Source organism: Micromonospora sp. ZG13, assembly GCF_059359355.1.
The window spans coordinates 113552-228397 of the sequence record NZ_JCADBQ010000005.1; the positions used below are offsets into that span (position 1 = coordinate 113552).

General features: G+C 74.3%; 106 protein-coding genes, 1 tRNA gene and 2 pseudogenes (2 of these 109 only partly in view). 29 read left to right on the forward strand and 80 right to left on the reverse strand.

Annotated features, from left to right (window positions below; all coding sequences use genetic code 11):
- The 6 genes from AC5L34_RS13295 to AC5L34_RS13320 form a co-directional block, all read right to left on the reverse strand.
- On the reverse strand, nt 1–678 hold the 5' portion of the coding sequence (locus tag AC5L34_RS13295) for an ABC transporter ATP-binding protein (protein WP_441174777.1). Its footprint begins 168 nt before the window's first position; the window shows 678 of its 846 coding nt (coding positions 1–678); the start codon lies at nt 676–678; its stop codon lies beyond the left edge, outside the window.
- Entirely contained in the window at nt 671–1780 is a 1110-nt protein-coding gene (locus AC5L34_RS13300) for a branched-chain amino acid ABC transporter permease (RefSeq protein WP_357563217.1), read from the reverse strand. Before AC5L34_RS13300 ends, AC5L34_RS13295 begins: the two co-directional genes overlap by 8 nt.
- Nucleotides 1777–2727 (reverse strand): branched-chain amino acid ABC transporter permease, encoded by a 951-nt coding sequence (locus AC5L34_RS13305; RefSeq protein ID WP_363902537.1) that lies wholly within the window; start codon nt 2725–2727, stop codon nt 1777–1779. Before AC5L34_RS13305 ends, AC5L34_RS13300 begins: the two co-directional genes overlap by 4 nt.
- Nucleotides 2728–2835: 108 nt before the next feature.
- The gene (locus tag AC5L34_RS13310; protein ID WP_363903831.1) at nt 2836–3996 is read right to left on the reverse strand and encodes a branched-chain amino acid ABC transporter substrate-binding protein; all 1161 of its coding nucleotides are present in this window, start codon (nt 3994–3996) and stop codon (nt 2836–2838) included.
- A 259-nt stretch (nt 3997–4255) separates the two neighbouring features.
- Nucleotides 4256–5422 carry a hypothetical protein gene (locus tag AC5L34_RS13315; protein ID WP_494825113.1) on the reverse strand — a complete coding sequence of 389 codons (1167 nt, stop codon included), beginning with the start codon at nt 5420–5422 and terminating at the stop codon, nt 4256–4258.
- An 81-nt stretch (nt 5423–5503) separates the two neighbouring features.
- Nucleotides 5504–6124: an ANTAR domain-containing response regulator gene (locus tag AC5L34_RS13320; protein ID WP_101411756.1), complete on the reverse strand. Its 621-nt coding sequence runs from the start codon at nt 6122–6124 to the stop codon at nt 5504–5506.
- Nucleotides 6125–6219: 95 nt separating this feature from the next.
- Between AC5L34_RS13320 and AC5L34_RS13325 the strand changes: the two genes are divergently transcribed.
- Both AC5L34_RS13325 and AC5L34_RS13330 read left to right on the forward strand, forming a co-directional pair.
- Nucleotides 6220–6297 (forward strand) — tRNA-Leu (locus tag AC5L34_RS13325).
- A gap of 15 nt (nt 6298–6312) precedes the next feature.
- Complete coding sequence (locus AC5L34_RS13330; RefSeq protein ID WP_441174779.1) at nt 6313–7080, forward strand: helix-turn-helix domain-containing protein; 768 nt, start codon at nt 6313–6315, stop codon at nt 7078–7080.
- 186 nt (nt 7081–7266) lie between these two features.
- Here the strand turns inward: AC5L34_RS13330 and AC5L34_RS13335 are convergent, their stop codons facing one another.
- Nucleotides 7267–8445, reverse strand: coding sequence for a trans-sulfuration enzyme family protein (locus tag AC5L34_RS13335; protein ID WP_441174780.1), 1179 nt, complete (start codon nt 8443–8445; stop codon nt 7267–7269).
- An 83-nt stretch (nt 8446–8528) separates the two neighbouring features.
- Here AC5L34_RS13335 and AC5L34_RS13340 point away from each other — a divergent pair, with 83 nt between their 5' ends.
- Together AC5L34_RS13340 and AC5L34_RS13345 are read left to right on the forward strand one after the other, a co-directional pair.
- Complete coding sequence (locus AC5L34_RS13340; RefSeq protein ID WP_088999305.1) at nt 8529–9008, forward strand: Lrp/AsnC family transcriptional regulator; 480 nt, start codon at nt 8529–8531, stop codon at nt 9006–9008.
- A gap of 70 nt (nt 9009–9078) precedes the next feature.
- Nucleotides 9079–10089, forward strand: coding sequence for an LLM class flavin-dependent oxidoreductase (locus tag AC5L34_RS13345; protein ID WP_441175131.1), 1011 nt, complete (start codon nt 9079–9081; stop codon nt 10087–10089).
- A gap of 225 nt (nt 10090–10314) precedes the next feature.
- Here AC5L34_RS13345 and AC5L34_RS13350 read toward each other — a convergent pair whose 3' ends face one another.
- Nucleotides 10315–12585 carry a rhamnogalacturonan lyase family protein gene (locus AC5L34_RS13350; protein ID WP_494825116.1) on the reverse strand — a complete coding sequence of 757 codons (2271 nt, stop codon included), beginning with the start codon at nt 12583–12585 and terminating at the stop codon, nt 10315–10317.
- Nucleotides 12586–12919: 334 nt separating this feature from the next.
- Here AC5L34_RS13350 and AC5L34_RS13355 point away from each other — a divergent pair, with 334 nt between their 5' ends.
- Entirely contained in the window at nt 12920–14353 is a 1434-nt protein-coding gene (locus AC5L34_RS13355) for a pyridoxal-dependent decarboxylase (RefSeq protein WP_494825118.1), read from the forward strand.
- 92 nt (nt 14354–14445) lie between these two features.
- Here AC5L34_RS13355 and AC5L34_RS13360 read toward each other — a convergent pair whose 3' ends face one another.
- From AC5L34_RS13360 to AC5L34_RS13380, 5 genes are all read right to left on the reverse strand, one after another.
- A complete protein-coding gene (locus tag AC5L34_RS13360; protein WP_494825357.1) occupies nt 14446–15456 on the reverse strand; it encodes a sulfite exporter TauE/SafE family protein in 1011 nt (336 codons plus the stop codon).
- Between the two features lie 267 nt (nt 15457–15723).
- Complete coding sequence (locus AC5L34_RS13365; protein WP_441174783.1) at nt 15724–16194, reverse strand: RrF2 family transcriptional regulator; 471 nt, start codon at nt 16192–16194, stop codon at nt 15724–15726.
- Nucleotides 16195–16360: 166 nt separating this feature from the next.
- Nucleotides 16361–17245 (reverse strand): acyl-CoA thioesterase, encoded by an 885-nt coding sequence (locus AC5L34_RS13370; RefSeq protein WP_088999299.1) that lies wholly within the window; start codon nt 17243–17245, stop codon nt 16361–16363.
- On the reverse strand, nt 17242–18690 hold the full coding sequence (gene pyk / locus AC5L34_RS13375) for a pyruvate kinase (protein ID WP_441174784.1): 1449 nt from the start codon (nt 18688–18690) through the stop codon (nt 17242–17244). The genes AC5L34_RS13370 and pyk overlap by 4 nt, the downstream gene beginning before the upstream one ends.
- A 355-nt stretch (nt 18691–19045) precedes the next feature.
- Nucleotides 19046–19411 carry a YciI family protein gene (locus tag AC5L34_RS13380; protein WP_088999297.1) on the reverse strand — a complete coding sequence of 122 codons (366 nt, stop codon included), beginning with the start codon at nt 19409–19411 and terminating at the stop codon, nt 19046–19048.
- Nucleotides 19412–19663: 252 nt separating this feature from the next.
- Between AC5L34_RS13380 and AC5L34_RS13385 the strand changes: the two genes are divergently transcribed.
- Both AC5L34_RS13385 and AC5L34_RS13390 read left to right on the forward strand, forming a co-directional pair.
- On the forward strand, nt 19664–20296 hold the full coding sequence (locus AC5L34_RS13385) for a hypothetical protein (protein WP_441174785.1): 633 nt from the start codon (nt 19664–19666) through the stop codon (nt 20294–20296).
- Nucleotides 20297–20409: 113 nt separating this feature from the next.
- Nucleotides 20410–21282, forward strand: a complete 873-nt coding sequence (locus tag AC5L34_RS13390; RefSeq protein ID WP_494825121.1) for an aldo/keto reductase — start codon at nt 20410–20412, stop codon at nt 21280–21282.
- 52 nt (nt 21283–21334) lie between these two features.
- Here AC5L34_RS13390 and AC5L34_RS13395 read toward each other — a convergent pair whose 3' ends face one another.
- The gene (locus AC5L34_RS13395) at nt 21335–22147 is read right to left on the reverse strand and encodes an alpha/beta hydrolase (protein WP_441174787.1); all 813 of its coding nucleotides are present in this window, start codon (nt 22145–22147) and stop codon (nt 21335–21337) included.
- A gap of 235 nt (nt 22148–22382) precedes the next feature.
- Between AC5L34_RS13395 and AC5L34_RS13400 the strand changes: the two genes are divergently transcribed.
- Nucleotides 22383–23735, forward strand: a complete 1353-nt coding sequence (locus AC5L34_RS13400) for a pentapeptide repeat-containing protein (RefSeq protein ID WP_494825123.1) — start codon at nt 22383–22385, stop codon at nt 23733–23735.
- A gap of 57 nt (nt 23736–23792) precedes the next feature.
- Here AC5L34_RS13400 and AC5L34_RS13405 read toward each other — a convergent pair whose 3' ends face one another.
- Together AC5L34_RS13405 and AC5L34_RS13410 are read right to left on the reverse strand one after the other, a co-directional pair.
- The gene (locus AC5L34_RS13405; RefSeq protein WP_441174789.1) at nt 23793–23987 is read right to left on the reverse strand and encodes a DUF397 domain-containing protein; all 195 of its coding nucleotides are present in this window, start codon (nt 23985–23987) and stop codon (nt 23793–23795) included.
- Complete coding sequence (locus tag AC5L34_RS13410) at nt 23975–24784, reverse strand: helix-turn-helix domain-containing protein (protein ID WP_494825125.1); 810 nt, start codon at nt 24782–24784, stop codon at nt 23975–23977. Before AC5L34_RS13410 ends, AC5L34_RS13405 begins: the two co-directional genes overlap by 13 nt.
- Nucleotides 24785–25018: 234 nt before the next feature.
- Between AC5L34_RS13410 and AC5L34_RS13415 the strand changes: the two genes are divergently transcribed.
- Together AC5L34_RS13415 and AC5L34_RS13420 are read left to right on the forward strand one after the other, a co-directional pair.
- On the forward strand, nt 25019–25378 hold the full coding sequence (locus AC5L34_RS13415) for a hypothetical protein (protein WP_494825127.1): 360 nt from the start codon (nt 25019–25021) through the stop codon (nt 25376–25378).
- Between the two features lie 116 nt (nt 25379–25494).
- Entirely contained in the window at nt 25495–25629 is a 135-nt protein-coding gene (locus tag AC5L34_RS13420) for a hypothetical protein (RefSeq protein WP_494825129.1), read from the forward strand.
- Between the two features lie 296 nt (nt 25630–25925).
- Here AC5L34_RS13420 and AC5L34_RS13425 read toward each other — a convergent pair whose 3' ends face one another.
- The 3 genes from AC5L34_RS13425 to AC5L34_RS13435 form a co-directional block, all read right to left on the reverse strand.
- Nucleotides 25926–26819, reverse strand: coding sequence for a hypothetical protein (locus AC5L34_RS13425; RefSeq protein WP_494825131.1), 894 nt, complete (start codon nt 26817–26819; stop codon nt 25926–25928).
- Between the two features lie 4 nt (nt 26820–26823).
- Nucleotides 26824–29406, reverse strand: a complete 2583-nt coding sequence (locus AC5L34_RS13430) for an FtsK/SpoIIIE domain-containing protein (RefSeq protein ID WP_494825133.1) — start codon at nt 29404–29406, stop codon at nt 26824–26826.
- 240 nt (nt 29407–29646) lie between these two features.
- Nucleotides 29647–30447 (reverse strand): SGNH/GDSL hydrolase family protein, encoded by an 801-nt coding sequence (locus AC5L34_RS13435; RefSeq protein ID WP_494825135.1) that lies wholly within the window; start codon nt 30445–30447, stop codon nt 29647–29649.
- A 200-nt stretch (nt 30448–30647) separates the two neighbouring features.
- Between AC5L34_RS13435 and AC5L34_RS13440 the strand changes: the two genes are divergently transcribed.
- A complete protein-coding gene (locus tag AC5L34_RS13440) occupies nt 30648–32180 on the forward strand; it encodes a M1 family metallopeptidase (protein ID WP_494825137.1) in 1533 nt (510 codons plus the stop codon).
- A 414-nt stretch (nt 32181–32594) separates the two neighbouring features.
- On the opposite strand, the gene AC5L34_RS13445 is transcribed toward AC5L34_RS13440, so the two are convergent.
- Complete coding sequence (locus tag AC5L34_RS13445; RefSeq protein WP_494825139.1) at nt 32595–34103, reverse strand: glutamate synthase subunit beta; 1509 nt, start codon at nt 34101–34103, stop codon at nt 32595–32597.
- A complete protein-coding gene (gltB, locus tag AC5L34_RS13450; protein ID WP_494825141.1) occupies nt 34096–38817 on the reverse strand; it encodes a glutamate synthase large subunit in 4722 nt (1573 codons plus the stop codon). Before gltB ends, AC5L34_RS13445 begins: the two co-directional genes overlap by 8 nt.
- Nucleotides 38818–38972: 155 nt before the next feature.
- Here gltB and AC5L34_RS13455 point away from each other — a divergent pair, with 155 nt between their 5' ends.
- A complete protein-coding gene (locus AC5L34_RS13455) occupies nt 38973–39809 on the forward strand; it encodes a GNAT family N-acetyltransferase (protein ID WP_441175133.1) in 837 nt (278 codons plus the stop codon).
- A 49-nt stretch (nt 39810–39858) separates the two neighbouring features.
- Here AC5L34_RS13455 and AC5L34_RS13460 read toward each other — a convergent pair whose 3' ends face one another.
- The 5 genes from AC5L34_RS13460 to trpC all read right to left on the reverse strand — a co-directional run bounded on the left by AC5L34_RS13460 (nt 39859) and on the right by trpC (nt 45190).
- Nucleotides 39859–41046, reverse strand: coding sequence for an FAD-dependent oxidoreductase (locus tag AC5L34_RS13460; protein WP_494825143.1), 1188 nt, complete (start codon nt 41044–41046; stop codon nt 39859–39861).
- 12 nt (nt 41047–41058) lie between these two features.
- The gene (gene lgt / locus AC5L34_RS13465) at nt 41059–42231 is read right to left on the reverse strand and encodes a prolipoprotein diacylglyceryl transferase (protein WP_441174799.1); all 1173 of its coding nucleotides are present in this window, start codon (nt 42229–42231) and stop codon (nt 41059–41061) included.
- 76 nt (nt 42232–42307) lie between these two features.
- Nucleotides 42308–43111, reverse strand: a complete 804-nt coding sequence (trpA, locus tag AC5L34_RS13470; RefSeq protein WP_357721178.1) for a tryptophan synthase subunit alpha — start codon at nt 43109–43111, stop codon at nt 42308–42310.
- A gap of 4 nt (nt 43112–43115) precedes the next feature.
- The gene (gene trpB, locus AC5L34_RS13475; protein WP_494825145.1) at nt 43116–44354 is read right to left on the reverse strand and encodes a tryptophan synthase subunit beta; all 1239 of its coding nucleotides are present in this window, start codon (nt 44352–44354) and stop codon (nt 43116–43118) included.
- Between the two features lie 32 nt (nt 44355–44386).
- On the reverse strand, nt 44387–45190 hold the full coding sequence (gene trpC / locus AC5L34_RS13480) for an indole-3-glycerol phosphate synthase TrpC (protein ID WP_441175134.1): 804 nt from the start codon (nt 45188–45190) through the stop codon (nt 44387–44389).
- Nucleotides 45191–45747: 557 nt separating this feature from the next.
- Between trpC and AC5L34_RS13485 the strand changes: the two genes are divergently transcribed.
- Nucleotides 45748–46005, forward strand: a complete 258-nt coding sequence (locus AC5L34_RS13485) for a hypothetical protein (protein ID WP_101415126.1) — start codon at nt 45748–45750, stop codon at nt 46003–46005.
- Here AC5L34_RS13485 and AC5L34_RS13490 read toward each other — a convergent pair.
- The 6 genes and pseudogenes from AC5L34_RS13490 to AC5L34_RS13515 form a co-directional block, all read right to left on the reverse strand.
- Nucleotides 45998–46609: a Trp biosynthesis-associated membrane protein gene (locus AC5L34_RS13490; protein WP_494825147.1), complete on the reverse strand. Its 612-nt coding sequence runs from the start codon at nt 46607–46609 to the stop codon at nt 45998–46000. The two genes, AC5L34_RS13485 and AC5L34_RS13490, sit on opposite strands and share 8 nt — an antisense overlap.
- Nucleotides 46606–48192 (reverse strand): anthranilate synthase component I, encoded by a 1587-nt coding sequence (locus AC5L34_RS13495; RefSeq protein WP_441174801.1) that lies wholly within the window; start codon nt 48190–48192, stop codon nt 46606–46608. Before AC5L34_RS13495 ends, AC5L34_RS13490 begins: the two co-directional genes overlap by 4 nt.
- Nucleotides 48189–48626 (reverse strand): phosphoribosyl-AMP cyclohydrolase, encoded by a 438-nt coding sequence (gene hisI / locus AC5L34_RS13500; RefSeq protein ID WP_494825360.1) that lies wholly within the window; start codon nt 48624–48626, stop codon nt 48189–48191. Before hisI ends, AC5L34_RS13495 begins: the two co-directional genes overlap by 4 nt.
- A gap of 186 nt (nt 48627–48812) precedes the next feature.
- Nucleotides 48813–49403: pseudogene (locus AC5L34_RS13505) on the reverse strand (phosphoribosyl-AMP cyclohydrolase); the annotation flags it as partial.
- 178 nt (nt 49404–49581) lie between these two features.
- Nucleotides 49582–50586 carry an aldo/keto reductase gene (locus tag AC5L34_RS13510; protein WP_494825149.1) on the reverse strand — a complete coding sequence of 335 codons (1005 nt, stop codon included), beginning with the start codon at nt 50584–50586 and terminating at the stop codon, nt 49582–49584.
- Nucleotides 50583–50969 (reverse strand): MerR family transcriptional regulator, encoded by a 387-nt coding sequence (locus AC5L34_RS13515; RefSeq protein WP_494825151.1) that lies wholly within the window; start codon nt 50967–50969, stop codon nt 50583–50585. The genes AC5L34_RS13510 and AC5L34_RS13515 overlap by 4 nt, the downstream gene beginning before the upstream one ends.
- Before the next feature lie 108 nt (nt 50970–51077).
- Here AC5L34_RS13515 and AC5L34_RS13520 point away from each other — a divergent pair, with 108 nt between their 5' ends.
- The 3 genes from AC5L34_RS13520 (at nt 51078) to AC5L34_RS13530 (ending at nt 53254) form a co-directional block, all read left to right on the forward strand.
- Nucleotides 51078–51815: an ABC transporter ATP-binding protein gene (locus tag AC5L34_RS13520; protein WP_494825153.1), complete on the forward strand. Its 738-nt coding sequence runs from the start codon at nt 51078–51080 to the stop codon at nt 51813–51815.
- Complete coding sequence (locus AC5L34_RS13525; protein ID WP_436670853.1) at nt 51812–52549, forward strand: ABC transporter permease; 738 nt, start codon at nt 51812–51814, stop codon at nt 52547–52549. The genes AC5L34_RS13520 and AC5L34_RS13525 overlap by 4 nt, the downstream gene beginning before the upstream one ends.
- 96 nt (nt 52550–52645) lie before the next feature.
- On the forward strand, nt 52646–53254 hold the full coding sequence (locus tag AC5L34_RS13530; protein ID WP_441174805.1) for a TetR/AcrR family transcriptional regulator: 609 nt from the start codon (nt 52646–52648) through the stop codon (nt 53252–53254).
- 26 nt (nt 53255–53280) lie between these two features.
- On the opposite strand, the gene AC5L34_RS13535 is transcribed toward AC5L34_RS13530, so the two are convergent.
- Nucleotides 53281–54033, reverse strand: coding sequence for a DUF2470 domain-containing protein (locus tag AC5L34_RS13535; RefSeq protein WP_441174806.1), 753 nt, complete (start codon nt 54031–54033; stop codon nt 53281–53283).
- A 68-nt stretch (nt 54034–54101) separates the two neighbouring features.
- Between AC5L34_RS13535 and rpsD the strand changes: the two genes are divergently transcribed.
- A complete protein-coding gene (gene rpsD / locus AC5L34_RS13540; RefSeq protein WP_441174807.1) occupies nt 54102–54713 on the forward strand; it encodes a 30S ribosomal protein S4 in 612 nt (203 codons plus the stop codon).
- A gap of 58 nt (nt 54714–54771) precedes the next feature.
- On the opposite strand, the gene AC5L34_RS13545 is transcribed toward rpsD, so the two are convergent.
- A complete protein-coding gene (locus tag AC5L34_RS13545) occupies nt 54772–56499 on the reverse strand; it encodes an ABC transporter ATP-binding protein (protein ID WP_494825361.1) in 1728 nt (575 codons plus the stop codon).
- Nucleotides 56500–56697: 198 nt separating this feature from the next.
- Nucleotides 56698–58578, reverse strand: a complete 1881-nt coding sequence (locus AC5L34_RS13550) for an ABC transporter ATP-binding protein (protein WP_441174808.1) — start codon at nt 58576–58578, stop codon at nt 56698–56700.
- 147 nt (nt 58579–58725) lie between these two features.
- Here AC5L34_RS13550 and AC5L34_RS13555 point away from each other — a divergent pair, with 147 nt between their 5' ends.
- The 3 genes from AC5L34_RS13555 to AC5L34_RS13565 all read left to right on the forward strand — a co-directional run bounded on the left by AC5L34_RS13555 (nt 58726) and on the right by AC5L34_RS13565 (nt 62399).
- Nucleotides 58726–59355, forward strand: a complete 630-nt coding sequence (locus AC5L34_RS13555; RefSeq protein ID WP_494825157.1) for a TIGR03085 family metal-binding protein — start codon at nt 58726–58728, stop codon at nt 59353–59355.
- Between the two features lie 125 nt (nt 59356–59480).
- Complete coding sequence (locus AC5L34_RS13560) at nt 59481–60434, forward strand: terpene synthase family protein (protein WP_441174810.1); 954 nt, start codon at nt 59481–59483, stop codon at nt 60432–60434.
- A 138-nt stretch (nt 60435–60572) separates the two neighbouring features.
- Nucleotides 60573–62399 (forward strand): AMP-dependent synthetase/ligase, encoded by a 1827-nt coding sequence (locus tag AC5L34_RS13565; protein ID WP_441174811.1) that lies wholly within the window; start codon nt 60573–60575, stop codon nt 62397–62399.
- A 96-nt stretch (nt 62400–62495) separates the two neighbouring features.
- Here the strand turns inward: AC5L34_RS13565 and AC5L34_RS13570 are convergent, their stop codons facing one another.
- Both AC5L34_RS13570 and yczR read right to left on the reverse strand, forming a co-directional pair.
- Nucleotides 62496–63800 (reverse strand): low temperature requirement protein A, encoded by a 1305-nt coding sequence (locus AC5L34_RS13570; protein ID WP_441174812.1) that lies wholly within the window; start codon nt 63798–63800, stop codon nt 62496–62498.
- Nucleotides 63801–63893: 93 nt separating this feature from the next.
- On the reverse strand, nt 63894–65351 hold the full coding sequence (yczR, locus tag AC5L34_RS13575; RefSeq protein WP_363622288.1) for a MocR-like transcription factor YczR: 1458 nt from the start codon (nt 65349–65351) through the stop codon (nt 63894–63896).
- Between the two features lie 58 nt (nt 65352–65409).
- On the opposite strand from yczR, the gene yczE reads away from it, so the two are divergent.
- Both yczE and AC5L34_RS13585 read left to right on the forward strand, forming a co-directional pair.
- Nucleotides 65410–66069, forward strand: coding sequence for a membrane protein YczE (gene yczE / locus AC5L34_RS13580; protein WP_441174813.1), 660 nt, complete (start codon nt 65410–65412; stop codon nt 66067–66069).
- A gap of 151 nt (nt 66070–66220) precedes the next feature.
- On the forward strand, nt 66221–66682 hold the full coding sequence (locus tag AC5L34_RS13585) for a hypothetical protein (protein ID WP_441174814.1): 462 nt from the start codon (nt 66221–66223) through the stop codon (nt 66680–66682).
- A gap of 140 nt (nt 66683–66822) precedes the next feature.
- Here AC5L34_RS13585 and hisF read toward each other — a convergent pair whose 3' ends face one another.
- The 12 genes from hisF to hisD all read right to left on the reverse strand — a co-directional run bounded on the left by hisF (nt 66823) and on the right by hisD (nt 75326).
- Nucleotides 66823–67590, reverse strand: coding sequence for an imidazole glycerol phosphate synthase subunit HisF (gene hisF / locus AC5L34_RS13590; RefSeq protein WP_101411832.1), 768 nt, complete (start codon nt 67588–67590; stop codon nt 66823–66825).
- Between the two features lie 94 nt (nt 67591–67684).
- Nucleotides 67685–68686, reverse strand: coding sequence for an NADP-dependent oxidoreductase (locus AC5L34_RS13595; RefSeq protein ID WP_494825161.1), 1002 nt, complete (start codon nt 68684–68686; stop codon nt 67685–67687).
- Complete coding sequence (locus tag AC5L34_RS13600; protein ID WP_089003333.1) at nt 68683–69108, reverse strand: organic hydroperoxide resistance protein; 426 nt, start codon at nt 69106–69108, stop codon at nt 68683–68685. The genes AC5L34_RS13595 and AC5L34_RS13600 overlap by 4 nt, the downstream gene beginning before the upstream one ends.
- A gap of 5 nt (nt 69109–69113) precedes the next feature.
- On the reverse strand, nt 69114–69557 hold the full coding sequence (locus tag AC5L34_RS13605) for a MarR family winged helix-turn-helix transcriptional regulator (protein WP_494825163.1): 444 nt from the start codon (nt 69555–69557) through the stop codon (nt 69114–69116).
- A gap of 125 nt (nt 69558–69682) precedes the next feature.
- A complete protein-coding gene (locus tag AC5L34_RS13610; protein ID WP_441174816.1) occupies nt 69683–70072 on the reverse strand; it encodes a RidA family protein in 390 nt (129 codons plus the stop codon).
- Nucleotides 70069–70794, reverse strand: a complete 726-nt coding sequence (gene priA, locus AC5L34_RS13615) for a bifunctional 1-(5-phosphoribosyl)-5-((5-phosphoribosylamino)methylideneamino)imidazole-4-carboxamide isomerase/phosphoribosylanthranilate isomerase PriA (protein WP_101411839.1) — start codon at nt 70792–70794, stop codon at nt 70069–70071. The genes AC5L34_RS13610 and priA overlap by 4 nt, the downstream gene beginning before the upstream one ends.
- A 17-nt stretch (nt 70795–70811) precedes the next feature.
- Complete coding sequence (locus AC5L34_RS13620) at nt 70812–71135, reverse strand: hypothetical protein (protein WP_101411841.1); 324 nt, start codon at nt 71133–71135, stop codon at nt 70812–70814.
- A 99-nt stretch (nt 71136–71234) separates the two neighbouring features.
- Complete coding sequence (gene hisH / locus AC5L34_RS13625; protein WP_101411843.1) at nt 71235–71867, reverse strand: imidazole glycerol phosphate synthase subunit HisH; 633 nt, start codon at nt 71865–71867, stop codon at nt 71235–71237.
- A 55-nt stretch (nt 71868–71922) separates the two neighbouring features.
- Nucleotides 71923–72096: a CG2302 family histidine operon protein gene (locus AC5L34_RS13630; RefSeq protein WP_357721125.1), complete on the reverse strand. Its 174-nt coding sequence runs from the start codon at nt 72094–72096 to the stop codon at nt 71923–71925.
- A gap of 114 nt (nt 72097–72210) precedes the next feature.
- Complete coding sequence (gene hisB / locus AC5L34_RS13635) at nt 72211–72822, reverse strand: imidazoleglycerol-phosphate dehydratase HisB (protein WP_441174818.1); 612 nt, start codon at nt 72820–72822, stop codon at nt 72211–72213.
- Between the two features lie 55 nt (nt 72823–72877).
- Nucleotides 72878–73948: a histidinol-phosphate transaminase gene (locus AC5L34_RS13640; protein ID WP_441174819.1), complete on the reverse strand. Its 1071-nt coding sequence runs from the start codon at nt 73946–73948 to the stop codon at nt 72878–72880.
- A gap of 55 nt (nt 73949–74003) precedes the next feature.
- Entirely contained in the window at nt 74004–75326 is a 1323-nt protein-coding gene (gene hisD / locus AC5L34_RS13645) for a histidinol dehydrogenase (RefSeq protein WP_441174820.1), read from the reverse strand.
- A gap of 107 nt (nt 75327–75433) precedes the next feature.
- Between hisD and AC5L34_RS13650 the strand changes: the two genes are divergently transcribed.
- Nucleotides 75434–76135, forward strand: coding sequence for an LON peptidase substrate-binding domain-containing protein (locus AC5L34_RS13650; RefSeq protein ID WP_088999253.1), 702 nt, complete (start codon nt 75434–75436; stop codon nt 76133–76135).
- On the opposite strand, the gene AC5L34_RS13655 is transcribed toward AC5L34_RS13650, so the two are convergent.
- The 24 genes and pseudogenes from AC5L34_RS13655 to mraZ form a co-directional block, all read right to left on the reverse strand.
- Entirely contained in the window at nt 76050–76973 is a 924-nt protein-coding gene (locus AC5L34_RS13655; RefSeq protein WP_494825168.1) for a DUF2567 domain-containing protein, read from the reverse strand. The two genes, AC5L34_RS13650 and AC5L34_RS13655, sit on opposite strands and share 86 nt — an antisense overlap.
- A 56-nt stretch (nt 76974–77029) precedes the next feature.
- On the reverse strand, nt 77030–78745 hold the full coding sequence (locus tag AC5L34_RS13660) for an ATPase (protein WP_494825169.1): 1716 nt from the start codon (nt 78743–78745) through the stop codon (nt 77030–77032).
- Nucleotides 78746–78972: 227 nt separating this feature from the next.
- Nucleotides 78973–79917 (reverse strand): RluA family pseudouridine synthase, encoded by a 945-nt coding sequence (locus tag AC5L34_RS13665; RefSeq protein ID WP_363903713.1) that lies wholly within the window; start codon nt 79915–79917, stop codon nt 78973–78975.
- Complete coding sequence (lspA, locus tag AC5L34_RS13670; protein ID WP_441174823.1) at nt 79914–80549, reverse strand: signal peptidase II; 636 nt, start codon at nt 80547–80549, stop codon at nt 79914–79916. The genes AC5L34_RS13665 and lspA overlap by 4 nt, the downstream gene beginning before the upstream one ends.
- Before the next feature lie 66 nt (nt 80550–80615).
- Nucleotides 80616–81035: a TraR/DksA family transcriptional regulator gene (locus tag AC5L34_RS13675; RefSeq protein ID WP_088999249.1), complete on the reverse strand. Its 420-nt coding sequence runs from the start codon at nt 81033–81035 to the stop codon at nt 80616–80618.
- Between the two features lie 222 nt (nt 81036–81257).
- Entirely contained in the window at nt 81258–82757 is a 1500-nt protein-coding gene (locus AC5L34_RS13680) for a potassium/proton antiporter (protein WP_494825172.1), read from the reverse strand.
- Nucleotides 82758–82779: 22 nt separating this feature from the next.
- Nucleotides 82780–83079, reverse strand: a complete 300-nt coding sequence (locus tag AC5L34_RS13685; RefSeq protein ID WP_441174825.1) for a DUF167 domain-containing protein — start codon at nt 83077–83079, stop codon at nt 82780–82782.
- Nucleotides 83080–83097: 18 nt separating this feature from the next.
- Nucleotides 83098–83718 carry a hypothetical protein gene (locus tag AC5L34_RS13690; protein ID WP_494825174.1) on the reverse strand — a complete coding sequence of 207 codons (621 nt, stop codon included), beginning with the start codon at nt 83716–83718 and terminating at the stop codon, nt 83098–83100.
- Nucleotides 83719–83791: 73 nt separating this feature from the next.
- Nucleotides 83792–84601 carry a DivIVA domain-containing protein gene (locus AC5L34_RS13695; RefSeq protein WP_088999246.1) on the reverse strand — a complete coding sequence of 270 codons (810 nt, stop codon included), beginning with the start codon at nt 84599–84601 and terminating at the stop codon, nt 83792–83794.
- Nucleotides 84602–84645: 44 nt separating this feature from the next.
- On the reverse strand, nt 84646–84951 hold the full coding sequence (locus AC5L34_RS13700) for a YggT family protein (RefSeq protein WP_088999245.1): 306 nt from the start codon (nt 84949–84951) through the stop codon (nt 84646–84648).
- Nucleotides 84952–84981: 30 nt separating this feature from the next.
- Complete coding sequence (locus AC5L34_RS13705; protein ID WP_088999244.1) at nt 84982–85677, reverse strand: cell division protein SepF; 696 nt, start codon at nt 85675–85677, stop codon at nt 84982–84984.
- A gap of 190 nt (nt 85678–85867) precedes the next feature.
- The gene (locus tag AC5L34_RS13710) at nt 85868–86614 is read right to left on the reverse strand and encodes a YggS family pyridoxal phosphate-dependent enzyme (protein ID WP_441174827.1); all 747 of its coding nucleotides are present in this window, start codon (nt 86612–86614) and stop codon (nt 85868–85870) included.
- 9 nt (nt 86615–86623) lie between these two features.
- Complete coding sequence (gene ftsZ, locus AC5L34_RS13715) at nt 86624–87739, reverse strand: cell division protein FtsZ (RefSeq protein WP_088999242.1); 1116 nt, start codon at nt 87737–87739, stop codon at nt 86624–86626.
- 246 nt (nt 87740–87985) lie between these two features.
- Nucleotides 87986–88801, reverse strand: a complete 816-nt coding sequence (locus AC5L34_RS13720; protein ID WP_441174828.1) for a cell division protein FtsQ/DivIB — start codon at nt 88799–88801, stop codon at nt 87986–87988.
- On the reverse strand, nt 88798–90333 hold the full coding sequence (gene murC / locus AC5L34_RS13725) for a UDP-N-acetylmuramate--L-alanine ligase (RefSeq protein ID WP_441174829.1): 1536 nt from the start codon (nt 90331–90333) through the stop codon (nt 88798–88800). Before murC ends, AC5L34_RS13720 begins: the two co-directional genes overlap by 4 nt.
- 253 nt (nt 90334–90586) lie before the next feature.
- Entirely contained in the window at nt 90587–91693 is a 1107-nt protein-coding gene (gene murG, locus AC5L34_RS13730; RefSeq protein ID WP_441174830.1) for an undecaprenyldiphospho-muramoylpentapeptide beta-N-acetylglucosaminyltransferase, read from the reverse strand.
- Nucleotides 91693–93105, reverse strand: a complete 1413-nt coding sequence (locus AC5L34_RS13735; RefSeq protein WP_089003331.1) for an FtsW/RodA/SpoVE family cell cycle protein — start codon at nt 93103–93105, stop codon at nt 91693–91695. Before AC5L34_RS13735 ends, murG begins: the two co-directional genes overlap by 1 nt.
- Nucleotides 93106–93412: 307 nt before the next feature.
- Complete coding sequence (mraY, locus tag AC5L34_RS13740; RefSeq protein WP_088999238.1) at nt 93413–94540, reverse strand: phospho-N-acetylmuramoyl-pentapeptide-transferase; 1128 nt, start codon at nt 94538–94540, stop codon at nt 93413–93415.
- Nucleotides 94537–95961: a UDP-N-acetylmuramoyl-tripeptide--D-alanyl-D-alanine ligase gene (locus AC5L34_RS13745; RefSeq protein WP_441174831.1), complete on the reverse strand. Its 1425-nt coding sequence runs from the start codon at nt 95959–95961 to the stop codon at nt 94537–94539. Before AC5L34_RS13745 ends, mraY begins: the two co-directional genes overlap by 4 nt.
- Nucleotides 95958–97520 (reverse strand): UDP-N-acetylmuramoyl-L-alanyl-D-glutamate--2,6-diaminopimelate ligase, encoded by a 1563-nt coding sequence (locus tag AC5L34_RS13750; RefSeq protein WP_494825179.1) that lies wholly within the window; start codon nt 97518–97520, stop codon nt 95958–95960. Before AC5L34_RS13750 ends, AC5L34_RS13745 begins: the two co-directional genes overlap by 4 nt.
- 52 nt (nt 97521–97572) lie before the next feature.
- Complete coding sequence (locus tag AC5L34_RS13755) at nt 97573–99783, reverse strand: peptidoglycan D,D-transpeptidase FtsI family protein (protein ID WP_494825181.1); 2211 nt, start codon at nt 99781–99783, stop codon at nt 97573–97575.
- 5 nt (nt 99784–99788) lie between these two features.
- Nucleotides 99789–100394, reverse strand: coding sequence for a cell division protein FtsL (gene ftsL / locus AC5L34_RS13760; RefSeq protein WP_441174834.1), 606 nt, complete (start codon nt 100392–100394; stop codon nt 99789–99791).
- Nucleotides 100384–101497: pseudogene (gene rsmH, locus AC5L34_RS13765) on the reverse strand (16S rRNA (cytosine(1402)-N(4))-methyltransferase RsmH). The gene ftsL and the pseudogene rsmH overlap by 11 nt, the downstream one beginning before the upstream one ends.
- A gap of 205 nt (nt 101498–101702) precedes the next feature.
- Nucleotides 101703–102134, reverse strand: coding sequence for a division/cell wall cluster transcriptional repressor MraZ (gene mraZ / locus AC5L34_RS13770; RefSeq protein ID WP_088999233.1), 432 nt, complete (start codon nt 102132–102134; stop codon nt 101703–101705).
- A gap of 355 nt (nt 102135–102489) precedes the next feature.
- Between mraZ and AC5L34_RS13775 the strand changes: the two genes are divergently transcribed.
- From AC5L34_RS13775 to AC5L34_RS13790, 4 genes are read left to right on the forward strand one after another with little or no spacing between them, the layout of a single operon-like run.
- Complete coding sequence (locus AC5L34_RS13775) at nt 102490–103737, forward strand: Mur ligase family protein (RefSeq protein WP_357976039.1); 1248 nt, start codon at nt 102490–102492, stop codon at nt 103735–103737.
- Complete coding sequence (locus AC5L34_RS13780) at nt 103727–104449, forward strand: type 1 glutamine amidotransferase (protein WP_494825184.1); 723 nt, start codon at nt 103727–103729, stop codon at nt 104447–104449. Before AC5L34_RS13775 ends, AC5L34_RS13780 begins: the two co-directional genes overlap by 11 nt.
- On the forward strand, nt 104446–105129 hold the full coding sequence (locus AC5L34_RS13785; RefSeq protein WP_441174836.1) for a TVP38/TMEM64 family protein: 684 nt from the start codon (nt 104446–104448) through the stop codon (nt 105127–105129). Before AC5L34_RS13780 ends, AC5L34_RS13785 begins: the two co-directional genes overlap by 4 nt.
- Before the next feature lie 8 nt (nt 105130–105137).
- Nucleotides 105138–105980: an aminoglycoside phosphotransferase family protein gene (locus AC5L34_RS13790; protein WP_441174837.1), complete on the forward strand. Its 843-nt coding sequence runs from the start codon at nt 105138–105140 to the stop codon at nt 105978–105980.
- Nucleotides 105981–106053: 73 nt separating this feature from the next.
- Here AC5L34_RS13790 and AC5L34_RS13795 read toward each other — a convergent pair whose 3' ends face one another.
- Both AC5L34_RS13795 and AC5L34_RS13800 read right to left on the reverse strand, forming a co-directional pair.
- Nucleotides 106054–106710 (reverse strand): response regulator, encoded by a 657-nt coding sequence (locus tag AC5L34_RS13795; protein ID WP_441174838.1) that lies wholly within the window; start codon nt 106708–106710, stop codon nt 106054–106056.
- The gene (locus AC5L34_RS13800; protein WP_441174839.1) at nt 106707–107930 is read right to left on the reverse strand and encodes a sensor histidine kinase; all 1224 of its coding nucleotides are present in this window, start codon (nt 107928–107930) and stop codon (nt 106707–106709) included. The genes AC5L34_RS13795 and AC5L34_RS13800 overlap by 4 nt, the downstream gene beginning before the upstream one ends.
- Nucleotides 107931–108063: 133 nt before the next feature.
- Between AC5L34_RS13800 and AC5L34_RS13805 the strand changes: the two genes are divergently transcribed.
- Nucleotides 108064–108978: an ABC transporter ATP-binding protein gene (locus AC5L34_RS13805; protein ID WP_441174840.1), complete on the forward strand. Its 915-nt coding sequence runs from the start codon at nt 108064–108066 to the stop codon at nt 108976–108978.
- Nucleotides 108975–109829: a hypothetical protein gene (locus tag AC5L34_RS13810; protein ID WP_441174841.1), complete on the forward strand. Its 855-nt coding sequence runs from the start codon at nt 108975–108977 to the stop codon at nt 109827–109829. The genes AC5L34_RS13805 and AC5L34_RS13810 overlap by 4 nt, the downstream gene beginning before the upstream one ends.
- 99 nt (nt 109830–109928) lie before the next feature.
- On the opposite strand, the gene leuS is transcribed toward AC5L34_RS13810, so the two are convergent.
- The 5 genes from leuS to AC5L34_RS13835 form a co-directional block, all read right to left on the reverse strand.
- The gene (gene leuS, locus AC5L34_RS13815; protein ID WP_441174842.1) at nt 109929–112769 is read right to left on the reverse strand and encodes a leucine--tRNA ligase; all 2841 of its coding nucleotides are present in this window, start codon (nt 112767–112769) and stop codon (nt 109929–109931) included.
- 198 nt (nt 112770–112967) lie between these two features.
- Nucleotides 112968–113372, reverse strand: a complete 405-nt coding sequence (locus AC5L34_RS13820; RefSeq protein WP_441175136.1) for a cation:proton antiporter — start codon at nt 113370–113372, stop codon at nt 112968–112970.
- Nucleotides 113369–113626 carry a monovalent cation/H+ antiporter complex subunit F gene (locus AC5L34_RS13825; protein ID WP_441174843.1) on the reverse strand — a complete coding sequence of 86 codons (258 nt, stop codon included), beginning with the start codon at nt 113624–113626 and terminating at the stop codon, nt 113369–113371. Before AC5L34_RS13825 ends, AC5L34_RS13820 begins: the two co-directional genes overlap by 4 nt.
- Nucleotides 113627–113630: 4 nt before the next feature.
- Nucleotides 113631–114038 (reverse strand): Na+/H+ antiporter subunit E, encoded by a 408-nt coding sequence (locus AC5L34_RS13830; RefSeq protein ID WP_441174844.1) that lies wholly within the window; start codon nt 114036–114038, stop codon nt 113631–113633.
- A protein-coding gene (locus AC5L34_RS13835) for a monovalent cation/H+ antiporter subunit D family protein (protein WP_441174845.1) crosses the window boundary here: on the reverse strand, nt 114035–114846 show its 3' portion. The gene runs 655 nt beyond the window's last position; the window shows 812 of its 1467 coding nt (coding positions 656–1467); its start codon lies off the right edge, out of view; the stop codon is at nt 114035–114037. Before AC5L34_RS13835 ends, AC5L34_RS13830 begins: the two co-directional genes overlap by 4 nt.

Sequence of the window (114846 nt, forward strand, 5' to 3'; positions counted from 1 at the left end):
GCCGGTGTCGCGGATCTGCCGGATGAGCTGGAGCAGTTCCTCCTTCTCCGCCGGGTTGAAGCCGGCGGCCGGCTCGTCCAGGCAGAGCAGCACGGGGTCGGTGGCCAGCGCGCGGGCGATCTCCAGCCGCCGCTGCTCGCCGTAGGAGAGGTTGCGGGCGAACTCGTGCATCCGCTTGCGGATGCCGACGAACTCCAGCAGGCGCTCGGCCTTCTCCCGGCCCTCGCGCTCCTCCTTCCAGTGCCGCGGCAGGCGGAACAGCGCGGAGACGACGCTGGTCTTGTGGTGCGCGTCGGCGCCGACCTGGACGTTCTCAAGCGCGGTCATCTCGGGGAAGAGGCGGATGTTCTGGAACGTCCGCGCCATGCCCATCTTGGTGATCTGGTGCCGCTTCTTGCCGCTGATCTTCTGGCCGCGGAACCGGATCTGCCCCTCGGTGGGCTGGTAGATGCCGGTCATGGCGTTGAAGCAGGTGGTCTTGCCGGCGCCGTTCGGGCCGATCAGACCGAGGATCTCGCCCTTGTAGAGGGTGAAGTCCACCTCGTTCAGGGCGACCACGCCGCCGAAGCGCAGCGTGACCTTGTCGACCTCCAGCAGCGGCTCCCGGGTGGGCACCGCCTCCACGGCCGGTGCGCCGGCCTGCGCCGGAACGACCGGCGTCTGCTCGGTGTCACTCACCGACGGTCACCTCCTTGCGACGATCCTTGAACTCCGCCGCACGTCGTCGGTTGGGGATCAGACCCTCCGGCCGGAAGATCATCATGACCACCAGCACCAGGCCGAAGAACAGGAACCGGTACTCGTACAGCTCGACGCCGAACAGCTCGATGCCACGGAACCGCTCGATCATGTACGCCACGAGGCCGCCGCCGACGATCGCGCCGACGATGTTGCCGGAGCCACCGAAGATGACCGCGGCCAGGATGATGATCGAGTTCAGCAGCTCGAAGTTCTGCGAGTTGACGAAGTTCTGTTTGCCTGCGAACAACGCACCGGCCAGGCCGGCGATCGCGGCGCCTGCGGCGAACGCCCACAGCTTGAACTTGAACGTCGGCACGCCCATGAGCTGCGCGGCGTCCTCGTCCTCCCGGATGGAGATCCAGGCGCGCCCGACCCGGCTGTGGGTCAGGTTCCGCACCCCGATGACCACCAGGATGATCACCGTGAGGACCAGCCAGTAGTACGGCCGGGCGTCGAGCACGCCGAAGACCGGCTTGCCGTCGGCGTACTGGCCGGGCGGGTGCGGGATCTGGTTGAAGCCCCGCTGGCCCTTGAGGAACTCCGAGCTGACCGCGCCGATGCGGATCATCTCGGCGAAGCCGAGCGTCACCAGCGCCAGGTAGTCGCCCCGCAGCCGCAGGGTCGGCGTACCGAGCATCACACCGGAGACCATCGTCAGGGCGATCGCCACCGGCACCGCCAGCAGCCACGGCCACAGCGTCTTGAGGTCGCTGCTCGGCGAGGTCAGCACCGCCACGGTGTACGCGCCGACGGCGAAGAAGCCGAAGTAGCCGAGGTCGAGCAGGCCGGCGAAGCCGACCACGATGTTCAGACCGACGGCCAGCAGCACGTAGATCGAGACGGTGAACATCACCTGCGTGAAGTTCGCACCGGGGGTCGGGATCGGCCCGAGGTACTGGTAGAACTCCTTGTTCGGCAGCGCGTAGAAGAACACGATCACCGCGGCCAGCAGCGCCCAGCGCACCCAGCGCGGCGCGCCGCGCCACCGTTCGCCGGCCGCCTCGCGGCCGGAGCGCACCTTCTCCAAGACGGTCGTCATGCCCGTGCCCTCCCCAGCGACTCACCCAGCAGACCGGTCGGCCGGAACATCAGCAGCACCACCAGCAGCGCGAAGGCGGCGAAGTCCTTCCACTCGCTGCCGAACAGACCGGAGGCGTAGTTCTCGATCAAGCCCAGCAGCAGGCCGCCGACGAGCGCGCCGCGCAGGTTGCCGATGCCGCCGAGCACCGCGGCGGTGAAGGCCTTGAGGCCGAGCAGGAAGCCGACGCTGTAGGTGAGGGTCTGGATCCGTACGTCGTAGAGCAGGCCAGCGACGCCGGCCATGCTGCCGCCGGCGATGAAGACGATCAGGATGATCCGGTCCTTGTTCACGCCCATCAGCGCGGCGGTGTTGGCGTCCTGGGCGACCGCCCGGATGCCGCGACCGACCCGGCTGCGGTTGATGAACATGTCCAGCGCGATCATCATCACCAGCGCGGCGCCGAGGGTGAGCAGCTGCACCCCGTCGATCGGCACGCCGAAGATGTGGAACAGCGGATCCTGGCTGACCAGGATCGGGGCGCCCTCCGGGCGGCGGCGGGTCCAGATGCCGAACGCCTCGGAGATGGCGATGGACGCGCCGATCGCCGTGATCAGGAAGGCCAGCGGCGGCGCGTTGCGCTTACGCAGCGGCCGGTACGCCACCCGCTCGATCACGGTGGCCGTGCCGGCGGAGGCGATCGCCGCGACGATCATCGCCACCAGCAGGTAGAACATGATCGACCCGATGCCGCTGACCTGCGAGTTCTGGTCGAGCCCGAAACCGTTCCAGGTCCAGATCGCCGCGAACGCACCGGCGATGAAGACCTCGGAGTGAGCGAAGTTGATGAGTCTCAGCACGCCGTAGACCAGCGTGTAGCCGAGCGCGACCAGGGCGTAGATCGCACCCTGCGTCAGGCCGGTCGTCGTGTATGTCCCGAAGTTGGAGAACAGGTCGTCGAAGTTCAATGAAGGGACACTCCATCAGGGTCTGGAGAGAAAAGTGGGGCGCGGCCGGGAGCACAGCTCCCGGCCGCGCCCGCGATCACCACTCAATCGCCGTAGCAGCGACCGACGTCAGGACTTGGGGATCTCCTGGTCCGGCACGACCTTGCCGCCGACGACCTTGAAGGCCCAGACCTTGACCTGCGCCGGGTCGAGCTCGCCGCCCTCGACGAACTTGTAGCTCGCCGCGACGCCCTCGCCGCTGTAGCCCTTCACGAACTCCAGCAGGCCCTCACGGGTGGTCTTGCCAGCCTTGATGCCGGCCAGCAGGATGTTCGCGGCGTCGTAGGCCGTGTCGCTGTAGGTGCCCGGCTCGGCCCCGTTGAGCGCCTTGTACTCCTGGACGAAGGTGCCGCGCGCCTCGGCCGCCGGCTGGCACGGGCAGGTGAGGATGGTGCCCTCGGCCGCCGCCGCACCCGCGGAGGTGATGTACGCGGCGTCGTTCACGCCGTCGCCGGCGATCATCGGAGCGGTGACCCCGGCAGCGGTGAGCTGCTTGCGGATCAGGCCGGCCTCCTGGTAGTAGCCGCCGTAGAAGACCGCCTTGACGTTGGCGGCCTTGACCTTGGTGACCACGGCCGAGAACTCGGTCTGCTTGCCCTCGCCCTGGACCTTGTCCGAGGCGACGACCGCCGGGCCGAGCAGCTTCTTGACCTCGTCGGCCAGACCGGCGCCGTACGCGGACTGGTCGTCGATGACGAAGACCTTGTCGGCCTTCAGCACGTTCTTGATGTAGTTGCCGGCCGCCGGGCCCTGGCTGAAGTCGTTGCCGACCGCGCGGAAGAAGGTCTTCCAACCCTGCTCCGAGAGGCTCGGCCGGGTCGCGGAGGGGGTGATGGTGACCAGACCGGCCTCGTTGAAGAGCGGACCGGCGGCCTCCGACTCACCCGAGTAGGCCGGGCCGACGATGCCGAGGATCTTGGTGTCGTCGATGGCCTTCTGCGCCAGACCGGGCGCCTGGTCCGGGCTGCCCTGCGAGTCCAGGGGAACCAGCTCGACCTTGCAGTCGGCGTTCTCCTTGTTGTACTTGTCGACCGCCAGCTTGACGCCGTTGTTCTCGTTGATGCCGAGCGCCGCCGACGGACCCGTCAGCGCGCCGAAGAACGCGATCTTGTTGCCGCAGGCGTCGCCACCGGACGCCGTGTCGTCGCTACCGCTGGAGCATGCGGTGCCGCCGGCGACGAGCGCCAGCATGGCGACCCCACCGATAACGCGCGCGAGCTTCTGCCTCAAGGCCCGAACCCTCCTCCGTCCCATGGTCCGAACCACCCGCTGCCGATTGGCCCTTGCGGGGGCGGACGAACCAGACCGTCGTCGCCGGTCTGGGGCCGGACGCTATCCCACCTTTGAGCTGTGACGAAAGCCCCAGGGGAGCGGGTTGACCGAACCGTTACACGGCGTGGCGGATTCGAAACGATCGCTGTAAGAACCGTCGGCCGCGAAAGCCCCTCACCTTCGTTTCGTCGGTAACGGGTCGAACCCCGTCGACCCCCTACCGATCGATGGTCGGCAACCCGACTGACCAGGCACGGGACGCCTCCCCGTCATCGGACACCAACAACAGTCGATCACCCTGCGACGCCACCGCCACGGCGGTGTTCCCACCATCCGGCACAGGGGTCGGCATGACCATCAGTCGCCATGAATCCCCCGAATCGACGGAGAGCCACACTCCGTAACCACCGCCGTCCCCCGTCACCGCGACCAACTCCCGCCCCGCCGGCACCAGGGCGTCGACCGTGGACACCCCCGGACCGGCCGCGCCGAACCCGCCGGCCCGACGCCATTCGTCACCCACCAGCCGCCAGGTCGCGAACCCGTCGCGCACCGGGCCCACCGCCACCACGGCACCGCCGACCGACGCCACCCGCTGCGCCTGGCCACGCCCGTCCGACACCGGCAGCGCCACCCGCCGCCAGGCCCGCCCGTCGGCCGAGGACCAGGCCAGGGGCGCCTGGGCCGTCGCGCCGGGCGGCAGCACCGCGCCCACCACCCACCACCCCGACGGCACGGCCACCGCGTCGTACGCGACCGTCCGGCCCCGCCCGTCGCCGGCGAGCTCCGCGACGCCCTCCCGGATCGTGAAGCGCTCGCCGTCCGGCGACGTCCACACCGCCGCCCCGTCGACCCGGGCCCCCGCGATCAGCCAACCGGTCGGGCCCGCCGCCAGCCGCGCCACGCTCACCGCGCGCGGGCCCGCGTACAGCTCGAAGGACGCGGGCGCCTCCCGCAACTCCCCGCCCGGCGACTGCGACCAGGTGCCCGTACGCGGGTTGCCGTGCGCGCCGCCGTTCTTCGCCCCGAGCGCCGCCAGCCGGCCGTCGCGGCACGCCGCCGCGTAGAGCACGTGCTGACGGCCGTAGTGGCTCGACGGCGACAACGGCAGGGCCGCCCACGAGACGCCGTCGGTGCTGCTCCAGGCCGCCGGCCGGGTCTCCCCCGCCGCGTCGGCCAGCCCGCCGACCACGTACCACCGGTCGGCACAGGCCACGGCGTCGCGCAGCAGCGGCCGGCCGGACGCGCCCGGCGGCGCGGGCAGGGTCAGCGGCTGCCACCGCGGCCGCAGCGGCTCGTCGGCGGGCTCCGCCGGGGTGCGGTCGCAGCCGGCCAGCAGCACCACGAGGACGCCGAGCACCGCCACCAGTCGCCGGGTCCACATGGATCAGATGCTATCGATCCACGGCCTCCGCGAGGAGTCCCCGGAGCGCACGGCGGCGTGTCGCGCCGCCCCGTGGGGCGGTCAGGAGGTGGGCTGGGCGACCTCGCCGCCGGCGGTCTCGGCGAGGATCCGCTCGGCGACCTCCTTCATGGTCATCCGGTGGTCCATCGCCGTGCGCTGGATCCACTTGAACGCCTGCGGCTCGCTCATCCCGTACGTCGTCATCAGCGCGCCCTTGGCGCGCTCGACCGTCTTGCGGATCTCCAGCCGGTCGGTCAGCCCCGCGACCTCCGCCTCCAGAGCGGCGATCTCCGAGTAGCGCGACAGCGCGATCTCCACCGCCGGGACCAGGTCGCTCTTCTGGAAGGGCTTCACGAGGTACGCCATCGCGCCGGCCGCCCGCGCGCGCTCCACCAGGTCACGCTGGCTGAACGCGGTCAGGATGATCACCGGGGCGATCCGGGCGCCCGCGATCCGCTCGGCGGCGGCCAGGCCGTCCATGATCGGCATCTTGATGTCGAGGATGACCAGATCCGGCTTCAGCTCCTCGGCGAGCCGGACGGCGGTCTCCCCGTCACCGGCCTCGCCGACGACCTCGTACCCCTCCTCGACGAGCATCTCGGCGAGGTCCAGCCGGATCAGCGCCTCGTCCTCGGCGATCAGAACGCGCCTGCGCTCGACGTCCGTCTGCGTCTCGGCCACGAGCCACTCCCACCAGTCTGTGCTCGACACCCGCGGTGCCGGGTGTCGCCGCCCTTAGCGTAGTGGGTAGTCTGTCAGGGCCGAATCATGGAACCGCCCTCGTAGCCCAACCGGCAGCAGGCAATGGACTCAAAATCCATACAGTGTGGGTTCGAATCCCACCGAGGGCACCAGAAATTGTCGTACACATGTTCGACAGTGGCGAGGTGCATCCATCCGAGATCCGCGCTCGCGCCCAGCGGTTGCACCTCTCCGGAGCGAGCATCGCCGACACCGCCCGCAGTGTCGGCCTCTCCTACCACACCGTGTGGCACTGGTGCCGTGACCGGCCAGAACCGCTCATGCAGCCGACTGCGCTGCGCTGCTTCCGCTGCCGACCGACCGTCGGCAAGCCGACAAGTGTGGCCGCCTACGCCTACCTCCTGGGCCTCTACCTCGGCGACGGCCACCTCGTCACGACCGCACGCGTCCCGGTGCTACGCATCTACTGCTCGGACGCCTGGCCCGACCTGATCACCCGCTGCGAGCAGGCCATGCGAGACGTGCTGGCTGGTGCGGTGCAGCGGGTGCAGAAGCAGGGCTGCGTAGGTGTTCAGAGTTACGGCAAACACTGGCTGTGTCTGCTGCCCCAGCACGGGCCCGGCAAGAAGCACGAACGGCCGATCGTCCTCGCCGACTGGCAGAAGGAGATCATCACCAGGTTCCCCGGCGACTTCGTGCGCGGCCTGTTCCACTCCGACGGGTGCCGCTTCGCCAACCGGGTCACCGTCCGGGGCAAGGAGTACGTCTACCCCCGCTACATGTTCAGCAACGAGTCGACCGACATCATGGGGCTGTGCCAGTGGGCGCTGCACCTGCTCGGCGTCGCATGGCGGATGACCCGCCGCAACTGCCTCTCGGTGGCGCGCCGGGAGGCGGTCGCCGCCCTCGACCGCCACGTCGGCCCCAAGTCCTGACCCGCACCTCCGAAGTCCTGACGCGATGGTCCCGGCCCGGGATCGCCGCCACCACGAGCACAAGCAGTGCCGGGACGGGTGCCGCCGCGTCGACCAGGGACGGGTGGGACGTCAGGGATGTCATGCGGGGTCGTTGGCAACCCTGATGTTCCACCCGTCCCCGCACCATGCCGACGTCGGTGCGGGTCAGCCGAGTTCGGCCAGGGCCAGTGCCAGGTCGGCGCGCAGGTCTTCCGGGTCCTCCAGGCCGACGGAGATGCGCAGCAGGCCGCCACACGGCTTGGCCTCGCCCTCGACGGGTCGGTGGGTCAGCGAGGCCGGGTGCTGGATGAGGGTGTCGACGCCGCCCAGCGACACCGCGTGGGTGATCAGCCGGCAGGCGTTGGCCACGGCGGCTGCGGCAGGCGCGCCGCCGCGTACCTCGAAGGCGAGCAGGCTGCCCGGGCCGCTCATCTGCCGCCCGACGAGCCCGGCGGGGTCGTGCAGCGACGGGTGGTGCACGACGGCGACGGCGGGGTGGGTGGCGAGCCAGGCGGCGAGCTTCTCGGCGCCGGCCTGCTGGGCGCGCACGCGCACCGGCAGGGTCTGCAGGCCACGGTGCAGCAGGTACGCGCCGAGGGGGTGCAGGATCGCGCCGGTGAGGGCGCGGACCTGGCGCAGCCGGGCGGCCCAGTCGGCGTCGCAGGCGACCACGCCGGCGAGGACGTCGCCGTGTCCGCCGATGCTCTTGGTGGCGCTGTGCAGCACGAGCGTGGCGCCGTGGCGGGTGGGCTGCTGGAGCACGGGGGTGGCGACGGTGTTGTCGACGAGCAGCGGCACGTCGCCGGCGGCCCGGGCGAGGGCGGCGATGTCGACCAGGTCGAGGGTGGGGTTGGCCGGGGTCTCGGCGATCACCAGGGCGGTGTCGGGGCGGACTGCGGCGGCGACCTCGTCCGCGCGGGCCCAGGTGACGGTGGTGCCGAGCAGGCCGGTGGCGAGCACGTGGTCGGTGCCGCCGTAGAGGGGGCGGACGGCGACGAGGTGCCGCTTTCCGTCCCGGGTGGCGGCGAGCAGGGTGGCGGTGAGGGCGGCCATGCCGCTGGCGAAGGCGACGGCGTCGGTGGTGCCTTCGAGGTCGGCCAGGGCCGTCTCGAAGCGGGCCACGGTGGGGTTCCACAGGCGCTGGTAGACGGCGCTACCGCCTGCGGGAAGGGTGCCGCCGGTGGCGAGGGCCTCGTACGCGTCGCCGCCGGCGTCGACCGACGGCAGCGGGTTGGTGGTGGAGAAGTCGATGGGCGGCACGTGGACGCCGAGGGCGGCGAGGTCGTCGCGGCCGGCGTGCACGGCTCTGGTGTCCACGGTCGTCATGCCGGAAGGATCGAACATAGCGCCAACCCGGGGCAATAGTTCCGAACATGATTCGGTAATTGCACTTGGAGGCGCGGACAGATTCGATGGAAGATGCCTGCATGCCCCTTGCGACGAATGATGTGCGGCGGTTCGCCGACCTGGACGACACCGACCGGGCGATCCTGTCGGAGCTGGCCGCCGACGGCCGGCTGCCGAACAACGCCCTCGCCGAGCGGGTCGGGGTGGCCCCCTCGACGTGCCTGACGCGCACCCGCGCCCTACGGGAGCGCGGGGCGATCCGCGGGTTCCACGCGGAGGTGGATCCGGCGGCGGTGGGGCTGCCGTTGCAGGCGCTGGTGTCGGTGCGGTTGACCGCGCACGAGCGGGCGGCGGTGGACGCCTTCCGGGCCCGGTCCGTGCGGCTGCCGGGGGTGGTGGCGGTGTTCCACGTGGCGGGCGCGGAGGACTACGTGCTGCACGTACGGGCGGCCTCGGCGGACGCGCTGCGCGACTTCGTGCTGGACCATCTGGCCGTGGATCCGGCGGTGCTGCACACCCAGACGAGTCTGATCTTCGAGCAGGCACGCGGCATGGGATGAGGCCCGGCGGGCACCGTGAGCCTGGTTGCCGCGGGGAACAAAGCCGAGGTGGGCGGGGTTGGCCACTCGTGTGATCAACGTACCGCTGTCTGTTCTCGATCTCGCCCCCGTCGCGGCCGGCGCCACCGCCGGCGCGGCGCTGCGGCACACCACCGAGCTGGCCCGACGCACGGAGCAACTCGGGTACCGCCGGTTCTGGGTGGCCGAGCACCACAACATGCCGGCGATCGCGAGCTCCGCCCCGGCGGTGCTGCTCGCGCACCTGGCGGCGCACACGTCGACGATCCGGCTGGGCTCGGGCGGGGTGATGCTGCCCAACCACGCGCCGCTGGTGGTGGCCGAGCAGTTCGGCACGCTGGAGGCGCTGCACCCGGGCCGCATCGACCTGGGCATCGGCCGCGCCCCGGGCACCGACCAGGTGACCGCGCTGGCGCTGCGCCGGACGATGGAGGGGCTGTCGGCGGAGGGCTTCCCCCGGGAGCTGGCGGACCTGATGAACTACTTCAGCGGCGAGCGGCCGGGCCCGATCACGGCCACCCCGGGCCTCGGCGAGCAGCCGGCGGTCTGGCTGCTCGGCTCCAGCGGGTTCAGCGCCCAGCTGGCGGGGCTGCTGGGCCTGCCGTTCTCCTTCGCGCACCACTTCAGCGCGCAGAACACGGTTCCCGCGCTGGCGCTGTACCGGCAGCACTTCCGGCCGTCGAAGTGGCTGGACGCGCCGTACGCGATGGTGGCCGTCAACGCGGTCTGCGCGGACACCGACGAGCGGGCGGAGTGGCTGGCGGGGCCGGCGGCGCTGTCGTTCCTGCGGCTGCGTTCGGGTCGGCCGGAGCCCCTGTCGACGCCGGACGAGGCGGCGGCGTACCCGTACACGCAGGCCGAGCGCGAGTTCGTGCGTCAGCGCCGCGACGGGCAGGCGACGGGCTCGCCCGAGACCGTACGACGGCAGCTCGACGAGCTGCTGGCGCGCACCGGCGCCGACGAGCTGATGCTGACCACGCTCGTGTACGACGTGGCCGACCGGGTGCGCTCGTACGAGCTGATCGCCGAGCGGGTGGCCGGCGGCCTGCGCAGCGAGGGCTGAAACACGATCTTCACGTCGGCGTCACCGGGGCGACGCGTGGCCCGCCTAGGTTTGTCCTCGGTGGTGGTACGGCATTTCCGGTCGGGACGGGTCGGGGATGCCGCGGTGTGGGGCACCGGGCCGGAGCTGTGCGGATTCCGCGGCTGCGGCCCGGTGCCTTTTTCTCTCGTCCCACCACCGGCCGGCGGAGCGCCCCGAGGCGCCGCCGCCGGCCGGGTACCGGGTTCAGCGCAGGTGGATGTCGGGCGTGGGCGGGGCGGCCATCTGGTCGCCGAGGAAGAAGCCCGGGTGCGGGGGCTGGTTGTAGGCGGTGTTCTGCCAGGCGACCGCCACCCGGTACTGCGGGTCGTGCATGAGCGTGTAGATCCGGGTGCTGGTGGGCGTGGGCGTGCTGTAGATCCGCAGGGCGCGGCTGTCGCTGGTGCGCCAGACGACCTCCTCGCGCCAGTCGCCGAACAGGTCGGCGGAGAGCGCCGGGTTGGACTTGGTGCCGTTGTTCGCCGCCACGCCGCTCGCGGTGAGCAGTCGGGTGTCGCCGCCGGTGCCGTACTTGTCGATCCGGGTGCCGTCGAGCAGCTCCCGTACCGGGTCGCCGTCCCACCAGGCGAGGAAGTTCGCCGAGGACGGCCGGCGCCCGACGACGGCACCGTTGGCGTTGTAGAGGTCGCCCATGTGGGTGCCGGCACCCCAGAACTCGGCGCCGGGGCTGCCGGCGTGGATGTCGGCGGCGACGCCCCGGCCGGGGCCCTCCGCTCCCCCGTTGTTCGGTCGCTGCCAGACGACCTGGCCGGTGCGGGCGTCGTGCAGGTCGGCCGCCGGCTGGTTGCCGGACTCGTGGATCGTGAAGACCTCCAGGCCGGCGCGGGCGGGGACGAGGTCGCCGACGTGCAGGGCGTCGCCGTGGCCGAAGCCGGTGGCGTACCTGAGGCGGCCGTCGTCGTCGATGGTGGCGGAGCCGTACACGATCTCCTGCCGGCCGTCGGCGTCGACGTCGGCGACGGAGAGGTTGTGGTTGCCCTGACCGAAGGCGGCGCCGTTGCCCGAGGCGTTCGAGTCGAAGGTCCACCGCTTGCGCAGGGTGCCGTCGCGGAAGTCCCAGGCCGCCACGACCGCCCGGGTGTAGTAGCCGCGGGCCATCACCAGTGACGGCCGCCGCCCGTCGAGGTAGGCGGTGGCGGCGAGGAAGCGGTCGACCCGGTTGCCGTAGCTGTCGCCCCAGGAGGAGACCGTGCCGCGCGGCGGGTCGTAGGCGACGGTGGAGAGGACCGCGCCGGTGCGGCCGTCGAACATGCTCAGGTACTCGGGGCCGGCGAGGACGTACCCGCTGGAGTTGCGGTGGTCGGCGGTGGCGGAGCCGACGACCTGGCCGGTGCCGGAGCGGGTGCCGTCGGCGGTCTTCATGGCCACCTCGGCGCGGCCGTCGCCGTCGTAGTCGTACACCTGGAACTGGGTGTAGTGGGCACCGGCGCGGATGTTGCGGCCCAGGTCGACGCGCCACAGCCGGGTGCCGGTGATGGTGTACGCATCGACGTACACGTTGCCGGTGTAGCCGGACTGGGAGTTGTCCTTGGCGTTCGACGGCTCCCACTTGACCACGAACTCGTAGTCGCCGTCGCCGTCGAGGTCCCCGACGGAGGCGTCGTTGGCGGAGTACGTGTAGCTCTCACCGCTGGGCGTGCTGCCGCCGGGCGGCACCTGCAACGGCACGTCGAGGTAGCCGGCGGGGAACTGGAGCGCGGCCGCGGAGGGGGCCTGTTCCGTACCGCCGACCACGGCGCGCACGGTGTAGGTGGCGTCCGCCGGCGCGCCGCCGTCGAGGTAGTTGGTGGCCCCGGTGATCGGGCTGCTGTTGACCCTGGTCGCGCCGCGGTAGAGGTTGAAGGCCACCCCGGTGGTCTCGGTGCCGAGCAGCCGCCAGGAGACCAGGTTGCCGGTGCCGGAGCGGACGCTGACCAGCCCCCGGTCGAGGTCCTCCATCTGCACCGCCCCGGCCGGGGGCTCGGTGGGCGGCGGGGTCGTGGGCGGCGGGGTCGTGGGCGGCGGACTGCTCGGCGGCGGCGTGGTCGGGCCGCCGGTGGGTGCGGCGCCGGTGCAGGCGGTGCCGTTGAGGGCGAAGCTGGTGGGCGACGGGTTGCTCCCGGTCCACGAGCCGTTGAAACCGAAGGCGGTGCTCGCGCCGGTGGCGATCACCGCGTTGTGGTCGACGTTGCGGGCGGTCACCTGGGCGCCGGACTGGGTGACGAGCGCGTTCCACGCCTGGGTGACCTGCTGACCGGCGGCGTACGACCAGGTCAGGGTCCAGCCGTTCACCGGATCACCCAGGTTGGTGACGGTGACGTCGGCGCCGAAGCCGCCGGGCCACTGGTTGGTGATGCGGTGCTCGACGCGGCAACCGGCGGCGGCCGCCGCGGCGGTGAGGGTGGGCAGCGTACCGGCGACGAGTGCGGCCGCGGCGGCTGCGGCGAGCAGCGCGACGCGGCGGTGGGTGAAGGGCATGGGGGTGTCCTCCGGAGAGGTCGGGCGCGCGGGGCAGCCGCCGCCGGCCTGCCCGGGCCGGCGGAGGTACGCGCCGCGCTGGCGGCGGTGGTCCGACGCCGCGATCCGGCGTCGGTGTCGACGCCGCCGATCCGGCGCCGGCACTGCGGCGTCGGTGCTCCGGCGGGCGGCGTCGAGGGAGTGGCTCCGCGCACCTGCGATGTTAGGGCAAGCGCTTTCTGCGGACAATCCGCTCTTCCTCCCGGGTCCCGACCCTCCCTGCCGGCCTCCCCCACGCCGGGGAATGCCCGGCGCTTCCCTTGCCCCCGGCCAGGATTCTTGATCGACTCAGGGCGTGGCTGAGCACATGACCCCGGACGAGTTCCGACGCGCCGGACACGCCGTCGTGGACTGGATCGCCGACTACTGGGCGACGCTGGAGCGGCGGCCCGTGACCTCGCAGGACCCGCCCGGCACGGTCGCCGCCCGGCTGCCGGCCGGCCCGCCCGAGCACGGCGAGCCGGTGGAAGCCGTCCTCGCCGACCTGGACACCCTGATCACCCCCGGGCTGACCCACTGGCAGCACCCCGGCTTCTTCGGCTACTTCCCCGCCAACACCTCGGGGCCCAGCGTGCTGGGCGACCTGGTCAGCGCGGGACTGGGCGTGCAGGGGATGCTCTGGGCGACCGGGCCGGCGTGCACCGAGTTGGAGACCGTGCTGCTGGACTGGCTCGCCGACCTGCTGGACCTGCCGAAGCGGTTCCGCTCCGGCACCGCGGGCGGCGGGGTGATCCAGGACTCGGCGTCCTCGGCGACGCTGGTGGCGACCCTGGTCGCGTTGCACCGCGCCGGCGGCGGCCGCTGGCGCGAGGTCGGCGTCGACCGCCGCTACCGGGCCTACGCCTCCACCCAGGGCCACTCGTCCATCGAGAAGGCGGCGCGGATCGCCGGGCTGGGCGCCGAGGGCGTACGGCCGGTCGAGGTCGACCCGCGTACGCAGGCGATGTCCCCGGCGGCGCTGCGCGCGGCGATCGAGGCGGACGTGGCCGCCGGCGTCGTGCCGGCGATCGTGGTGGCCACCGTCGGCACCACCTCCACGACCGCCATCGACCCGCTGCCGGAGATCGGTGCGATCTGCGCCGAGTACGGGATCTTCCTGCACGTCGACGCGGCGTACGCGGGGGCGGCGGCGGTCTGCCCCGAGCTGCGGTTCGGGCACGCCGGCCTGGAGTACGCCGACTCGTACTGCTTCGACCCACACAAGTGGCTGCTGACCGGCTTCGACTGCGACGCGTTCTGGGTGGCCGACACGGCGGAGCTGATCGAGGCGCTCAGCGTACTGCCCGAGTACCTGCGCAACGCCGCCACCGAGTCCGGTGCGGTGATCGACTACCGGGACTGGCAGGTGCCGCTCGGCCGCCGGTTCCGGGCGTTGAAGCTGTGGTTCGTGCTGCGCTGGTACGGCGCCGAGGGGCTGCGGGCGCACATCCGCTCCGGCGTGGCGCTCGCCGCCCGGTTCGCCGACCGGGTACGCGCCGACGCCCGGTTCGCGCTGGTGGGGGCGCACCCGTACGCGCTGGTGTGCTTCCGACTCGAGGCGGACGACGAGGTCAACGCGGAGCTGCTGGCCCGGGTGAACGCCACGGGCCGGGTGCACCTGACGCACACCCGGGTGAACGGCCGGTACACGCTGCGCCTGGCCGTCGGCTCCCCGCACACCACCGAGGTCCACGTCGACGAGGCGTGGAGCCTCCTCACGGACGCCGCGAGCGCCCTCCTCCCCCACTGACGCGGCAGAGGCGAGATCTTGGTAGGAATCGGCCCCTGGAGGGGCACGTTTCTACCAAGATCTCCGCGATGGGCCGCCGGACGGGCGGGACGTCAGCGGTCGCCGCCCGAGGAAACCGCCGCCGGGGTCGGGAGACGGTCCTCGGCCGAGGCCACCGCAGAGGGGACCACCGCCGAGGGGACCACCGCCGAGGGGACCGCCGCCGAGGGGACGGCGGCGAGGGCGGTCGCGGCCACGTCGCGCTGGCGGCGGGTACGCAGCAGCGCCCGGACGGCCAGCGCCAGGGCGGCGACCCAGGCGACGGCCAGCAGGGCGTAGACGGCCGGTCGGGCCGGGCCGTCGAGGTCGGCCGAGCGCATCAGCGTACGGGCGTTGGTCAGCACGATCACGCCACCGATCGCCGCGCCGAGCAGTTGGGCGGGGACGATGCGTACGAGCCAGGCCGCGATCGGCGCGGCGATCAGGCCGCCGATGAGCAGCGCGGCGACCATGGGCAGCAGGAAGCCCTCCGAGCCGAGGCCGATCAGGAAGCCGAGGCTGGCGGCGCCGGCGACCACGAACTCGGACGTGTCGACCGAGCCGATCACCTTGCGCGGCTCCATCCGCCCGCTGACCAGCAGGGCCGGTGTGGCGACCGGGCCCCATCCCCCGCCGCCGGTGGCGTCGACGAAGCCGGCGACCAGGCCGAGCGGGCCGAGGAAGCGGCCCCGCAGCCGGCCGCCGCGCCGGTCGGTGCGCAACGGCCGGGAGAAGCGCACCAGCAGGTACGCGCCGAGGGTGAACAGGATGCCGGCCATCCACGGGGCGGCCGACTCGGTGGAGATCGAGCTGAGGAAGGTCGCGCCGGCGAACGCGCCCACGGCGCCCGGGAGGGCGATCCGGGAGACGACCCGCCAGTCGACGTTGCCGAACCGCCAGTGCGACACCCCGGCGGCGAGCGTGGTGCCGATCTCGGCCAGGTGCACGGACGCCGACGCGGCAGCCGGCGCCACCCCGACGAGCAGCAGCAACGTGGAGGAAGTCAGCCCGTACGCCATGCCGAGCGCGCCGTCGACGAGTTGCGCGGCGAGCCCGACCAGCGCGAGGACCAGCAGCTTGCGCACGAGCGCCCCCTGTCTTTTCGGCATCTCCTATCGACTTGGTCGACAATGCGGCACGGCCCCTGCCCCGGTCAAGCCTCCAACCGGTCAGTGAGACGACACGACCGCTCCGGCCACCACGGCTGCGGGGCGGTCGCGCCATGGGTCAGGTCCACGCGGGGTCGGCGGGCCAGCTCGACCAGGCCCGGCGGGGCGGTCGGGGCCGCGGGTCAGGTCCAGGCAGAGGCGGCGGCGACGATCCGGCCCGGAAGGGTGCGGTCGCGCGGCGGATCAGGTCCAGGCGCGGGGGTCGGCGGCCAGCTCGACGACCCGGCCCGGCAGGGTGCCGCCGGCCACGTCGGCGACGGTGACCAGCTCCAGGATCTCGCGCTCGCTGGCCCGCAGGGCGATCCACACCTCCTGGAGGGCCCGGGCGGCCCCGTGGTAGCCCAGTTCCTCGGGCCGCTGTCCGCGTACGTGCGCGAGCGGTCCGTCGATCACCCGGATCACCTCGGCCAGGGAGATCTCCCCGGCCGGCCGGGCCAGCCAGTAGCCGCCCTCCGGGCCGCGCTGGGCCTGCACGATGCCGCCCCGGCGCAGCTGCAACAGGATGCTCTCCAGGAACTTCGGCGGGATCTCCTGGGCGCGGGCGATCTGGTCGGCGGTAACGGGCCGGCTTCGCCCGGGCCCGGCTTCGCCGGTCACCGAGGCGAGCTCGACGACCGCGCGGAGGGCGTAGTCGACCCGGGCGGAGAGGCGCATGCGGCAAGGTTAGTCGCCTGGTCGCCCCGCCCGGACGATCACCCCTCAGCCGATCGGCCGGTGACGATGCGGCGACGAGCCACGAGCTCCCCCCGACGGACCGGACCGGACGAGGCCGGGCCGACCGGCCGGCGAGACCACGCCGGACCATGCCGGGCCGCGCCGGTCAGTCGCCGACGCGGCGCAGCAGCCCTTCCTGCACGGCGCTGGCGATGTGGTGCCCCTCGGTGGTGAACATGCGCCCGGTGGCGAGCCCCCGGGCGCCGGACGCCGACGGGCTCCAGCAGTCGTAGAGGAACCAGTCGTCGGCACGGAACGGCCGGTGGAACCACAGTGCGTGGTCGAGGCTGGCCCCGACCACGCCGCCCGGACCCCAGACCTCGCCGTGCACCGACAGCACCGAGTCCAGCAGCGTCAGGTCGGAGGCGTACGTCAGCGCGCAGGCGTGCAGCAGCGGATCGTCGGGCAGCTTGCCGTCGATGCGCATCCAGACCCGCTGGTGCGGGTCGGCGGGCCGGTCGCCGGGGCGTACCCAGCCGGGCTCGCCCACGTAGCGGACGTCGATCGGGCGCGGGATCTGCGCCCAGATGCCGAGCCGCTCCGGATAGCGGGCGAGCCGGTCGGTCATCGTCGGGACCTCGTCCGGGCCCGGCACGTCCGGCGGGGTGGGGGCCTGGTGGTCCAGGCCCTCCTCCGTGCGCTGGAACGACGCCGACATGAAGAAGATCGGCTTGTCGTGCTGGAGCGCCACCGAGCGGCGCACCGAGAACGAGCGGCCGTCGCGGACGTTCTCGACCTCGTACACGATCGGCTCGGCGGGGTCGCCCGGGCGGACGAAGTAGCCGTGCAGGGAGTGCACGAAGCGGGCCGGGTCGACGGTGCGCCCGGCGGCGACCAGCGCCTGGCCGGCGACCTGGCCGCCGTACACCCGCTGGGGACCGACCGGGGGGCTCATCCCCCGGAAGGTCATCCCGCCGGTGTGGTCCAGGTCGAGCACCTCCAGGAGCTGGTCGACGGCGGCCTGCCCGACCGCGACGTCCGCGTCGCTCACTGCAAGGCCCTCGCCGACGCCGCGTCGACCAGCGACCCGAGCTGGTGTACGCGCAGCGTGTTGGTCGAGCCGGGGGTGCCGGGCGGGCTGCCGGCGACGATCACCACGTAGTCGCCGGGGTTGGCCCGGTCGAGCCCGAGCAGCGCCTGGTCGACCTGCCGGAACATGTCGTCGGTGTGCTCGACGAACGGCATCAGGAACGTCTCCACGCCCCAGCAGAGGGCGAGCTGGTTGCGCACCTCGGGCACCGGGGTGAAGGCCAGCAGCGGCAGGTCGCAGTGCAGCCGGGAGAGCCGCTTGACGGTGTCACCGGTCTGCGAGAAGGCGACCATCGCCTTGGCGCCGATGGCCCGGGCGATCGAGGAGGCGGCGACGGTGAGCGCGCCACCGTGCGTACGGGGGTCGTGTTGAAGGCGCGGCACCCCGATCGAGCCGGCCTCGGTGGTGGTGATGATCTTCGCCATCGTGCTGACGGTGAGCACCGGGTACTTGCCGACGCTGGTCTCGCCGGAGAGCATCACCGCGTCCGCGCCGTCGAGCACGGCGTTGGCCACGTCGGAGGCCTCGGCGCGGGTCGGGCGGGAATTCTCGATCATGGAGTCGAGCATCTGGGTGGCCACGATGACCGGCTTGGCGTTCTCCCGGCAGAGCTGCACGGCGCGCTTCTGCACGAGCGGGACCTGGTCCAGCGGCAGCTCGACGCCGAGGTCGCCGCGGGCGACCATGACGCCGTCGAAGGCCAGCACGATCTGCTCCAGGCAGTCGACCGCCTCGGGCTTCTCGACCTTGGCGAGCACCGGCCGGTGCACGCCCTCCTCGGTCATGATGCCGTGCACCAGCTTGATGTCCTCCGCCGAGCGGACGAAGGAGAGCGCGATCAGGTCCACGCCCAGGCCGAGCGCGAAACGCAGGTCCTCGGCGTCCTTCTCGGACATGGCCGGCACGCTGACCGCCACGTTGGGCAGCGAGACGCCCTTGTTGTTGGAGACCGGGCCGCCCTCGGTGACGAGGCAGCGGATGTCGTTGCCGGTGACGTCGGTGACCTCGACGGCGACCCGGCCGTCGTCGATCAGCAGCCGGTCGCCGGGCTTGACCTCCTGCGGAAGCTTGCGGTAGGTGCAGGAGACCCGCTCCTTGGTGCCGAGGACGTCGTCGCCGGTGATCACGACCGAGTCGCCGGTGCGCCACTCGTGCGGGCCGTCGGCGAACCGGCCGAGCCGGATCTTCGGGCCCTGGAGGTCGGCGAGCACGGCCACCGGCCGGCCGGCCGCGTCGGCGGCCTCGCGGACCAGCCGGTAGACCGTCTCGTGGTCCTCGTGGCTGCCGTGGCTGAAGTTGAGCCGGGCCACGTTCATGCCGGCCTCGACGAGGCCGCGGATCCGCTCCGGCGACGAGGTGGCGGGCCCTAGAGTGCAGACGATTTTCGCGCGGCGTGTCACGCCCATCAGGCTAGTCTCTCCTCCGGGTCGCACCACGGGCCGACCCCTTCAGGATTGCGGAACATTGTCCAACGACGCGCGGCGGGCGCGCAGCCGGCGGGCGGAACCCACGCCGGAACGTCGAGGCGGCGGGCATCGGCGACCGCGCGCCGGAATCGTACGCCCCCGGCGCCACCGGACAGGCGGGTGCTCCCCGCCGCTCCCCCGGCGCACCGACCGAGCCCGCCCGGCGCGCGGGTGACCTCGCGGCCGGTCCGACCCGGTCCGTCCCGCACACGGCCGGCCCGGTCCGTCCCGCGCGGCGCGGCGCGCTCGGCGCCGGAGGCCGGCCGGAAGCGTCGTCGCCGTGCCGGCGGGCGGTTCAGCTCTGCGTCTTGACCAGCGGGAACTCCAGCGAGCCCTCCGGGCAGAGGAAGGTCATCACGTCCACCCGGTAGAGCCCCGCCTGGACGGCCGGGTCGGCCTCCATCACGCTGCGCACGTCGTCCACCGAGCCGGTGCGGGCCAGGCCGAAGCCGATCGGCGGGTCCGGTTCGCGGGCCGGGCCGTCGACCGAACCGGCGATCAGGATGATCCCCCGTCGTTGCAGGGCCTGCATGTGCGCGAGGTGCTCGGCCTGCAACCGCTGCACCGTCTCCGCCGGCAGCGCCCGCCCGGCAGCGCCGGGATACAGCACGATGCATTCGTACGTGTCGAGCGCGAAGTCGACCTGCGGCACTCCCGTCATGGCGTTTCCTCCCGCGTCGCGCCGCACGCGGCGACGTGCGCTCGGTCGACTGACGGGCGAGCGCCCGTGGTCGACGTCGAGCCGGCACGGCCCAGCGTCGCACGGGCAGCCGGCCCGCACGGGTGCTCCGGCGAACTTGGTCCGCGCCCCGGCCCGGTTGCGGCCCGCTCGCGTCGTTTCGCCGGTTGACTCCGTCGGCGACCGGTCGTCCGGCGGCGGGAGGCTGTCCCACCCCCGCCCTAGGCTGCCGGCGTGGGTACGAGCTACCAGACGATCCTGGCCCTGGGCGGGCTGGCGCAGATTCGCAGGGTTCTGACCGACGTCGACACGGAGGCGTACGTGACGCCTGTCGGCGAGCGCCGGTGGGCGGTCGTCCCGCGCGAGGAAGAGGAGAGCGGCTACGCCGAGGTCGACGACCTGGCGCAGTTGATCACCCTGCTCACGCGCGAGCCGGCGGTCACCTTCGACGTCTTCGACTCCGACGTCATGCGGGCCACGGTGCACGCCGGCGGCCGGGAGGTGCACCGCTACCTCTCCGACCGGGGCTGGGTGACGGAATACTGGGACGACGACGACAACGAGGTCCTCGCCGGCTTCGACGGCACGCTCTACCCGCTGGACGCCCCGCCGCCGCCCGGCCCGAGCGGGGACGACCCGGCCGTGTTCGCCCCGCTGGGGGTCGGGGCGGTCGACATCGTCGCGCTCGGCGCGGCGCTGCGTGGGGAGGTGCCGCTCGACGACGCGCCCCGGCTGTTCGCCGAGTGCCGGCACCGGGCGATCCTCGACGCGCTGGGGCTGGACCCGTGCCCGCTGACCCGGCCCTTCCGCGACACCCACCTCGACCACGTGCCGGCCCCGGTGCACGTGCGGCCCGGGGGTGGGTGATCCCGGTCTCGATCCGCCCCGGTCCTGGTGGGCGCGGCATTCGGCGGGAAAGCCCCTCTCGGCGGTGGTTGAATCGGCCGCCGGAGACGAACGAGAAGGATGGGAGTCCACGCATGGCGAACGACGCCGGCAAGCAGCCCGCGAAGGCCTCGGGGACGTACCGGATCGGGGGCGACCTCCAGGTCGACCGGCTCGGCTACGGGGCGATGCAGCTCACCGGCCCGGGTGTGTGGGGCGACCCGAAGGACCCGGCCGAGGCCGTACGGGTGCTGCGCAGGGCGTACGAGCTGGGCGTGACGTTCATCGACACGGCCGACTCCTACGGGCCCTTCGTCAGCGAGATGCTGATCCGGGAGGCGCTGCACCCGTACGCCGACGACCTGGTCATCGCGACCAAGGCCGGCCTGACCCGCTCCGGCCCCAACGACTGGCGTCCGGTGGGGCGCCCGGAATACCTGCGCCAGCAGTGCGAGCTGAGCCTGCGGCACCTCGGCCTGGACAGCATCGGGCTCTACCAGCTGCACCGGATCGACCCGCAGGTGCCGCTCGCCGACCAGCTCGGCGAGCTGGCGCTGCTCAAGCAGGAGGGCAAGATCCGGCACATCGGCCTGTCCGAGGTGAGCGTCGAGCAGATCGAGGCGGCCCGCGCCATCACCCCGATCGCCTCCGTGCAGAACCTCTACAACCTGGCGGACCGCAGCGCGGAGGCCGTCCTGGAGCACTGCGAGCGCAACGACCTCGCGTTCATCCCCTGGTTCCCGATCGCCACCGGCGAACTGGCCCGGCCGGGCGGTCCGCTGGACGAGATCAGCACCGGGCACGGCGCGACGGCCGCGCAGCTCGCCCTCGCCTGGCTGCTGCGCCGGTCGCCGGTGATGCTGCCGATCCCGGGCACCTCGTCGGTGGCGCACCTGGAGGAGAACGTGGCCGCCGCCGAGGTGCGGCTGACCGACGACGAGTACGCGGCCCTCGCCAAGGCCGCCTGACGACGCGGCAGTGGGGCGGGCGGCGCGCAGGGCCGCCCGCCCCGCGCGAGCGCTACAGGGCGAAGCAGTTGGGGCGGATCGGCTGGTCGCGCAGGGCCTGCCGGATCACGGTGTAGGTGGTGCCGTCGAGCACCAGGCCGAGGTGCCCGACGACCCGCAGGGGGCACGCCGACTGGATCAGCACGTTGGTCGCTCCGTCGGCCAGTTTGGCGTTGTCGACGGGGCGCACCAGCTCGTCCTGGAGGGTGCGCACCGCCGTCCAGCGGACCGTGCCGGGGGTGTCGTCGCCGTCGTTGAGGCCGGCGAGGAACGACGAGCCGATCGACATCTGCTGGCAGGCGACGATGCCGGCGCAGCTGCCCAGGCCGAGGAACTTCACGATGTTGGCCACGTACGTGCCGTACTGCGGGGTGCCGAGGCTGACGTAGCGGCCGACGCTGCTGGTCCCGCCCAGGCTCTTGATGAAGTACCGGGACACCAGGCCGCCCTCGGAGTGGGCGACGACGTCGACCTTGGCCGCGCCGGTTGATGCGCGGACCTGCGCGACGAAGCTGCTGAACGCGCGGGCCGAGGTGGGGATGTCGCCGAGCCCGAGGTTGGGCAGCTGGTAGACCCAGACCCGGTACCCGTCGACGCGCAGCCGGGAGGCCAGCGGCCCGTATGCGGAGGCGATGCCGCTGAGGCCACCGACGACGATGACGGGGTTGCCTGCCGCGGCAGCGGCGATCTCGGCGGTGCTGCTGACGCTGTCCCCGGGGGCGGTGGCGGCGGGCCGGTCGGGGGCCGCGACAGCGGCGGTGGCGGGGGCGGCGAGCACGGCGGCGACCGCGACGGCGAGGGCGGGGACGATCTTTCGGAGCAGCAAAGCTGCACCTCCCATGGAGGAACCCGGTGGCACCGGGCGGGGGTGGGGTGGGGTGGGGGTGGTTCCGATCGATCGTGGAGACGATGATGATGGTCGTAATCCACAAACGTCAATCACAAGTTACGGCCCGGTAACCTCTTGTCGCGCCGAAAGCACAAACCGGCAATCCCGACGACGTCCGTCCACGACGGACGGTGCCCCACGCCGGTCCGGGCGCGGTGGCATGCTGTGACCCGTGCGCCCGACACCGCCCCGCGAAGATCCGCTGCGGGTGATGCCGTGGTGGCTGGTGCTCGTCGGGCTGCTGGTCGCCGCGCTGCTCGGCTGGCTGGTGCTCGACTGGCTGCTCGGCGAGGCCGACCGCGCCGCCCAGCCGGACACCCGCGCCACGCTGCGCATCGACGCCATCCGCACCGGGCTGACCGTGGTGGCCGGCACCGGCGGCGGGCTCGCGCTGCTGCTCGCCGCTCGACGGCAGTGGATCGGCGAACGCGCGCAGCGGCACCAGGAGGCCGTCGCCGCGCAGGACCAGGCACACCGGGAACGGGTGCAGGCGCACACGGAGGCGGTCGCCGAGGCCGGGCAGCGCCACCAGGAGCGGCAGGCCGAGGCGGCCGAACACGACGCCGCCGAGCGACGGCTGACCGAGCTGTACACCGGCGCCGTCGAACTGCTGGGCAACGACAACGCCGCCGTACGCCTTGGTGGCCTGCACGCCCTGGAGCGGCTCGGGCAGGACAATCCCGCCCAGCGGGAGACGATCGTGGCGGTGCTCTGCGCGTACCTCCGGATGCCGGCGCCCGAGGACGACGCGCGCGAGGCGGAGGTGCGCCGCACCGCGCAGCGGGTCCTGACCCGGCACCTGCGCGCGGACGACGACGCCTTCTGGCCCGGGGTCAGGCTGGACCTGACCGGCGCCCGGCTCGACGGGTTCGACGCCGCCGGTTGCACGCTGGACGACGCGGACCTGACGGGCGCGGTCTGCGCCGGCACCACCAGCCTGGCCGGCGCGACCGTGCGCGGGCGGCTGCGGCTGGGCGCGACCTTCGCGGACCTGGTCTGTGACGACCTGCGCGGCGACGCCGAGATCGTCCTCGACGATGCCCGCGTCGACGGCCGGGCCACCTTCGACCGGGCCGACCTGGCCGGTGACCTGTCGTGCCGACGCGCGACCATCGCCCGGGCCTCGTTCCGGGGCGCCACGCTGCACGGGACGGCGAGCTTCGACGCGACCAGCTTCACCGCCAGCGCCAGCTTCCGCGAGGCGGTCTTCCTGAGCGGGCTCTCGATGGATTACGCCGTGTTCGCCGGCTACACCGGCTTCCGGCGGGCCCGCTTCGCCGACCTGGCCCTGTTCCGGTGGGCCGAGTTCGGTGACCAGACCTGGTTCGAGCGGGCGCGGTTCGAGGGGGCGGCGAACTTCGGCCGGGCCCGCTTCCACGGCCCGGTCACCTTCGACGGGGCGAGCTTCGCCCGCCGCCCCCTGGTCGACCAGGCGCGGGCGACGACCGCCGCCCCGCACGTCTGGCCCGAGGGCACCACCGTCGCCCGACAGGACGACGACTGGCTGCTGCTCACCGACGGATGACCGTAGACGGGACGTCTGTCCGCGTCGACCCGATGGGCGCCGTTCGTCGGCCGGTTGTCAGGCGCGGTCGCTGAGTCGGGCGACGAAGGCCCGCCAGGCGGTCGGGGTGAAGATCAGCGCGGGGCCGGCGGGGTCCTTCGAATCCCGTACGCCCACGACGCCGGGCAGGTTGTCAGCCACCTCGACGCAGGCCCCGCCGTTCGTCGACGAGCGGGACGACTTGCGCCAGCGCGCACCGGTCAGGATGTCCATGCCTTTGCCGCTTCCCTGAGTACGTCGAGTGATTGCCCCAACGGGAGGGCTTCGCCGCGGACCGCATCCCACGACACGCCCAGGCTAGCAACCAGATCCGGCTGCCCCACGATCTGCGCGGCCAGCTGGTTGTCCACGTAGCCAGCACGCGAGCCGTCGGGCAGGTCGGCCAGGATGAACGCTCCCGCCAGTCCTGAGTAGATACCAGCAGACAACGGCACGACCTGCACTTGGATATGCGGTTGCTCGGCGCAGGTCAGCAGGTGTTCGAGCTGCTCGGCCATCACGTCGGGGCCGCCGCACGCCCGGCGGACGACCATCTCGTCAAGCACCACGAAGAGCAGAGGGCTCGGCTCGCGGGCAAGCACCGACTGCCGTTCCATCCGCGCGGCGACCCGCTGGTCCAGCTCGGCGACCGGCGTCCGCGCCGCCCGGAAGGTCGCTCGCGCGTACGCCTCGGTCTGGAGAAGTCCCGGCACGAAGGCGTGCTCGTACCAGCGCAGGGCGGTCGCCTCCTGTTCGATCTGAATCAGCTCGCGCAGCCAGACCGGCGCGGCGTCGCCCTTGACCAGTTCGTTCCAGAGCGTCGCGAAGTACCCGCCGGTGTCCAGCGCCTTGTCGACGGCGGTCAGGTAGGACGGGGTCGGCGGCTTCGTCCCGGTCCCGATCGCGCTCACCTGGGAGTCCGAGCAGAAGACCAGCTCACCGAGTTGCGCCTGGGTCAACCCGGCGGCCGCCCGGCGTCGCCTGAGCTCACGAAGCAGGTACTCCGAGGGAGAGATTCCCACGGCTTCCACACCCTTCCACGACTTCCCGCAGCATTCCCCGACGGCCCGAACCGGCGCACTACGTTCCGCGATCGGGCGGTGACTATTCCGAGCCTAGGGGGCGTTCGTCCAGGGTGGAAGGAGGACGGCGCGCCCGGTGGAATCGGTCCCCCCGACCCGGTGGGCGCGCACGTCACGGGGGTCGCTGCTGGCGAGTATCCGCAGCGACCCCCGTTCCAAACTCCCCGACGTAAGGAGGCGTCCGTGCCCGTGCCGAGGCCCGCGAATGCCGTGCCGGCGTCGCGCTGGGCGGCACACCCCGCCGCCCCGACGGCCAGCACCCGCGCGGACGGGACGCCCCGGGTCAGCCCCGGCGTGTACCTGCTGACGCGCGAGGCGTCGCCGCAGTTCGCCACGCCGATCACGGTACGGGTGATCCGCGAGCGAACCGACCTGGTCACGTACCACGGCTGGACGTGGGTCGAGGTGTATCAGCTCGACGCGCGCGGCCAGGCGACCGACCGTCGCGAGGTGTACGTGCGGCCCGACGGGATGTGCGCCGCGCGGACGCCATCGGCCGAGCGCCGCGCTCCGGTCCGGCGGAACGCGGGGACCAGCCGGTGAGCGCGCCTCTCCACCTCCACGTACCGTCCCGCCCGACGTGGCGCTGCCGGGCCTGTGGGATCGCCTGGCCCTGCTCCCCGGCGAAGCTGCGTCTCCTCGCGAGGTACCGGGGCGACATGCCCGGGCTCCTGGTCCACCTCGTGACGCTGCGGGAGGAGGCCGCCGACCATCTCGCCCAGCAGAACCCGGACGCACAGTCGACGGATCTGCACAGGCGGTTCACGGACTGGGTGCCGGTCAACCCCCGCTGACAGCCGCCGGGTCACCCGCGCCGGGTGGCGGTTCCCGGGGACCTGCCGGTTTCCATTTCGGACGAGGCTACGCCGCCCGAGACCGGGCGACGACGGGCACCGGTGGAACACCAGGGGTGTCTCCCGGTCCCGGTGACACCGCTGGTGTTCCAACGGTGGCATCCCGCGAGCGTCGCGGGCCCGGACTGGAAGGTGGTCCCGTGGGCGGGGCAGCTCGACAGGGCCCGGCTGACCCGCCACCAACGCCGCGCCGGCCACGGGACGTCCGACGCGTCGATGGGCCGGCGTGGAGGTGCTCAGCGCAGGACGCGGAACAGCAGCAGGAAGGCCACGTAGGCGACCGGCACGGCCGCGAAGCAGATCAGGAAGCCGAGGTGCACGTAGCGGGGCGGCGTGCCGGCGACGATGGCCGGTCGCCCCCAGCGGCCGAGCACCAGGTAGCCGGCGAAGAAGGACAGCGCGGGCAGGCCCGCGCAGATCCACGCGCCGAGCGTGAAGCCGTCGACCAGGCCGACACCGGAGGCGAGCACCATGATCATCATGAGGATCGCGCCCACGGCCGCGCAGGACGCGTAGACGCCGACGGCCCGGGCCACCGGCGACCAGTCCGGCAGGAGCGCCGGTCGCTGCGCGAGCAGCTCGGTCTGCTGCCCGTGCCGGTCGGACTCGTCGGCGTAGCGGCGGGCCAGCTCCAGCTCGACGGTCGGGTCGACCTCCGCCGGGCGCTGCGCCGGCACCCCGGCCGCCGCCGGACCCGCCGCCGTCGGCAGCGCCAGCCTCGCCTCCCCCACCCCACCCTGGAGGTACGCCCCGACCTCCGGCCGCCCCGGCGCGCCGGCTGCGCCGGCGGGTTCCCGCTCCCCCGGTCCGGTACCGGCGAGCGCGGCACCCGGGCCACCGTCACCGGCGGAGGCAGCGGCGGCAGCGGCGGGCGGCGCGGGCGCCTGCCCCGGAGGCGCCGTGGACGGTGCGGGTGCGGGGCCGGTGGGCACGCTGGACGCCGGGATGCCGATGGCCTGGCCGAGCTGGTCGAGGCGCTGACCCTGCGCGGTGAGCCGGTGCTGGAGGTAGTCCGCGGTGGCGTGCAGGTTGCGTCGCCGGTCGGCGTCGGCGGCGGCTCCGCGCTCGCCGGCCCGCCGCCGCTCGGCGAGTTGCCGGGCCAGCGCCGCGTACTCCTCGAAGGTGGACACCGCCTCAGTCCTCCCCGTCCGGGCCGTGCCCGTCGCGGGCGAACGGCACGATGAGCCGGGTGCGCTGGTCGTGCCGGTCGACCAGGAGCGCCCGGTCGGGCCGGGGCGCGTACGCGAGGTCGTGCACGCCGAGGTGCAGCCCCAGCTCGGTGCCGGGCACGTTCAGCGCGACCAGGCAGGCGACGTCGTCGCGGTTGTGGGCGCCGCCCAGGTCGTCGGCGAGCCGGCGCAGCCCGCGCCACCAGCCGAGCAGGTGCACCCCCCGCCCCGGCCCCTGCCGCAGGACGGTGCGCAGGTCGTCGTGGCCGGAGCGGAACGTCTCCGGGTCGGTGGCCGCGAGCACCCCGCTGGCGGCGTCGACGCCGAAGACGACGAGATAGGTGCGGCCGGATAACGGGGCGGTGCCGCCCGCCGCGAGGCCCCCGGGCTCGTCGGGGGCGGACAGCGCGGCGGCGAGGGTGCCGACGTGCCGACGCAGGCCGGGCGCGTCGGTGCGGTCGACGCGGTGGCCGGCGGCGGCCAGGATCGCGGCGGTGTCGTCGGCGGCGGGCTCGGCGGCGGTGACCAGCGGGGCGAGCAGGAAGCGGGCGTCGCCCGGGGCCTGTTGGCGGGCGAGGCTCAGGGTGGCCGCGCGCAGCACCTCCGCGCCGGTGACCGGGGTGCCGACCACGGCGAGGTGCCGGCCCGGGGAGGCGTCCATCATGAACAGCGCCGAGGTGCCCTCGACGTCGACCGTACGCCCGACCAGGGCCAACGGCCGGCGCCCGCCCGGGCGCAGCCCGGCGAAGGTCGGATCGTCCTCGACGTGGGCGGCCTCGTAGCCCTTGAAGACCGACGGGGGGCGGGCGCCCGCCGCTCGGGCCTGCCACAGCTCGTGGCGCAGCCCGGCCAGTTCCCCGGCGGCGGCGTGCGCGTCGGGGAAGCGGACGACGGTGTCGGCGCCGACCGCACCGGCGGCGGTGTTGAGCACGGCCGAGCCGATCGGCAGGGTCTGGGCGGCCTCGTTCAGCGGGTCGAGCACCCCGCCGCCGCCGGGCAGCGCCACCCGCAGCGCGAACTGGCCGAAGATCGCCTCGGCCCGGCCGTAGAGCGCCTCGACGCCGGTCATGCTCTGGCTGGCCAGCACGAGGTGCACGCCGTACGAGCGACCCTTGCGGGCCAGCTCCTCCAGCAGGTCGACCGACTCGCGGGCCAGCGCGTCGTTGCCGGCGAGGAGCACGTGGAACTCGTCGATCACCGCCACGATGCGGGGCACCGGGGTGTCGCGGGGCAGGTCGGCGAGCTTGGTGACGCCGTGCCGCTTGAGGGTGGTGGCCCGCCGCGACAGCTCGCGGCGCAGCTCGCGCAGCACGGCGACGCCGTACTCCCGGTCGGACTCGATGCCGACCGCCCGCGCGTGCGGCAGCCAGGACGGGTCGCGGGGGGTGGGGACGAACTCGGTGAAGCTCACCCCCTCCTTGAAGTCGAGCAGGTAGAGCTGGAGCTCGGCCGGCGAGTAGCGGGCGGCCAGCCCGTAGAGGACGTCGAGCAGGAAGACGGTCTTGCCGGCGCCGGTGCGCCCACCGACGAGCCAGTGCGGGGTGGCGTCGTCGAAGGCGACGGTGACCGGGTCTCGGCCGGCGCGGCCGACCACGGTGCGCAGCCCGTTGCCCGCCGACTCGGCCCAGCGCCGGTCGGGCAGCAGCTCGGCGAAGCCGACCGCGTCGCTGCGCCGGGCGGCGGCGCCGAGGTGCGCGGCGAGGGCGGCCACGGACGCGGCCGGCGGGTCGCCGTCGAGCAGCACGGGGGCGGCCAGTCCGCTGCCGTCGTGGCTGAACGGGGCCCCGGGCGGGTCGCCGACGTGCGCGTACCGCTCGGTCAACCGGATCGTGGTGGTGGCGCCGAGCTGCGGTGCCGGCTCCGGCGACGCGGCGGTGGGTCGGCCGGCGGCCAGCACACAGACGGCGGCGGCCGGCCCGGCGTGGGTGAGCGCGGCGAGCCGGGCCGCCTCGCGCGGCGGCGGGGCCGACGCGGCGACGACGAGCAGCAGTTCCTGGTCGGGGCGGTCGGCGTGCCGGGCGGCGCGGGCGTGCCGCTCGGCGGCGTCGAGCAGGGCGGTCACCTCGGCCTCGCCGGTGGCCGGCGGGTCGAGCACGCCGGCGTCGATGAGCGGACGCAACGGCCCGAAGGTGGCGCCGAGCGCGGCGGTGTCGATGCCGGCGACCCGGACGCCGCCGGTCGGCGCGGTGGCGAGCAGCCGCAGCACGAGCGCGCGCAGCAGGCCGGCCACCCGGGGGTCGCGGGCGTCCGCGTCGACGGCGAGGTGGTGGCCACCGCCCAGCGGTACGAGGACGGGGAAGCCGCCGTCCGGTGTGGACGCCTCGCCGACGCGCACGGGTACGGGGACGGCGGCCACCGGGGTGGCCCCGGGGGTGGGCGTGGCGAGCGTGCCGCCGAGCGCCGCGAGCCGGGTGACCAGCTCGGACGCACCCGCCGGGGCGGCCTGGGACGGCTGCCCGGCGAGTGCCCGGCGGGCGGTGTCGAGGTGCGCCCGGGCGGCCCGGTGCGCCGCGACCGCCTGCCCGTACGCCGACGCGAGCCTGCCCACTTCCTGCTCCCGTCGCCGTCGCCCCGCCTGGTCCCCAAGGACCCTAACGGACAGCGGCGACACGCGGGCAGTGGCGAGCCGGGCGCGTCGGCGGGCGGACGCTCCACGATGGCGCGCGGACGGGCCCCCTCCCTGGTCACAGACCTGCGGGAGAGGGCCCGTCCGCGTGTGCGGGGTGGGTCGAGGCCGCCGACGCGGCCGGTGCCCGGCGCGGCGGGCGTCGCCCGTCCGGCGGTGCGGTCAGCCGGTGACGGCGTTGAGGGCCGGCAGGTAGCCGTACCGGTAGCCGTCGGCGTCGGGGTGGTACGCCTCGATGACGCCGCTGACGTCGCGGATCCACGGGTCGGCGGCGCAGACCCCGTGCCCGGCGAAGTAGGGGCGGGTGTCGGCGAAGGTGGCGCCGGCCGCGGCGGCCCGGCCGGAGATGACGGTGGCGAGCACGTCGGCGGCCTCGTTGAGGATGGTCCGCTTGTAGGTGCTCATCGCCAGCAGTCCGCAGGAGCCGGTCTCGAACAGCCGCGGGTAGCCGAGCACGATCAGCCGCGCGTTGGGGGCCCGGTCGCGGATGGCGGCGTACGTGGCGTCCAGCCGGCCCGGCAGCGTGGTGGTGGCGAACGCCTTGGCCTCGTTGACGGCGTTGGTGCAGGTGGAGGTGCTGCCGAAGCGGCAACTGGTGATCACGTCGGCGAAGCCGGCGTCGTTGCCGCCGATCGTGATGGTGACCAGGGTGGTGGTGGTGCTCAGCGAGCCGACCTGGTTGTTGATGACGTCGGAGGTGACGGCGCCGCCGCAGGCGGGGAACTTGAAGCTGGTGACCGCGTTGGCGGCGGCCCACAGCGGGGCGTACGACTTCTGGCTGCGCAGGCAGCTGGACAGGTCGTACGGGCCGGCGCCGACGCCGGAGGAGTAGGAGTCGCCGAGGGCCACGTAGTTGACGGCGGCGGCGGCCTGGGCGGTGCCGGGGGCGAGCAACGCGCCGAGGGCGGCGGTGGACAGGGCGACCAGCGCGGCGAGGGCACGGGCCAGCGGGCGGTGGGGCATGAGGGGGACCTCCACGGGACAGGGGGTGGTGGGCCCGGTGACCGCGCGCGTGGCCAGGGACGGGTGCTTGTTACCAGGCGGTAATGCTATCGAAACATTCGGATCAATGGAATGGCTCAGATCGGACGGCGGGACCGACAGGTCAACGATCGTCGATTAGGTTGACCGGTGCGTACACCCCGACGGAGGGAGTCCACCCCGTGCGACGCGCTCTCACGGCGGCCATCGCCGCCCTGACCGTCACCACCGCCGGCGGCCTGGTCGCCGGCACCCCCGGCCAGGCCGCCCCGCCGGCCCTGGGCCGGCCCGTCCCCGCCGCCGCACCGCAACCCGGCGGCCCGGGACTGGGCGACAGCTACTTCCCCGACTACGGCAACGGCGGCTACGACGTCCAGCACTACGACGTGCGGCTGCGCTACGACCCGGCCACCGACCTGCTCACCGGCACCACCACCATCCTGGCCCGGGCCACCCAGGACCTGTCCCGGTTCAACCTGGACTTCCTGCTCGACGTCGAGTCGGTGCGCGTCAACGGCTGGCAGGCCACGGCCGCCCGCGAGGGCGTGCACGAGCTCGCCGTCACTCCGCGCCGCGCGGTCACGGCCGGCCAGCAGCTCACCATCGTGGTGCGCTACTCGGGCGTGCCGTCGGAGACGCTGGTCGGCGGCTACACCGGCTGGACCCGCACCGCCGACGGGGCGATGGTGGTGAACGAGCCGGAGGCCGCCTGGTGGTGGTTCCCCAGCAACGACCACCCGCTGGACAAGGCCACCTTCGACGTCTCCGTCTCGGTGCCGACCGGCGTCGAGGTGATCAGCAACGGCGTCCAGCCGCGCCCGCCGCTGCCCGAGGCCGGCAACCGCACCCGGTGGAGCTGGCGGACCACCTCGCCGACCGCCACCTACCTGTCCTTCCTCGCCATCGGCCAGTACGACATCGTCACCGACACCGCGCCGAACGGGCAGCCGGTCGTCAACGCGTACAGCGCCAGCCTCGGCGAGCTGGGGCCGGCCGCGCGGGCCAGCATCGAGCGCACGGCCGAGGTCGTCGAGTGGTGCAGCGGGATCTTCGGGCCGTACCCGTTCGAGGCGCAGGGCGGCGTGGCCGGGCCGGTCGACGGCATCAACTTCGCCCTGGAGACCCAGACCCGTTCCGTGTACGGGCCGGGCTTCTGGCGCCGGGGCGCCAACACCTACGTGGTGGTGCACGAGAACGCCCACCAGTGGTTCGGCAACTCGGTCTCGCTGGCCGACTGGAAGGACATCTGGCTCAACGAGGGCTTCGCCTCGTACGCCGAGTGGCTCTGGTCGGAGGAGCAGGGCGAGGGCACCGCGCAGGAGCTGTTCGACTTCACGTACGCCAGCTACCCGGCCGACGACGAGTTCTGGCAGGTGCCGCCGGGCGCGCCCGGGCCGGGCAGGATCTTCGACGCGGCGGTCTACGACCGGGGCGCGATGACGGTGCACCAGCTGCGGCTGGCCATCGGCGACGAGGCGTTCTTCGCGCTCCTGCCGGCCTGGACGGCCGCGCACCGGCACGGCAACGCCACCACCGCCCAGTTCCAGGCCCTGGCCGAACGGATCTCCGGTCTGGACCTGGACGACTTCTTCACCACCTGGCTGCTCACCCCCGGCCGCCCGGACGTGCCCGGCGCGGCCCGCAAGGCCGGCCCGCCGGCCGAGCCGAGGTCCTGGGTCAAGCTCCGCGAGTCGCACCAGCTCCTGGCCCGCTGAGCGGGTGCGGGTGCCCGCCCGGCTCATGGGCGGGCACCCGCACCCGGTGCGCCAGGGGCGGACCGCGCACGCGCCGGACGGGATGCCTGCGTCGACGCTGTCGAGGTGATGTCGTAGACGATTCACCCGCCGTCCTCGTGACGGACGCCGGCCAACCCCGAGCTGCGCCCACCCAGGGTGTGCACGGCGTAGCCGATGCCCTGATCCGTCTACGACATCAGCTCGACAGCGCGGACACCGAACAACCGGCAGGGCGTCGAGCGCCAGCAAGGCCGGCGACATGCCTGCCCGGGACGGGCCCGCCCGGGACGGGCCCGCCCGGGACGGGCCCGCCCGGGACGGGCCCGCCCGAGACAGGCCGCTGGAACAGGTCTCTCCGGGACAGGCCCGCCCGGGACAAGCCGGGATCGCCGGTCAGCGCGCGGCCAGGGGTTGGCGGGCCGGGTCCACCGGGGCGGGCAGGGCGCCCGTCCCGCCCAGGTGGGCGTGGATGGCGGCGGCCGCGGCGCGGCCCTCGGCGATCGCCCAGACGATCAGCGAGGCGCCCCGGTGCATGTCGCCGGCGACGAAGACGCCGTCGACGTCGGTCTGCCAGTCGGAGCGGGCGTCGATCGCACCACGCGCGTTGCGGGAGACCCCGAACTGGTCGAGCAGCGGCTGCTGCTCGGTGCCCTCGAAGCCGATGGCCAGCAGCACCAGGTCGGCCGGCAGCTCCCGCTCCGAGCCGGGCAGCGGGGTGACGATGCGCCGCCCGTCGCGCTTTTCCACGGTCACCTCGGCGATCCGCACCGCGCGCACCTGACCCGTGCCGTCGTCGACGAACTCCTGCACGGCGACGGCGAAGACCCGCTCGCCGCCCTCCTCGTGCGCCGGGTAGCTGCGCAGCAGCCACGGCCAGGTCGGCCACGGGTCCCGGGCCTCGTCGCGCGCCTGCGGCGGCTGCGGGTAGAGGTCCAGCTGGTGTACGCCGGCCGCGCCCTGGCGGTGCGCCACGCCCAGGCAGTCCGCCGCCGTGTCGCCGCCACCGATGATGACGATGTGCTTGCCGGCCGCGTCGATCGGGTCGCCGTCGGGCAGCACCGCCGTGTCGGGCCGCCCGCCCGCCGCCGCGGCCACCACGCGGTTGGCCGCCACGAGGTGGTCCATCGCCTGGTGTACGCCGCGCAGCCCGCGGCCCGGGGTCTGCGGGGTGTCCCGGCCCTGAAGCGCGCCGCAGGCGAGCAGCACGGCGTCGTGCTCGGCGCGCAACTGCTCGGCGGTGACGTCGACGCCGACGTTCACCCCGGTGCGGAAGCGCACGCCCTCGGCGGAGAGCTGGGCCAGGCGCCGGTCGATGTGGACCTTCTCCAGCTTGAAGTCCGGGATGCCGTACCGCAGCAGGCCGCCGACCGCGTCGTCGCGCTCGTACACCGTCACGGCGTGACCGGCGCGGGCGAGCTGCTGCGCGGCGGCGAGACCGGCGGGCCCGGAGCCGACCACGGCGACCGAACGGCCGGTCGGCGTCGACGCCGGGCGCGGCGACAGCCCGCCCCGGGCGACGGCCGCGTCGGCGATCTCCACCTCGACCTGCTTGATGGTGACCGGCTCGCCCCCGCCGATGCCGAGCACGCAGGCCGCCTCGCAGGGCGCCGGGCAGAGCCGGCCGGTGAACTCGGGGAAGTTGTTGGTGGCGTGCAGCGAGTCCACCGCGGCGTCCCAGTTGCCCGTGCGGACCAGGTCGTTCCAGTCCGGGATGCGGTTGCCCAGCGGGCAGCCGTCGTGGCAGAACGGGATGCCGCAGTCCATGCAGCGGGTGGCCTGCTCGCGGACGAGCTCCTCGCCGGCCGGCGGGTACACCTCGCGCCAGTCGCTGATCCGCACCGGCACCGGGCGGCGCGCGGGCAGCCGCCGGTTGTAGCGCAGGAAACCGTTCGGGTCAGGCACGAGCCACCTCCTGGACCGTCACCCGCGAGGCGGGCAGGGTCGGCACAGACGAAGCGGAAGGCGCCGGCTGCCCTGCCGAGGCGGCAGGGCCCGCCAGCGCGCTCATCACCGCGTCGTCGACGTCGCGGCCGGCGGCTTCGGCGGCCCGCATGATCTCCAGCACCCGGCGGTAGTCCCGGGGCACCACGGCGGTGAACTCCGCCACCGCCTCCGGCCAGCGCTTGAGCAGCCCCTCGGCGACCGCCGAGTCGGTCTCGGCGAAGTGCCGCTGCACCAGCTCGTGCAGCACCGCCTGCTCCGGCCCGGACAGCGGCGCCAGGTCGACCAGCTCCGCGTTGACCCGCCGGCGGTCCAGCGCGTGCACGAAGGCCGTGCCGCCGGACATGCCGGCGGCGAAGTTGCGGCCGGTCGGTCCCAGCACCACCACGGTCCCGCCGGTCATGTACTCGCAGCCGTGGTCACCGACGCCCTCGACGACGGCCACCGCGCCGGAGTTGCGCACCGCGAACCGCTCCCCCACCCGGCCGCGCAGGAACAACTCGCCCGCGGTGGCCCCGTAGAGGATGGTGTTGCCGGCGATGATCTGGTCCTCGGCCCGCTGCCCCGGCGCGGCGTCGCCGTCGAGGAAGGGGGCGGCGGCGTCCGGCCGCACGATGAGCCGACCGCCGGAGAGGCCCTTGCCCACGTAGTCGTTGGCGTCGCCGTGCAGCCGCAGGGTGACCCCGTGCGGAAGGAACGCGCCGAAGGACTGGCCGGCGGTGCCGCGCAGCGTGAACTCGATCGTGTCGGCCGGCAGGCCCGCACCGCCGAAGCGGCGGGTCACCTCGCCGCCCAGCATCGCGCCGACGCTGCGGTGCTCGTTGCGCACCGCCACCGCCACCCGCACCGGCGTACGGTCGCGCAGCGCCGGGGCGGCCAGGGCGATCAGCTCGTTGTCCAGCGCCAGTTCCAGGCCGTGGTCCTGGGCCCGTACGCCCCGGCGCGCGGCCCCGGCCGGCAGCTCCGGCAGGTGCAGCACGGGCGTCAGGTCGAGCCCGCCGGCCTTCCAGTGCGCGATCGCCGGGGCGACGTCGAGCAGCTCGGCCTGCCCGATGGCCTCCTCGATCGACCGCAGGCCCAGCTCGGCCAGGTAGCCGCGGACCTCCTCGGCGAGGAACAGGAAGAAGTTCTCCACGAACTCCGGCCGGCCGGTGAAGCGTTCCCGCAGCACCGGGTTCTGGGTGGCGATGCCGACCGGGCAGGTGTCGAGGTGGCAGACGCGCATCATCACGCAGCCCTCGACGATCAGCGGCGCCGTGGCGAAGCCGAACTCCTCGGCGCCGAGCAGCGCCGCGACCAGCACGTCCCGGCCCGTCTTGAGCTGCCCGTCGACCTGCACGGTGACCCGGTCGCGCAGCTTGTTGAGCAGCAGCGTCTGCTGCGCCTCGGCCAGCCCCAGCTCCCACGGGGTGCCGGCGTGCTTGAGCGAGTTCAGCGGCGACGCGCCGGTGCCGCCGTCGTGTCCCGAGATCAGGATGACGTCGGCCTTGAGCTTGGCCACGCCCGCCGCCACGGTGCCGACGCCCACCTCGCTGACGAGCTTGACGTGCACCCGCGCGGACGGGTTGACGCACTTCAGGTCGTGTACGAGCTGCGCGAGGTCCTCGATGGAGTAGATGTCGTGGTGCGGCGGCGGGGAGATCAGGCCCACGCCGGGGGTGGCGTGGCGGGTACGGGCGATCCACGGCCAGACCTTGTTGCCGGGCAGTTGCCCGCCCTCGCCGGGCTTGGCGCCCTGCGCCATCTTGATCTGGAGGTCGTCGGCGTTGACGAGGTATTCGCTGGTCACCCCGAACCGGCCGCTGGCGATCTGCTTGACGGCGGATCGGCGGGCCGGGTCGTGCAGCCGCTCGACGTCCTCGCCGCCCTCGCCGGTGTTGGACTTGCCGCCGAGGCGGTTCATCGCGATCGCCAGGGTCTCGTGCGCCTCCGCCGAGATCGACCCGTACGACATGGCGCCGGTGGCGAACCGCTTGACGATCTCGGTGGCCGGCTCGACCTCGTCGAGGGGCACCGGGGGCCGCACGCCCGTACGCAGGGTGAACAGGCCGCGCAGCGAGCCCGCCTTCGCGGCCAGCTCGTCGACCTTGGCGGTGTACTGGCGGAAGACGTCGTACTGGCGGCTGCGGGTGGCGTGCTGGAGCAGGAAGACCGTCTCCGGGTTGAACAGGTGCAGCTCGCCCTCGCGGCGCCACTGGTACTCGCCGCCGACCTCCAGCCGGTCGGTGGGCTCGGCGCCCGGCGGCGGCCAGGCCACGGCGTGCCGGGCGGCGACCTCGGCGTGGATGCCGTCCAGCCCGATCCCGCCGATCTTGCTCGGGGTGCCCCGGAAGTAGCGCTGGACCAGCTTGGCGTCCAGCCCCACGGCCTCGAAGACCTGCGCCCCGCAGTACGACGACACCGTCGAGATGCCCATCTTGGACATGATCTTCAGGACGCCCTTGCCGAGGCCCTTGACGTAGTTGCGGACCGCCTTCACCGGCTCGACGCCGACGAGCGCCCCGGTGGAGATCATGTCCTCCACCGACTCGAAGGCCAGGTACGGGTTGACCGCCGCCGCGCCGTAGCCGATCAGCACCGCCGCGTGGTGCACCTCGCGGCAGTCGCCGGACTCGACGATCAGCGCCACCTGGGTGCGGGTCTGCTCGCGCACGAGGTGCTGGTGCACGGCTGCGGTGAGCAGCAGCGACGGGATGGGGGCGAGGTCGGCGTTGGAGTCGCGGTCCGACAGCACGAGGATGCGTACGCCGTCCTCGATGGCCTCGGAGACGTGCCGGCAGATCTCCGTCAGCCGGGCCTTGATGCCGGCGCCGCCCTCCCGGATGCGGTAGAGCCCGGAGACCCGGACGGCCTTGAAGCCGGGCAGGTCGCCGTCCTCGTCGATGGAGAGGATCTTCGCCAGCTCGTCGTTGTCGATCACCGGGTACGGCAGCACGATCTGCCGGCAGCTCGCCGGGCCGGGGTCGAGCAGGTTGCCCTCCGGCCCGATGGTCGACGCCAGGCTGGTCACCAGCTCCTCGCGGATGGCGTCCAGGGGCGGGTTCGTGACCTGCGCGAAGAGCTGATGGAAGTAGTCGTAGAGCAGCCGGGGCCGGGTGGACAGCGGGGCGATCGGGGTGTCGGTGCCCATCGAGCCGAGCGGCTCGGCGCCGGTGCGCGCCATCGGCGCGAGCAGGATCTTCAGCTCCTCCTCGGTGTAGCCGAAGGCCTGCTGGCGGCGGCGTACCGAGTCGTGGGTGTAGACGATGTGCTCGCGCGGCGGCAGGTCGGTCAGCTCGATCAGGCCGGCGTGCAGCCAGTCGGCGTACGGCTGCTCGGCCGCCAGCTCGGCCTTGATCTCCTCGTCGTGCACGATCCGGCCGGCGACGGTGTCGACCAGGAACATCTTCCCCGGCTGGAGGCGGCCCTTGGCGACCACCCGGGCCGGGTCGAGGTCGAGCACGCCCGCCTCGCTGCCGAGCACCACGAGCCCGTCGTCCGTACGCCACCAGCGGCCCGGACGCAGGCCGTTGCGGTCCAGCACGGCGCCGACGACGTCGCCGTCGGTGAAAGCGACCGACGCCGGCCCGTCCCACGGCTCCATGAGGCTCGCGTGGAAGCGGTAGAAGGCGCGCTTGTCGGCGGCCATGTCGGGGTCGTTCTCCCACGCCTCGGGGATCATCATCAGCACCGCGTGCGGCAGGCTGCGCCCGGCCAGGTGCAGCAGCTCCAGGACCTCGTCGAAGTTCGCGGAGTCGGAGGCGGCGGGGGTGCAGACCGGGAAGACCCGGCGGATGTTGCCCGGCAGGTTCGGGGTACGCAGCAGCGCCTCGCGCGCCTGCATCCAGTTCCGGTTGCCGCGGATCGTGTTGATCTCGCCGTTGTGCGCGATGAGCCGGTACGGGTGCGCCAGCGGCCAGGACGGGAACGTGTTGGTGGAGAAGCGGGAGTGCACCAGCGCGATCGCGCTCTGCACCCGCTCGTCGGTCAGCTCCGGATAGAACGCCGGCAGCTGGTCGGGGGTCAGCATGCCCTTGAAGACCATGGTCCGCGCCGACAGCGACGGGAAGTAGGCCGGCACGCCCCGCTCGGCGCTCTCCCGCTCGGCCTGCTTACGCACGCAGAACGCGACCCGCTCCAGCTCGACGCCGCGCAGCGGCGACCCGGCCGGACCGGCCGGCGAGTCGGTGAGCCGGCGCGCGGCCAGGAAGAGCTGCCGGACCCGGGGCATCGCCGCCAGGGCGGTCTCGCCGAGCCCGCTCGGGTCGACCGGCACGTCCCGCCAGCCGAACAGGTGGGCGCCCTCCACGAGCGCGTACTTCTCCACCACGCGGCGGGCGCGGGCCTCGTCGGCGTCGTCGTCGGGGAGGAACACCAGGCCGGTGGCGTACTCGCCGGCGGGCGGCAGCGGGAAGTCCACCACCGCGCGCAGGAACGCGTCCGGAATCTGGATCATGATGCCCGCGCCGTCGCCCGTGTTCGGTTCCGCGCCCCGGGCTCCCCGGTGGTCCAGCCGGCAGAGCGCGTCGAGGCCGTTGGCCACGACCGCGTGCGAACGCCGTCCGTGCAGGTCCGCCACGAAGGCCACGCCGCACGCGTCGTGCTCCTGCGCGGGGTCGTAGAGACCGGCCGCGGGCGCTCCCGCGCCGAGGTGCGGGGCCTGCTTCGGGCTGCTGTGAGGGTACGGAAAGGCCACCGGGCCTCCTGTCGTCGCTCAGGGTGGAACTCGATCGGGACGACGTCGGCCCTCAAGGGTCTATTGAGTCTACGTTAGGGTCCGGCGCGCAAGGCCAGTGCAGATTGATCACACCTTCCAGAGTCTGGGACGTGTAGTCTCGCGCGGTGGATTTTCTGCACCAGGACCCGTTCGGCCGGTTGGAGCACTTCTACGACGCGGTGCCCCGGGACGGGGCCCGCGCGGAGGAGCACGGCGGCCTCGTGCTGTTCGTCCGGGAAGGCCCCGGCTGGCCGTTCTACGCCCGGCCCCGGCTCGACGCCGGCGCGGCGCCGTCGCTGGCGGACGTCGCGGCCGTACGCGAGCGGCAGCGCGAGCTGGGCCTGCCCGAGGCCTTCGAGTGGGTGCACGAGACCACCCCGGACCTGCTGGCCGTGGCCCGTTCGGCGGGGCTGGCGGTGCTGGAGGCGCCGCTGATGGTGCTCGACCCGGCCGCCCTGCCCGACCCGGGCACCCTCACGGACGTACCGCTGCGGATGCTCGACGCGGCGGCGCCCGACTTCGCGGCGGACGTGGCGGCGCGGCGGGCGGTCGCCGCCGTCGGGTTCTCCGCTGCCGGCACCGGACGTGGCGAGGCCGGCCCCGCCCAGCGGGACGCCGCGATGGCCGAACTGGACGAGGCGGCGCTCGACGAGGAGCGGACCCGCGTCGCGGACGGCCGGCGGCTGTCGGTGCTGGCGGGAACGCCGACCGAGGGCGCGCTGGCCAGCGGGCTGGCGATGCGGGTCGGCGACGTCGCCGAGATCGCCGGCGTGGCCACCCTGCCGTCCGCCCGCCGCCGTGGCCTGGGTGCGGCGGTCACCGCCACGCTGGCCCGCGAGCTGCTGGCCGCCGGGACCGACCTGATCTTCCTCTCGGCGGGCAGCGAGGACATCGCCCGCGTCTACCTGCGGGTCGGCTTCCGCCGCATCGGCACCGCCTGCATAGCCGAGCCCGCCCCGGTAACCCCCTGACCCACCCACCACTTCCGAAACACGCCGTAGGCGCGGGGGGCCGGGTGGGTCAGGTTGGGGGGCGCCATTGGGCGGCCGTGGTGGCCGCCGTGGAGAGCAGGCGGGGACTCAGGGCGCCCAGGGCGGCGTCGCGGGCGCGCAGCGCCAGTGGGCCCCGGGCCTTGAGCACCGCTGACATCCGGCGGGTCTGGCGGACCACCGTGGCCGCGCGGGGCCGGCGTGCCCGGTCGTACGCGACCACCGCGTCGGGCAGCCGGGACTCGCGCAGCAGCGAGGCGAGGGTGGCCGCGTCCTCGAAGGCGAGGCAGGCGCCCTGGCCGAGGTGCGGGGGCATGGCGTGCGCGGCGTCACCGAGCAGCACCACCCCGCCCGGGCCGGCCGGGAAGCCGTACGACCTGGGCAGTGGCCGCAGCTCGCGGATCTCGTGCTGCACCAGGTCCGTCGGGTCGGTGGCGTCGAGCAGGTCGGCGATCGGCGCGGGCCAGCCCGCGTACCAGCGGCGCAGCAGGGCGAGCTGGGTCTCCGGCGGCTCCGGGCGGGGCGCGCCGACGGCGGTGGCCACCCAGTAGATGCCGCCCCGGCTGGAGGCCCCGGAGGAGCCACGCTCGCCGAGCGAGGCGGACACGAAGCGGTAGCCGGCACCGAGCACCTCGCCGCCGACGGGTTGGTCGGCGGGCAGCTTCGGTGCCCGGTACCAGGGGATCACGGCCCGCCACGCGGCGCAGCCCGAGCTGACCACGCCGGACTCCGGGGCGAGCTGCCGGCGGACCTCGCTGTCGGTGCCGTCGGCGGCGACGACCAGGTCGGCCTCGATGGTGTGCCGGCCGTCGCCGACCGAGGGGCGTTCCCCGGACACGGCCCGGACCGTCCGCACGGTCACCCCGGTACGCAGCTCGACCTCGTCGCCCAGGCCGGCGATCAGCGCGTCGTGCAGGTCCTCCCGGTGCACCACCACCGGCATCCGGTCGGCCGGCGTGGGGCGGGGCTGCACCAGCCAGTGCCCGTCGGGACGGCGCACCCCGCCGTCGGCGAGCGGCGTGGCGATCGCCTCCAGGCCGGCGCCGAGGCCCAGGGCGCGCAGCGCGCGTACGCCATTGGGCCAGAGCGCCACGGCGGTCGGCTCGGGGCGGACGCGGTCGGCCCGCTCCAGGAGGGTGACCCGCCAGCCGGAGCGGGCCAGCGCACCGGCGACCGCGAGGCCGCCGATCCCGGCGCCGACCACGACCGCGCTACGCATGGGTGCTCCTTCTCAGCTGTCGCGCTCGGCGGGCCGGGTGCCCGTGGCCCCGGCGCGGTCCTGCCCGGTCTGCCCGTCGGCGTCCGGTCCGTCGGGCGCGGCGCCGTCAGCGGCGGAGCCGGCGGTGGCGGCCGTCGTGCCGTCCGGTCCGGGCGCGGTCTCCCCGGCCGGCTCCTCACCGGTCTCCCGCCAGTGCCGGTACTGCTCCTCGCTCACCACGCGGTAGCCCTCGGGGGCGGCCGGCTGCGCGCCGGCCTCCCGCGCGGACAGGTCGACCTGCGAGACGTCGGAGTCGGCGACCGGCTCGGGCGTCGGGGCGGCGCCGACCGGGATCAGGTACTCCCGGGGGCCGCGCACCCGCACGAAGTAGGCCAGGGCGCCGAGGAAGACCAGGCCGGCGGTCCAGACGTTGAGGCGTACGCCGAGGATGGTGTTCGCCTCGTCGGTGCGCATCAGCTCGATCCAGAACCGCCCGGCCGTGTAGCCCATCACGTAGAGGGCGAACGCCCGCCCCCGGCCGAGGCGCAGCTTGCGGTCGAGCACGAGCACCAGCGCGGCCACGCCCAGGTTCCACAGCAGCTCGTAGGCGAACGTCGGGTGGTAGAGGCCCGGTTCGAGGATCGGCTGACCGGCGTCGTCGCGCAGCGCGTGACCCGGATTGTCCGGGTCCATCCGGTGGATCTCCAGCCCCCAGGGCAGGCTGGTCCGACCGCCGTAGAGCTCGTTGTTGAACCAGTTGCCGAGCCGGCCGATCGCCTGCGCGAGCGGCAGGCCGGGGGCCAGCGCGTCGGCGACCACCGCGAACGGGATGCCGAGCTGCCGGGCCGCCAGCCACGCGCCGACGGCGCCGCCGGCCACCGCGCCCCAGATGCCGAGACCGCCCTCCCAGATGGCGAACGCCTTCATCGGGTCGCCGCCGGTGCCGAAGTACTTCTCCGGCGAGGTGATCACGTGGTAGATGCGGGCGCCGATGATGCCGGCCGGCACCGCCCAGACCGCGATGTCGAGGACGGCGCCGGGGGCGACGCCCCGCTGGCGCAACCGCCGCTCGGTGACCCAGCAGGCCACCACGATGCCGAGGATGATGCACAGCGCGTACGCCCGGATCGGCACCGGTCCGAGCTGCCAGACGGCGGTGCTGGGGCTGGGCAGGGCCGCCTGGGGAGCTATCGAGGCGTAGGTCACGGGTGCACACGCTACCGCCGTGGGCCCCTCCGGTGGCACCCCGGTCCACCGTTCGCCGCTCGCGGCGGCCGACCGGTCAGCGGGTCGGGTTGCGTACGCCCTCGGCGAGTTCCGCGCTCAGCGCGCGCAGGGCGGCCAGCCCGGAGGCCTCGTCCGGCGCGTCGAGCAGGCAGCGGATCAGGGCGCTGCCGACGATGACGCCGTCGGCGTACCCGGCGACGGTGCCGGCCTGCGCGCCCGTGCCGACGCCCAGCCCGACGCCGACCGGCAGGTCGGTGACCTCCCGTACCCGGGACACCAGGACGGGCGCCGCGTCGGAGGTCTGCGCGCGGGCGCCGGTGACCCCCATGATCGCGGTGGCGTAGACGAAGCCCCGGCAGTGCTCGACGGTCATCGCCAGCCGCGCGTCGGTCGAGGACGGCGACACCAGGAAGGTGCGGTCCAGCCCGTACGCGTCGGAGGCGGCGAGCCACTCGCCGGCCTCCTCCGGGATCAGGTCCGGGGTGACCAGGCCGGTGCCCCCGGCCGAGGCGAGGTCCCGGGCGAAGGCGTCGACGCCGTAGCGCTCCACCGGGTTCCAGTAGGTCATGGTGACCACGGGCGCCCCCGTGGCCGCGACCGCCTCGATGACGCGCAGCGTGTCGCGGGTGCGTACGCCGCCGGCGAGGGCGATGTCGCTGGCCTTCTGGATCACCGGCCCGTCCATCACCGGATCGGAGTACGGGATCTCCACCTCGATCACGTCGACGCCGGCGGAGACCATCGCGGTCATCGCGGCGATGCTGCCCTCGACGGTCGGGAACCCGGCCGGCATGCAGCCGACCAGCACGGCCCGCCCGTCGGCGCGGGCCTTGTCGAAGGCCACCCCGATCCGGCTCACGTTCTCACTGCTCCTTGTCGAGGATGCCGAAGTAGTCGCCGGCGGTGTGCACGTCCTTGTCGCCCCGGCCGGAGAGGTTGACGACGATCGTCGGCTCCCGGCCCAGCTCCGCGGCGAGCCTCGGGGCGATCTGGAGGGTGCCGGCGAGCGCGTGCGCGCTCTCGATCGCCGGGATGATGCCCTCGGTGCGGCAGAGCAGCTCGAACGCGGCCATCGCCTCGTCGTCGGTGACCGGCAGGTACGTCGCGCGGCCGCTGTCGTGCAGCCAGGCGTGCTCCGGCCCGACGCCCGGGTAGTCCAGCCCGGCCGAGATCGAGTGCGACTCGCAGGTCTGCCCGTCGTCGTCCTGGAGCACGTACGTCCGGGTGCCGTGCAGCACCCCGGCGGAGCCGCCGGTGATGCTGGCCGCGTGCCGGCCGGTCTCCACCCCGTCGCCGCCGGCCTCGAAGCCGTAGAGCCGCACGTCGGCGTCGCCGACGAAGGCGTGGAAGATGCCCAGCGCGTTGGAGCCGCCGCCGACGCAGGCGGTCACCGCGTCGGGCAGCGCGCCGGTCAGGTCGAGGCACTGCTGGCGCGCCTCGTCGCCGATGCCCCGGACGAAGTCGCGCACCAGCGCCGGGAAGGGGTGCGGCCCGGCGGCCGTGCCGATCAGGTAGTGGGTCTCGTCGACGTTGGCGACCCAGTCGCGCATCGCCTCGTTCATCGCGTCCTTGAGGGTGCGCGAGCCGTTCGTGACGGGGACGACGGTGGCGCCGAGCATCCGCATCCGGGCCACGTTGAGCGCCTGCCGCTCGGTGTCGACCTCGCCCATGTAGACCACGCAGTCGAGGTCGAACAGCGCGGCGGCGGTGGCGGTGGCGACGCCGTGCTGGCCGGCGCCGGTCTCCGCGATCACCCGACGCTTGCCCATCCGCCGGGTCAGCAGCGCCTGGCCGAGCACGTTGCGCACCTTGTGCGCCCCGGTGTGGTTGAGGTCCTCCCGCTTGAGCAGCACCCGCGCGCCCACCTTGGCGGAGAACCGCTCGGCCGCGTAGAGCAGCGACGGGGTGCCGGCGTAGTCGCGCAGCAGGGCGGCGAACTCGGCCCGGAACGACTCGTCGGCCATCGCGGCGCGGTGCGCGGCGTCCAGCTCGTCGAGCGCCGCGACCAGCGCCTCCGGCACGAACCGGCCGCCGAAGCGGCCGAAGTGGCCCGCCGCGTCGGGGAACGGACCGATCTCCGCGGCCAGGGCGTCGGCGCTCATCGGAATCCTCTCGGTGGACGAGCCGGTGCGCCTCAGCGCACCGGGCGGGGCGTGGCCGGGTGGTTACCGGCGTTGACCAGCTCGGCCACCGCCTCGCGGGGGCTCTTCTGGGTGACCAGACCCTCGCCGACCAGGACCGCGTCGGCGCCCGCCGAGGCGTACCGGATGAGGTCGTGCGGGCCGCGCACCCCCGACTCGGCGATCTTGACGACGCTGCTGGGCAGGCCGGGCGCGATCCGCTCGAACACCGAGCGGTCGACCTCAAGGGTACGCAGGTTGCGGGCGTTGACCCCGATCACCTGGGCACCGGCCTCCAGGGCGCGGTCGGCCTCCTCCTCGTCGTGGACCTCGACCAGGGCGGTCATGCCCAGCGACTCGATGCGCTCCAGCAGGCCGACGAGCGCGTTCTGCTCCAGGGCGGCGACGATCAGCAGCACCAGGTCGGCGCCGTGCGCGCGGGCCTCGTGCACCTGGTAGCTGGAGACCACGAAGTCCTTGCGCAGCACCGGGATGTTGACGGCGGCGCGGACGGCGGCGAGGTCGTCGAGCGAGCCGCCGAACCAGCGGCCCTCGGTGAGCACGCTGATCGCCCGCGCGCCACCGGCGGCGTAGTCGCCGGCCAGGTCGGCCGGGTCGGCGATCTCCGCCAGCCGCCCCTTGGACGGCGACGAGCGCTTCACCTCGGCGATCACCGCGACGCCCGACTTGCGCAGGGCCGCGTACGCGTCCAACGGCGGCGGCGCGGCGGCGGCCAGTTCGCGGATCCGCTCCAGCGGAACCTGCTCCTGTCGCCGGGCGACGTCCTCACGCACGCCGGCCAGGATCTCGTCGAGCACGCCTACGGACGCCGCCGGACCGGCCTCGTCCCCCTCCGCGTGCGCATGCTCAGCAGTCACCAACGGACTCCCCTCTCCGGGTGTCATGGGCCGATGCTAGGGGGCGCCACCTGGCGACGGGCGCCGGGGGTATGGCGTGCCTCACGAGATGGGCTCGGGCATAATGGCCGACCTCCGGTGAACGGAATGTCACGCTGGGCGATCACGCCCATCGACGAACGCCACGCGAACACCACGCCTCCGCCCTCCCGGTCATCGACGTGATCCTATCCGCTGACGCGACCGGCCGCCCGGTTCGGCGTCCGCCGCCGGTGCGCTCCACCGCCCACCGCCGCGCCGTCCGCCAGCCCACGGCCGCGCGTTGCGCCGGTCGCCGCCGGTGCCGGCCACGCGTGTGACCTACCTCAAGGCCGAACGACCCTTTCCCAGGTCACGGCTCCGGAAGCAAAGTTGACGTGTCGGTCACCACGGCGAAACGTGAACCAGCCAGCATCGTCCTCGGGCAGACTCGATGACGCGTCTGCCCCTCCGTCACCAACGATCTCTGCGGGGTGATCATGAGCACTGTCGAGCCGCACCAGCCCATCGGACTGACGACCGTCTCGCGTACCGTCGCGTCGCTCGCCGTCGGTGTCGTCCACACGCTGGAACGCGCCGTGGTGGGCGAGGCACGGATGCGCACCGCGCGGGGCAACGCCTGGGAGGCGGTCTGCGCCGACCGGGCCCGGGCGGAGCAGCGGGCCGAGCTGGACCGCCTGGTGGCGGAGCTGGCGGCGGCCCGGGCCGCCGCCCGCGAGCGCCAGCCGGTCAGCTGACCGTCGGGTCCTCTCCCCGGTCCATCGCGTCCCATGCCTCGGTGGTGCGTCGGCCGGTGACCCGGCCGCCGTCGCCGCGGGCAACCGGGGCGGCGTCGCCGGCCGGCCGCCGCTCGTAGCGGGCACCCATCGCCGGCCACCGACGGCCCCGCAGCGCCGTCAGCAGCCCGCCCGCCGTGGCGAGCACCCCGCCGAGCAGGCAGAGCGCCGGCCAGTGCCGGGCGACCTCGCCGGCGAACGCCGCGACCAGCCCGTATGCGCCGCCGGCCGCCACGGCCACGCCGAGCCCGCACAGCAGCCCGCCCAGCAGCCGCCGCACCCGGCCCCGGGTGGCGAGCACGGCGCCGCCACCGGCCAGCCCGACCAGCGCCAGCGCCGGCAGCCAGGGCAGCAGGCCCGCGCCCGTGCGGGCGTCGCGTACCGGCGGCAGCGGGGTGGGCCGGGCGGTCAACTCGACCGCCCAGGTGCGGGTCGACGCCCACAGCGCCAGGCCCGCGCCGGCCACGCAGAGCAGCACGGCGTACGTCAACTCGCGCCGCCCCGGGTCGGACCGGCCCGCCGCAGTCGTCCCCGGCTCCCGGCCCCGCGGCTCGGCGGCGGTCACCGGGCGGGCCGGAGGGTCTCGGCGGCGGCGATGGCGGCGAGCACGGCGGCGGCCTTGCTGCGGGTCTCCTGGTCCTCGGCGGCCGGATCGGAGTCGGCGACCACCCCCGCCCCGGCCTGCACGTACGCCCTACCGTCGCGCATCAGCGCGGTGCGGATCGCGATCGCCATGTCCAGGTCGCCCCCGAAGCCGAAGTAGCCCACGGTGCCGCCGTAGAGGCCCCGCCGGACCGGCTCCAGCTCCTCGATGATCTCCATGGCCCGCACCTTGGGCGCGCCGGAGAGGGTGCCGGCCGGGAAGGTCGCGGCGAGCGCGTCGAAGGCCGTACGGTCCTCGCGCAGCGTGCCGACCACGGTCGAGACGATGTGCATGACGTGGCTGTAGCGCTCGATGGTGGCGAACTCCGGCACCTCGACGGTGCCCGGGCGGCAGACCCGGCCCAGGTCGTTGCGGCCCAGGTCGACCAGCATCACGTGCTCGGCGCGCTCCTTGGGGTCGGCGAGCAGCTCCGCGGCGAGGCGGGCGTCGGCCTCGGGGGTGCCGCCGCGCGGCCGGGTGCCGGCGATCGGGTGCAGCAACGCCCGCCGCCGCCCCTCGGCGTCGCTGGTCACCTTCAGGTGCGCCTCCGGGGAGGATCCGACGATGTCGAAGCCGTCGAAGCGCAGCAGGTACATGTACGGGCTGGGGTTCGTCGTGCGCAGCACGCGGTAGACGTCCAGCGGGTCGGCGTGGGTGTCCCGCTCGAACCGCTGGGCCAGCACGATCTGGAAGCACTCGCCGGCCCGGATCGCCTCCTTCGCCGCCTCGACAGCCTTCGGGTAGCCGCCCTCGGGCGTGCGGCTGCGCACCTCGCCCGCCGGGGGGCGCTCGACGGTCGAGACCATCGGCGGGATCGGCCGGGACAGCGCGGTGGTCATCGCGTCGAGCCGCCCGACCGCGTGGTGGTACGCCGCCGCGACCTCCGCGTTCCGGTCCGGCTCGTCCAGCGGCGGCAGGATCGCGTTGGCGACGAGGATCGCCGAGCCGTCGTAGTGGTCCAGGACCACCAGGTCGGCGGCGAGCATCATGCCCAGCTCGGGCACGCCCAGGTCGTCCTCGGTCAGCTCGGGCAGCCGCTCGAAACGCCGGATCAGCTCGTAGCCCAGGTAGCCGACCATGCCCCCGGTCAGCGGCGGCATGCCGCTGGCCGCGTCCCAGGCCGGGCCGGCGAGCGCCTCGACGGTCTCGCGCAGCGCCCGGACCGGGTCGCCGGAGGTGGGCAGGCCGGCCGGGGGCCGTCCCGTCCACACCGCGGCGCCGTCCCGCTCGGTCAGCGTGGCGCTGCTGCGCACGCCGATGAACGAGTAGCGCGACCAGGCCAGGCCGGCCGAACCGACGCCCTGCTCGGCGGACTCCAGCAGGAACGTGCCGGGGCCGCCGGCCAGCTTGCGGTAGACGCCGACGGGGGTCTCCGCGTCGGCGAGCAGCCGGCGGGTGACCGGAACGACCCGCCAGCGGGCGGCCAGCCCGGTGAAGGTGGCCAGGTCCGGGCTGACCGCGCCGTCGGTGCGGGACCCGCCGGGCGTCGCGCGCGACGCGCTCACCGGGCCCCCGCCCCCTCGCCGCCGACGGGCAGCTCGGTAAAGAAGCAGGTGCGGTGCCCCGTGTGGCAGGCCGCGCCGACCTGGTCGACGTCGACGAGCAGCGCGTCGCCGTCGCAGTCCAGCGCCACCGCCCGGACGTACTGGTGGTGCCCGGAGGTGGCGCCCTTGACCCAGTACTCGCGGCGGCTGCGCGACCAGTAGGTGGCCCGGCCGGTGGTCAGGGTGCGGTGCAGCGCCTCGTCGTCCATCCAGGCGACCATCAGCACCTCGCCGGAGTCGTGCTCACGGACCACGGCGGCCACCAGGCCGTCGGGGGTGCGGCGCAGCCGGGCGGCGATGGCCGGGTCGAGCCGGGAGGGACGGGCCGTGCCGTCGGCCGCGGGCTCCTGCGGACTGGGGTGGGCGCCGGTCACGGGCGCGTCAGGTACGGGCACAGTGACCAATTGTCCCGCACGCGGCGCGGGCACGGGCGACGGCTCCCGCCGGGGTCGCGGTGGCAGGTGGGCGGGCCGGGTCAGCTGGTCGACGTAGCGGTCCAGCCGGCCGTCGGTCAGGGCGTCGGCGAGGTCCGCCCCGGCCACCCGCGCGACCTCGGCGGCGTACGGGCGGATCAGCGGCAGCACGCCGGCGACCAGGCGGGCCGCGGCGGCGCAGAGCTGACCGACGGAGCCGGGCCGCAGGCCGAGGCAGAGCAGCAGGTCCTCGCGGTAGTTCGGGGGCGCCACCGGCAGGTCGAGGGCGGCGGCGAAGGCACCCCGGCGGGACGCCACCCGGACCGTGGGATTGGCCAGCCGCAGCACGGACGGGCAGAGCCGGGCGAGGTCGGCGGCGGCCAGCCGGACACCGAGGTGGTCGTCGGCGTCCCGCGCGCCGGCCACCTTACCGAGCGTCGCGATCAGCTCCTCCAGTTGCGGCTCGCCGGCGGGCTGGCACAGCACCGGCAGGTCGATCCGGGGCCGCCAGTGCGGATCCGCCCACAGCAGCCGGGCCGGCGCCGCCACCGGCAGCCCGAACGCCCAGTCGGCGGGCTCGCCGAGGCGGGCCAGCCAGGAACGCACGTCGCGGGCGGCCACCGAGACGTGGGTCAGCCGGCCCCCGTGCTCGGCCAGGAAGGCCTGGCGGGCGGCGTACGGGGCACCGGCGAGCAGCACGTCGACGTCGACGTCGCTGTGCGCGGTGGCGGCCCGCCGGGCGTGGCTGCCGCGCAGCATGATGCCGACCACGGGCTGCTCGGCACCGGCCCGCAGCCGAGCCGCCCATTCGCCGAGGAACCTCTCGTCCGGTGACGCAGCGTGACCCACGGCGCCATCGTGCCGCACGTCCGATCAGGGCGCAATGCCCGATGCAGCGCCGGATGCCCGTTGGCGGACCCGCTGTCCGGTCCGAAGGCTAATGCCCGACCAACCGCATCGCCGCGTCGGGGTACCGTGCGCCGGCCACCGCGCCGGGCGGCACCGCCTCGCCCAGCCGGGCGCGCTGCGCGGGAGTGAGCCGGATGTCGGCCGCCGCCGCGTTCTCCTCCAGCCGGTGCACCCGCCGGGTGCCGGGGATCGGGAAGACGTCCTCGCCCTGGGCGAGCAGCCAGGCCAGCGCCGCCTGGGCGGGGGTGCAGCCGATCTCGTCGGCCAACGCGCGCACCTCGTCGACCAGCTTCAGGTTGGCGTCGAGGTTGCCCTCGGCGAAGCGCGGCGCCCGGGCGCGCCAGTCGTCGGCCGCAAGCTGCTCCCGGCCGGTGATCGCCCCGGTCAACAGCCCCCGCCCCACCGGCGAGTACGCGACCAGCGCCACACCCAGCTCCCGGCAGGTGGCCAGCATCTCGCCCTCGACGTCCCGGCTGAACAGCGAGTACTCCATCTGCACCGCGGTCACCGGGTGCAGCGCGTGCGCCGCCCGCAGCGTCGCGGGGCTCACCTCGGACAGGCCGATCAACCGCACCTTGCCGGCGGCGACCTGCTCGGCCATCGCGCCGACGGTCTCCTCGATCGGCGTCGCCGGGTCACGCCGGTGCAGGTACCAGAGGTCGACGACGTCCACCCCGAGGCGGCGCAGGGAGGCGTCGCACGCCTCGCGCGCCCAGGCGGCGCTGCTGTCCACGTACAGCCCGGGGCTGCCGGTGCCGCCGCTCGCGTCGCCGCGCACCCGGTTGCCGAACTTCGTGGCCAGGAAGACCTCGTCGCGGCGGGCCCGCACCACCGGGGAGAGCAGTTCCTCGTTGCGGCCGTGGCCGTACAGGTCGGCGGTGTCCAGGTGGTTCACCCCCAGGTCGAGCGCGCGGTGCAGGGTGCGGGTCGATCCGGCGTCGTCGCCGGCGCCGTAGGCGAAGCTCATCCCCATGCAGCCCAGCCCGATCGCGGAGACCTCCGGCCCGGACGCGCCCAGGCTCCGGCGGATCATCGGCACTCCTCCGCCCGGCGATAGTTGTCGATCTTGTAATTGAGCACCTTCAGGTCCTCCTCCAACTCGGCCATCCGGGTCAGCACGCGGGCCCGGTGCGTCTCGAAGAGCGCCCGCCGGCCGGCCAGGGTGGCGTCGCCCTGCCGGGCCAGCTCCGCGTAGCGGCGCATGTCCCGCACCGGCATGCCCGTGCGGCGCAGCCGGGTGAGCAGTAACAGCCAGTCGACGTCGCGTTCGGTGTAGCGACGGCGACCGGCCGAGTCGCGCTCGACCGGGGCGACGAGGCCCTCCTGCTCGTACCAACGCAGCGTGTAGGTGGTCAGGCCGACCCGCTCGGCCGCCTCGCCGACGGTCAGGGTCGCCTCCCGGATGCTGATGTCCACGCGTCAAGGCTTCCAGTTCGAGTGCACGCGAAGTCAACCGTTGCGGCCCGGCGAACATCTCCACTAGCGTCGAGTTCAACGCATGATGAGTTTTCCCGGGAGGCGCCGGTGGACGAGGCGATCGCCGTCCGCGACCTGGTCGTGAAGCGGGGCCGGCGGCGGGTGCTGCACGGCGTCAGCGCGTCCGTGCCACGCGGGGTGGTCACCGGGCTGCTCGGCCCGAGCGGCAGCGGCAAGACCACGCTGCTGCGGGCGGTGGTCGGCGTGCAGGTGGTCGGCGCCGGCTCGGTGACCGTGCTGGGGCGCCCCGCCGGGTCGCCCGAGCTGCGCCGCCGCGTCGGCTACCTCACCCAGGCGCCCAGCGTCTACGCCGACCTGACCGTACGGGAGAACGCGCGCTACTTCGCCGCGCTGCACGGCCGGGGCCGGGCCGAAGCCGACCGGGCGGTCGCCGAGGTCGGGCTCGGGTCGGCCGCCGGCCAGCTGGTCGGCAGCCTCTCCGGCGGGCAGCGCAGCCGGGCGTCGCTGGCCTGCGCACTGGTCGGCGAACCGGAACTGCTCGTCCTCGACGAGCCGACCGTCGGTCAGGACCCGGTGCTGCGGGCCGACCTGTGGGCCCGGTTCCACGCCATGGCCGCCGCCGGCACCACCCTGCTGGTCTCCAGCCACGTCATGGACGAGGCGGCCCGCTGCGACCGGCTGCTGCTGATCCGCGAGGGGCGGCTGATCGCCGACGACACCCCCGACGCGGTCCGCGCCGCCGCCGGCACCGACGACCTGGACGAGGCGTTCCTGCGGCTGATCAGGGCCGACGCGGCGGGCGCCGCCGGACGGGAGGCGTCGTGAACCCCCGGATCCTGGCCGCCACCACCGGCCGCATCCTGCGCCAACTGCGGCACGACCGGCGCACCGTGGCGCTGCTGCTGGTGGTCCCGTCGGCGCTGCTCGCCCTGGTCCACTCCATGTACGTCGACCAGCCGTCGACGTTCGACCGGGTCGCCCTGGTGATGCTCGGCTTCTTCCCCTTCGTGGTCATGTTCCTGGTGACCAGTATCGCGATGCTGCGCGAGCGCACCACGGGCACGCTGGAGCGGCTGCTCACCACCCCGCTGGGCAAGCTGGACCTGCTCTTCGGCTACGGCATCGCGTTCGGGCTGGCCGCGGTGCTCCAGGCGGTCGTCGCGTCCGTGGTCGCGTACGGGGTGCTCGGCCTGGACACCGCCGGCCACAGCGGGCTGGTGGTCATGATCGCCGCACTGAACGCCGTGCTCGCCGTCGCGCTCGGGCTGTTCTGCAGCGCCTTCGCCCGCACCGAGTTCCAGGCCGTACAGTTCATGCCGGTCGTGGTGGTGCCCCAGTTGCTGCTCTGCGGTCTCTTCGTGCCCCGGGGCGAGATGGCCGGCTGGTTGCAGGCGGTCAGCGACGCGCTGCCCCTGTCGTACGCCGTCGAGGCGCTCCAGGAGGTCGGCGCCCACGCCGAACCGACCGGCACGATGTGGCGGGACGCGGCGGTGGTCGCCGGCGCGGCGGCCCTGGCGCTGGTGCTCGCCGCGGCCACCCTCCGGCGGCGCAGCGGCTGAGACGTCGTCCTGGCCGGCAGGCGGAACCGGAGGCCGGCCCACGGCACGGCGGTTCCCCGGGGGCGACGACGCAGGACGACGGAGCGAAGGGCGGCGATGGCACGGCGGACCGGACGACGACCCGGCAACCCGGACACCCGTCAGGCCATCCTCGACGCGGCCCGCGCCGCCTTCGCCGAGCGGGGCTTCGACGCGGCCTCGATCCGGGCCGTCGCCGCCGCCGCGCGGGTGGACCCGGCGCTGGTGCACCACTACTTCGGCAGCAAGGACCGGCTCTTCCTGGCCGCCATGCACGCACCGGTCGATCCGGCCGAGCTGCTGCCGAGGGTGCTCGCGGGGGACCGCGCGGGCCTCGGGGAGCGGCTGGTGCGCACCTTCCTCGGCGTCTGGGACTCCCCGGCCGGCACCGCCGGCGTGGCCCTGCTGCGCTCGGCGGTGAGCAACGAGTGGACGGCCCGGCTGCTGCGGGAGTTCCTGGTCACCCAGGTGCTGCGCCGGGTCCTCGACCATCTCGACGTCGACCCGGACGAGCTGCCGCTGCGCGGCTCGCTGGTGGCCAGCCAGCTGATCGGGCTGGCCATGATGCGGCACGTGGTCCGGCTGGAGCCGGTCGCCTCGGCCGCCCCGGAGACGCTCGTCGCGGCGATCGGCCCCACCGTGCAGCGCTACCTGACGGGCGATCTCGCCGAGGTCTTCGCCGGCTGACCGGACGGCCGGGTGGCGTCTCCCGGTCAGGCGTGATCGGCGTGCCGGGGCGAGGCGTGGTGGCAGACCAGCGGGTGCAGGAAGCGGGTCAGCTCCGCCTGGCACTGCAACGGACGCGGGAACGCCAGCCGGACGCGCCGCCGGGCGCCGGGTCGGCCGTGGGTGACCAGCAGGCCGTAACGGTCGATGCGCACCACCCGGGGCGCGGCGTCGCCGTCGCCGAGGCCGAGCTGACGGCACAGGTAGCCGGCCACCTCGGTGTCGTGGTGGTCGGCGAGGTCGGCCAGGAGTTCGGCCTCGACCGCGTGCAGCGGGTCGGGCTCCGCCTCGGCGTACGCCTCGGGGTCGATGCGGCGGACGGTGTCGCCGCGTTCCCAGCGGGCCTCGACCACCTCGAAGCGGTGCAGCCGGAACCTGGTGCCGACGTCGAGCAGGTCGCCGGTCGGCTCCACGGCCGCGAAGTCCAGCGCGGCGCGGCGCTCCTCGTCCCCGTCCAGGCGGGCCGCCCAGCCGGAGACCCAGGCCCGGCCGAGGCTCGGCGCGCCAGCCGCGGGCGGCAGGTCCAGCACGTCCAGCACGAGCGCGACCTCGGAGTCGCCGCCGGCGGGACGCAGCGCGGCGGCGAGGTCGCTGACCACCGGCACCAGCAGCAGCACCCGGCCGTCCGGGTCGGTCACGTGCCGGACCTGGTGCGGGCCGGGCCGGTGCGCGACGTGGGCGATGCCGGGCAGCCGGCCGGCGACGAGGGTGCGGACGATCTCCGCCGGGCTGGGCCGCATGGACGACTCCTTCGTAGGTTAGCCTTACCTAACTCGGAGACTAGAGCACCGGATCGGAGACGTCCAGCGTGAACCAACCCAGGCCCAAGGCCCGCCTCTCCCGCGCCCTCGGCATCCCGCTGACCCGCAAGTGCGTGCGGTACGTCGAGCGACGCCCCTACCCGCCGGGAGTGCACGGCCGGCAGCGCCGCAAGACCTCGGACTACCAGGTGCGGCTGCTGGAGAAGCAGCGCCTGCGCCACCAGTACAACGTCAGCGAGACCCAGCTACGGCACGTCTTCGAGGAGGCCGCCCGGGGCGCGGGCAAGACCGGCGAGGGCCTGGTGGCGCTCCTGGAGCGGCGGCTCGACGCGGTGGTGCACCGGGCCGGCCTGGCCCGCAGCATCTACCAGGCCCGGCAACTGGTCGCGCACGGCCACTTCACCGTCGACGGGCGCAAGGTCGACCGGCCGTCGTACCGACTGCGGCCGGGACAGGTGGTGGCCGTCCGCGAACGCAGCCGCGCCGCCCTGCCGTTCCAGCTCGCCGCCACGGGCGCCAACGCCACCGAGGGACCCGGCCAGCCGTACCTGTCGGTGGAGCTGGCCGAGCTGCGCACCACGCTGCTGCGCGAGCCCGCCCGGCACGAGGTGCCGGTGATCTGCGACGAGCAGCTCGTGGTGGAGTTCTACTCCCGGTGACCACCGCGCGCGGCCCGGCACTCGGCCGGGCCGCGCACCGCCGACGCGACGGGTCGGCTCAGCGGGTCTGCTCCAGCCAGGAGGCGTAGAGCAGGCCGTAGACCGACTCCGGGTCGCGGACCAGCTCGTCGTGCGGCCCGCGCTGCACGATCCGGCCCCGGTCCACCACGATCACCTCGTCGGCGGCCTGCGCCGTGGAGAGCCGGTGCGCGATAGCGAGGGTCGTACGGCCCCGGGTCACCGCGTCCAGGGTGCGTTGCAGCCGCACCTCCGTGGCCGGGTCGACCGCGCTGGTCGCCTCGTCCAGCACCAGCAGGTCCGGGTCGGCCACGTACGCGCGGGCCAACGCGACCAGCTGCCGCTCCCCCACGCTCAGCGCCTCGCCGCGCTCCCCCACCGGCGTGTGCAGGCCCGACGGGAGCCCCTCCAACCAGTCGGCCAGCCCCAGCTCGGTGAAGGCCGCCGCGAGCTGCTCGTCGGTCAGCTCCGGGCGGGCGAAGCGGACGTTCTCCGCCACCGTGGCGTCGAAGAGGAAACCGTCCTGCGGCACCATCACCACCCGCGACCGCAGCGAGGCGAACCGGACCCGCTCCAGCGGCACCCCCGAGAGCAGCACCTGACCGGCGGTCGGGTCCATCAGGCGGGTCAGCAGCTTGGCGAAGGTGGTCTTGCCGCTGCCCGTCTCCCCCACCACCGCCACCCGGCTCTTCGCCGGAATCTCCAGGCTGACGTCGTGCAGCACGGGCGGACCGCCGGGGTACGCGAAGCGCACCCCCGCGAAGCGGATGTCCAGCGGACCGGCCGGCAGGTCCCGCCCCTGCTCGCCCGGGTCGGCCACGTCCGGCTCGACGTCCAGCACGTCCAGCACCCGGCGCCAGCCCGCGATGGCGTTCTGCGCCTCGTTGAGGACCTCGGTGGCGATCTGCACCGGCTGGATGAAGAGCGTGACCAGGAAGAGGAAGGCGGTCACCTCGCCGATGCTCAGGGTGCGGTCGGCGCCGAGGGTCACCCCCAGCACCACCACGCCGGCCAGCGCCAGCCCGGCGGCCAGCTCACCGACCGAGCTGCCCATGATGCTGATCCTGATCGCCTTCTGCTGGGCCCGGCGCTGGCCGTCGATCGCCTCGTCCAGCCGGCGGGCCGTCCGCCCGGCGACCCCGTAGGCCCGGATCACCGGCGCGCCGACCACGCTCTCCCCGATCGCGCCGAGCAGCGCCCCCGTACGCTGCCGGACCACCCCGTACGCCCCCGCGAGGCGGCGCTGGAGCAGCCGGATCAGGAACACGGCGGGCAGGAAGGCGGCGAAGACCACCAGGGTCAACTGCCAGGAGTACGCGAACATGACCAGCGTGGTGACCGCCAGCTGGCCGAGGTTGATCACCAGGATCACGCCGCCCCACTGGAGGAACTGGGTGATCTGGTCGACGTCGCTGGTCACCCGGGAGACCAGCGAACCGCGCCGCTCCGACTGCTGGTGCAGCATGGACAGGTCGTGCACGTGCCGGAACGCCCGGATCCGCACGTTGGCCAGCGCGGTCTCGCTGACCGTGAAGAGCCGGCGCATCATCAGGTACCCGCAGAGCGTGGTCACCACCAGCACCGCGGCGGTCGCGGCGACCACCGTCCAGACGACGCCCAGGTCCAGGCCGCCGACGAGGCCGTTGTCGATGCCCTGCTGCACCGCCACCGGCACGGCCGCCCGGCCGACCATGTAGACCAGGGCCAGGCCGAGCGTGCCGGCCAGGCCGACCCGCAGCTCCGGGGAGAGCGCCAGGCCACGACGCAGCGTCTGCCAGGTCGTCTCGGGGTTCTCGGGCGGCTCGTCGGCCGCGGACCTCCGCGCCGTCCCCGCGGTAGTGGCAACGCTCACCGGGCTGGCCTTTCGTTCGCGACTGCGGGGCTCCGCTCCGCTGCACTCCTCACGCTCACCGGGCTGGCCTTTCGTTCGCGACTGCGGGGCTCCGCTCCGCTGCACTCCTCGCGCTCACCGGTCCACCTCGATTTCCAGGCCCGACGTCAGCGGGGCGACCTCGTCGTACGTCTCGTCCTTGGTGTGGTCGACCTCGGCCTGCTCGTAGGCGGTGACCAGGTCGACGTAGCCCGGCACCGTGGCCAGCAGCTCGGCGTGCGGGCCCCGGGCCACCACCCGGCCCTGCTCCAGGTAGACCACCTCGTCGGCCAACGCGATGGTGGCCCGCCGGTAGGCGACCACCAGGATCGACGCGGCCGGCGCCCCGGCCTCGCCCGCCGACGAGCGCAGCCCGGCCAGGATGGCCGCCTCCACCCGGGGATCGACCGCGCTGGTCGCGTCGTCGAGCACCAGCAGGCGCGGCCGGCCGGCGAGCGCGCGGGCCAGGGTGAGCCGCTGCCGCTGACCGCCGGAGAGCGAGGTGCCCCGCTCGCCGACCATCGTGTCGAGCCCCTCGGGCAGGGCCGCGACGAAACCGTCCGCCTCGGCCAGCCGCAGCGCGGCCCAGACGTCCTCGTCGCCGATGCCCGGCCGGTCCAGGGTGACGTTGGCCCGCACCGTGTCGTCGAAGACGAACGGCACCTGGGCGACCAGCGCGGCCGTGCCCGTCAGCGAGGCGGCGGTGAGCCGGCGGACGTCGATGCCGTCCAGGCACACCGTGCCGGCCAGGGGGTCGACCAGCCGTACGGCCAGCGCGGCGATCGTCGACTTGCCCGAGCCGGTCGGCCCGACCAGGGCGACGATCTTCCCGGCCGGCACGGTGAAGGAGACCTCGCCGAGCACCTCCGTGCCGGGCAGGTGCGCCTCGGCCGGCTCGTAGCCGAAACGCACGCCGGAGAACGTGAGGCTGGCCGGGCGGGGCTCGGACACGTCGAGCGTGGTGTCGCCGTACGGCATCTCGCCGGTCGCGTCGAGCACCCGGCTGACCCGGTCCCAGCCGGCGACGCTGCGCGGCAGCTCGGCCAGCACCCAGCCGATGGCCCGGACGGGGAACGCCAGCACCGTGAAGAGGAAGGCGACGCTGATCAGCTCGGCGACGCTGATCTCGCCCTGCCGCAGCCGGATCGCGCCGACCACCAGCACGGCGAGGGTGCCGAGGCTGGGCAGGGTCTCCAGCAGCGGGTCGAAGACGCCGCGCAGCCGCCCGACCGCCACCAGCGAGTCGCGCAGCTCGCCCGCGCGGGCGGCGAACCGGTCGGTCTCCTGCGCCTCCCGGCCCATCGTCTTGACGACCAGGGCGCCGTCGAAGCTCTCGTGCGCGATGCCGCTGACCTCGGCGCGCAGCCGCTGGGCCCGGGCCTGGCGGGGCGCCATCCGCCGGGAGTAGGCGACGTTGAGCGCGAAGAGCGCCGGGAAGACCGCGAGACCGACCAGCGCCAGCGCCCAGTCGGTGACGAAGAGCGACGCCACCGCGCCGACCAGCATCACCAGGGTGCCGACCGCGAACGGCAGCGGAGCGATCGGGTACCAGGCGGCCTCGACGTCGGAGTTGGCGTTGGACAGCAACGTGCCGGTGGCGTTGCGGTGGTGCCAGGCCAGCGGCAGCTCCAGGTAGCGGCGGGTCACCCGGCGCCGGTAGGCGGCCTGGAGACGGTACTGCATGTAGCCCGCGCCGAGCCGGCGACCGAAGATGCCGGCCACCCGCAGCACGCTGATGCCGAACAGCGCGACGGCGGCCAGGGCGAGCCCCCCGACCCCGACCGCGCCGCGCTCGATCGCGGGCACCACCACGTCGCCGACCACGGCACCCACCACGAAGGCGCTGGCCACCGTCATGGCGCCGAAGAGGACGCTGCCGCTCACCGCGACCGCGAAGATGCGGGGCTCCTCCCGGATCGCCCGCCCCAGGACGGCCAGCCCTCGAACCAGCACGTCCCGACTTGTCCTGCTCGCCACACTCTCCCCCGCCGTAAGCCGCAATTATCCTCCTCATCCTTACCGGTCGGAGCCAGCTCCGCCGCCCCGGTCCGCTATGTCCGCCGTCACGGCGGCCCGCGGCCCACTCGGCGCGCCGATCGGGTCGTACGCGCCTACGATCGGGCCATGCCGCGGTACGCCCGATCGGAGCGCGAGGCGCTCGCCGACCTGATGCAGACGCTGGGACCGGAGGCGCCGACGGTCAACGAGGGGTGGAGCACCCGCGACCTCGCCGCCCACCTGGTGCTCCGGGAACGCCGGCCCGACGCCGCCGGCGGGATCCTGCTCCCGCCGCTGCGGGGCTACGCCGAGCGGGTGCGGCTGCGCGTCGCCGCGCGCCCCTGGCCGCGGCTGCTCGACGAGGTGCGCCACCCGCCGCTGTGGAGCCCGGTGAGCAACCCGGTCACCGACGAGCTGGCCAACACGCTGGAGTTCTTCATCCACCACGAGGACGTACGCCGCACCCGACCGGGCTGGCTGCCGCGCGACCTGTCGGCGGGGCTGAACGCGGCGCTCTGGAAGCGGTGCGCCGGGCTGGCCCGGCTGGCGCTGCGCCGGTTCCCGGCCGACGTCTTCGTCCAGGCCCCCGGCTACGGCGAACTCTCCGTCGGCCGGGGCGGCGAACCCGTGCGGGTGGTGGGGGCGCCGGGCGAGCTGGCCCTGTTCCTCAGCGGCCGGCAGCGGGTGTCCCGGGTGCAGATCGACGGGCCCGCGACGTTGTCCGAGCGGCTCCGGGGCGCCAACCTGGGCATGTGACCGACTGTGCGTAAGCGGTCACGGAGCGGCCTGCCGGGCCGGACGCCCCAACGATAGCGGCCGATCCCTGCTCCCGTATGCTGTGCCGCACCGTCCCGTGCGGGAACGGCGCGACAGGGGGCACCATGCGGACCTTTGCGGTCTCGGCGCTACGGGAACCCCCCTTTCCCGAGCGCCAGCACGACGCCACCGAGCGGGTGGCACGGGAGAGCACCGAGTGGGCGCTCGACCACGGGCTGATCGGTGACGGACACCGGCTGCACCGACTGCGCCGGGCCGACGCCGCCGGGCTGGCCGGGCGGGCCTGCCCCGAGGGCCCGGTCGACGGGCTGCGGCTGCTCACCGACCTGATCTCCTGGCTGTTCGTGATGGACGACGCCTGCGACGAGGACGGCCTCGGCGACTCCCCCACCCGGCTGGCGCCGACCGTCGCCGCCCTGCTGGACGTGCTCGACGGGCCGGGCGGCCCCACCGACGGGCCGGCCACCGTGGCCGGGCCGCTCGGCGAGGCGCTGGCCGACCTGTGCCGGCGGGCCCACGCGGCCGGCGGCCCCACGGCGCTGCTGCGCTTCGCCGGGGAGGTGCGGGAGTACCTGCTGGCGCTGCTCTGGGAGGCCGCCAACCGGGAGCACGGGCGCGTGCCGGGGCTGGCCGAGTACGCCCAGATGCGCCGGCACACCGGCGGGGTCCACCCCAGCTTCACCCTCACCGAGCTGGCCGGCGGCTCCCTGCCGGGCGCGGCCCACCGCACCGAGCCTTCGCTGGTCGCCCTCGACCTGCTCGCCGCCGACCTGGTCTGCTGGTGCAACGACGTCTTCTCGTACCGCAAGGAGCACCTCACCCAGCCCGACGTGCACAACCTGGTCGCGGTGATCGCCGCGGGGCGGGCGGACGGCGACGAGTCGGCGGCCCTGCGGGCGGCGGCCGACCGGTTCAACGGGGCCCTCTCGGCGTACCTGGCGGCGGAGGCCGCCCTGCTCGCCACCGGCGACGCCGGCCTGCGGTCCGCCCTGACGGCCCGGCGCAACTGGATCCGCGCCACCTACGACTGGTCGCTGCGGGCGGCCCGGTACGCCTGAACCGGGCGTCCATCCTCCGAGACGTGGCCCAGCCGTGATCGACAGGGCTAGCCGATGCCCGGGCGCAGGCAATACCCTTCGGTAACGAACGCCGACGTGACCGTGGTCACGTCTCCACCCCCGAAGGCGGCTACAGCGATGGCTCTCGATGTACCGTACCGTTCCATCCCCGACATGTTCCTCAAGCGCGTGGCGGCGTCCCCCGACCGCGACGCCTTCGCCCACCCGGCCCCCGACGACTCCGGGCCGGTCTGGCTGACCTGGGAACAGATGGCCCGTCGCGCCAAGGCGGTCGCCGCCGGGCTGCACGGCCTCGGTGTCGGCCTGGAGGATCCGGTCGCGATCCTGGCGAACACCCGGCTCGACTGGGTGATCGCCGACCTCGGCATCATGTGCGCCGGCGGCGCGACCACCACCGTCTACCCGACCACGGAGCCCGACGACGCGACCTACATCATCGCCGACTCCGGCTCCCGCGTGCTGTTCGCCGAGAACCCGGCCCAGGCCGCCAAGATCGCCGGTGCGGACCTGCCGGCGCTGACCCACGTCGTGCTCTTCGACGGCGCCGCCGACCCGGCCGCCGCCGTCCCCCAGCTCACCCTCGCCGAGCTGGAGGAGCAGGGCGCCCGCGCGCTGGCTGCCGAGCCCGACCTGATCGACACGCTGGTCGCCCAGATCGGCCCCGACCACCTGGCCACCCTGATCTACACCTCCGGCACCACCGGGCGACCGAAGGGCGTCGAGCTGCTGCACGGCGGCTGGTGCTGGGAGGGCGTGGCACAGGCCGAGCTGGGGCTGCTGCGCGAGAACGACCTGCAATATCTCTGGCTGCCGCTGTCGCACTCGTTCGGCAAGACCCTGCTCTGCGGGGCGATCCACGTGGGCCTGCCGACGTACGTCGACGGCCGGGTGGACAAGCTCGTCGACCTGCTCTCGGTGATCCGGCCGACGCTGATGTGCGGCGCGCCCCGGGTGTTCGAGAAGGTCTACAACAAGGCGGTGACCACCGCGCAGGCCGGCGGCGGCGCGAAGGCGAAGATCTTCGCCTGGGGCGTACGGGTCGGCAAGGAGAAGGTCGCCCTGGAGCAGGCCGGCAGGCCCGTCCCGACGGGGCTGAAGCTGAAGTACACGGTGGCCGAGAAGCTGGTGTTCAGCAAGCTCCAGGCCCGCCTCGGCGGCCGGATCCGGGTGCTCGTCTCCGGCGCCGCCCCGCTCAGCCCGGAGATCGCCACCTTCTTCGCCGCGGCGAACCTGCCGATCTCCGAGGGCTACGGCCTCACCGAGACCAGCGCCGGCAACTTCGTCAACCCGCCGGACGGGCTGCGCATCGGCACCGTCGGCAAGGCGATGGGCGACCTGGAGTGCCGCATCGACACCGACGGCGAGATCCTTGTGCGGGGCCGGCCGGTGATGCGCGGCTACCACAACCTGCCCGAGGAGACCGCCGCCGCGTTCACCGAGGACGGCTTCTTCCGCACCGGCGACATCGGCACCCTGGACGCCGACGGCTACCTCAAGATCACCGACCGGAAGAAGGACCTGGTCAAGACCTCGGGCGGCAAGTACATCGCGCCCTCGCACATCGAGGGGATGTTCAAGGCCACCTGCCCGTACACCTCCCAGGCGGTCGTGATCGGCCAGGCCCGCAACTACTGCACGATGCTCGTCACGCTGGACCCGGACGCGATCAAGGGCTGGGCCGCCGGCACCCCGCTGGAGGGCCGCGACTACGCCGAGATCGTCGCCTCGCCGGAGGCGAAGGCCATGGTCGAGGGGTACGTGGCCGAGCTCAACGCCAAGCTCAACCGCTGGGAGACGATCAAGAAGGTCGCCATCCTGCCGCGCGACCTGACCATCGAGGACGGCGAGATCACCCCGTCGCTCAAGATCAAGCGCCGCGGCGTGGAGAGCAACTTCGCCGGCGAGATCGAGAAGATGTACGCGGGCACGCTGGCCGAGCTCTGAGCACGCGACGCCGGTGATCCCGCGCTACGGCGTGGGATCACCGGCGTCGGGGCAAGGGCCGGGGGTGCGGGACGGCGGACGCCGGGGACGGATCCCTCAGAGGTGGTGGCCCCGCCACCGGGTCTGCTCGGCCTCGGAGGCGAGCTGCTCCTCCAGCGCGACCTGCCGCACGCGCCGCCGCCGGGGGGCGTCGACGACCGTCTGCACCGCGACCGTCAGCACGGCGGCCAGTGCCAGCAGGGCCAGGGCGGCCAGTTCCGGCAGTCGCCCGGCCACCGGGGTCAGCGCGACGAGCAGCGCCACCCCACCGATCGACGGCCAGCGCGCCGCGCCCAGCATCCGGCTCCCGAGCCCGATCAGCGTGAGCAGGTAGAGCGCGACCCCGCCGTGGAGGGCCAGCATGTCGAAGCCGGGCAGCGGCACCCCCCAGTTCGGGGTCGCCGGGTCGGCGCCCTCGTAGATCAGGCCCTTGAGGCCCAGGGCGAACAGGATCACGCCCGTGATCAGCGGCAGGTGCAGGTACGTGTACACGTCCCGGGCCAGCCCGGCGCGGATGCGCGGCTCCCGGGTGCGGTGCAGCACCTGCTCCATGGCCAGAGCGAGGGTGTCGAAGTACGCCCACCACAGCGCCGCGACCACCGCGATGCCGAGCAACGCCGCGATGATCACCGGCCAGGTCAGCGGCAGGGCGGTGGTCGGGCCCGGCCCGAGCCCGAGCGCGATGATCGACTCGCCGAGCGCCACCATGATGATCAGTGCGTGCCGCTCCGCCCAGTGCCCCGCCGAGAGCACCGTCCACCCCGCGCGGTGCTGGGCCAGGCCGGCGCCGTACTCCACCGCGAGCGCGGCGACCCACAACGCCAGCCGGACGGCCGACTCGGCGCCGCCGTCGAGCAGCCGCTGCGGCACCAGCGCGGCGGTCAGGATGAGCCCCGTGGCGATCAGGAACGGCAGGATCAGCACGGGCATCCGCCGGCGCACCTCCCGGTCGCTGCGTACGAACCACAGGAAGACCGTCACCTGGGTCGCGCGGACCAGGAAGTAGCAGACGGCGAAGACCACCGGGCCGGGTAGCCCGCCGGGGCGGTCGGTGAACGCCTTCGGCAGGCTGAGCGCGAGCACGAACACGGCGGCGGCGAGGGCGAACCCGACCAGCGGTGTCAGCCCCTGGTCGGTGCGGACCAGGTTGCCCAGCGCCGCGAAGCCGCTCCAGCACCACCAGAGCAGGGCGAGCACCACGAGGAACCGGATCAGCCCGCGGGCGTCCGGGCTGCCGGCCGTCACCGTGGTCACGTTGAGGAAGGCGAAGACGAAGACGAGGTCGTAGAAGAGTTCCAGGCGGGTGGTGCGGGAGCCGGGGGCGCTCGGCAGGATCCCGCGCGGCCACCGTGTCCCCCGCACGTCCCCCACCTGCGCAGTCTCCCAGCCCCGGCGCGCCGCGCAGGCGCGATTGACCGACGGGGCCGCGAGTTCCGGCCGGCACGGGCCCGGCCCTCAGGCGATGACCGCCGGTTCCCGCCACTGCGACCGGCCGCCCCGGTCCAGGTCGTAGCGGACGGCGGCGATGCGACCGACCGCCTCGACCAGGTCGGCGGCCGGCAGGGTGAACGGCAGCCGCAGGAAGCGCTCCAGCGTGCCGTCCAGGCCGAAGCGGGGGCCGGGCGCCAGGCGTACGCCGACCTCCTCGGCGGCCCGGGCCAGCGCGCTGGAGATCGGCCCGTCAAGCTCGGCCCAGAGGGTCACCCCGCCGTGCGGGACGGTGACCCGCCACTCGGGCAGGCGCTGCGCGAGCGCGGCGAGCAGCGCGTCGCGCTGGGCGGTCAGCTGGGCCTGCCGGGCGGCGACGATGCCCGGCGCGTCGGCGAGCAGGTGGACCGCGACCAACTGGTCCAGGACCGGGCTGGCCATGTCGACGCCGACGCGGGCGGCGGCGAGACGCTGCACCTGCGGGGCGGAGGCACGGACCCAGCCGATGCGCAGGCCGCCCCAGAACGGCTTGCTCATGCCGCCGATGGTGATCACCCGCGAGTGCCGGTCGAAGCTGGCGGTCGGCGGGGGCAGCACGGTCCCGTCCAGCGGCAGGTCCACGAACGACTCGTCGACGACGAGGTCGGTGCCGACGGCGTGCGCCGTGGCCACCACCCGCTCCCGCAGCGCCGCCGGCATCAGGTGACCGGTCGGGTTCTGGAAGTCCGGGATCAGGTAGGCCAGCTTGGGCCGGGCCTGCCGGAGGCCGCCGAGCAGCAGGTCCGCGTCCCAGCCGGGCTCCTCGACGGCCAGCCCGTGGGTGGTGATCCGGGCCCGCCGGGCGGCGAGTGCGGCCAGCGCGTTCGGGTAGCTGGGCGCCTCGACCAGCACGTTCCCGCCCGGGGCGAGGGCCAGCCGGAGCACCAGGTCGAGGGCGTGCTGGGTGCCGTTGGTGACCATGATCTGGTCGGGCGAGGTGGGCAGGCCCCGGTCGGTGTAGGCGCGGGCCACCGCCTCGCGCAGCTCGATGATGCCGGTCGGGTGGTAGCCGGCGCCACCCAGGTAGCGGGGCAGGTCCTCGGCCGCCGCGCGGGCGGCCGGCAGCAGTTCGGGCGGCGCGGCGAGCGCGGCGACCCCGAGGTCGATCATGTCGCGGTCGTCCAGCGGGGTCCAGAGCCCGGTGCTCGCCACCCGGTGGGTGCCGGGCAGCATCGTCCAGCTGCCGGCGCCCCGCCGGCTCGCGAGGTGGCCGCTCTCCCGCAGCTCCCGGTACGCGGCCGTGACCGTGGTCCGGCTGATCTTCAGCGCCTCTGCCAGCTCCCGCTCGGCGGGCAGGCGTACGCCCAACGGCAGCCGGCCGTCGGCGAGCAGCCCGCGTACGGCGCCGGCCAGGGCGGCGTAGTCGGGGCTGCGGCGGCGGCCGGGGAGGGCATGCCACTGACCGAGGAGCCGGGCCAATTGGGCACCCCGAACCTGACTGGTCATGGCCACTCCTCCCGGATTGGCTCTTACGCTGCGCGAATTGGCCTTTAGCGTGGCATGGGTGACACCAATTGGCAATCTCCGACACCGTCCAGCGCGGCGGCTCACCCAGCTCTACGCGGGCCTCGTCCTGTACGGCGTGAGCATGGCCCTGATGATCAACTCGGGGCTCGGCCTGAACCCGTGGGACGTGTTCCACCAGGGCCTGTCCGAGCTGACCGGTCTCTCCTTCGGCACCGTCACCATCGCGGTCGGCGCGCTGGTGCTGCTGCTCTGGATACCCCTGCGCCAGCGCCCCGGCCTCGGCACGGTCAGCAACGTCCTGGTGATCGGGCTGGTGGTGGACGCGGCGCTCGCACTGCTGCCGACCGGCGGGTCGCTGGGCGTACGGGGCGCGATGCTGATCGCCGGCATCGTCGCCAACGGGGCGGCGACCGGCCTCTACCTCGGCGCCCGCCTCGGGCCGGGCCCCCGCGACGGCCTGATGACCGGCTACGTCGCCCGCCGGCCCGGCCGCTCGATCCGGCTGGTCCGCACCGCCATCGAGGTCACGGTGCTGGCGCTGGGCTGGCTGCTGGGCGGCACCGTGGGCGTCGGCACGGTCGCCTACGCGCTGGCCATCGGCCCGCTGACCCAGCTCTTCCTGCCGCCGTTCACCGTCGTCGGGCCGAGGGACCCCGCCCCGGGCCCGGGCCCGGTCGCGCCGCTCCCCACGGTCTGAGCGGATCCCCTCCCGCCCCGGACCCGGCACGCCGCTGCCCGGCCTGCCCCGCACGCACCACCCCGAGCCGCGTCCCGGGTGACCCCTGTCCCGGGGACGCGGGCCGGACGCCGGTGTTCCCTTCGGACGCCACGCCCGGCAGAATCCTCGCATGGGGGAGAACGGATGGCGCTGGAGCGATGCCTGGATCTTCGTGTCGGTGGTGATCGCCAGCGGTGCGGGTCGGCACCGCCGCGCGGCGTCCAGCCGCCGCCCCGAGGGCGTACGCCTCGCCGACGTGCTCTCCACCGCCGACCACCTCAACCAGGCGATCCCCGAACGGCACGAGGTGGAGGCGGCGGTCCGTCGCCTCGTCGGGGCCGGGCTGGTCAGCGTCAGCGACGGCTGGTTCCGGATCACCGCCGACGGTGAGCGCCTCTGGCGCACCCGGCCGAGCGCCGGGCTGGCCACCACCGTGGACACCGTGCAGGGCGTGCTGGTGCGACGGCACGCCCCGGTCAGCGCGGAGTGGCACCTCGACGAGGCCGACCACGCCGCCGCCGTCCAGGAGTACGTGGTGCGGTCGATCCCGGCGCCGCGGCGCTCGCCCGAGAACCGCCCACGCCGCGACTGACACCGGTCGCCGCCGCACCCGGCTGCCGGCCAGAGGCGACGATGGACGAACCGCTGCACGACAAGGACACCGAGACGCTGCGGCCCGGTCGGGCTGCGAACGCGGGGCGGTCAGCGCGCGGGTGTCCGGCGCGGCGACGGTCAGCGCACGGGGTGTCCGGCGCCGCGCAGCGCGTCCTTGACCTCGGCGACGGTCAGCTCGCCGAAGTGGAAGACGCTGGCGGCGAGCACCGCGTCCGCGCCGGCGCCGATCGCCGGCGCGAAGTGCGCCACCTCGCCGGCGCCGCCGCTGGCCACCACCGGCACGTCGACCACCCGGCGCACCGCGCCGATGAGTTCGAGGTCGAAGCCGGCCTTGGTGCCGTCGGCGTCCATCGAGTTGAGCAGGATCTCGCCCGCGCCCAACTCGGCGCCGCGACGGGCCCACTCGACCGCGTCGAGCCCGGTGCCACGCCGGCCGCCGTGGGTGGTCACCTCGAACCCGCTGGGCGTGCCGCCCCCGGGCGCCCGCCGGACGTCGAGCGAGAGCACCAGCACCTGCCGGCCGAAGCGGTCGGCGATCTCGGCGATCAGCTCGGGGCGGGCGATGGCGGCGGTGTTCACCCCGACCTTGTCCGCGCCGGCGCGCAGCAGCGTGTCGACGTCGGCGACCTGCCGGACGCCGCCGCCGACGGTCAGCGGGATGAAGACCGACTCCGCCGTGCGGCGGACCACGTCGAGCATCGTGCCCCGGTCGCTGGAGGAGGCGGTGACGTCGAGGAAGGTCAGCTCGTCCGCGCCGGCGCGGTCGTACGCCGCCGCCAGCTCCACCGGGTCGCCGGCGTCGCGCAGGTCGAGGAAGTTGACCCCCTTGACCACGCGACCGGCGTCCACGTCCAGACACGGGATGACCCGCACCGCCACCGTCATGCCGCGAGCCTATCCTTCCCGGCCCCGGCGGTGACCGGCCGGTGAGGCCGGCCACCGCGTCGGGGCCCGGGGGCGCCGGCAGCGGCGCCCCCGCTCACACCCGGACGAGCATCTTGCCGAGGTTCTCGCCGCGCAGCAGGCCGAGGAACGCCTCCGGGGCGTTCTCGATGCCGTCGACGACCGTCTCGTCGTAGGAGACCTTCCCGTCCCGCAGCCAGCCGGCCATCTCGCGGACGAACTCGGCGCGCAGGTGGCCGTGGTCGCCGACCAGGAAGCCGCGCAGGGTGAGCCGCTTGCCGATGACCAGCGCCAGGTTGCGCGGCGCGGCCGGGGGCTCGGTGTCGTTGTACTGCGCGATCATGCCGCAGATCGCGGCCCGACCGTGCACCCTCATCGCGGAGATCGCCGCCTCCAGGTGGTCCCCGCCGACGTTGTCGAAGTAGACGTCGACACCGTCGGGCGCGGCGGCCTTCAGCGAGTCGCGTACCGGCCCGTCGTGGTAGTCGAACGCGGCGTCGAAGCCGAGCGCGCGCAGCCGTTCGACCTTGGCCGCCGAGCCGGCGCTGCCGACCACGCGCCCGGCGCCGCGCAGCCTGGCGATCTGGCCGACCAGGCTGCCGACCGCGCCGGCGGCGGCGGAGACGAAGACCGTCTCCCCGGGCTTCATCCCGGCGACGTCCAGCAGCCCGGCGTACGCGGTCAGGCCGGTCATGCCCAGCACGCTCAGGTAGGCGGTGACCGGGGCGAGGTCGGGGTCGACCTTCCGGGCGGCCTTCGCGTCGAGCAGCGCGTACTCGCGCCAGCCGAGGCCGTGCAGGACGGTGTCGCCGGGCCGCAGGCCCTCGGTCTCACCGGCCACGACCTCGCCGACCGCCCCGCCGTCCAGCGGCGCGTCGAGCGCGAACGGCGGCACGTACGACTTGACGTCGTTCATGCGTCCCCGCATGTACGGGTCGACCGACATGTACCGGTTACGGACCACGATCTGGCCCGGGCCGGGGGTGGGCACGTCGGTCTCGACGAGGCGGAAGTTGGCGGCCGTCGGCCAGCCCTGCGGGCGGGAGGCGAGGTGGATCTCGCGGTTGCGGGTGCTCACAGCGCCTCGCGCACGGTGAGGGCCACCTCGACGTTGCCGCGGGTCGCGTTCGAGTAGGGGCAGACCTGGTGGGCCTGCTCGACGACCTGCTCGGCGGCGGCCCGCTCGACGGCGGGGAGGTCGACCAGGAGGGTGACGGCCAGCCCGAAGCCGCCGCTGCCGTTGGCGCCGATGCCGACCTCGGCCTCGACGACCGAGCCCGAGACGTCGACCTTCGCCTTGCGGGCTACCAGGCGCAGCGCCGAGTGGAAGCAGGCGGCGTAACCGGCCGCGAAGAGCTGCTCGGGGTTGGCGGCGCCGCCGGCGCCACCCATCTCCTTCGGCACGGCCAGGTCCAGGTCGACCGTGCCGTCGGAGGTGCGGACGTGGCCGTCCCGACCGTCCCCGGTGGCCCGGGCGGACGCGGTGTAGAGCACCTGCATGATGGTCACTGCTCCTTCTGTCGGTGGATCGTCTCGGTGACCCGGGTGAGGGTGTCGCGCAGTTCGACCAGCTCCGGCTCGGTGAGGCCCGTGGCGCGGGCGACCCGCAGCGGCACCTCCTCCATCCGCTGCCGCAGGGCCCGCCCGTCGCCGGTCAGACCCACCTCCACCCGCCGCTCGTCACGCGCCGAGCGCGTCCGGACGACCAGCCCCGCCCCCTCCAACCGCTTGAGCAACGGCGAGAGCGTGCCGGAGTCCAGCCGCAGCGCGGCGCCCAGCTCGGAGACCGTGGGGGCGTCGTCGCGCTCCCAGAGCACCAGCAGCACCAGGTACTGCGGGTAGGTCAGGCCGAACTCGTCGAGGACGGGCCGGTAGACGTCGGTGAGGGCGCGCGACGCGGCGTAGAGCGCGAAGCACACCTGCCGGCGCAGCACCAGATGGTCGGTCACCGGGAAAACGTAGCGCGCAATTGGATTGTGCACAACCGATCGGGGCGCGCGTGACCCGCACCACCGCCGCCGCCGGGGGCCGCGACCGCACCGCCGCCACCGCCGCCACCGCGGCGACCGCCGGCTCAGCGGTCGCCGAGATACGCCTCCAACTCCACCTCCACCAGGTGGTCCGGGTGGAGCAGACCGGCCACCACCACCATCGTGGCCGCCGGGCGGACCGCGCCGAAGACCGCGTTGTGCGCCCGGCCGACCTCGTCGGCGTACGTGCGGTCCGTCACGTACATCCGGGTCCGCACCACGTCGCCGGGCTCCGCGCCCACCTCGGCCAGCGCGTCCAGCCCGATCCGCAGCGCCTGGGCGGTCTGCGCCGCCGCGTCGCCGACGTGGGTGACCACGCCGTCCACCGTGGAGGTGCAGCCGGCCGTCCAGGCCAGGTCACCGGCCCGGACCACCCGGCAGTAGCCGTACACCGACTCCCACGGGCCACCCGAGCCGAGCCGCGTGACGCTCACGCCGCCGCCAGCGTTTCCAGCGCCTGCGCCACCGTGAAGGCGCCCGCGTACAGGGCCTTGCCGGCGATCACGCCCTCGACCCCGATCGGCTCCAGGGTGGCCAGCGCCCGCAGGTCGTCCAGGGTGGAGACGCCGCCGGAGGCGATCACCGGGGCGTCGGTGCGGGCGCAGACCTCGCGCAGCAGGTCCAGGTTCGGCCCGCGCATGGTGCCGTCCTTGGTGATGTCCGTGACGACGTAGCGCGTCGCACCCGCCTTGTCCAGCCGCTCCAGCACCTCGAACAGGTCGCCGCCGTCGCGGGTCCAGCCCCGGGCCGAGAGGGTACGACCCCGCACGTCCAGCCCGATCGCCACCCGGTCGCCGTACTCCCCGCACACCCGGTCGCACCAGACGGGATCCTCCAGGGCGGCGGTGCCGATGTTCACCCGGGCGGCGCCGGTGCCGAGCGCGGCGTGCAGCGACTCGTCGTCGCGGATGCCGCCGGACAGCTCCACCTTCACGTCGAGCTGCCGCACCACCTCGGCCAGCAGGTGCGCGTTGGAGCCCCGACCGAAGGCGGCGTCGAGGTCGACCAGGTGGATCCACTCGGCGCCGTCCCGCTGCCAGGCCAGCGCGGCCTCCAGCGGGTCGCCGTACGTCGTCTCGCTGCCGGCGGCGCCCTGCACGAGTCGGACGGCCTGGCCGTCGGCGACGTCCACGGCGGGCAACAGGGTGAGGCTCACGGTATTTCTCCTCGAGATCAGGTGCGACGGTCCAGGGCGATCACCACGATCGCCGGCAGTACGAGCAGCAACAACACGACCAGCGCGATCCGCAGCGCCAGGTCGTCGACGAACGTCCAGATCAGCATCATCGCCGCCAGGGTCAGCAGCACGATGGCGGCGCGTTCGCCGCGGCTGTGCCGGGGCAGCCGGCCCGTCCGCCCCCGGCGCAGCGACGGCGTCATCCGGCGCAGCAGCGCCCGACGTCGCGACCGCCGGGCCGCCCGCCGCTCGCGGACGACCCGCTGCCGGGCGGCCTCGGCCTCCCGGGCCGCCCGGCGCCGGGCCCGCTCCTTGCTCACGTCGTGCCCCGCCGCCGGCGCGCCCGACCGAGCGACCGTGGGCGGGCGGAAGGGCGGCCGGCGGCGGGCCGGAGCCGGCCCGCCGCACCGGGGCGGCGCTCAGTCACCGGTGGGGAGCGTGGCGAGCCAGTTGCGCAGCAGCGCGGCACCGGTGTCGGCGGACTTCTCCGGGTGGAACTGCGCGGCGCAGAGCGGGCCCCGCTCCACGGCCGCCACGAAGTCCGTCTCGTGGTGGGCGGTGGTGACCGTGGCGCCGGCCTCCGCCAGCGCGCCCGGGTCCCCCACCCCGTACGAGTGCACGAAGTAGAACCGGCTGTCGGCGGGCAGGCCGGCGAAGAGCACCGAACCCGCCGGTGCCGCGACCGTGTTCCAGCCCATGTGCGGCAGCCGGGCGGCCGCCAGCCTGGTCACCCCGCCGGGCAGCAGCCCGAGGCCCTTCGTGACCACCCCGTGCTCGTCGCCGTGCTCGAAGAGCACCTGCATGCCCACGCAGATGCCCAGCACCGGCCGGCCGGCGGCGACGCGCTCGGCGATCACCGGGCCGGCGCCGAGGGCCTCGATCCCGGCCATGCAGGCGGCGAACGCGCCCACGCCCGGCACCACCAGCCCGTCCGCCTCGGCGGCGGCGGACAGGTCGTCGGTCACCGTCACGTCCGCGCCGGCCCGGGCCAGGGCCCGCTCCGCCGAGCGCAGGTTGCCCGACCCGTAGTCGAGCACCACCACGCGGCTCACGCCGTCACCACCCTCCGGTCGGCGGCGCCGCGACGCCGTCGGACACTCCGCCCGCTCACGCGCCCTCCCCCGGCAGCATCCAGAGCACGCCGGCGGCCGTCGCCAGCACGGCCAGCAGCGCGGTGACCACCACCGCGCCGCGCGGCGCGCCCTGCCTGTGCAGCGACCACACCCCGCCGACCAGCACGCCGGCCAGGATCAGCAGCAACGACGGCAGCACCCCGCCCATCAGAGCCGCCTTCCGCTCGCGACTGCGGGACTCCGCTGCGCTGCGTTCCTCGCGCTCACAGGGCCAACCTTCCGCTCGCGACTGCGGGACTCCGCTGCGCTGCGTTCCTCGCGCTCACAGGGCCCCCTTCGTGCTGGGGATGGCGCCCGCCGCGCGCGGGTCGATCGCCGTGGCCTCGCGCAGCGCGCGGGAGACCGCCTTGAACTGCGCCTCCACCACGTGGTGGGCGTCCGGGTGGCCGCCGGGGCGGGCCGCCCGCAGCACGTCGACGTGCAGGGTGATCCGGGCCGCCTGGCCGAAGGACTCCCAGACGTGCCGGGTCATGCTGGTCGGGTAGACCGGCCCGATGTACGGCGCCAGCGCCGGCTCGTCGTGCACCACGTACGGGCGGCCGGAGAGGTCGACCGCGGCCCGGACGAGGACCTCGTCCATCGGGACCGTGGCCGAGCCGTACCGCCGGATGCCGGCCTTGTCCCCCAGCGCCTGGTCGAACGCGGCGCCCAGGGCCAGCGCGGTGTCCTCCATCGTGTGGTGGGCGTCGATCTCCAGGTCGCCCACGGTGCGCACGGTCAGGTCGAAGCCCCCGTGCCGGGCGATCTGGTGCAGCATGTGGTCGTAGAAGCCGACGCCGGTGCCGATCTCGGCGCGGCCGGTGCCGTCGAGGTCGATCTCGACGAGGACCTTCGTCTCCTTGGTGATCCGCTCCACGCGGGCGGTCCGGCTCATTGCTTGCCTTTCGGTCGCGACTGCGGGTCTCGCAAGCTCGCTCCTCGCGCTCCCACTAGATCTTCTCCATGGCGGCGAGGAAGGCGTCGGTCTCGGTCGTCGTGCCGGCGGTGACGCGCAGCCAGCCCGGCAGGCCGACGTCGCGTACCAGCACGCCGTACTCCAGCAGGGTGCGCCAGGCGACGGCCTGGTCGCCCCCGACCTCGAACAGTACGAAGTTGGCGTCGCTGTCGGCCACCCGCAGCCCCCGCTCGCGCAGCCGCGCCACGATCCGGTCGCGCTGCGCGCAGATCGCGGCCACCGTGCCGAGCAGGGCGTCGCGGTGCGCCAGCGCCGCCCGGGCCGCAGCCTGGGTGAGCGCCGAGAGGTGGTACGGCAGCCGGACCAGCTGCACCGCCGCCACCACGGCCGGATCGGCGGCCAGGTAGCCCAGCCGGCCGCCGGCGAACCCGAACGCCTTGCTCATCGTCCGGGTCACCACCAGCCGCGGGTGTCCCGGCAGCACGGCGAGGGCGCTGACCGTGCCGGGCCGGGCGAACTCGGCGTACGCCTCGTCGACGACCACCATGCCCGGTGCGGCCTCCAGGACCGCGGCGACCACGGCCGGGTCGAGGGCGGTGCCGGTCGGGTTGTTCGGCGAGCAGAGGAAGACCACGTCCGGGGCGTGCTCGCGGACCTGGGCGACCGCCTCGTCGGCGGTCAGCCCGAAGTCGACGCCCCGCCGGGCCGGCACCCACCGGGTGCCGGTGCCCAGCGCCAGCAGCGGGTGCATCGAGTACGCGGGGACGAAGCCGAGCGCGCTGCGCCCCGGCCCGCCGAACGCCTGGAGCAGCTGCTGCTGGATCTCGTTGGAGCCGTTGGCGGCCCACACCTGGTCGACGGTCAGCCCGTGGCCCAGGTAGCCGGCCAGGTCGGCGCGCAGCGCCACGGCGTCGCGGTCGGGGTAGCGGTTGAGGTCGCGCAGCTCCGCCGCGAGGGCCTTGCCGATCGCGTCCACCACCGGCTCGGGCACCGGGTGGGAGTTCTCGTTGGTGTTCAGCCGCACCGGCACGTCGAGCTGCGGCGCCCCGTACGGCGACAGCCCGCGCAGGTCGTCGCGGATCGGCAGGTCGTCGAGGGTCGTCACGCGGCCACCCCGCTCCGCCCGGCGCCGGCCTGCGGCCGACGGGGTGTGGGCCCGCTCACGACGCGGCCCCCGGGAAACGCACGCTGACCGCCTGCCCGTGCGCCGGCAGGTCCTCGACGCCGGCGAGGGTGACCACGTGCGGGGCCACCTCGCGCAGCGCCTCCTGCGTGTACTCGACCAGGTGGACGCCGCGCAGGAAGGACTGCACCGACAGGCCGGAGGAGTGCCGGGCGCAGCCGCCGGTGGGCAGCACGTGGTTGGAGCCGGCGCAGTAGTCGCCGAGCGACACCGGCGACCAGGCGCCGACGAAGATCGCCCCGGCGTTGCGCACCCGCAGCGCCCACTCGCGGGCGTCGCGGGTCTGGATCTCCAGGTGCTCGGCCGCGTACGCGTCGACCACCCGCAGCCCGGCGTCGAGGTCGTCGACCAGGACGACGCCGCTCTGCTCGCCGGTGAGCGCGGTGGTGACCCGCTCGGCGTGCTTGGTGGCCGGCACCTGCCGGGCCAGCTCCCGCTCGACGGCCTCGACCAGCTCGACCGAACAGGTCACCAGCACGCTGGCCGCGAGCGGGTCGTGCTCGGCCTGGCTGATCAGGTCGGCCGCGACGTGCGCCGGGTCGGCGGTGTCGTCGGCCAGGATGGCGATCTCGGTGGGGCCGGCCTCGGCGTCGATGCCGACGACGCCGCGCAGCAGCCGCTTGGCAGCGGTGACCCAGATGTTGCCCGGGCCGGTGATCATGTCGACCGGGTCGCAGTGGGCGCTGCCCTCGGCGTCGACCGCCGCGCCGTACGCGAGCATCGCCACGGCCTGGGCGCCGCCGACGGCGTAGACCTCGTCGACGCCGAGCAGGGCGCAGGCGGCGAGCACCCGGGCGTCGGGCAGGCCGCCGTTGTCCAGCTGCGGCGGGCTCGCCACCACCAGCGAGCGCACCCCGGCCGCCTGGGCCGGCACCACGTTCATCACCACGGTCGACGGGTACATCGCCAGGCCGCCGGGGACGTAGAGGCCGACCCGGTCGACCGGCACCCAGCGCTCGGTCACCGTGCCGCCCGGCACCACCTGCGTGGTGTGGTCGGTGCGGCGCTGGTCGGCGTGCACCTTGCGGGCCCGGGTGATGGACTCCAGCAGCGCGGCACGCACCCCCGCGTCGAGGGTGCCCTCCGCCTCGGCGATCGCCTCGGCGGGCACCCGCAGCACCTCGGGCGAGACCCCGTCGAAGCGCTCACTGGCCTCCCGGATCGCCGGGTAACCATGCTCCCGGACCGCCTCCACGAGGGGACGGATCCGCTCGACGGCCACGGAGACGTCGAGTTGGGCACGGGGCAGCAGACGGCGCGGGTCGCGTACGCCGCCGCGCAGGTCGATCCGGTTCAACACCCTTGCGAGTCTAGGCGGCCCGTCCGGACGGCGACCGGCGCCGCCCGTACGCCGGGACGGTGAGCCGGGACACGCCGTCGCGCCGGGATCGGGCTACGCTCGACGACGTGACTGCGCGGCTGCCGGTGTTCCCGCTCGGAACGGTCCTCTTTCCCGGTCTGGTGCTGCCGCTGCACATATTCGAGGAGCGCTACCGCGCCCTGGTCCGGCACCTGCTCTCGCTGCCCGAGGACGCCCCGCGCGAGTTCGGCGTGGTGGCCATCCGCGCCGGCTGGGAGGTCGCCCCGACCGGGCCGGACGGCCAGCCGCTGCCCGGCGGCGACGTCACCCTGCACGAGGTGGGCTGCACCGCCGAGCTGCGGCAGGTCACGGAGCGTCCCGACGGCGGCTTCGACATCGTCACGGTGGGCAAGCGCCGGTTCCGCGTCGCCGACGTCGACCGGGACGCCGAGCCCTACCTCACCGCCGACGTCGAGTGGCTGCCCGAGCCGGGCGGTCCCGACGAGGTCGCCGACCTGCTCGCCGCCCGGGTGATCTCGGTCTTCCGGCAGTACCTGGGCCTGATCCGCGCCGACGACGAGGGGCTCTCCGAGCAGTTGCCGGAGGACCCGACGGTGCTGTCGCACCTGGTGGCCGCGACGGCCGTACTGACCGTGGCGGACCGGCAGCGGCTGCTCGCCATCGACGACACCGCCGCCCGGCTGCGCGCGGAGCTGCGTCTGCTCAACCGTGAGGCGGCGCTGCTGCGCCAGGTGCGGGCGGTTCCGGTGCCGCTGGCGGAGCTGGCGTCCCCGCCGACCCCCAACTGACGTCGGGCTCGCGCTCCGGGCGCAGTGACGGCCAGCGCGACCAGCCGGCCAGCAGGGTGTACGCCACGGCGGCGCCGAACGCGGGCAGCAGCAGGTTGCCGTGCGGCACCGGCAGCACGCCGAGCACCCAGTCGATCCCGCCGGCCCGCAGGTCGGCCGGTTTGTCGAAGGCCCGCCCCACCGGCGCGCTCTCCAGCAGCCGCTCGTAGCCGGCCAGCCCCACCCGCCGGCCGACCTGCCAGGCGGCCAGTCCCGCGCCGAACGCGCCGAACACGGCGGCGAGCAGGCCGACCGGCCCACGTAGCCGGCGCAGCAGGAACCACAGCGCGAGCGCGACGAGCACCCCGAAGCCCAGCCCCAGCAGGCTGAACCAGCCGTCGGCGGCGACCGGCTGCTCCGGCTGCGGCTCGGCGTAGATCGCCCCGTCGGCGACCTTGAGCACCGGCGTGTCCGGCGCGAGCGCCGCCCAGAGCAGCCCGAGCGGCACCCCCAGCACGCTGGCGGCGAGCGTCGCCAGCAGGGCGAGGCGCACCGCCCGCCCGCGCGGCAGGTCCGGCTCCACCGGCACGGGCGAATAACCGGCGGTGTACCCGAGGTCGGTGTTGGCGGGCGCGTACCCCACGGGCCCGTCGTGCGGCGGTGCGTGCCACGGGCCGCCGGTCGGGGCGTACGGCGGCGCACCGGTCGCGGGGTCGCGCGGCGGGGCGGGCTCCCGGGCGGCGTGCGGGCTGGCAGGACCGACGCGGGCCGGCGGGTCGGGTTCCGCCCAGGCGGCCGGCGCCCCCGGCTCGTCGGGCCGGCGGTCGGTCCGGTCGGGTTCGGGGGTGTCCGCGCTCACCCGGTGATCCTCTCAGGCCGTTGGGCGGCGTGGGCGGCCGGTGGCGGCACACCCGCTCACCGGGCGAACGGCTCCAGCATCACGGCGGCGGCCTTCAGCCACGCCTGCCGGGTCTCCTGCTGGAGCTGGTGGTACTCGATCGAGGAGCCGGTCTCCAGCGCCGGGTCGTACGGCACCACGGCCACGGCCCGGGTGCGGGTGGCGAAGTGCCGCTCCAGGTCGTCCTGCAACGGCGAGCGGCCCGGGGTGGGGCAGGAGATCAGGGTGACCGCGTTGTCGGCCAGCTCCCCCATCCCCACCTCGTGCAGCAGGTCCAGCATCCAGTCGGCACTGAACGCGGCGTCCTCACGCGGCACCGTGGTCACCACGAGCTGGTCCGCCGCCTGCATGATGGTGCGCCAGTTGGCGCTCTCCACGTTGTTGCCCGTGTCCACGCAGACCACGTCGTGGGTGCGCCGCAGCAGTTCCAGCACCCGCCGGACGGTGAACTGGTCGAGGCGCTGGGCGAAGCGCGGGCTCTCCTCGCCGGCCAGCACGTCGTACGAGCCGTCGGAGGCGTGCCGCAGGTAGTCGTCCAGGTGCTCCAGCAGCTCGGGGCCCTCCTTGATCTCGACGTGCGCGAGATCGCTGACCAGGTGCCGGATGGTCCGGGCGTGCCGGGCGCTGCCGGCGCGCAGCCCGAGCGTGCCGCGCAGCTCGTTGTCGTCCCAGGCCAGCACGCCGCGCCCGCGTACGCTGCCGACGGTCGCCGCCGCCAGCACGGTGGCGGTGGTCTTGTGCACGCCGCCCTTCGGGTTGGCGAACGCGAGCACCCGGGGGGTGCCCAGGTCACGGCGGAGCACCCCGGCGGCGCGCTCCAGTTCGTTCTCCGTGCCGCGTGGGCGCCACTCGACGCGCGCCGGGTAGCCCAGGTCGGCGGCCACCGGCGCGGCGGGGGGCGGGGGCGGCGTGGCCGGTGGGGGCGGCGGTGGCGGCGCCTGGGAGCGGTAGCCGTTGTCGAGCACCGCGTAGCGGGACCGGACCGGGGGCGGCTCGTGCCGGTAGCCGTTGTCCAGCAGGGCGTAGCGCGACTCGGCCGGCCCCGGGCCGTGGCGCGGCTCGGACTCGACGCGAGGCGGCGGGGCCTGGGCCGGGACCCGGTACGCCGGCTCTGCCGGGTAGTCGGGCTCGGCGCGGTAGGACGGCTCGACCGGATCCGCACGGTAGACGGGCTCGACCGGTTCCGACCGGTAGGACGGCTCGACCGGCTCGGACCGGTAGACGGGCTCGACCGGCTCGGACCGGTAGACGGCTTCGACCGGCTCGGAGCGGTAGACGGGCTCGACCGGCTCGGACCGGTAGGACGGCTCGATCGGATCGAGGCGGTAGGCGGGCTCCGGCGGATACTCCGGCTCCACCCGGTAGGCGGGCTCGGCGGGGTCCACCCGGTAGGCGGGTTCCACCCGGTAGGTGGCCTCGGCCCGGTAGCCCGCGTCGACCGGACGGCCGTACTCCGCGCCGTAGGGCGGCGGGCCGGGCTCCGGCGCGTACGGCGGCTCGGGCGCCCGCCCGATGGCCGGCACCCGCGCCGCGTAGCCGTTGCCCGACGAGCGGCGGGGCAGCGGCTCCGGCGGCAGAGGCGGCGGATCGGCGTGTCGGTCGGCCTCCGCCTGCTCGGCCGCGCGACCACCGTGCCGGGCCCGGTCGAGCAGCGCCCGCCACCGCGGTGCTGGTTCGGCCGGCCGCCCCCAGCCGGTCTCGCTGCCCTCCACGGCCCGCCCTCCCAGCGCCATCGATACCCGTCTGACAGGCTACGAACGAAACCCTATTCGGACCACACCCGTCTACGCACCTTCGGTTCCTCCTGCCGTCACGGCGCCGGCCCCGGCACACCGCCGGGGCCGGCGTCTGCCGAGGTCGTCAGCTCCACCGGCGGCGTCGCGCCGGGCGCCCGCCCGGTCGATCCCGGTGACGCAGCCGTCACGTCGGGTGCGGGTTCCGACGTTTCGCCCACCGACGCTCAGTCGCGGAGGATCCCGAGCGCGCGGTCCAGGTCGTCAGGGTAGTCGCTTTCGAAGTGCACCTCGTCCCCGGTGCGGGGGTGCAGGAAGCTCAACGACCGGGCGTGCAGCCACTGCCTGCTCAGTCCGAGCCGGGCGGACAGGGTCGGGTCCGCGCCATAGGTGAGGTCACCCACGCACGGGTGCCGCAGCGTGGAGAAGTGCACCCGGATCTGGTGCGTACGCCCGGTCTCCAGCCGCACGTCGACCAGGCTCGCCGCCGGGAACGCCTCGACCGTGTCGTAGTGGGTGATGCTCGGCTTGCCGCCGGAGACCACCGCCCAGCGGTAGTCGTGGGTGGGGTGCCGGTCGATCGGGGCGTCGATGGTGCCGCGCAGCGGGTCGAGGTGCCCCTGCACGACCGCGTGGTAGCGCTTCTCCACCTCGCGGTACTTGAACGCGCGCTTCAGGGCGGTGTACGCCTGCTCGCTCTTCGCCACCACCATGATCCCCGTGGTGCCCACGTCGAGCCGGTGCACCACGCCCTGCCGCTCGGCGGCGCCGCTGGTCGAGATGCGGTGCCCCACGGCAGCCAGCGCGCCGATCACCGTCGGGCCGGTCCAGCCGGGGCTCGGATGGGCCGCCACGCCGACGGGCTTGTCCACCGCCACGATGTCGTCGTCGGCGTACACGACCCGCAGCCCGGGCACCGCCTGCGGCACCACGGTGGGCGGGGCGACCGGCGCGGGCAGGGTCACCTCCAGCCAGGAGCCGGCCTTGACCCGGTGGGAGTTGGGCCGGACGACCCCGTCGACCAGGGCGTCGCCGGCGTCGATCAGGGCGGCGGCGGCGGTGCGGGACAGCCCGAACAGCCGCGAGACGGCCTGGTCGAGCCGCTGGCCGTCGAGGCCGTCGGGAACGGGCAGGGAACGGTGGTCGCCGCCGGCGGCGAAGGCGGCGGTCATGCCCGCTCCCGCTGCCCGGCGTCGGCCTGGGCCGCCGCCTCGTCGGTGGGCTCGCCGTGGCCGATCCGGCTGCCGTCGCGCTGCCGGCCCGTCAGCTCCAGCAGGAGGGCGAGCAGCACACCGCAGACCAGGGCGCTGTCGGCCAGGTTGAACACGGGGAACACCCGGCCGTACGGGGCGAAGACGCTGACCATGTCGACCACGTGCCCCACGAACCAGCCCGGGGCGCGGAAGACCCGGTCGACGAAGTTGCCCAGCGCCCCGCCCAGCACGAGGCCCAGCGAGATCGCCCAGGGCAGCGAGCGCAGGCGCAGCGCCATCCAGACGATCCAACCGACCACCCCGAGGGTGATCAGCGGGAAGACCCAGGTGTGATCCGCGCCGATGCTCCACGCCGCGCCGCTGTTGCGGGTGAGGCTGAGGTAGACCGCACCGCCGAGCAGCCTGACCGGCTCCCGGTCCTCCAGGGCGTCCAAGGCGAGGTGCTTGGTGAGGGCGTCGGCGGCGAGCACGGTCAGCGCGAGGCCGAACAGGATCGCGACGGGCCGGCGGTGGGGCGTGCCGGCCCTCGGCTCGGCGCTGCCGGCACCCGGCTCAGCGCCGCCGGACCCGGCGGACGGTGCTTCGGACATCTGCTCCCCATCGACGCTCGCGGCGACGCGTCCGCGCCGCCTCCCATGGCCGCCGGGGAGCGGGCCTCAGCGCCGCTCCTCCAGCTGCTTGCACGTCACGCAGAGGGTGGCCGACGGGAAGGCGGCGAGCCGCTCCACCGGGATGGGGTTGCCGCACCGCTCGCACCAGCCGTAGCCACCCTCGTCGAGCCGCTCCAGCGCCCGCTCGACCTGCGTGATCCGTTCCAGGATGCTGTTGGCGAGTGAGATCTCCTGCTCACGCTCGAACGTCTTGGTCCCGGTGTCGGCCTGGTCGTCCCCGGCCGAGTCGGTCAGCCGGTCGCGCTGCAGCTCGGTGATCTCGCTCAGCGTCTGATCGTACTCGGCGCGCAACTCGTCACGCCGCGCCGCCAGGGCCGCCCGGATCTTCTCGGTCTCCGCAGCGGTGCGGGTGGCCTTCGCCACCGGCTTCCGGCCGGCGGTCCTGGTGTCGGCTGGCTTCGCCATCGTCGCTCCCTCGGCCGCGGAGCCGCGGCGGTCCGCGGCACCTGGACAGGGGCCGCCGGCATCGGCGCCCCCAGGTACAAAAGGGGCGCGCGGCGACGGGGCCGCGCACTCCGGAGATTCGCAAGAATACGGAACGTACAGGCGCACGACAACGTGCCGCTCCGACGCACCGGCGTTCGGCCCCTAGTCATCCCTAACCGGGGCAAAAGGAACGCTAGCAGATCAGGCGTCGGGGCCCCGGCCGTACTCGCCAAACCAGCGGGCCAGCCGCCCCCGCCGGCTGACCGCCCGCAGCCGCCGCTCCGCCTCGTCGCGCACCCCCGCGGTGGCCACGATCAACATGCTGTCGCCGGTCTTCAGCCGGAAGTCCGGGCCGGGCACGACGCCCGCCCCGTCGCGCAGCACCAGCGTCACCGAGGCGCCCAGCGGCAGCCGCAACTCGTCGACGTGCACCCCGGCCAGCCGGGACCCGGGCGGCACCTCCAGTTGGAGCAGATCCGCGCCCATCCGCTCCAGCGGCGCCGTCTCCACCCGGATCTCGGTCGCCTCGGCCGGCGCGGTCACCCGCAGCCGGCGGGCCACCGGACCCAGCGTCCCGGTCTGCAACAGCGTGAAGATCACCACCAGGACGAAGACCGCGTCGAAGAGCCGGTCGGCGCCGGGCACCCGCTCCGACAGCGGGATCGTGGCGAGCACGATCGGCACCGCCCCGCGCAGCCCGGCCCAGGACAGGAACGCCTGCTCACGCAGGCCGAACCGGAACGGCAGCGCGGACGCCGCCACCGACAGCGGCCGGGCCAGCAGCACCAGCGCCAGCCCGACGACCACGGCCGGCAGCACCGCCGAGCCCAGCCGGCCCGGCGAGACGAGCAGTCCGAGCAGCACGAACAGGCCGATCTGGGCCAGCCAGGCCAGCCCGTCGGCGAAGCCGAGGATCGCCTGCCGGTGCGGCAGCCGGGCGTTGCCGAGGATCACGCCCGCCACGTAGACGGCGAGGAAACCGGAGGCGTGCAGCACCGCCCCGGCGGCGTAGGCGAACACGGTCAGCCCGACGGCCGCGATCGGGTAGAGCCCCGCCGACGGCAGGGCCGCCCGCCGCAGGGCCCACCGCCCGCCGACGCCGGCCGCGGCACCGACCGCCGCGCCGACGCCCAGCTCGTAGCTGACCAGGGAGACCTCGTACCACCACGGGTGGGCGACCCCCTCGCGCGACAGCAGCACCACCAGCAGCACGACCGGGGCGTCGTTCATCCCCGACTCCGCCTCCAGGGTGGCCACCAGGCGGGGCGGCAGCCGCAGCCGGCGCAGCGTGGCGAAGACCGCCGCCGCGTCGGTGGAGGAGAGCACGGCGCCGTAGAGCAGCGCCAGCCGCCAGTCCAGCCCCAGCAGCAGGTGCACGACCAGGCCGACGACCAGGATGCTGACCACCACGCCGACCGTGGAGAGCAGGGCGGCCAGCCCCAGCACCGGGCGCAGGGTGCTCCACCGCGCGGTCAGCCCGCCCTCGGCGATGATCACGATGAGCGCGCAGAAGCCCAGGGTGCGGGTCAGCTCGACGTCGTCGAAGCGGATGCCCAGCCCTGTTTCCCCGATCGCCACCCCGAGGGCGAGGTAGGCCAGGAGGCTCGGCACCCCGAGGCGGGTCGAGAGTCGGACCGCGCCGACCGCGACCAGCAGGACGGCCGCGCCGAGCAGGAGCGCGAGATCCAGCCCCGGCGTCACCGCCGTCCGGCCCCGGCGTCGGTCACCCGGCGGCCCCGTCGCGCAGCCGGCGCAGCGCCTCCGTCAACTCCGGGGCGGGGCCCTCGACCAGGAAGAGCTTGTCGCGGCTGGCCGCGCCGGCGCGCAGCGACACCACCGCCGGCCGTACGCCCAGCGCGCCGGCCAGCGCGCGGCGGGCCGCCTCGGTGGCCCGCCCGTCGACGGCCGGGGCGTTCACGGCGATCACGAGGGCGGGCCCGTGGGGACCGTCGAAGCGGCCGCCGACGCGGGCCCGGGCAGAGCCGGGCTTCACCCGGACCGCGACGGTCAGCGTGTCATCCATCGACAACCGTCGCCCCGCTCAGATCCGACCGGCGTCGGCGAGCAGGGTGGTGTCGGGCGCGCAGCGGGCGCAGGGGGTGAAGCCGAGTTCGACGGCCTCGGCGACGGGGAGCGGCTCGTGCTCCCGACCCGCCAGGTAGGCGCAGTCGGGCAGGTGGTAGCGGGGCCGCCCGTCGACCACCCGCACCTCGGCGTCGAGGCGGGCCACCCGGGCGGCCTCGACCGGTGCGACGTCCTGCGCGGGCGGCTCGTCGTCGTACGGCACGGCCGGGCCGGCCCCGGGCGGGGCGGCCGGGACGTCGCCGTCGGCCACCGGCGGCTCGGGCGGTTGCCGCCACCCGGTGCCGTCGGGGCCGACCGTCGGAGGAACGTGCTGGACGGGGATCTCCGGCTCCGCCGACCGCCCGCCGGCGGAGGCCGGCTCGGCCGGGCGGGTCGCCCGACGGGGCCGCCATCGCGGCCCGCCAGGATCCGCCGCCGCCCGGTCCACGGCCGCCTGGCGGGCGCCCGCGACCAGCGCGACGGCGGCCAGCAGGCTGGCCGCGATGGAGATGGTCAGGAGAACGCTGGAGCCACCGGCCAGGCCGAGCACCAGCAGCACCACCGCGACGAGGATGAGCAGGAGACTGGCGACTATCACGGCTCACCCCCGCCGCGTCGTGCTGATGAGGCGAGGTCGGCGACCGTCAGGACGACGGTCGCCGACCGATGGTTCAGCGACCGGCTTCGAGAGCGCCGGAGCGACCGCCGCCGTAGGAGCCGGCGAGACCGGCGGCAGCCAGCCCGTTGCCGCTGCCGGCGGCCCGGGTGCCCTCACCACCACGGGTCATCTCGACCTCCAGGCCCTGGCCGCGACCGTCGAGGTCACGCAGCTGGCTCTCCAGGTAGGCCTTGAGCCGGGTGCGGTACTCGCGCTCGAACTGCTTGAGCTCCTCGATGTGCTTCTGCAGGGCGGTGCGCTTGGCGTCCAGGCCGCCCATGGCCTCCTGGTGCCGCTGGCGGGCGTCGCGCTCCAGGGCGTCGGCCTTGGCGCGGGCCTCGCGGGTGACCTCCTCGGCCTTGGAACGGGCCTCGGAGAGCAGCTGGTCGGCCTCGCGACGGGCGTCGGAGACGTGGTCGTCGGCCGTCCGCTGGGCCATCATCAGCACCCGCAGCGCCTGCTGCTCGCCGTCGGCGCCGCCGACGGCCGGACCGCCGGCGGAGCGGACCTGCTCCAGCTCGGCCTGCATCGCGCGGGCGGCCTGCTCGGCCGCCGCCTTGTCGCGCTGCACCCGGTCGAGCTGGGCCTTGACGTCGTTGAGCTCCGCCGCGAGACGGGCGTCGCCGCCGGGGCCGGCGGGGGCCCCACCACGGCCGCCGCGCTCCACCTGGGCGCGCAGCTCGTTGTTCTCCTCGATGAGACGGGCAAGCTCACGCTCGACCTCGTCGAGGAAAGCGTCGACCTCCTCCTCGTCGTAGCCCCGCTTGCCGATCGGCGGCTTTTTGAAGGCGACGTTGTGGACGTCGGCCGGGGTCAGCGGCATCGAAACTCCTCGGGTCAGTTGCGGCCGCGAAAGCGCGTCGCTCATCAGACGGTGCCGATGATCGACCGCCTCAACACGAACTCCATCAGCACGAACAGGATAACCAGGAGCACAAGTGAGGCCAGGTCGATGCTCACGGTACCAATTCGCAACGGAGGGATCACACGCCTCAACGCGTTGAGAGGGGGATCAGTGACGCTCCACACGATTTCCAGCCCCACCGATGCCCCACGCCCCGGCTGCCAGCGGCGGCCGTACTGGAGCACGGCGCTCAGGACGAACCGGGCCAGCAGGACGAGCAGGAAGAAGTAGAGCACCAGATACAGCACTTGCAGCACGATCGACAACACGGCAGGCGACGTCCCTCGGGTCGGGCGGGGCTAGCTCAGGCTGAAGAAGCCGCCCTCGGCGATCTTGGCCTTGTCCTCCGCGGTGACCTGGACATTGGCCGGTGAGAGCAGGAACACCCGATTGGTCACGCGCTCGATCGTACCCCGCAGCCCGAACGCGAGGCCGGCGGCGAAGTCGACAAGTCGACGCGCGTCCGCCTCGTCCATCTCGGTGAGGTTGATGATCACCGGGACGCCGTCGCGGAAGTGCTCACCGATGGTGCGCGCCTCCCGGTACGTCGTGGGGTGCAGCGTGGTGATCTGGTAGCGCTGCTCCTCCTCCGCCATCACCGCACGCTCCCGGGGCTGCGCCTGCGGCGCCAGCGCCAGGTTGTCGCGGGTGTGGTAGGTCAACGCGCCCGAGGTGTCGCCCGCCGACGGCCGGGTGATGGAGCGGACGCTGGAGCGCTCGGCCCGCTCCGGCCGGTCGGGGTCGCCCCGCTCGGCGTCGGCCGCCCGCGCGGCGGCGCGCTCCGAGAGCCGGCCACGGTCGGCGAGCCGGGACCGGGGCGCCGGCGGCTCCTCGGAGTCGTCCTCGTCGTCGTCGGCGAACTCCTCCGAGTACCGGCTCTGCCGGTAACGCGAGTCGCGGTAGCCGCCCTTGTCGTAGCCACCGTCGTCGTAGGCCCGCTCGTCGTCCTCTTCGACCAGACCGAGCCAGACCCCCGCCTTGCGCAGTGCACCCATCCCGCGCCCTTCCCGTCCGCCGTGCGGCACGCGCCCCCGTACCCGTGTCGCTTGTCGCGAGTGGACCACTTGCCCACTGGAGCGGATCGGCAATCCCCTGGCACGCGATTCGCGTCGCGTGCCACGACCCCCGACAACGGGACGCCGATCCCTCAAACAACACAGATGTAATTTGCTTCCCGCGGTCAGGCTACCGCAGCGTGGGACGCATTCCGAGCAACGCGCTGCCGACGCGGACATGTGTCGCGCCATACCGGATCGCGATTTCCAGGTCGCCGCTCATCCCGGCGGAGAGCGCGGTGGCTCCCGGGTGGAGCGTCCGGAACGCGGCGGCCACCTCGGCCAGTCGGGCGAACGCCCGCTCCGGCTCCCAGCCCAGCGGCGCCACGGCCATCAGGCCGGCCAGCCTCAGGGCCTCCGCGCCGGCGACCACCTCGGCCACCGCGTCGAGCCCGGCGCCCGGGTCGGCCGAGCCCGGCAGCGCCCCACCCCGGGCCGCGTCCCCGTCGATGCTGACCTGGACCAGCACCTCCAGCGGCCGGTCGCGCGCCGACGCCGACGCCGCGTCCAGCGCCCGGGCCAGCCGGACACTGTCGACCGAGTGCACGACGTCGGCGTAGCGGACCACCGAGCGGGCCTTGTTGCGCTGCAACTGCCCGATGAAGTGCCACCGGGGCGTCACCCCGGCAGCCGCCACCTCGGCCGCCTTGGCGGACGCCTCCTGGTCGCGGTTCTCCCCCACGTCGGTCACGCCGAGCCCGGCCAGGGCCACCACGTCCCCGGCCGGGTAGGTCTTGGTCACCGCGATCATGGTGACCTCGGATCCGTCCCGTCCCGCGTCGGCGCAGGCACCCGCGATCCGGGACCGTACGCGGGCCAGGCCGGCCGCGATCTCGGCGCGCCGGTCCGGGCGCACCGTGGCTGGACTGTCGGTCATCGGCGGTACTCAGGAACCATTCTTGAGGAAGTCGGGCACGTCGACGTCGTCGAAGAGCACCCGGCGGGGCGACTGCTGCGGGGCCGGCATGGTGGCCGGCGGCGCGACCGGGGTGCTCGGCTGCGCCGGCTGGTTCTGGTTGCTCTTGCGGGGCGGCTCGGCCGCCTTGTACGCCGGCGCGCCCCCGTCGAAGCCCGCCGCGATGACGGTGACCCGCACCTCGTCGCCGAGGGCGTCGTCGATGACGGCACCGAAGATGATGTTGGCGTCCGGGTGGGCCGCGTCGGTGACGAGCTGGGCCGCGTCGTTGATCTCGAACAGGCCCAGGTCCGACCCGCCGGCGATGGAGAGCAGCACGCCGCGCGCGCCGTCCATGCTCTGCTCGAGCAGCGGGCTGGAGATGGCCGCCTCGGCCGCCTCGACGGCGCGGTTCTCGCCGCGCGCGCTGCCGATGCCCATGAGCGCGCTGCCCGCGCCGCTCATCACACTCTTGACGTCGGCGAAGTCCAGGTTGATCAGACCGGGCGTGGTGATCAGGTCGGTGATGCCCTGGACACCGGAGAGCAGCACCTGGTCGGCGGTGCGGAACGCGTCCATCATGCTGATGTTGCGGTCGCCGAGCGCCAGCAGCCGGTCGTTGGGGATGACGATGAGCGTGTCGCACTGGTTGCGCAGTTCGTCTATTCCGGACTCCGCCTGCACCTGACGGCGCTTGCCCTCGAACGAGAACGGCCGGGTCACCACGCCGATGGTCAGCGCGCCGAGCTTGCGGGCGATGTTCGCCACCACGGGCGCGCCGCCGGTGCCGGTGCCGCCGCCCTCGCCGCAGGTCACGAAGACCATGTCGGCGCCCTTGAGGACCTCCTCGATCTCGTCGCGGTGGTCCTCTGCGGCGTTCTTGCCGACGTCGGGGTTGGCGCCGGCGCCGAGCCCACGGGTCAGCTCGCGGCCGACGTCGAGCTTCACGTCGGCGTCGCTCATGAGCAGCGCCTGCGCGTCGGTGTTGATCGCGATGAACTCGACGCCCTTGAGCCCAACCTCGATCATCCGGTTGACGGCGTTGACGCCGCCGCCACCGATGCCGACGACCTTGATGACCGCCAGGTAGTTGTGCGGAGGTGTCATCTCCGGTCCTTTCCCTTCGAGATTGGCATGGGCCGACCGGGTAAGGCCTGGCCAGACCAGCGGCCGACGAGAGCTGTCCCCAGCGAGGATCAGGGCCAAACCCTCACCCTCTACTAGAGGCTTACTGTTATGTCAACCACTGATCCCCTTCGGGGCAACGTAAGCGCCCTCACGCGATGAGCCAAGGACCCGCTCGGCGTGTCGCCGCCGGAGCGGGACGGGTCACGTCGCCAGTTGGGCAGCCGGTCACCGCAGGGTCACCACGTCGGGCGCGCTGACGTCGATGGTGTCGGCCTTCCGGTCGAGCAGCGCGCTGGCCACCCGGGCCTTGTCCGCGCCCCGGGTCGCGTCCCCCCAGACCACCACCCGGTCGCCGCGCAGCCGCAGCGTGATCCGGGCCAGCCCCTCGACGGTCACGTCCACCAGCTCGGCGCGCAGCTGCGGGGTGAGCGCGCCGAGCACCTCCAGCGCCGCCCGGGTCGGCCCGTCGCCCGGACCCGGCTCGGCGAGCCGGACCAGCGGCAAACCGTCCGGCGCCCGGGGCACCGTCCGGAAGACCACGCCCGCGCGGTCGATCACCACGAACTGCTCGCCGCGCGGCACCGCCGCCACGCCCGTGCGCTCGGTCACCCGCACCACCAGCGTGTCCGGCCAGTCGCGCGTCACCACGGCCCGCTGCACCGCCGGCAGCCCGCCGACCCGCCGCGCGGTGGCGGCCAGGTCCACCCGGGCCAGCGGGGCGCCGTCGGGCACCGCGGCCGCGTCGCGGACCTGGACGCTGGTGACCAGCTCGGCGCCCTCGACGCGGACCTCACGCACCCCGAACAGGCCGGTGCCGAGCACGGTCCAGGCGACCAGCCCGGCCACCGCGAGCACGCCCGCGGCGACCGCCCACGGCAGCGCCGCGCGCATCCGACGCTGCCGGGCCCGGGCCATGAAGCGGCGGGTCGACGCGGGCACCGCGTCGCTGCCGGCCCGGACCAGCTGCCACCGCCGCTGCGGCCCGCGCCGGCCGCCGCCGTCCGCGCCCGTGGTGCGCCCCCGCGCCGGGCCGGGGCTCATCCGGCTGCGGGCGCCGCGCCGTCCGGGACCGCGCCGCCGGCGCCGGGGACGGTGCCACCGATGCTCGTCGTCCCGCCCGCGTCGCCGCCGGGCGTCGTCCCCGCCGGACCGGCGGTACGCGCCGCCAGCGCGGCAAGCAGCTGATCCCCCATCAGCGAGATCGGCGGGGCACCCATGGTCACCACCACGTCGCCGGGGCGGGCCCGCCGGGCCACCTCCACCGGCGCGGCCTCCCACGAGTCCACGAAGACCTTCCGCTCCGCCGGCAGCGCCACGGCCTCGATCAGCGCCGCCGACCCCTCCCCCGGCTCGCGCAGCTCGCCCGGACCGAAGACCTCCAGCAGCACCAGTTCGTCGGCGATCGCCAACGACTCGGCGATCTCCGCCTGCAGGTCGCGGGTGCGGTAGAGCCGGTAGGGCTGGAAGACCACGATCACCCGGCCGTCCCCGGCCACCTCGCGCAGCGTCTGCAACGCCAGCGTCATCGAGGTCGGGTGGTAGGCGTACTCGTCGTAGACCAGCACGTCGTCCGCGACGCCCTTGCGCTCGAAGCGCCGCCGCACGCCGGGGAACGCCGCGAGCGCGCCCTCGGCCGCCTCCAGCGGCAGCCCCAGCAGGTACGCGGTCAGCACGGCCGAGGCACTGTTGAGCCCCATGTGCCGCCCGGGCACCGGCAGCCGGAACTCGCCGAGCGAGCGCCCGTCGATGCCCGCCAGGTAGCGAACCCCCCGGGCCGACGAGGCGATGTCGGTCAGCCGCAGGTCGGCGTCGGGCGCCTCGCCGTAGGTGTGCACCCGGCGGCCCTCCGCGCGCAGCGTCTCGGCCAGCCGCCGGCCGCCCGGGTCGTCGGCGCAGGTGATGATGAAGCCGTCCGGGTCGGTGAGCCGGGCGAAGTCGGCGAAGGCCGCCTCCAGCGTGGCGAGGTCGCCGTAGGTGTTCAGGTGGTCGGCCTCGACGTTGGTGATGATCGACACGTACGGGCGGTAGATCAGGAAGGAGCGGTCGCTCTCGTCCGCCTCGACCACGAAGTACTCGCCGGTGCCGTGGTGGGCGCCCGAGCCGACCTCGGAGATCTCCCCGCCGATGACGAAGGACGGGTCCTGCCCCGCCTGCTGGAGCACCATCGTGACCATCGACGTGGTGGTGGTCTTGCCGTGGGTGCCCGCGACCGCCACCGTCCGGCGGCCGGTCATCGCGGCGGCCAGCGCCTCGGAGCGGTGCAGCACGCGCAGGCCGCGCCGGCGTGCCTCCACCATCTCCAGGTGGTCCTGCGGGATCGCCGAGGAGTAGACGACCGTGTCGACGCCGTCGAGGTTGGACGCCTCGTGGCTCATGTGGATCGTGCCGCCGAGGGCGCGCATGCCGGCCAGCGAGGGCCACTCCCGCAGCTCGCTGCCGGAGACCCGGATGCCCCGGGTGAGGAAGAGCCGGGCCAGCCCGCTCATGCCGACCCCGCCGACCCCGATGAGGTGGATCGTGCCCAGGTCCTCGGCGGTGAGCGTGCCGGCCGGGGTGAACTGTGCGGTGTTCATGACGCGTACCTTCCCGTCGCGGTGCGCCCGGTCACGGGGCCACCGTCGTTCGCGACTGCGGGGCTCGCAAGCTCACTCCTCGCGCTCACTGCGCCTGCCTTTCGTTCGCGACTGCGGGGCTCGCAAGCTCACTCCTCGCGCTCACTGCGCCTGCCTTTCGTTCGCGACTGCGGGGCTCGCAAGCTCACTCCTCGCGCTCACTGCGCCTGCCTTTCGTTCGCGACTGCGGGGCTCGCAAGCTCACTCCTCGCGCTCACTTGGCCACCGCCTCGTAGACGAAGTTGAGCAGCGCCTCGTCGCCGTCGCGGCGGCCGTACGCGGCGGCGGCGGCGCCCATCGCGTGTAGCCGGTGCGGGTCGCGGATCAGCGGGATGACGGTCCGCTCGACCCAGTCCGGCGTCAGCTCGGCGTCGTCGACGAGCAGCCCGCCGCCGGCCTCCACCACGGGCAGCGCGTTGCGCTTCTGCTCCTGGTTGCTGTGCGGGTACGGCACGTAGATGGTGGGCAGCCCGATGGCGGCCACCTCGGCGCAGGTCATCGCCCCGCCCCGGCCGAGCATCAGGTCCGCCGCGGCGTAGCCGGCCTCCATCTCGGACAGGTACGGCAGCGTCACGTACGGGACCGGCAGGTCGGTCGGGACCGGCACCGGCTCGTTGCGGGCGCCGATCACGTGCAGCACCTGCACCCCGTTGCGGGCGAGTTCCTTGGCCGCGCCGGCGACGGCGAGGTTGATCGAGCGGGCGCCCTGCGAGCCGCCGGCGACGAAGAGCACCGGCAGGTCGGGGCGGAGGCCGAAGTGGGCCCTGGCGGCGTTGCGCATGGCGAACCGGTCCAGCCCGGCGATGCCCCGGCGCAGCGGTACGCCGACCACCCGGGCGTCGCGCAGGGCCTCGGCCTGGGCCGGCTGGTGCGGGAAGCCGACCGCCACGTGGTTGGTGAACCGCATGCCCAGCCGGTTGGCCACCCCCGGCGGCACGTTGACCTCGTGGATGACGATCGGCAGCTCACGCCGCCAGGCGGCGAGGTAGGCCGGCACGGAGACGTACCCGCCGAAGCCGACCACCACGTCGGCGCGCACCTCGTCGACGACCTTGCCCGCGGCGCGGGCCGCGGTCCACATCCGGCCGGGCGTCTTGACCAGGTTCATGTTCACCGAGCGGGGCAGCTGGTAGGCCGGGATCTGCCGCAGGTCGTAGCCCTGCGGCGGGATCAGCTCGTTCTCCAGGCCCTTGGGTGTGCCCAGACAGGTGATCCGGACGCCGGGGTCGTGTCGGCGCAGGCAGTCGGCGAAGGCGAGCAGCGGGTAGATGTGCCCCCCGGTGCCACCTCCCGCGAGCACCACCGAACGCAGCGGACCCATCAACGTCTCCTCTCGTCCGCCGACCCACGCCTGGTCCGGGCCAGCCGGACCCCGCGCGGTGCGGCCTGGTCGTCTCCCCGCCGCTCCCGCGCCCGGGGCACGGACCCTCGGGCGGCCGGGGACGCCGCCGGCCGGCGGCGCCGCCCGGGAAGCGGCGGCAACGGGGCCCAGAGTAGTCGGACCCATCGGGCCGGCGGACGGGCATGCAGCGCTCTGGCGGCGTCGGGTTCGGCGCGGGCGAAGGAGGCGAGCATCCCGATCGCGGCGAGGGTCACCACCAGGGCGCTCCCGCCGTCGGAGATGAACGGCAGCGGCACGCCGGTCAGCGGCAGCAGGCCGACCACCCCGCCGATGTTGATCACCGCCTGGCCGACCAGCCAGGCGGTCGCCGCCGCGGCGGCGAGCCGGCGGAACGGGTCCTCGACCCGGCGGGCGATCCGCAGGCCGGTGTACGCCAGCACGGCGAAGAGCGCCACCACCACGACGCACCCGACGACGCCCAACTCCTCGGCGACCACGGCGAAGATGAAGTCGTTCTCCGCCGCCGGCAGCCACTGCCACTTGAGGCTGCTCTTGCCGAGGCCGACGCCGAACCACCCGCCGTTCTCGATGGCGTAGCGCGCCTGGGCGATCTGGTAGCAGTCCTCCAGCTTGCACTGGTCCGGCGGCGGCGGATTGATGAAGGCGGTCAGCCGGGCCAGCCGGTAGTTCTTCTCGCCCGTCTCGCCGGAGCCGGCGCCGAGCGAGGCCACCGCGACCAGCAGGCCGATACCGAGCAGACCCACCGCGGAGAGCGCGGCGAAGACCCGCAGCCGCACCCCGGCTGCCCAGAGCAGCCCCACCACCAGGGCGAGCAGGCAGAGCATCGTGCCCAGGTCGTTGTAGCCGACGAGGACGAAGAGCAGGCCGACCACCGGGAAGAGGGGGGTGGCCAGCTCGCGCCACCAGCCCAGCGCGGCGCCCTTGCGGGCGATCACGTGGGCGCCCCAGAGCACCAGGGCGAACTTCGCGAACTCGGAGGGCTGCACCTGGATGCCACCGACGAAGAGCCACAGCAGCCGGGCCTCGACCGGGCCGATCCGGGCGGAGTCCTGGTTCGTCAGCCGGGCGTACGCGAGCAGCAGGTTGAGCACCAGCAGCAGGCCGACGGCGGTGAACAACAGCGGCCGGCCCAGGGACCGGTAGGTCGTCGCCGGCAGCCGCTGGCACGCCCAGAACGCGACGATGCCGATCACCGCGAAGATCGCCTGCTTGACCAGGGACGTCGAGGCGTTGCCGTTCTCCGCGTAGTCCCGGACGCTGGTCGCCGAGAAGACCATGGTGAGGCCGATCAGCAGCAGCAGGCCGGCGCTGGACAGCAGCAGGTAGTAGGAGGCCAACGGGCGGTCCAGCAGACCACGCAGCGCGGCCAGCCCGCCGGCGGCGTCCAGCCCGTGCGGCACCTGGGGACCGGGGTCGTCCGGCCCGCGCGTCGCGGCGGGCGCGTCGCGCGTACGCCTGCCTCCCGCCGACCGCCCGGGCGTCCCCTCTGCCGTGACCTCGATGCCTCGTCCCTCCCCCACCGCACCATCATGGCGGTTACCCGGGGTCGTCACCGGCGCAACGGCCCGGTCGGCGTGTCGGGCTTGCGCCGGGTCGCGCGGGCCTCCCGGGGCCGGACGCGCCGCGGGGCCCGGGGCGACACGCGCCCGGGCCCCGCGGCGGGACCTGCCGGCCCGCTCAGGTCATGTTGGCGAGGAACTCGCTGTAGAACAGGCCCAGCGCGATGGCCACGCCGATGCCGGCGATGATCCAGAACCGGACCACGATGTTGACCTCGCTCCACCCGGCGAGCTCGAAGTGGTGCTGCAACGGCGACATCCGGAACACGCGCTTGCCGGTGGTACGGAACGAGATGATCTGGATCACCACGGACATCGTGATGATCACGAAGAGGCCACCGATGATCGGCAGCAGCAGGATCGTCCGCGTGGACATCGCCATGCCGGCGATCAGGCCGCCCAGGCCCAGCGCGCCCGTGTCGCCCATGAAGATCCGCGCCGGCGAGGTGTTCCACCACAGGAAGCCCACGCAGGCCCCGGCCGCCGCGCCGGCGATCAGCGCGATCTCCAGCGGGTCCCGGACGGCGTAGCAGTAGTCCTGGGTGTAGTTCGGGTCGGCGCACCAGTGCCGGTACTGCCAGAAGGCGATCAGCGCGTACGCCGCGAGGACCATCACCGAGGCGCCGGTCGCCAGGCCGTCCAGGCCGTCGGTGAGGTTGACGCCGTTGGTCGCGGCCATCACCACGAAGATGAAGATGACCACCGCGCCGATCTTGGTGACGTCCAGCGCCGGGATGTCCCGGATGAAGCTGAGCGTCGTGCTGCCCACGGTCTCGGTGTTGGTCTCGGCCCCCGCGGCGTCGGTCATGGTGCTCGGGAAGTAGAGCGCCACGACGCCGAAGACCGCGCCGACCAGGATCTGCCCGAGCAGCTTGCCGCGCTTGTTGAGACCGCCGCTGTGCCGCTTGCGCACCTTGAGGAAGTCGTCGATGAAGCCGACCGCGCCGGAGAAGACCATCAGCCCCAGCAGCACCAGCGCGGTGATGGTCGGCTCGACCTGGGCGATCTGCGCGTCCGGCAGGGTCGTCAGGGCCAGGTGTCCGGCCACGTACGCGATGACCGTGGCCAGGATGAAGACCACGCCGCCCATCGTCGGCGTGCCCTTCTTGCCCTCGTTGCTGGCGAGCCCGAGGTTTGATCGGATCGGCTGGCCGGCCTTCAGCCGGGCGAACACCTTGATCGCGATCGGGGTGCAGAACAGCGAGACCAGGAAGGCCACCCCGATGGCGACGATGACCGCCCTCATGCGGCGCCGCCCCCCGTCGCCGTCGGGCCGGATCCGTCCCCGGCGGCGTCCGCGCGCAGCGCGTCGGCCACCTCCCAGGTGCGGTACCGGGAGCCCTTCACCAGGACGACGTCGCCCGGTCGTAACTCGCTGCGCAGCACCTCGACGGCCGCCGCCTGATCGGTGAGCAGCACCGACTCTCCTCCCCAGTCCCCTACCGATGTCGCGCCTTCGTGGATCGGCGCGGCCGGCTCGCCCACCACGAGCAGCCGGTCGACGCCCAGTTCGGCCGCGAGCCGGCCGACCTCGGCGTGCCCGTCGCGTTCGAACGGGCCCAGCTCGGCCATGTAGCCGAGCACCGCGACGGTGCGCCGCTCCCGCCCGATGCCGGTCAGCGCGCGCAGCGCGACCGCCATCGAGGCGGGGTTGGCGTTGTACGAGTCGTCGATCACGGTCACCCCGTCGACGCGTTCGAAGACGTCCATCCGGCGGGTGGAGACCAGCCCCAGCGCGCCCAGCGCGGTGGCCAGCTCGGCCAGCGGCATGCCCAGCTCGCGGGCCACCGCGGCGGCGGCGAGGGAGTTGGACACCTGGTGCCGGCCGGTCAGCCCGAGCCGTACGGGTGCGGTCCCCTCCGGGGTGACGAGGGTGTACGCGGGCCGCCCCCGCTCGTCCAGCGTCACGTCCTCGGCCCGCACGTCGGCGTGCGCCGCCTCGCCGTAGCGGACGACCCGGGCGACCGTACGCGCGGCCATGGCGTCGACCAGCGGATCGTCGGCGTTGAGCACGGCCAGCCCATCGGCGGGCAGCGCCTCGACCAGCTCGCCCTTGGCCAGCGCGATCGTCTCCACCGAGCCGAACTCGCCGATGTGCGCCACCCCGACATTGAGCACCACGGAGATCCGGGGCGGCACCACGTCGCAGAGGTAGCGCACGTGCCCCACCCCGCGGGCGCCCTTCTCCATCACCAGGTAGCGGGTCTCGGGCCCGGCCTGCAACGCCGTGTACGGGTGCCCCAGCTCGTTGTTGAACGAGCCGGGCGGGGCGACGGTCGGGCCGAGCCGCGCGGTGAGCTGGGCGATCAGGTCCTTGGTGGTGGTCTTGCCCGACGAGCCGGTCAACCCGACCACGGTGAGCCCGGGCAGCCGGTCGACCACCGCGCGGGCCAGCCGGCCCATGGCGGCCAGCGCGTCGTCGACCAGCACCATCGGCACGCCGGGCACCTCCCGGGTGCCGAGCACGGCCACCGCGCCGGCGGCCACCGCGCCGGCGGCGTAGTCGTGCCCGTCCACCTTCTCGCCCGGGAAGGCGACGAAGAGCGCGCCCGGGCACACCTTGCGTGAGTCGAACTCGACCGGACCGGTGACCCGGGCCTGCGGGTCGGCGCCGGCCAGCCGCCCGTCGACCGCCGAGGCGACCTCGGCCAGGCTGAGCGGGATCACCGCTGACCCGCCGCGTCGGCGAAGCGGACGCGCAGCGCGTCGGCCAGCTCGGTGCGGTCGTCGAACGGGTGCACCTCGCCACCGATCTCCTGCCCGCGCTCGTGGCCCTTGCCGAGCACCGCGACCACGTCGCCCGGCTCGGCAAGCCGGACCGCCGCGTCGATCGCCGTCCGGCGGTCGGCCACCTCCTCGACCCGGGCCGTCGTGCCGGCCTGTCGGGCGCCGGCGAGCACCTCGGCGCGGATCGCCGCCGGGTCCTCCGTACGCGGGTTGTCGTCGGTCACCAGCACCACGTCGGCTCCCTCCGCCGCGGCGGCGCCCATCACCGGCCGCTTGCCCCGGTCCCGGTCCCCGCCGGCACCGATCACGCAGATCAACCGGCCTGCGCCGTACTCCCGCAGCGCCGCCAGCGCGGCGACGATCGCGTCCGCCTTGTGCGCGTAGTCGACGACCCCCCGGACCGGGCCGGGGGCGTCCACCAGCTCCAGCCGGCCGGGCACCCCGCCGCATTCGGCCACCCCGGCGGCGGCGGTGCGCGGATCCACGCCGGCGGCGACGAGCGCGGCGATGGCCAGCAGGGCGTTGGCCACGTTGTGCCGGCCCGGCAGCGCCACGCCGGCCGCCACGACCAGCCCGTCGGGGCCGTGCGCGGTGAACCGCTGCGCGTACCCCTCGCCGCCGACCTCGTCGGCCCACCACGTGGCGCCCGGGTCTCCGGCCGCCGAGTAGGTGACCGTCGTCGGGCGGTACAGCGGCTTCAGCGCGGGGTCGTCGTGGTTGAGCACCTCGACCGCGCAGCGCCCGTCGAACAGCTGCGCCTTCGCCGCGAAGTAGTCCGCCGAGTCGGCGTGGAAGTCCAGGTGGTCGGAGCCGAAGTTGGTGTAGCCGCCGACCGTGAACCGGACCCCGCCGACGCGGCCCATCGCCAGCGCGTGGCTGGAGACCTCCATGACCACGGCCGTGACGCCGCGCTCGCGGGCGGCGGCCAGCATGGCGTGCAGGTCGGTGGCCTCGGGCGTGGTGCGCACGCTGTCGATCGCCAGGTCGCCGAGGCGGGTCTCGACCGTGCCGATCAGGCCGGTGGTGTGGCCGGCGGCGCGCAGGCCGGACTCGACCAGGTAGGCCGTCGAGGTCTTGCCGGCCGTGCCGGTCACCCCGATCACCGTCAGGTGCGCGGTCGGGTCGCCGTAGACCGTCGCCGCGAGGTCGCCCAGGACCGCGCGGGGGTCGGGGACCACCAGCGCCGGCAGGCCCGCCCCGGTCACCGCCGCGGCGCCCGCCGGGTCGGTCAGCGCCGCCACCGCGCCGGCGGCCGCCGCGGCGGCGGCGAACTCCGCGCCGTGCCGGCGGGCGCCCGGCAGGGCCGCGTACAGGTCGCCGGGGCGGACCTCCTGGCTGGCGTGGGTCACCCCGGTCACCACCACCTCGGCGGCGCCCTCCGGGGGCTCGACGGCGAGTCGGGCGGCGAGGTCGCCGAGCCGGACACCGATCACGGTACGGGGACGAGGATTGCCGGGCACGGCGTCAGACCCTACCCGGTCGTCCGGTTCCGGCCGCACAGCCGCCCCGGTGGTTCGTCGGCACTCACCGATGATGTCGCGGTGTGGCCGCTCAGCGCGGATAGACCGTGAACTTCGGGGCCTTCTCCCCACTCGGCGGCACGCCGTAGTGACGCAGCGTGAACTGCATCATGTCCCGGAACGCGGGGGCCGCGATGGCCCCGCCGCCGCCGGAGGGGGTGTGCGCGAAGACCGCGATCACGTAGCGCGGCTTCTCCGCCGGAGCCATCCCGATGAACGAGGCCACCTCGCCGAGCTGCTTCTGCCCGTCGACCAACCGCCAGCCGGTGCCCGTCTTGCCGGCGACCCGCCACTCGGGGATCGCCGCGGCCCTGCCGGTGGCGTCCTCGACGGTGGTGACCGCCTCCAGGATGTGCCGCAGGGCGGCGGCGTTCTCCGGGCTGAGCACCGACCGGGTGACCGGGGGCTCGGTCAGCGCACGCTTCCCGTCCGGCCCGATCACCTCCTTGACCAGGCGCGGCTGCACGTACGTGCCGTCGTTGGCGATCGTCGCGTAGACGGCGGCCATCTGCAGCGGCGTGGCGTCCACGCTGTGCCCGATCGGCACCGACCCGGCCGACGACCCGCTCCACTCGTCGGCCGGCAGCAGCCGCCCGCTGGCCTCGCCGGGCATGCCGACCCGCGTCGGCTCCCCGAGGCCGAAGCGCTTCTGGTAGTCGATGAGGCGTTCGGGGCCGAGCTTGTCGGCGATGTGGATCGTGCCGACGTTGGACGAGTACGCCATCATGCCGGGCAGGCTCATCCGCTTGCCGTCGGCGCGGTGCGTGTCGGAGAACCAGGTGTCGCCCTTCTTGATGCTGTTGGCGATCGGCAGCGTGGTGTCGGGGGTGATCACGCGCTCCTGGAGCGCGGCGCCGAAGGTGATCGCCTTGTGCACCGAGCCGGGGTCGACCACGAAGCTGGTGGCCGCGTCCTCCCGGTCGCTCGGGTCGCTCGGCACCGGCTTCGCCGCGTTGTAGGTGGGGTGGCTGGCCTGGGCCAGCACCTCGCCGGAGGGAATCTCGATCACCACGGCGGCGCCGGTGCTGCCCTTGCTCTGCGCCATGTGCCGGCTCAGCATCCGCTGCACCATGAACTGCAGGTCACGGTCGATGGTGAGCTGGAGCGAGCTGCCCGGCCTGGCCTTGGTCGTCTCGCTGTAGCCGCCGGGGATCGGGGCGGCCAGGTCGCCGAGGCCGACCTCGTAGACCCGCTTGCCGTCCTTGCCGCGCAGCACGTCGTCGTAGCGGGCCTCCAGCCCTTCCAACCCGACCATGTCCTGGCTGGTGAAGCCGAGCAGGTTGGCCGCGAGGTCCCCGCCGGGCACCTCGCGCCGCTCGTCGCGGTGGGTGTAGATGCCGGGCAGCTCCAGCGCGGTGATCTTCCGGGCCCGGTCGATGTCGACCCCCCGGGCGAGGTACTCGAACTGCGAGTCGACGCCGTTGACGCGCTTGCGCGGCTTCATCTTCTCGGCCAGCTCCGAGGCCGGCATGCCGAGCAGCGGGGAGAGCGCCTTGGCGGTGGCCTGCTGGTCCTTGACCTGGGTGGGGTCGGCGTAGACGTAGCGGGCCTCGACGCTGTGCGCCAGCGGGGCGCCGTCCCGGTCGTAGATGGCGCCGCGCGCCGCCGGCAGCGTGACGGTACGCAGCCGGTCGGCGACGCCGCCGCCGGCGTACGCCGGAGTCTCCACGGTCTGGAGGACGACCAGCCGGATGCCGATGACGGCGAAGAGCGTCAGGGTGAGCACGGTGCCCAGCCGCAGCCGGCGCCGGGGGTCGGCCAGCCGGGGTGGCTTACGCGGCTTGCGCGACGGTCGCCGGGCGGCCGGGCGGTCCGGCCGGCGCGCGGGCCGCGCGGCGGTGCGGCGCGGCGCGGGCGGCTCGTCGTCGTGGCGGGGGGTGCGCGGTGTGACGGTACGGACGACGCCGGAGCGGCCCGCCGCCTCGCGCCGGCCGGCCCGGCCGGCGCCCGCGCGGCCGCCGTCGAGCACCTGGAGGGCGGGGCGGAACGGGTCGCCGGAGCGGGTGCTGCGCGGCGTGCGGCGCTGCGCGGCGGGGCCGGCGTCCGCGTCGGGCTCGGCGCGCCCGCCGGCGCGCTGCTCGCGCACGGTGCGCCCGCGCGGGGTGTACGCCCGGGCGTCGGAGATGCCACCGACCCCCGGCTCACCGGAGCGCGGTTCGGCGCCCCGGCCACCGGCGTTGCGGGACGAACCGCGCCGGGAGCCTGTGGCGTCCCGGCGCGGTTCCTCCGATCTCGGTGGCACGGTCGTCAGCCTCCCGCGCCCTGCTGGCTGGTGATCGAGGGCTGGCCCTCGGCCGGCTGCGGCACGCCGATCACCTTGCCGTCGGGCAGCCGGATGTACGCCGGCTCGCCGGCCTCCACCAGGCCGAGCTTGCGGGCCCGGGCCTCCAGGTTGCCCGGGGCCTCCGCGTCGGCGATCTCCTTGTTCAGCTGCTGCTGCTCCACGTCGAGCTTGGCCTGCTGCTCCTGGAGCTTCTCCAGCCGGAAGGCGTTCTCGTTGATCTTCGTGTTGACCAGCAGGATGCCGAGCACCCCGCCGACCACCAGCACCAGCACCAGCGCGGCGAAGGGCGCCCGGGGCACCCGCACCGGCGGTGGCGGCGCCACCCGGAGTCGGGGCGGACGCGCCGTGCCGGCGTTCTGCCGCTCGGCCGGCCGCAGCGCGGCGCTGCCCTGGGTCGGGAACTCGCGCGCCCCCCGGGCGCGAGTCTCCCCCTGCCGGTTCGCGCGGTCCGCCCGCGGCGTGCCGGTCCCGATGCGCGTGGCCCGCTCCGCCGCGGTCCGGCCCCCCGACCGCGGTGCGCGCTGCCCGCCGCCGGTTACGTCCCGGCGGTCGCGCTTGTCAATCGTCATGTCCCTCCCCCTCTTCGTCCGTCCCTGTCCCGTCCCCCGGGGTCCGTCGGATCCGTGTCGGATCCTCCGGTCCCCGCCCCTGGCTGGTGCATTGCCTTCACCCGCCGGCGGTACCGTTCGCGGTCGGTACGCCCCTGCTGCGCAGCGTCCGGGTCGAGTCGCTCCGCGGCCCGCAGCCGCACCGAGGCGGCGCGCGGGTTCGCGGCGACCTCCGCCTCCCCGGGCAGTTCGGCGCCCCGGCTCAGCAGCCGGAACGTCGGACCGGACCCGGGCAGTTCGACCGGGAGGTCTACCGGGCCCTTGCTGCGGACCCGGTCGCTGAGCGCCGCCTTGGTGAGCCGGTCCTCCAGCGAGTGGTAGGACAGGACCACCATGCGGCCGCCCACGTTGAGCTTGTCGAGCGCGGCTGGCAGCGCCGTCTCCAGCGCTGCCAGTTCCTTGTTTACCTCGATCCGTAAAGCCTGAAACGTTCTCTTGGCCGGGTGTCCCCCGGTTCGTCGCGCCGGTGCCGGAATGGACTCCCTGACCAGTTCCGCCAGCCGCGCCGACGAGGTGATCCGGGCCCGCTCGCGTTCGCGGATGATCGCCGAGGCGATCCGGCCCGCGAACTTCTCCTCGCCGTAGACCCGCAGCACCCGGGCCAGGTCCGGGTGCGGGTAGGTGTTGACCACCTCCTCGGCGGTCACCCCCCGGGTCTGGTCCATCCGCATGTCCAGCGGGGCGTCCTGCGCGTAGGCGAACCCGCGGTCGGGTGCGTCGAGTTGCAGGCTGGAGACGCCCAGGTCGAACAGGATCCCGTCGATGCCCGGGTAGCCCAGCCGGTCGAGCACCTCCGGCAACTCGTCGTAGACGGCGTGCTCCAGGTGGACCCGGTCGGCGAAGCGGGCCAGCCGGACACGCGCGTGGGCGAGCGCCTCGGTGTCCCGGTCGAGCCCGATCAGCACCGTCTCCGGATGCGCCTCGAGAACCGCCTCGGCGTGCCCGGCCAGCCCCAGCGTCGCGTCGACGTGGACCGTCCGTCCGCCCCGGCCCAGCGCGGGGGCCAGCAACTCGAGACACCGCTCGAGCAGCACCGGCACGTGCGTGCCGCGTAGCTCCCCCATGTCGACCCCCACTGGTGTGAAACCCTCGTCCTTCATGCGTCCGTCGTCGGACGACGCCGTGCCGTCGTACCGCCAGATCCCCATCCGCTCCCGCCCGTCGGAGGCCGCGGCCCTCCGATCGGATCGTGCGCCTGGCACCGGGGAAGGGGTGCCAGGAACTCGAAAGCGGGTGGAGATCTCGCAGTACGTCGGGCGTCATCACGCCCTACAGACCGCTGGGCAGCACCCCCTCCTCGATGTCGGCGAAGTCGTCTTCGCTCTCCGCGAGGTAGGACTCCCAGGCAGCCTTGTCCCAGATCTCCACCCGGGTGCTCGCGCCGATCACCACCAGGTCCCGGTCGAGTGCGGCGTAGGCCCGCAGGTGGGCCGGGATCGTCACCCGGCCCTGCTTGTCGGGCACCTCGTCGTGCGCGCTGGCGAAGAAGACCCGGCTGTAGGCCCGGGCCGCCTTGTTCGTCATCGGCTGCGCGCGCAACTGCTCCGCGATCCGCTGGAACTCGGGCATCGGGAAGGCGTAGAGGCAGCGATCCTGCCCTTTGGTTATCACGACACCCCCCGCCAACTCGTCCCGGAACTTCGCCGGAAGGATCAACCGGCCTTTGTCGTCCAGGCGTGGGGTGTGGGTGCCGAGGAACATCGGCCCAACCCCCTCGCCCTTGAGCGGCGTTCGCGGCGCCGCTGACCCCCCGGGCCGGTGGGCCCTCCCGGCCTCACCATTGGGCCCCACTCTACTCCACTTCCCTCCACCCGCAACCAGAATCGCCCGCGTGGCGCGGCGTTTCGGCGCGCAAAACCGCACGTCAACGGGGGTGGAGCGGAGTGGAGGGCTGCGGGGCCGCCGGGGCCGGTCCGCTTTCCGACATAGATCGACTCCGTCCGGCTGAGCGCGCCCCGACCGCCCCGCCGGGCCACCCCGGCCGAACGGTTCGCCGTCGGCGGCGATCTGGCGGGGTCGGCGGTCCGGTAACCTCGCTCGGGTGACGGACGCGAAGATGCCCCTGCGGGCAAAGGTGGCCAGCTCGGTGTCGCGGACCGCCGCGGCGCTGTCGCGGGCCGCGGGGCGCGGTGACGGCTCGGTGATCGGCGGCTGGATCGGCCTGAAGATCGACCCGGACCTGCTGGCCCACCTGTCGGCCGGGCGCGCGATCGCCCTGATCTCCGGCACCAACGGCAAGACCACCACCACCCGGCTCACCGCCGCGGCGGTCGGGGTGCTCGGTCGCGTCGCCACCAACTCGTTCGGCGCCAACATGCCGACCGGGCACACCTCGGCGCTCGCCAAGGCCGGCAGCACGCCCTACGCCGTGCTGGAGGTCGACGAGCACTACCTCGCCCAGGTGCTGGAGGCCACCGAGCCGCACGTGGTGGCGCTGCTCAACCTCTCGCGCGACCAGCTCGACCGGGCCAAGGAGGTCGCCATGATGGCGCAGCTCTGGCGCGCCGCGCTGGTCCGGCACACCAACGTGCGCATCGTCGCCAACGCCGACGACCCGATGGTGGTGTGGGCCGCCACCCCGCCGCCCAACCACGACCACCGCATCGCCCCGCCGCACGTCACCTGGTTCAGCGCCGGGCAGCGCTGGCACGACGACTCCTGGGTCTGCCCCGAGTGCGGCTCCACCATCCAGCGCTCCGGCGACCAGTGGTGGTGCAGCGGCTGCCCGCTGCGCCGGCCCGAGCCGCAGTGGACGGTGGAGGACGACGGCGTGCTCGACCCGACGGGCGCCTGGCACAAGGTCAAGCTCCAGCTCCCCGGCAAGGTCAACGTCGGCAACGCCGCGACCGCGCTGGCCGTCGCCGCCGAGTTCGGCGTCCGGCCCGTGGACGCCGTGCTCCAGCTCGGCACCGTCACGTCCGTCGCGGGCCGCTACGCGCAGGTCGACCGGGACGGGCGCAACATCCGGCTGCTGCTGGCGAAGAACCCGGCCAGCTGGCTGGAGGCGTTCGACATGGCCGACGTCGCCCCGACACTGCTCTCCATCAACGCCCGGGACCCCGACGGGCTGGACACCTCGTGGCTCTTCGACGTCGACTTCGCCCCGCTACGGGGCCGGCAGGTGCTGATCACCGGCGACCGCGCGTACGACCTCGCGGTCCGGCTGGAGGTCAACGACGTGCCCTTCCAGCATGTGCGGACATTCGCCGACGCCGTCCGGTCGGTGCCCCCGGGGCGCCTGGAGGTCATCGCGAACTACACCGCGTTCCAGGACATCCGAGCGGAGTTGGACCGTGTCAACTGAGAGCCTGCGCATCGTCTGGATCTACCCCGACCTGCTCTCCACCTACGGCGACCGTGGCAACGCGCTGATCCTCGCCCGCCGGGCGCGCCTGCGCGGTTTCCCGGTCGAGGTGCTGGAGGTGCGCTCCGACCAGCGGCTGCCCTCCACCGCCGACATCTACCTCATCGGCGGCGGCGAGGACGGCCCGCAGGCGCTCGGCGCGCAGCGGCTGCTCGCCGACGGCGGCCTGCACCGGGCCGTCGCCCAGGGCTCGGTCGTGTTCGGCGTCTGCGCCGGCTACCAGCTCCTCGGCACCTCCTTCTTCGCCAAGGGCACCCTCTACGCCGGGCTGGAGCTGCTCGACCTCTCCTCCGACCGGGGGCCGACGCGCGCCGTCGGCGAGCTGGCCGGCGAGATCGACCCGCGGCTGGGCGTACCGGCGCTGACCGGGTTCGAGAACCACGGTGGGCGTACCCACCTCGGCCCGGGGGTCTCCCCGCTGGCCCGGGTCACCGCCGGGGTCGGCAATGACGGCGCCACCGAGGGGGCGTGGCGGGGCAAGCTGCTCGGCACGTACTCGCACGGCCCGGCCCTGGCCCGCAATCCCGCGCTGGCGGACCTGCTGCTGCGCTGGGCCACGGGCGTGCACCAGCTCCCGCCGCTGGACGACACCTGGTCGGACCGGCTGCGCGCCGAGCGCCGCGCCGCGGTGGCCGCCGCCGCCAGGGCATGATCCCGGCCGTCCGGCGGCTGCTGCGCCAGCCGTCGGCCGTCCGCTTCGCCCTGCTGCTGCTCCTGTTGGTCACCTTCGGGGCGGTGCTGCTCGTCGTCGACCTGCCCGAGGCGCACCAACTGCCCCGGCTGGCCGACCGGATGGGCGCCCTCGCCCCCGTGGCGGCGGTCCTCGGCGGCGCGCTGCTGCTGGTCGCGCTGGTCCCCCGGACCTTCGTCACGCTCGCCTCGGGAGCGATCTTCGGCGCGCTGGAGGGCGCCGCGTACGCGCTGGGTGCCGCGCTGCTCGCGGCGGCGCTGGGCTTCGCGGTCGGCCGCCTCCTCGGGCGGGAGTTCGTCGCCGAGCGGGTACGCGGCCGGCTGGCCCGGCTGGACGGCTGGTTCGCCCGGCAGAGCGTCCTCGGCGTGATCACCGTACGGCTGCTGCCGATCGCCGGCTTCGGGCTGGTCAGCTACGGCTACGGCACCACCGGCGCCCGGGTCCTGCCGTTCCTCGCGGGCAGCGTGATCGCGTCCGCGCCCACCGCGTTCGGCTACGCGGCGGTGGGCGCGGCGGTCACCTCACCGGGCGACGTCAACTGGTTCGGCGCCGCGCCGGCCGCGCTCGGCCTCGTCGCCAGCGTGGTGCTGATCCGCCGCTGGTGGCGCGCCGAGCGGCAGCGCCGGCTCGGGCCGAGCTGAGGCCGGCGGTGCGCAGTCGGTCGCCCGGGGCGGGCGGGGACACCGGGCCGGGACACGAGGAGCGGCAGCCGACCGCCGCCACCGGTCGCGTCGACCCGGCCGTCGCCGGGGAGCGGCTGCGCGGCGGCTTCATCGCCGAGGTGGTCCGGGTCGGCGACACCGTCCGGCGTACGCCGCCGGAGAACGCCGAGTTCGTCGCCGCGCTGCTGCGGCACCTGGATCGGGTGGGCGCGGACGTCGCGCCCCGCCACCTCGGCACGGACGAGCGGGGTCGGCAGGTGCTCAGCCACGTCGACGGCCGGGTGCCGTGGCGGGACAGGGAGGATCCGGCGTACTTCGCGGACCCGGCGCTGACCCGGCTGGCCGAACTGGTCCGGCGGCTGCACGACGCCTGCGCGGGCAGCCCGCTGGCCGGGGACGCCGAGACGGTCTGCCACCGCGACCTGTCCCCGAAGAACACGGTGTATCGGGATTCCCCCGCCGGCCCGCTGCCCGTGGCGCTGATCGACTGGGACCTCGCCGCGCCGGGCCGGCGGGTCGAGGACGTTGCCTTCGCCGCCTGGCACTGGGCGGCGCCGGGAGCCGACCCGGTGGAGCTGGGCCGGCGCGCCCGGCTGCTCTGCGACGCCTACGAGGCGGCCGGCACGGGGTCGCTCGCGCTGCCCCGCGCCGAACTGGTCGACGTGATGCTCGCCCAGATGGACGGGACCTGGCGCGGGATCGCGACCGGCGCCGAGCGGGGCGATCCGGCCATGTGCCAGCTCCGCGAGGCGGGGATCGCCGACCTGGTGCGCGACTGGTACGACTGGCTGGCCGAGCACCGCCCGGTGGTGACGGCCGCGCTGCGCTGACCCGCTCCGTGCCGCACCGCGGCCGCACTGCGCTGACCGTCCGGAGCGCGCCCGCCCCACCCGGTCGCGCGCCTCATCCCGCCGTGGAGACCAGCCCCGCCTCGTAGGCGGCGATGACGAGGTGCACGCGGTCGCGGGCGCCCAGCTTGCTGAACAGCCGGGCCACGTGGGCCTTGGCGGTGGCCGCGCTGATCGTCAGCTCGGCGGCGATCTCGCCGTTGGACAGGCCCCGGCCGACGAGGGTCAGCACCTCGCGCTCCCGCTCGGTGACGCCGTCGAGGGCCCGGGTCGGGGCGGCGGGGGCCGGTCGGCGGGCGAACTCGGCGATGAGCCGGCGGGTGACCCCGGGAGCGATCAGCGCGTCCCCGGCGGCGACCACCCGGACGGCGTTGAGGATGTCGTCCAGCGCCATGTCCTTGACCAGGAATCCGCTCGCGCCGGCGCGCAGCGCGGCGTGCACGTGCTCGTCGTCGTCGAAGGTGGTGAGCACGAGGACGCGGGTGACGCCGCCCGCCGAGGTGATCGCCCCGGTGGCCCGGATGCCGTCCATGCCGGGCATCCGCAGGTCCATCAGCACCACGTCCGGCACGAGCTCGCGGGCCAGCCGTACCGCCTCGGTCCCCGTGCCCGCCTCGCCGACGACGTCGATGTCGGGGGCGTCGGCGATGAGCACCCGCAGGCCGGCGCGGACCAGCGGCTGGTCGTCGACGAGCAGCACGCGGACGCTCACCGCTCCCCCGTCCCGGCCGGCTCCACCGCCGCCGGCGACACCGGGGGTACCGCCGTCGCCGTCGGCAGCCACGCCGCCACCCGGAAGCCACCCTCCGGGCGCGGCCCGGCGTGGAACCGCCCGCCCGCCAGGGCGACCCGTTCCCGCATGCCGACGATGCCGTGTCCCTCGCCGCCGACCGAGCCGCCCCGGCCGTCGTCGACGACCTCCACCGCGACCTCGTCGGGGCCGTACGTGACGGTGACCCGGCACCGGTCGCTGCCCGCGTGTCGTACCACGTTGGTGAGCGCCTCCTGCACGATGCGGAACGCGGCGAGGTCGACCTCGGCCGGGACCGGCCGCCGTTCGCCGCCGCGCCGCAGGTCCACCCGCACGCCGGCGTCGGCGGCGGCCGTGACCAGCCGGTCGAGGTCGTCCAGCCCGGGCGTCGGATCCAGCGACGCCGACTCCGAATGGGGGCGGCGCAGCGCGCCGAGCGTACGCCGAAGGCCGGCCAGGGTGTCGCGGCTGGTCGCCTCGATGGTGGCCAACGCGGCGCGCGCCTGGGCCGGCTGGGTGTCGATGACCCGGGCCCCCACGCCGGCCTGGATGGCGATCACCCCGATGCTGTGGGCGACCATGTCGTGCAGCTCGCGGGCGATGCGCAGCCGCTCGGCGGTGACCGCCTCGGCGGCGGCGTGCGACCGCAGCGCCTCGGCGTAGCCGCGCCGGGCCCGCACGGAGTTGCCGACCGTCCACGCGGTGACGACCGCCAGCACGGAGAGCGTGGCCCGGCTCACCGGGTCGGTGGAGGGGTTCACGAAGCTCGCGGTGATCTGCACGGCGAGCGCCACGACGGCCACCGGCGCCGAGACGCGGCGGGACCTCCCCGCCGCGATCAGCCCCACCACCAGGTCGACCGCCAGGAACTGCGCGTACCAGATGTCGGCCAGGTAGCCGTCCTCGCCGACGTTGACGACCACGGTGACCACGCACGCCGCGACGAGCATCAGCGCCAGGGCCAGCACCGGCCGGCGCCGCAGCAGGCCGGCGGGCGGGGCCACGGCCAGCAGCGGGACCAGGTAGCGCTCGGCGAGCCACCAGTCGCCGAACCCCACGCCGTTGCGGCTCGACGCCACGACCGGGGCCATGAGCACGGCGAACGGCAGCACCGCGACGCCGAGCCAGGGCAGCACCGCCCGCGCCGGGGCGCGGCGCGGTGGCGGCGCGGTCGCATCCATGCCGCACACGGTAGCCAGCCCGCCGCCGCCCGGGCATCGGCCCACGGGCGTACGCCCCGGGGCGGGTCACCGCCCGCCGGATGTGCCCGCCGGGGCGACGCCGCGACGGCCGTCACCCGGCAGCGTGGGCCGGGTGATCGAACTGAACGCCCTGACGAGACGGTACGGCCGCACGACGGCCGTCGACGACCTCACGTTGACCGTGCGCCCCGGCCACGTGACCGGGTTCCTGGGCCCCAACGGGGCCGGCAAGTCCACCACGCTGCGGATGATCATCGGGCTCACCGCGCCGACCAGCGGCACCGTCACCGTGGACGGGGTGCGTTTCGCCGACCGGCCGCGCGGGCTGCGTCACGCCGGCGCGCTGCTGGACGCCGGCGACGTGCACGGCGGGCGCAGCGCCGTCGCGCACCTGTGGGCCCTGGCCCGCAGCAACGGCATCGCGCGCAGCCGGGTCGACGAGGTGCTGCGGGAGGTGGGGCTGTCGGCCGCCGCGCGGCGGCGCATCGGCGGCTTCTCCCTCGGCATGCGGCAGCGGCTCGGGATCGCCGCCGCGCTGCTCGGGGACCCGCCCGTGCTCCTCTTCGACGAGCCGTTCAACGGCCTCGACCCGGAGGGGGTGCGCTGGGTACGGGACCTGTTCCGGCGGCTGGCCGCCGAGGGGCGTACGGTCTTTGTCTCCAGCCACCTGATGAGCGAGATGCAGAACTGCGCCGACCGGCTCGTGGTGATCGGCCGGGGCCGGCTCATCGCCGAGCAGAGCCTCGCCGAGTTCGCGGCCGGGAGCAGCCGGGCCGCCGTGTCCGTCCGTACGCCCGACGCGGCGGGCCTGGCCGCCGTGCTGGCGGCGGAGGGCGCGGACGTGCGGCCGGGCGACGCCGGGGCGCTGATCGTGACCGGCCTGACGGCCGCGCGCATCGGCGACCTCGCGCTCGCCCACCGCATCGTGCTGCACGAGCTGAGCACCCGAACGGCCTCGCTGGAGGACGCCTTCATGGCGCTCACCGCCGACAGCGTGGAGTACCTCGCCGGGGAGGGGACCCGATGACCGCCGTGACCGGGGCGACCCGCCGACCGACCGTGACCGGGCCGCCGGCCCGGTTCCGCGACCTGCTGGCCGCCGAGTGGATCAAACTCTGGTCGCTGCGCTCGACCCGCTGGACGCTGCCGCTGGTCTTCCTGTTCGTGGTCGGGGTCAGCGTCAACGCCAGCCTCGCCGACCACCGGAACTGGCCGGCGTACCCGGAGGGGCGCCGGGAGATGTTCCGGCTGTACGGGCCGCTGCGCGACGCCTTCCCCGAGGCCGGCTACCTGCTGCTGATCCTCACCTCGGCCACCGTCGGCGCCCTGACGGTCGTCGGCGAGTACCAGAGCGGGCTGATCCGGGCCACGTTCGCCGCCGTGCCCGTCCGCCGGGCGATGGTCGCGGCGAAGGCCGCCGTCCTGGCCGGGGTGATGCTCGTCCTCGGCGCGGTCACCGCGGCGACCTCGTTCTGGGTGTCCCAGGCGATCCTCGCCGACCGGGGCGCCGGCTGGTCGATCGGCGAGCCGGGGGTGCTGCGCGCCGTCGTGGCGAGCGCCGTGCTGGTGCCCGTGTGCGCGCTGGTCGGGATGGGTCTGGGCGCCCTCACCCGGCACGCCGCCGGGGCCGTGGCCGCCGCCACGGCGGTGCTCGTGCTGGTGCCGATGGCGGTGGACAGCGACGAGCACCGGTGGATCGCCGAGGCGTACAACGCCCTGCCGCTCACCGCCTGGCTACGACTGATCGAGGTGCACCCCGACGTCCTCAACCCGGACCCGTACCCGGCCACCGTCACCGGCTCCTGGCTGACCCTGGCCGCCTGGTCCGTGGCCGCGACCCTGACGGCCGTGACCCTCACCCACCGCCGCGACCCCTGATCCAGGTCAGCCGCGCCGATCATGCAGTCGTGGTGCCCGACTCGTCCAGGTCCGGGGACTCCGCCCCCCACCACGACTGCATGATCGATCCAAGAGAAATCAGGCCACCACGGAGACCATGCGGCCCTTGATGACGATGACCTTGCGGGGTTCCTTGCCGGCCAGCGACGACGCGACCGCCTCCAGGGCCGCCGCGCGGACGGTCTCCTCGGACGCGTCGGCGGGGACCTCGACGCGGCCGCGCACCTTGCCGTTGATCTGCACCGGATACGTCACCGTCTCCGCCACCAGCAGCGCCGGGTCGGCGGTCGGGAAGTCCGCGTACGTCAGGGAGGTGTCGTGCCCCAGCCGGCGCCACAGTTCCTCGGCGACGTGCGGGGCGAACGGCGCCACCATCAGCACCAGCGGCTCGGCCACCTCGCGCGGGGTCTCCGCCAGCCGGGTCAGCCCGTTGGTCAGCTCGATCAGCTTGGCGATCGCGGTGTTGAACCGGATCGCCTCCATGTCGCCGCGGACCCCGTCGACCACCTTGTGCAACAGCCGCCGCGTCGCGTCGTCGGCGGGGGCGTCGGTGACCCGCAGCGCGCCGGTCTGCTCGTCGACGATCGCCCGCCAGACCCGCTGCAGGAACCGGTACGACCCGACGACCGCCCGGGTCTCCCACGGGCGGGACACCTCCAGCGGGCCCATCGACATCTCGTAGACGCGGAACGTGTCCGCCCCGTACGCGGCGCACATCTCGTCCGGCGTGACCACGTTCTTCAGGGACTTGCCCATCTTGCCGTACTCGCGGTTGACCTGGGTGTCGCCCAGGTAGAAGCCGCCGTCGCGCTCGGTGACGTCCTCGGCCGGCACGTAGGCGCCCCGGGCGTCGGTGTACGCGTACGCCTGGATGTAGCCCTGGTTGAACAGCTTGCGGAACGGCTCGAACGACGAGACGTGCCCCAGGTCGTACAGCACCTTGTGCCAGAACCGCGCGTACAGCAGGTGCAGCACGGCGTGCTCGGCGCCGCCGACGTACAGGTCGGTGCCACCGCAGTCGCCCTCGCCGCGCGGCCCCATCCAGTACGCCTCGTTCTCCGCGTCGACGAAGCGCTGCGAGTTGGTCGGGTCCAGGTAGCGCAGCTCGTACCAGCAGGAGCCGGCCCACTGCGGCATCACGTTGGTCTCGCGGGTGTAGCGCTTCGGGCCGTCGCCCAGGTCCAGCTCCACCTCGACCCAGTCGCGCCGGCGCGACAGCGGCGTCTCCGGGTTGCTGTCGGCGTCCTCCGGGTCGAACGTGCGCGGCGAGAAGTCGTCGACCTCGGGCAGCTCGACCGGCAGCATCTCCTCCGGCAGCGCGATGGCGGCGCCGGTCTCGTCGTACACGATGGGGAACGGCTCGCCCCAGTAGCGCTGCCGGCTGAACAGCCAGTCGCGCAGCCGGTAGGTCACCGCGCCGGTGCCGTGCCCGTTGGCCTCCAGCCACCCGATGGTCGCCGCCTTGGCCTCGGCCACCCCCAGGCCGTCCAGGTCCAGGCCGCGCTCGGGCGCGGCGCTGTTGATCGCCGGGCCGTCCCCGGTGTACGCCTTGCCGTCGAAGCCCTCCGCCGGCTGCACGGTACGCACGATCGGCAGCTCGAAGACCTCCGCGAACGCCCAGTCCCGCTCGTCCTGGCCGGGCACCGCCATGATCGCGCCCGTGCCGTAGCCGGCCAGCACGTAGTCGGCGATGAAGACCGGGATCCGCCCGCCGGTGACCGGGTTGGTGGCGTACGCGCCGACGAAGACGCCCGTCTTCTCCTTCGTGTCGGCCTGCCGCTCGACGTCGGTCTTGGCCGCCGCCGCCTTGCGGTACGCCTCGACGGCCGCGCGCGGGTTGGCGTGCCCGCCGGTCCACGCGTCCTTCGTGCCCTCGGGCCAGGCGGCCGGCGCCAGCGCGTCGACCAGTTCGTGCTCGGGGGCCAGCACCATGTAGGTGGCGCCGAAGATCGTGTCCGGCCGGGTCGTGAACACCCGGATCGGCTCCACGGTGGTCGGGAAGTCGATGTGCGCGCCGGTGGAGCGACCGATCCAGTTGCGCTGCATCAGCTTGATCGGCTCGGGCCAGTCCAGCGTGTCCAGGTCGTCCAGCAGCCGGTCGCCGTACGCGGTGATCCGCATCATCCACTGCTTCAGGTTGCGCTTGAAGACCGGGAAGTTGCCCCGCTCGGAGCGGCCGTCGGCGGTGACCTCCTCGTTGGCCAGCACGGTGCCCAGCCCCGGGCACCAGTTCACCGGCGCCTGCGAGACGTACGCCAGCCGGTGGTCGTCGACGACGGCCCGGCGCTCGGCGACGGACAGTTCCGCCCACGCCCGCCCGTCGGGGGTCGGCCGGTTGCCGCCCTCGAACTCGGCGATCAGCTCGGCGATCGGGCGGGCCCGCTTCGCGTCCGTGTCGTACCAGGAGTTGAAGACCTGCAGGAAGATCCACTGCGTCCAGCGGTAGAAGTCGGTGTCGATGGTGGCCACCGAGCGGCGCTCGTCGTGGGCCAGGCCCAGCCGGCGCAGCTGCGCCTTGTAGCGCTCGATGTTCGCCACCGTGGTGGTGCGCGGGTGGGTGCCGGTCTGCACCGCGTACTGCTCGGCGGGCAGGCCGAACGCGTCGAAGCCCATCGCGTGCAGCACGTTGCGCCCCGCCATCCGCTGGTAGCGGGCGAAGCAGTCGGTGCCGATGTAGCCCAGGGGGTGGCCGACGTGCAGGCCCGCGCCCGACGGGTACGGGAACATGTCCAGGACGTACAGCTTCTCCGCCCCGGCGCGGGGGTGACCGGGGTCGGCCAGCGGGCCGGTCGGGTTCGGGGCGTGGAACGTCCCCTCCCGCGCCCAGACCTCCTGCCAGCGCTGTTCGATCTCCTCGGCCAGGGCCGCGGTGTACCGGAACGGCGGCACGTCGCTGGCCGGTGCGGCTGCCTCACTCATGGCGTCTCTCCTCGATCCGCTGTTCGTCGTACCGCGGGATGCGGGTCGGTCTCGTCCGGTAGGCACAAAAAAACCCCTCGCGCAGGAGGGGCGGCCGTGCTGTCGCGGATCAGCGCGTCAACACGGCTCGGTAAGAAGCAGACCGGCCACGGACATGCCCCGCAGTCTACCGCCGGGTCGATGGCGACGGCGAGACGGTTACCCACCCGCGGGTCCGCCACCCGCAGGTCCGCCACCCGGCGGGTCGCCTCCGGCATCGGCGGGCGATCCGGCGTCGGCGTCGGCGTCGGCGAGGTCGTCGTAGCGGGTCAGCGCGGCCAACGGGCTGCCCGCCCGGTAGGACGCCACGGCCAGCGCGTAGCCGCCCACGGGCGCGCTGACCAGTTGCAGTCCGACCGCCACGGCCACCACCACCGCGCTGCGCGCATCGAACACCAGCACCAGCACCCCCGCCAGCACGCACACCATGCCCAGGCTCGCCGCCTTGGCCACCGCGTTCATCCGGTTGTAGACATCCGGCAACCGAAGCAGGCCAAGAGCACTGACCGCGATCAGTCCGGTGCCCACGAGCAGCGGAATCGCCGCCAGCACGGTGCGCATCAGCGCGACCGCCGGTGCACCAGGCGGGCCAGGGCGACCGTGGCCAGGAAGGCCACCAGGGTGCCGGTCAGCACCAGGTCCAGCAGGGCCGGGAAGTCCAGCCGGGCGGCCAGCACGGCCACCGCGGCCAGGACGACGAAGAAGCCCAGGTCGAGGGCAGCCGCCCGGTCCGCGTCCGTCGGGCCGACGGCCAGCCGCCAGATCACCGGCAGCACCGACAGCGCGAGCACGACGAGCACCACGTCGAGCAGGAACACGTGCTCACCTCCCATCCGGGTCGCCGGCCGCGGGTGCGGGTCCGGCCGGCTGCCCACCGGCGGGACGGACGGCCGACCGCAGCTTCCGTTGCAGTTCGACGACCTCCCGGCGGAACGCGTGCGGGTCCTCGGCGTACATGCCGTGCACGAAGAGCACCGGCGGGGTCGTGCGGACCGCCACCGTGAGGGTGCCCGGGGTCAGCCCGACGAAGAGCGCCGTCAGCACCAACTCGGTGCTGCTCGCCCCGGGCAGCGGCACCCGGACGATCGCCGGGCGCAGCCGCCAGCCCGGGGTCAGAATCTCCCGGGCGACCACCAGGTTGGCCACCACCAGGCGGGCGACGAACCACCCTAGGAACCGCAGGACCCGCCCGACCCGCACCACCGCCCGCCGCCCCCAGTCCACGCTCACCGGCCGCTCACCGCCCTCAGGTAGGCGTCGGGGTCGAGCAGACCGGCCGCCGCCGTGTCGGCGAGCCCGAGCAGAGGTTGCGCCACCGGGCCGAGCAGCAACGACACGACCGCCAGGGTCAACGCCGGCAGCACCGTCCGGGCCGGCACGCGGGTCGCGGCGGCCTCGTCCGGACCGGGTGGCTCCCCCCAGAACGCCCCGCCCCAGATCTTGAGCATCGAGGCCAGCGTGAGCAGGCTGACGCCGACGGCCACCGTCACCGCCGCCCACTGCCCGGCGTCGCCCACCGCCCTGATCAGCAGGAACTTCGCCACGAACCCGGAGAACGGTGGGAGCCCGGCCAGGGAGAGCGCGGCGCCGGCGAAGGCCAGTGCCAGCACGGGATGGACGGTGGACAGGCCGCTCAGCCGGTCCAGCCGATCCGTCCGGTGGCCGGCGTGCACCGCCGCAGCGCAGAGGAACAGCGCCGTCTTCACCAGGATGTACTGCACCAGGTAGAAGACCGCCGCGGCGAGGCTCGCGGCCGTGAACAGGGCCAGTCCCAGCAGGACGTACCCGATCTGGCTGACCATGTGGAAGGTGAGCACCCGGCGCATGGTGGCCTCGCCGAGCGCGCCGAGCACGCCCACCACCATGCTGAGCAGCGCCGCCACGGCTATCACCCCGAGGTACGCCGGATCGCCGTCGTACACGACGGCGTAGATCCGGATCAGGGCGTAGAGGCCGACCTTGGTGAGCAGCCCGGAGAAGAGCGCGAGCACCACGGGCGGCGCCTCGGGGTAGGTCCTGGGCAGCCAGTCGTGCCAGG

Excerpts from the sequence above, each read along its gene's own strand:
- AC5L34_RS13300 (WP_357563217.1), bottom strand. The coding sequence starts at position 1,780 with ATGACGACCGTCTTGGAGAAGGTGCGCTCCGGCCGCGAGGCGGCCGGC.
- AC5L34_RS13315 (WP_494825113.1), bottom strand. The coding sequence starts at position 5,422 with ATGTGGACCCGGCGACTGGTGGCGGTGCTCGGCGTCCTCGTGGTGCTG.
- AC5L34_RS13330 (WP_441174779.1), top strand. The coding sequence starts at position 6,313 with ATGTTCGACAGTGGCGAGGTGCATCCATCCGAGATCCGCGCTCGCGCC.
- AC5L34_RS13335 (WP_441174780.1), bottom strand. The coding sequence starts at position 8,445 with ATGTTCGATCCTTCCGGCATGACGACCGTGGACACCAGAGCCGTGCAC.
- AC5L34_RS13340 (WP_088999305.1), top strand. The coding sequence starts at position 8,529 with ATGCCCCTTGCGACGAATGATGTGCGGCGGTTCGCCGACCTGGACGAC.
- AC5L34_RS13350 (WP_494825116.1), bottom strand. The coding sequence starts at position 12,585 with ATGCCCTTCACCCACCGCCGCGTCGCGCTGCTCGCCGCAGCCGCCGCG.
- AC5L34_RS13365 (WP_441174783.1), bottom strand. The coding sequence starts at position 16,194 with ATGCGCCTCTCCGCCCGGGTCGACTACGCCCTCCGCGCGGTCGTCGAG.
- pyk (WP_441174784.1), bottom strand. The coding sequence starts at position 18,690 with ATGGGCGTGACACGCCGCGCGAAAATCGTCTGCACTCTAGGGCCCGCC.
- AC5L34_RS13380 (WP_088999297.1), bottom strand. The coding sequence starts at position 19,411 with ATGACGGGAGTGCCGCAGGTCGACTTCGCGCTCGACACGTACGAATGC.
- AC5L34_RS13390 (WP_494825121.1), top strand. The coding sequence starts at position 20,410 with ATGGCGAACGACGCCGGCAAGCAGCCCGCGAAGGCCTCGGGGACGTAC.
- AC5L34_RS13405 (WP_441174789.1), bottom strand. The coding sequence starts at position 23,987 with ATGGACATCCTGACCGGTGCGCGCTGGCGCAAGTCGTCCCGCTCGTCG.
- AC5L34_RS13420 (WP_494825129.1), top strand. The coding sequence starts at position 25,495 with ATGCCCGGGCTCCTGGTCCACCTCGTGACGCTGCGGGAGGAGGCCGCC.
- AC5L34_RS13435 (WP_494825135.1), bottom strand. The coding sequence starts at position 30,447 with ATGCCCCACCGCCCGCTGGCCCGTGCCCTCGCCGCGCTGGTCGCCCTG.
- AC5L34_RS13460 (WP_494825143.1), bottom strand. The coding sequence starts at position 41,046 with ATGCGTAGCGCGGTCGTGGTCGGCGCCGGGATCGGCGGCCTCGCGGTC.
- trpB (WP_494825145.1), bottom strand. The coding sequence starts at position 44,354 with ATGAGCGCCGACGCCCTGGCCGCGGAGATCGGTCCGTTCCCCGACGCG.
- AC5L34_RS13485 (WP_101415126.1), top strand. The coding sequence starts at position 45,748 with ATGAGCACTGTCGAGCCGCACCAGCCCATCGGACTGACGACCGTCTCG.
- AC5L34_RS13510 (WP_494825149.1), bottom strand. The coding sequence starts at position 50,586 with ATGATCCGCCGGAGCCTGGGCGCGTCCGGGCCGGAGGTCTCCGCGATC.
- AC5L34_RS13530 (WP_441174805.1), top strand. The coding sequence starts at position 52,646 with ATGGCACGGCGGACCGGACGACGACCCGGCAACCCGGACACCCGTCAG.
- AC5L34_RS13535 (WP_441174806.1), bottom strand. The coding sequence starts at position 54,033 with ATGCGGCCCAGCCCGGCGGAGATCGTCCGCACCCTCGTCGCCGGCCGG.
- AC5L34_RS13555 (WP_494825157.1), top strand. The coding sequence starts at position 58,726 with ATGCCGCGGTACGCCCGATCGGAGCGCGAGGCGCTCGCCGACCTGATG.
- AC5L34_RS13560 (WP_441174810.1), top strand. The coding sequence starts at position 59,481 with ATGCGGACCTTTGCGGTCTCGGCGCTACGGGAACCCCCCTTTCCCGAG.
- AC5L34_RS13565 (WP_441174811.1), top strand. The coding sequence starts at position 60,573 with ATGGCTCTCGATGTACCGTACCGTTCCATCCCCGACATGTTCCTCAAG.
- yczR (WP_363622288.1), bottom strand. The coding sequence starts at position 65,351 with ATGACCAGTCAGGTTCGGGGTGCCCAATTGGCCCGGCTCCTCGGTCAG.
- AC5L34_RS13585 (WP_441174814.1), top strand. The coding sequence starts at position 66,221 with ATGGGGGAGAACGGATGGCGCTGGAGCGATGCCTGGATCTTCGTGTCG.
- hisF (WP_101411832.1), bottom strand. The coding sequence starts at position 67,590 with ATGACGGTGGCGGTGCGGGTCATCCCGTGTCTGGACGTGGACGCCGGT.
- AC5L34_RS13600 (WP_089003333.1), bottom strand. The coding sequence starts at position 69,108 with ATGCAGGTGCTCTACACCGCGTCCGCCCGGGCCACCGGGGACGGTCGG.
- AC5L34_RS13630 (WP_357721125.1), bottom strand. The coding sequence starts at position 72,096 with ATGGGCGGGGTGCTGCCGTCGTTGCTGCTGATCCTGGCCGGCGTGCTG.
- hisB (WP_441174818.1), bottom strand. The coding sequence starts at position 72,822 with ATGAGCCGGACCGCCCGCGTGGAGCGGATCACCAAGGAGACGAAGGTC.
- AC5L34_RS13660 (WP_494825169.1), bottom strand. The coding sequence starts at position 78,745 with ATGGCGCTGGGAGGGCGGGCCGTGGAGGGCAGCGAGACCGGCTGGGGG.
- AC5L34_RS13665 (WP_363903713.1), bottom strand. The coding sequence starts at position 79,917 with ATGACCGCCGCCTTCGCCGCCGGCGGCGACCACCGTTCCCTGCCCGTT.
- lspA (WP_441174823.1), bottom strand. The coding sequence starts at position 80,549 with ATGTCCGAAGCACCGTCCGCCGGGTCCGGCGGCGCTGAGCCGGGTGCC.
- AC5L34_RS13675 (WP_088999249.1), bottom strand. The coding sequence starts at position 81,035 with ATGGCGAAGCCAGCCGACACCAGGACCGCCGGCCGGAAGCCGGTGGCG.
- AC5L34_RS13685 (WP_441174825.1), bottom strand. The coding sequence starts at position 83,079 with ATGGATGACACGCTGACCGTCGCGGTCCGGGTGAAGCCCGGCTCTGCC.
- AC5L34_RS13695 (WP_088999246.1), bottom strand. The coding sequence starts at position 84,601 with ATGCCGCTGACCCCGGCCGACGTCCACAACGTCGCCTTCAAAAAGCCG.
- AC5L34_RS13705 (WP_088999244.1), bottom strand. The coding sequence starts at position 85,677 with ATGGGTGCACTGCGCAAGGCGGGGGTCTGGCTCGGTCTGGTCGAAGAG.
- AC5L34_RS13710 (WP_441174827.1), bottom strand. The coding sequence starts at position 86,614 with ATGACCGACAGTCCAGCCACGGTGCGCCCGGACCGGCGCGCCGAGATC.
- ftsZ (WP_088999242.1), bottom strand. The coding sequence starts at position 87,739 with ATGACACCTCCGCACAACTACCTGGCGGTCATCAAGGTCGTCGGCATC.
- AC5L34_RS13720 (WP_441174828.1), bottom strand. The coding sequence starts at position 88,801 with ATGAGCCCCGGCCCGGCGCGGGGGCGCACCACGGGCGCGGACGGCGGC.
- murC (WP_441174829.1), bottom strand. The coding sequence starts at position 90,333 with ATGAACACCGCACAGTTCACCCCGGCCGGCACGCTCACCGCCGAGGAC.
- murG (WP_441174830.1), bottom strand. The coding sequence starts at position 91,693 with ATGGGTCCGCTGCGTTCGGTGGTGCTCGCGGGAGGTGGCACCGGGGGG.
- mraY (WP_088999238.1), bottom strand. The coding sequence starts at position 94,540 with ATGAGGGCGGTCATCGTCGCCATCGGGGTGGCCTTCCTGGTCTCGCTG.
- ftsL (WP_441174834.1), bottom strand. The coding sequence starts at position 100,394 with ATGACGATTGACAAGCGCGACCGCCGGGACGTAACCGGCGGCGGGCAG.
- mraZ (WP_088999233.1), bottom strand. The coding sequence starts at position 102,134 with ATGTTCCTCGGCACCCACACCCCACGCCTGGACGACAAAGGCCGGTTG.
- AC5L34_RS13775 (WP_357976039.1), top strand. The coding sequence starts at position 102,490 with ATGCCCCTGCGGGCAAAGGTGGCCAGCTCGGTGTCGCGGACCGCCGCG.
- AC5L34_RS13785 (WP_441174836.1), top strand. The coding sequence starts at position 104,446 with ATGATCCCGGCCGTCCGGCGGCTGCTGCGCCAGCCGTCGGCCGTCCGC.
- AC5L34_RS13800 (WP_441174839.1), bottom strand. The coding sequence starts at position 107,930 with ATGGATGCGACCGCGCCGCCACCGCGCCGCGCCCCGGCGCGGGCGGTG.
- AC5L34_RS13810 (WP_441174841.1), top strand. The coding sequence starts at position 108,975 with ATGACCGCCGTGACCGGGGCGACCCGCCGACCGACCGTGACCGGGCCG.
- leuS (WP_441174842.1), bottom strand. The coding sequence starts at position 112,769 with ATGAGTGAGGCAGCCGCACCGGCCAGCGACGTGCCGCCGTTCCGGTAC.